The organism is Nocardia sp. CS682, from assembly GCF_004634405.1.
Taxonomy (GTDB): domain Bacteria; phylum Actinomycetota; class Actinomycetes; order Mycobacteriales; family Mycobacteriaceae; genus Nocardia; species Nocardia ninae.
The window spans coordinates 6,009,258-6,122,199 of sequence record NZ_CP029710.1 but is presented as its reverse complement, the minus strand read 5'-3'; the positions used below and the strand labels follow the sequence as shown (position 1 = coordinate 6,122,199).

Annotated in this window: 113 protein-coding genes, 3 rRNA genes and 1 pseudogene (2 of these 117 only partly in view); 32 read left to right on the top strand and 85 right to left on the bottom strand. The window is 66.8% G+C overall.

The window, feature by feature from the left end; all coding sequences use genetic code 11:
* Positions 1–386 carry the 3' portion of a VIT family protein gene (locus DMB37_RS27575; RefSeq protein WP_135235150.1) on the top strand. 346 nt of this gene lie to the left of the window's left edge, so 386 of the gene's 732 nt are visible here — the last part of the coding sequence; its start codon lies beyond the left edge, outside the window; it ends in the stop codon at positions 384–386.
* A gap of 71 nt (positions 387–457) precedes the next feature.
* Here the strand turns inward: DMB37_RS27575 and DMB37_RS27570 are convergent, their stop codons facing one another.
* From DMB37_RS27570 to DMB37_RS27565, 3 genes are read right to left on the bottom strand one after another with little or no spacing between them, the layout of a single operon-like run.
* Positions 458–634: a CsbD family protein gene (locus DMB37_RS27570; protein WP_107654532.1), complete on the bottom strand. Its 177-nt coding sequence runs from the start codon at positions 632–634 to the stop codon at positions 458–460.
* Between the two features lie 9 nt (positions 635–643).
* The gene (locus DMB37_RS40700; protein ID WP_167768950.1) at positions 644–799 is read right to left on the bottom strand and encodes a DUF6131 family protein; all 156 of its coding nucleotides are present in this window, start codon (positions 797–799) and stop codon (positions 644–646) included.
* 24 nt (positions 800–823) lie between these two features.
* Entirely contained in the window at positions 824–1,276 is a 453-nt protein-coding gene (locus DMB37_RS27565) for a hypothetical protein (protein ID WP_135235149.1), read from the bottom strand.
* Between the two features lie 127 nt (positions 1,277–1,403).
* On the opposite strand from DMB37_RS27565, the gene DMB37_RS27560 reads away from it, so the two are divergent.
* On the top strand, positions 1,404–1,598 hold the full coding sequence (locus tag DMB37_RS27560; protein WP_325050794.1) for a heavy metal-associated domain-containing protein: 195 nt from the start codon (positions 1,404–1,406) through the stop codon (positions 1,596–1,598).
* Between the two features lie 94 nt (positions 1,599–1,692).
* Here the strand turns inward: DMB37_RS27560 and DMB37_RS27555 are convergent, their stop codons facing one another.
* On the bottom strand, positions 1,693–3,267 hold the full coding sequence (locus tag DMB37_RS27555; RefSeq protein ID WP_135235148.1) for a Na+/H+ antiporter: 1,575 nt from the start codon (positions 3,265–3,267) through the stop codon (positions 1,693–1,695).
* Positions 3,268–3,342: 75 nt separating this feature from the next.
* Positions 3,343–4,338, bottom strand: coding sequence for a DUF418 domain-containing protein (locus DMB37_RS27550; protein ID WP_135235147.1), 996 nt, complete (start codon positions 4,336–4,338; stop codon positions 3,343–3,345).
* 120 nt (positions 4,339–4,458) lie between these two features.
* On the opposite strand from DMB37_RS27550, the gene DMB37_RS27545 reads away from it, so the two are divergent.
* Both DMB37_RS27545 and DMB37_RS27540 read left to right on the top strand, forming a co-directional pair.
* On the top strand, positions 4,459–4,899 hold the full coding sequence (locus DMB37_RS27545) for a MarR family winged helix-turn-helix transcriptional regulator (RefSeq protein WP_135235146.1): 441 nt from the start codon (positions 4,459–4,461) through the stop codon (positions 4,897–4,899).
* A 26-nt stretch (positions 4,900–4,925) separates the two neighbouring features.
* Positions 4,926–5,306, top strand: a complete 381-nt coding sequence (locus tag DMB37_RS27540) for a DUF5313 family protein (protein ID WP_135235145.1) — start codon at positions 4,926–4,928, stop codon at positions 5,304–5,306.
* A gap of 334 nt (positions 5,307–5,640) precedes the next feature.
* Here DMB37_RS27540 and DMB37_RS27535 read toward each other — a convergent pair whose 3' ends face one another.
* Positions 5,641–6,291, bottom strand: coding sequence for a response regulator transcription factor (locus DMB37_RS27535; RefSeq protein ID WP_135235144.1), 651 nt, complete (start codon positions 6,289–6,291; stop codon positions 5,641–5,643).
* Entirely contained in the window at positions 6,288–7,478 is a 1,191-nt protein-coding gene (locus DMB37_RS27530) for a sensor histidine kinase (protein WP_240771673.1), read from the bottom strand. Before DMB37_RS27530 ends, DMB37_RS27535 begins: the two co-directional genes overlap by 4 nt.
* A 129-nt stretch (positions 7,479–7,607) precedes the next feature.
* Here DMB37_RS27530 and DMB37_RS27525 point away from each other — a divergent pair, with 129 nt between their 5' ends.
* Complete coding sequence (locus DMB37_RS27525) at positions 7,608–8,618, top strand: SDR family NAD(P)-dependent oxidoreductase (protein WP_240771672.1); 1,011 nt, start codon at positions 7,608–7,610, stop codon at positions 8,616–8,618.
* Positions 8,619–8,652: 34 nt separating this feature from the next.
* Here the strand turns inward: DMB37_RS27525 and DMB37_RS27520 are convergent, their stop codons facing one another.
* The 12 genes from DMB37_RS27520 to DMB37_RS27465 all read right to left on the bottom strand — a co-directional run bounded on the left by DMB37_RS27520 (position 8,653) and on the right by DMB37_RS27465 (position 20,529).
* Positions 8,653–9,540 (bottom strand): aminoglycoside phosphotransferase family protein, encoded by an 888-nt coding sequence (locus tag DMB37_RS27520; protein ID WP_240771671.1) that lies wholly within the window; start codon positions 9,538–9,540, stop codon positions 8,653–8,655.
* A gap of 42 nt (positions 9,541–9,582) precedes the next feature.
* On the bottom strand, positions 9,583–10,314 hold the full coding sequence (locus DMB37_RS40695; protein ID WP_167768655.1) for a hypothetical protein: 732 nt from the start codon (positions 10,312–10,314) through the stop codon (positions 9,583–9,585).
* A gap of 175 nt (positions 10,315–10,489) precedes the next feature.
* On the bottom strand, positions 10,490–11,086 hold the full coding sequence (locus DMB37_RS27510) for a hypothetical protein (protein WP_107654523.1): 597 nt from the start codon (positions 11,084–11,086) through the stop codon (positions 10,490–10,492).
* Positions 11,087–11,100: 14 nt separating this feature from the next.
* The gene (locus tag DMB37_RS27505) at positions 11,101–12,057 is read right to left on the bottom strand and encodes an MlaD family protein (RefSeq protein ID WP_135235140.1); all 957 of its coding nucleotides are present in this window, start codon (positions 12,055–12,057) and stop codon (positions 11,101–11,103) included.
* Positions 12,054–13,172: an MlaD family protein gene (locus tag DMB37_RS27500; protein ID WP_135235139.1), complete on the bottom strand. Its 1,119-nt coding sequence runs from the start codon at positions 13,170–13,172 to the stop codon at positions 12,054–12,056. Before DMB37_RS27500 ends, DMB37_RS27505 begins: the two co-directional genes overlap by 4 nt.
* Complete coding sequence (locus DMB37_RS27495) at positions 13,169–14,254, bottom strand: MlaD family protein (RefSeq protein ID WP_167768949.1); 1,086 nt, start codon at positions 14,252–14,254, stop codon at positions 13,169–13,171. Before DMB37_RS27495 ends, DMB37_RS27500 begins: the two co-directional genes overlap by 4 nt.
* A complete protein-coding gene (locus DMB37_RS27490) occupies positions 14,254–15,288 on the bottom strand; it encodes an MlaD family protein (RefSeq protein WP_135235137.1) in 1,035 nt (344 codons plus the stop codon). Before DMB37_RS27490 ends, DMB37_RS27495 begins: the two co-directional genes overlap by 1 nt.
* Complete coding sequence (locus DMB37_RS27485; RefSeq protein ID WP_135235136.1) at positions 15,276–16,277, bottom strand: MlaD family protein; 1,002 nt, start codon at positions 16,275–16,277, stop codon at positions 15,276–15,278. Before DMB37_RS27485 ends, DMB37_RS27490 begins: the two co-directional genes overlap by 13 nt.
* Positions 16,274–17,299, bottom strand: coding sequence for an MlaD family protein (locus DMB37_RS27480; protein ID WP_135235135.1), 1,026 nt, complete (start codon positions 17,297–17,299; stop codon positions 16,274–16,276). Before DMB37_RS27480 ends, DMB37_RS27485 begins: the two co-directional genes overlap by 4 nt.
* 5 nt (positions 17,300–17,304) lie before the next feature.
* Positions 17,305–18,171 (bottom strand): ABC transporter permease, encoded by an 867-nt coding sequence (locus DMB37_RS27475; RefSeq protein ID WP_135235134.1) that lies wholly within the window; start codon positions 18,169–18,171, stop codon positions 17,305–17,307.
* A gap of 1 nt (position 18,172) precedes the next feature.
* Positions 18,173–19,009: an ABC transporter permease gene (locus tag DMB37_RS27470; protein WP_135235133.1), complete on the bottom strand. Its 837-nt coding sequence runs from the start codon at positions 19,007–19,009 to the stop codon at positions 18,173–18,175.
* Positions 19,010–19,437: 428 nt separating this feature from the next.
* A complete protein-coding gene (locus DMB37_RS27465; protein WP_206055020.1) occupies positions 19,438–20,529 on the bottom strand; it encodes a calcium:proton antiporter in 1,092 nt (363 codons plus the stop codon).
* Between the two features lie 164 nt (positions 20,530–20,693).
* Between DMB37_RS27465 and DMB37_RS27460 the strand changes: the two genes are divergently transcribed.
* Positions 20,694–21,782 (top strand): DUF4189 domain-containing protein, encoded by a 1,089-nt coding sequence (locus DMB37_RS27460; protein WP_135235131.1) that lies wholly within the window; start codon positions 20,694–20,696, stop codon positions 21,780–21,782.
* A 7-nt stretch (positions 21,783–21,789) separates the two neighbouring features.
* Here DMB37_RS27460 and DMB37_RS27455 read toward each other — a convergent pair whose 3' ends face one another.
* Positions 21,790–22,185 carry a nitroreductase/quinone reductase family protein gene (locus DMB37_RS27455; RefSeq protein ID WP_135235130.1) on the bottom strand — a complete coding sequence of 132 codons (396 nt, stop codon included), beginning with the start codon at positions 22,183–22,185 and terminating at the stop codon, positions 21,790–21,792.
* A 179-nt stretch (positions 22,186–22,364) separates the two neighbouring features.
* Between DMB37_RS27455 and DMB37_RS27450 the strand changes: the two genes are divergently transcribed.
* Positions 22,365–23,525 (top strand): VCBS repeat-containing protein, encoded by a 1,161-nt coding sequence (locus tag DMB37_RS27450; protein WP_167768948.1) that lies wholly within the window; start codon positions 22,365–22,367, stop codon positions 23,523–23,525.
* 6 nt (positions 23,526–23,531) lie between these two features.
* Here DMB37_RS27450 and DMB37_RS27445 read toward each other — a convergent pair whose 3' ends face one another.
* Entirely contained in the window at positions 23,532–24,335 is an 804-nt protein-coding gene (locus DMB37_RS27445) for a transglutaminase family protein (protein ID WP_135235128.1), read from the bottom strand.
* A gap of 141 nt (positions 24,336–24,476) precedes the next feature.
* Here DMB37_RS27445 and DMB37_RS27440 point away from each other — a divergent pair, with 141 nt between their 5' ends.
* Positions 24,477–25,142 carry a PhoU domain-containing protein gene (locus DMB37_RS27440; RefSeq protein ID WP_240771670.1) on the top strand — a complete coding sequence of 222 codons (666 nt, stop codon included), beginning with the start codon at positions 24,477–24,479 and terminating at the stop codon, positions 25,140–25,142.
* 3 nt (positions 25,143–25,145) lie between these two features.
* Here DMB37_RS27440 and DMB37_RS27435 read toward each other — a convergent pair whose 3' ends face one another.
* Complete coding sequence (locus DMB37_RS27435; RefSeq protein WP_135235126.1) at positions 25,146–26,057, bottom strand: LysR family transcriptional regulator; 912 nt, start codon at positions 26,055–26,057, stop codon at positions 25,146–25,148.
* Positions 26,058–26,127: 70 nt separating this feature from the next.
* On the opposite strand from DMB37_RS27435, the gene DMB37_RS27430 reads away from it, so the two are divergent.
* A complete protein-coding gene (locus DMB37_RS27430) occupies positions 26,128–27,276 on the top strand; it encodes a TDT family transporter (RefSeq protein ID WP_135235125.1) in 1,149 nt (382 codons plus the stop codon).
* A 21-nt stretch (positions 27,277–27,297) separates the two neighbouring features.
* On the opposite strand, the gene DMB37_RS27425 is transcribed toward DMB37_RS27430, so the two are convergent.
* Positions 27,298–28,164 carry an RNA polymerase sigma factor gene (locus tag DMB37_RS27425; protein ID WP_135235124.1) on the bottom strand — a complete coding sequence of 289 codons (867 nt, stop codon included), beginning with the start codon at positions 28,162–28,164 and terminating at the stop codon, positions 27,298–27,300.
* Between the two features lie 170 nt (positions 28,165–28,334).
* On the opposite strand from DMB37_RS27425, the gene DMB37_RS27420 reads away from it, so the two are divergent.
* Positions 28,335–29,219 (top strand): TetR/AcrR family transcriptional regulator C-terminal domain-containing protein, encoded by an 885-nt coding sequence (locus tag DMB37_RS27420; protein ID WP_135235123.1) that lies wholly within the window; start codon positions 28,335–28,337, stop codon positions 29,217–29,219.
* A gap of 22 nt (positions 29,220–29,241) precedes the next feature.
* Here the strand turns inward: DMB37_RS27420 and DMB37_RS27415 are convergent, their stop codons facing one another.
* Positions 29,242–30,117: a haloalkane dehalogenase gene (locus DMB37_RS27415; protein WP_135235122.1), complete on the bottom strand. Its 876-nt coding sequence runs from the start codon at positions 30,115–30,117 to the stop codon at positions 29,242–29,244.
* Between the two features lie 575 nt (positions 30,118–30,692).
* Between DMB37_RS27415 and DMB37_RS27410 the strand changes: the two genes are divergently transcribed.
* On the top strand, positions 30,693–31,415 hold the full coding sequence (locus DMB37_RS27410; protein ID WP_135235121.1) for an HNH endonuclease family protein: 723 nt from the start codon (positions 30,693–30,695) through the stop codon (positions 31,413–31,415).
* A gap of 17 nt (positions 31,416–31,432) precedes the next feature.
* Here the strand turns inward: DMB37_RS27410 and DMB37_RS27405 are convergent, their stop codons facing one another.
* Both DMB37_RS27405 and DMB37_RS27400 read right to left on the bottom strand, forming a co-directional pair.
* Positions 31,433–32,452: an NAD(P)-dependent alcohol dehydrogenase gene (locus DMB37_RS27405; protein ID WP_240771669.1), complete on the bottom strand. Its 1,020-nt coding sequence runs from the start codon at positions 32,450–32,452 to the stop codon at positions 31,433–31,435.
* The gene (locus DMB37_RS27400; RefSeq protein ID WP_135235120.1) at positions 32,449–32,895 is read right to left on the bottom strand and encodes a hypothetical protein; all 447 of its coding nucleotides are present in this window, start codon (positions 32,893–32,895) and stop codon (positions 32,449–32,451) included. Before DMB37_RS27400 ends, DMB37_RS27405 begins: the two co-directional genes overlap by 4 nt.
* Before the next feature lie 128 nt (positions 32,896–33,023).
* Between DMB37_RS27400 and DMB37_RS27395 the strand changes: the two genes are divergently transcribed.
* Positions 33,024–33,815, top strand: a complete 792-nt coding sequence (locus DMB37_RS27395; RefSeq protein WP_135235119.1) for a helix-turn-helix domain-containing protein — start codon at positions 33,024–33,026, stop codon at positions 33,813–33,815.
* Positions 33,816–33,818: 3 nt separating this feature from the next.
* Here DMB37_RS27395 and DMB37_RS27390 read toward each other — a convergent pair whose 3' ends face one another.
* From DMB37_RS27390 to DMB37_RS27355, 8 genes are all read right to left on the bottom strand, one after another.
* Positions 33,819–34,742: a LysR family transcriptional regulator gene (locus DMB37_RS27390; protein ID WP_135235118.1), complete on the bottom strand. Its 924-nt coding sequence runs from the start codon at positions 34,740–34,742 to the stop codon at positions 33,819–33,821.
* A gap of 36 nt (positions 34,743–34,778) precedes the next feature.
* Complete coding sequence (locus DMB37_RS27385; protein ID WP_135235117.1) at positions 34,779–36,344, bottom strand: hypothetical protein; 1,566 nt, start codon at positions 36,342–36,344, stop codon at positions 34,779–34,781.
* Entirely contained in the window at positions 36,329–37,096 is a 768-nt protein-coding gene (locus DMB37_RS27380) for an ABC transporter ATP-binding protein (protein WP_107654500.1), read from the bottom strand. The genes DMB37_RS27385 and DMB37_RS27380 overlap by 16 nt, the downstream gene beginning before the upstream one ends.
* 73 nt (positions 37,097–37,169) lie before the next feature.
* Positions 37,170–38,372 carry an NAD(P)/FAD-dependent oxidoreductase gene (locus DMB37_RS27375; protein WP_135235116.1) on the bottom strand — a complete coding sequence of 401 codons (1,203 nt, stop codon included), beginning with the start codon at positions 38,370–38,372 and terminating at the stop codon, positions 37,170–37,172.
* Positions 38,373–38,555: 183 nt separating this feature from the next.
* Positions 38,556–39,215 (bottom strand): PadR family transcriptional regulator, encoded by a 660-nt coding sequence (locus DMB37_RS27370; protein ID WP_135235115.1) that lies wholly within the window; start codon positions 39,213–39,215, stop codon positions 38,556–38,558.
* Positions 39,216–39,299: 84 nt separating this feature from the next.
* The gene (locus DMB37_RS27365; RefSeq protein ID WP_135235114.1) at positions 39,300–41,333 is read right to left on the bottom strand and encodes an MDR family MFS transporter; all 2,034 of its coding nucleotides are present in this window, start codon (positions 41,331–41,333) and stop codon (positions 39,300–39,302) included.
* Between the two features lie 78 nt (positions 41,334–41,411).
* Entirely contained in the window at positions 41,412–42,365 is a 954-nt protein-coding gene (locus DMB37_RS27360; RefSeq protein ID WP_135235113.1) for an RNA polymerase sigma factor, read from the bottom strand.
* An 80-nt stretch (positions 42,366–42,445) separates the two neighbouring features.
* Positions 42,446–42,721 (bottom strand): hypothetical protein, encoded by a 276-nt coding sequence (locus DMB37_RS27355; RefSeq protein WP_135235112.1) that lies wholly within the window; start codon positions 42,719–42,721, stop codon positions 42,446–42,448.
* Between the two features lie 100 nt (positions 42,722–42,821).
* Between DMB37_RS27355 and DMB37_RS27350 the strand changes: the two genes are divergently transcribed.
* Positions 42,822–43,457 (top strand): TetR/AcrR family transcriptional regulator, encoded by a 636-nt coding sequence (locus tag DMB37_RS27350; RefSeq protein WP_135235111.1) that lies wholly within the window; start codon positions 42,822–42,824, stop codon positions 43,455–43,457.
* Here DMB37_RS27350 and DMB37_RS27345 read toward each other — a convergent pair.
* On the bottom strand, positions 43,442–44,080 hold the full coding sequence (locus DMB37_RS27345) for a TetR/AcrR family transcriptional regulator (protein WP_240772582.1): 639 nt from the start codon (positions 44,078–44,080) through the stop codon (positions 43,442–43,444). The two genes, DMB37_RS27350 and DMB37_RS27345, sit on opposite strands and share 16 nt — an antisense overlap.
* Before the next feature lie 203 nt (positions 44,081–44,283).
* Between DMB37_RS27345 and DMB37_RS27340 the strand changes: the two genes are divergently transcribed.
* The 4 genes from DMB37_RS27340 (at position 44,284) to DMB37_RS27325 (ending at position 47,814) form a co-directional block, all read left to right on the top strand.
* The gene (locus DMB37_RS27340; RefSeq protein WP_135235109.1) at positions 44,284–45,690 is read left to right on the top strand and encodes a lipase family protein; all 1,407 of its coding nucleotides are present in this window, start codon (positions 44,284–44,286) and stop codon (positions 45,688–45,690) included.
* A 207-nt stretch (positions 45,691–45,897) separates the two neighbouring features.
* Positions 45,898–46,773 carry an oxidoreductase gene (locus tag DMB37_RS27335; RefSeq protein WP_135235108.1) on the top strand — a complete coding sequence of 292 codons (876 nt, stop codon included), beginning with the start codon at positions 45,898–45,900 and terminating at the stop codon, positions 46,771–46,773.
* A gap of 205 nt (positions 46,774–46,978) precedes the next feature.
* Complete coding sequence (locus tag DMB37_RS27330; RefSeq protein ID WP_135235107.1) at positions 46,979–47,428, top strand: transcriptional regulator; 450 nt, start codon at positions 46,979–46,981, stop codon at positions 47,426–47,428.
* Positions 47,425–47,814: a DUF3817 domain-containing protein gene (locus DMB37_RS27325; RefSeq protein WP_370465218.1), complete on the top strand. Its 390-nt coding sequence runs from the start codon at positions 47,425–47,427 to the stop codon at positions 47,812–47,814. The genes DMB37_RS27330 and DMB37_RS27325 overlap by 4 nt, the downstream gene beginning before the upstream one ends.
* Positions 47,815–48,005: 191 nt before the next feature.
* On the opposite strand, the gene rdgB is transcribed toward DMB37_RS27325, so the two are convergent.
* The 10 genes and pseudogenes from rdgB to clpS form a co-directional block, all read right to left on the bottom strand.
* On the bottom strand, positions 48,006–48,617 hold the full coding sequence (rdgB, locus tag DMB37_RS27320) for an RdgB/HAM1 family non-canonical purine NTP pyrophosphatase (protein ID WP_135235106.1): 612 nt from the start codon (positions 48,615–48,617) through the stop codon (positions 48,006–48,008).
* A 2-nt stretch (positions 48,618–48,619) separates the two neighbouring features.
* Positions 48,620–49,390, bottom strand: a complete 771-nt coding sequence (rph, locus tag DMB37_RS27315; protein WP_135235105.1) for a ribonuclease PH — start codon at positions 49,388–49,390, stop codon at positions 48,620–48,622.
* A gap of 41 nt (positions 49,391–49,431) precedes the next feature.
* Positions 49,432–50,196 (bottom strand): cyclic nucleotide-degrading phosphodiesterase, encoded by a 765-nt coding sequence (locus DMB37_RS27310; RefSeq protein WP_135235104.1) that lies wholly within the window; start codon positions 50,194–50,196, stop codon positions 49,432–49,434.
* 69 nt (positions 50,197–50,265) lie between these two features.
* Positions 50,266–51,000 carry a rhomboid family intramembrane serine protease gene (locus DMB37_RS27305; protein WP_135235103.1) on the bottom strand — a complete coding sequence of 245 codons (735 nt, stop codon included), beginning with the start codon at positions 50,998–51,000 and terminating at the stop codon, positions 50,266–50,268.
* Positions 51,001–51,092: 92 nt separating this feature from the next.
* Positions 51,093–52,055 carry a PLP-dependent cysteine synthase family protein gene (locus tag DMB37_RS27300; protein ID WP_135235102.1) on the bottom strand — a complete coding sequence of 321 codons (963 nt, stop codon included), beginning with the start codon at positions 52,053–52,055 and terminating at the stop codon, positions 51,093–51,095.
* Between the two features lie 8 nt (positions 52,056–52,063).
* Positions 52,064–52,335 (bottom strand): annotated as a pseudogene (locus DMB37_RS27295) (MoaD/ThiS family protein).
* A gap of 34 nt (positions 52,336–52,369) precedes the next feature.
* Positions 52,370–52,792, bottom strand: coding sequence for a Mov34/MPN/PAD-1 family protein (locus DMB37_RS27290; protein ID WP_135235101.1), 423 nt, complete (start codon positions 52,790–52,792; stop codon positions 52,370–52,372).
* Between the two features lie 102 nt (positions 52,793–52,894).
* Complete coding sequence (locus DMB37_RS27285; protein ID WP_240771668.1) at positions 52,895–53,956, bottom strand: P1 family peptidase; 1,062 nt, start codon at positions 53,954–53,956, stop codon at positions 52,895–52,897.
* A 95-nt stretch (positions 53,957–54,051) separates the two neighbouring features.
* Positions 54,052–54,621: a DUF2017 domain-containing protein gene (locus tag DMB37_RS27280; protein ID WP_135235099.1), complete on the bottom strand. Its 570-nt coding sequence runs from the start codon at positions 54,619–54,621 to the stop codon at positions 54,052–54,054.
* Between the two features lie 22 nt (positions 54,622–54,643).
* Complete coding sequence (clpS, locus tag DMB37_RS27275) at positions 54,644–54,994, bottom strand: ATP-dependent Clp protease adapter ClpS (protein ID WP_107654482.1); 351 nt, start codon at positions 54,992–54,994, stop codon at positions 54,644–54,646.
* 148 nt (positions 54,995–55,142) lie between these two features.
* Between clpS and DMB37_RS27270 the strand changes: the two genes are divergently transcribed.
* The 4 genes from DMB37_RS27270 to DMB37_RS27255 all read left to right on the top strand — a co-directional run bounded on the left by DMB37_RS27270 (position 55,143) and on the right by DMB37_RS27255 (position 60,118).
* Complete coding sequence (locus DMB37_RS27270; RefSeq protein ID WP_135235098.1) at positions 55,143–56,483, top strand: nicotinate phosphoribosyltransferase; 1,341 nt, start codon at positions 55,143–55,145, stop codon at positions 56,481–56,483.
* Positions 56,484–56,571: 88 nt separating this feature from the next.
* Positions 56,572–57,138 carry a pyrazinamidase PncA gene (gene pncA, locus DMB37_RS27265; RefSeq protein WP_135235097.1) on the top strand — a complete coding sequence of 189 codons (567 nt, stop codon included), beginning with the start codon at positions 56,572–56,574 and terminating at the stop codon, positions 57,136–57,138.
* Between the two features lie 54 nt (positions 57,139–57,192).
* Positions 57,193–59,235 (top strand): ATP-dependent DNA helicase, encoded by a 2,043-nt coding sequence (locus DMB37_RS27260; protein ID WP_135235096.1) that lies wholly within the window; start codon positions 57,193–57,195, stop codon positions 59,233–59,235.
* A gap of 187 nt (positions 59,236–59,422) precedes the next feature.
* Entirely contained in the window at positions 59,423–60,118 is a 696-nt protein-coding gene (locus tag DMB37_RS27255; protein ID WP_167768947.1) for a methyltransferase domain-containing protein, read from the top strand.
* On the opposite strand, the gene DMB37_RS27250 is transcribed toward DMB37_RS27255, so the two are convergent.
* The 8 genes from DMB37_RS27250 to glgP form a co-directional block, all read right to left on the bottom strand.
* Entirely contained in the window at positions 60,119–60,886 is a 768-nt protein-coding gene (locus DMB37_RS27250; RefSeq protein ID WP_167768946.1) for an ESX secretion-associated protein EspG, read from the bottom strand. It lies immediately after the preceding gene.
* Positions 60,883–62,202 (bottom strand): hypothetical protein, encoded by a 1,320-nt coding sequence (locus tag DMB37_RS27245; RefSeq protein WP_135235095.1) that lies wholly within the window; start codon positions 62,200–62,202, stop codon positions 60,883–60,885. Before DMB37_RS27245 ends, DMB37_RS27250 begins: the two co-directional genes overlap by 4 nt.
* Positions 62,202–62,612, bottom strand: a complete 411-nt coding sequence (locus DMB37_RS27240) for a hypothetical protein (RefSeq protein ID WP_135235094.1) — start codon at positions 62,610–62,612, stop codon at positions 62,202–62,204. Before DMB37_RS27240 ends, DMB37_RS27245 begins: the two co-directional genes overlap by 1 nt.
* Before the next feature lie 15 nt (positions 62,613–62,627).
* Positions 62,628–63,203, bottom strand: coding sequence for a DUF3558 domain-containing protein (locus tag DMB37_RS27235; RefSeq protein WP_135235093.1), 576 nt, complete (start codon positions 63,201–63,203; stop codon positions 62,628–62,630).
* A 161-nt stretch (positions 63,204–63,364) separates the two neighbouring features.
* Positions 63,365–63,760 (bottom strand): RidA family protein, encoded by a 396-nt coding sequence (locus DMB37_RS27230; RefSeq protein ID WP_107654475.1) that lies wholly within the window; start codon positions 63,758–63,760, stop codon positions 63,365–63,367.
* A 129-nt stretch (positions 63,761–63,889) separates the two neighbouring features.
* Positions 63,890–64,429, bottom strand: a complete 540-nt coding sequence (locus DMB37_RS27225) for a DoxX family protein (protein WP_135235092.1) — start codon at positions 64,427–64,429, stop codon at positions 63,890–63,892.
* 151 nt (positions 64,430–64,580) lie between these two features.
* The gene (locus DMB37_RS27220; protein WP_107654473.1) at positions 64,581–65,942 is read right to left on the bottom strand and encodes an NCS2 family permease; all 1,362 of its coding nucleotides are present in this window, start codon (positions 65,940–65,942) and stop codon (positions 64,581–64,583) included.
* A 142-nt stretch (positions 65,943–66,084) separates the two neighbouring features.
* The gene (gene glgP / locus DMB37_RS27215) at positions 66,085–68,673 is read right to left on the bottom strand and encodes an alpha-glucan family phosphorylase (protein WP_135235091.1); all 2,589 of its coding nucleotides are present in this window, start codon (positions 68,671–68,673) and stop codon (positions 66,085–66,087) included.
* A 103-nt stretch (positions 68,674–68,776) separates the two neighbouring features.
* Here glgP and DMB37_RS27210 point away from each other — a divergent pair, with 103 nt between their 5' ends.
* The 3 genes from DMB37_RS27210 to DMB37_RS27200 all read left to right on the top strand — a co-directional run bounded on the left by DMB37_RS27210 (position 68,777) and on the right by DMB37_RS27200 (position 69,949).
* Complete coding sequence (locus DMB37_RS27210) at positions 68,777–68,974, top strand: hypothetical protein (protein ID WP_135235090.1); 198 nt, start codon at positions 68,777–68,779, stop codon at positions 68,972–68,974.
* Positions 68,968–69,294, top strand: coding sequence for a type II toxin-antitoxin system PemK/MazF family toxin (locus DMB37_RS27205; RefSeq protein ID WP_135235089.1), 327 nt, complete (start codon positions 68,968–68,970; stop codon positions 69,292–69,294). The genes DMB37_RS27210 and DMB37_RS27205 overlap by 7 nt, the downstream gene beginning before the upstream one ends.
* A 148-nt stretch (positions 69,295–69,442) precedes the next feature.
* Positions 69,443–69,949, top strand: coding sequence for a nuclear transport factor 2 family protein (locus tag DMB37_RS27200; RefSeq protein ID WP_370465216.1), 507 nt, complete (start codon positions 69,443–69,445; stop codon positions 69,947–69,949).
* Between the two features lie 64 nt (positions 69,950–70,013).
* Here DMB37_RS27200 and DMB37_RS27195 read toward each other — a convergent pair whose 3' ends face one another.
* On the bottom strand, positions 70,014–70,457 hold the full coding sequence (locus DMB37_RS27195; protein WP_135235088.1) for a VOC family protein: 444 nt from the start codon (positions 70,455–70,457) through the stop codon (positions 70,014–70,016).
* Between the two features lie 80 nt (positions 70,458–70,537).
* Between DMB37_RS27195 and DMB37_RS27190 the strand changes: the two genes are divergently transcribed.
* The 4 genes from DMB37_RS27190 to glgB all read left to right on the top strand — a co-directional run bounded on the left by DMB37_RS27190 (position 70,538) and on the right by glgB (position 76,169).
* On the top strand, positions 70,538–71,134 hold the full coding sequence (locus DMB37_RS27190; RefSeq protein WP_135235087.1) for a TetR/AcrR family transcriptional regulator: 597 nt from the start codon (positions 70,538–70,540) through the stop codon (positions 71,132–71,134).
* 187 nt (positions 71,135–71,321) lie between these two features.
* On the top strand, positions 71,322–71,963 hold the full coding sequence (locus tag DMB37_RS27185) for a LysE family translocator (RefSeq protein ID WP_135235086.1): 642 nt from the start codon (positions 71,322–71,324) through the stop codon (positions 71,961–71,963).
* 52 nt (positions 71,964–72,015) lie between these two features.
* Positions 72,016–74,016, top strand: a complete 2,001-nt coding sequence (locus tag DMB37_RS27180) for an alpha-1,4-glucan--maltose-1-phosphate maltosyltransferase (RefSeq protein WP_135235085.1) — start codon at positions 72,016–72,018, stop codon at positions 74,014–74,016.
* A 14-nt stretch (positions 74,017–74,030) separates the two neighbouring features.
* Complete coding sequence (gene glgB / locus DMB37_RS27175; protein ID WP_135237845.1) at positions 74,031–76,169, top strand: 1,4-alpha-glucan branching protein GlgB; 2,139 nt, start codon at positions 74,031–74,033, stop codon at positions 76,167–76,169.
* A 122-nt stretch (positions 76,170–76,291) separates the two neighbouring features.
* Here glgB and DMB37_RS27170 read toward each other — a convergent pair whose 3' ends face one another.
* From DMB37_RS27170 to DMB37_RS27160, 3 genes are all read right to left on the bottom strand, one after another.
* On the bottom strand, positions 76,292–77,143 hold the full coding sequence (locus tag DMB37_RS27170) for a tetratricopeptide repeat protein (RefSeq protein ID WP_135235084.1): 852 nt from the start codon (positions 77,141–77,143) through the stop codon (positions 76,292–76,294).
* A 61-nt stretch (positions 77,144–77,204) separates the two neighbouring features.
* The gene (locus DMB37_RS27165) at positions 77,205–77,582 is read right to left on the bottom strand and encodes a DUF3817 domain-containing protein (protein WP_135235083.1); all 378 of its coding nucleotides are present in this window, start codon (positions 77,580–77,582) and stop codon (positions 77,205–77,207) included.
* Between the two features lie 135 nt (positions 77,583–77,717).
* Positions 77,718–78,896: an acetyl-CoA C-acetyltransferase gene (locus DMB37_RS27160; RefSeq protein ID WP_107654465.1), complete on the bottom strand. Its 1,179-nt coding sequence runs from the start codon at positions 78,894–78,896 to the stop codon at positions 77,718–77,720.
* 109 nt (positions 78,897–79,005) lie between these two features.
* On the opposite strand from DMB37_RS27160, the gene mce reads away from it, so the two are divergent.
* Both mce and DMB37_RS27150 read left to right on the top strand, forming a co-directional pair.
* The gene (gene mce / locus DMB37_RS27155; protein ID WP_135237844.1) at positions 79,006–79,467 is read left to right on the top strand and encodes a methylmalonyl-CoA epimerase; all 462 of its coding nucleotides are present in this window, start codon (positions 79,006–79,008) and stop codon (positions 79,465–79,467) included.
* Between the two features lie 86 nt (positions 79,468–79,553).
* A complete protein-coding gene (locus DMB37_RS27150; protein WP_107660070.1) occupies positions 79,554–80,555 on the top strand; it encodes a hypothetical protein in 1,002 nt (333 codons plus the stop codon).
* Positions 80,556–80,826: 271 nt separating this feature from the next.
* Here the strand turns inward: DMB37_RS27150 and DMB37_RS41445 are convergent, their stop codons facing one another.
* Positions 80,827–81,135 carry an ATP/GTP-binding protein gene (locus tag DMB37_RS41445; protein WP_107654463.1) on the bottom strand — a complete coding sequence of 103 codons (309 nt, stop codon included), beginning with the start codon at positions 81,133–81,135 and terminating at the stop codon, positions 80,827–80,829.
* A 243-nt stretch (positions 81,136–81,378) separates the two neighbouring features.
* Between DMB37_RS41445 and DMB37_RS27140 the strand changes: the two genes are divergently transcribed.
* Together DMB37_RS27140 and nucS are read left to right on the top strand one after the other, a co-directional pair.
* Positions 81,379–82,095: a rhomboid-like protein gene (locus tag DMB37_RS27140; RefSeq protein ID WP_135235082.1), complete on the top strand. Its 717-nt coding sequence runs from the start codon at positions 81,379–81,381 to the stop codon at positions 82,093–82,095.
* 69 nt (positions 82,096–82,164) lie between these two features.
* Entirely contained in the window at positions 82,165–82,851 is a 687-nt protein-coding gene (nucS, locus tag DMB37_RS27135; RefSeq protein ID WP_135235081.1) for an endonuclease NucS, read from the top strand.
* Between the two features lie 7 nt (positions 82,852–82,858).
* Here nucS and DMB37_RS41440 read toward each other — a convergent pair whose 3' ends face one another.
* The 27 genes from DMB37_RS41440 to thrB form a co-directional block, all read right to left on the bottom strand.
* Positions 82,859–83,074, bottom strand: a complete 216-nt coding sequence (locus DMB37_RS41440) for a rubredoxin (protein ID WP_370465215.1) — start codon at positions 83,072–83,074, stop codon at positions 82,859–82,861.
* Positions 83,071–84,156, bottom strand: coding sequence for a fatty acid desaturase (locus DMB37_RS27125; protein WP_135235079.1), 1,086 nt, complete (start codon positions 84,154–84,156; stop codon positions 83,071–83,073). The genes DMB37_RS41440 and DMB37_RS27125 overlap by 4 nt, the downstream gene beginning before the upstream one ends.
* Before the next feature lie 54 nt (positions 84,157–84,210).
* Positions 84,211–85,320: an SDR family oxidoreductase gene (locus DMB37_RS27120; protein ID WP_135235078.1), complete on the bottom strand. Its 1,110-nt coding sequence runs from the start codon at positions 85,318–85,320 to the stop codon at positions 84,211–84,213.
* A gap of 12 nt (positions 85,321–85,332) precedes the next feature.
* Positions 85,333–87,600, bottom strand: a complete 2,268-nt coding sequence (locus DMB37_RS27115; RefSeq protein ID WP_135235077.1) for an MMPL family transporter — start codon at positions 87,598–87,600, stop codon at positions 85,333–85,335.
* 165 nt (positions 87,601–87,765) lie between these two features.
* Positions 87,766–88,380, bottom strand: coding sequence for a hypothetical protein (locus DMB37_RS27110; protein ID WP_135235076.1), 615 nt, complete (start codon positions 88,378–88,380; stop codon positions 87,766–87,768).
* Between the two features lie 441 nt (positions 88,381–88,821).
* Positions 88,822–88,938: ribosomal RNA gene (gene rrf / locus DMB37_RS27105) — 5S ribosomal RNA — on the bottom strand.
* Positions 88,939–89,076: 138 nt separating this feature from the next.
* Positions 89,077–92,213 (bottom strand): 23S ribosomal RNA (locus DMB37_RS27100).
* A gap of 336 nt (positions 92,214–92,549) precedes the next feature.
* Positions 92,550–94,068: ribosomal RNA gene (locus DMB37_RS27095) — 16S ribosomal RNA — on the bottom strand.
* The 16S, 23S and 5S rRNA genes sit together here, the layout of an rRNA operon.
* 473 nt (positions 94,069–94,541) lie before the next feature.
* Positions 94,542–95,801 carry a UDP-N-acetylglucosamine 1-carboxyvinyltransferase gene (gene murA / locus DMB37_RS27090; RefSeq protein WP_107654455.1) on the bottom strand — a complete coding sequence of 420 codons (1,260 nt, stop codon included), beginning with the start codon at positions 95,799–95,801 and terminating at the stop codon, positions 94,542–94,544.
* Positions 95,802–96,043: 242 nt separating this feature from the next.
* A complete protein-coding gene (locus DMB37_RS27085; protein ID WP_135235075.1) occupies positions 96,044–96,625 on the bottom strand; it encodes a cob(I)yrinic acid a,c-diamide adenosyltransferase in 582 nt (193 codons plus the stop codon).
* A 58-nt stretch (positions 96,626–96,683) separates the two neighbouring features.
* The gene (locus DMB37_RS27080; protein WP_206055019.1) at positions 96,684–97,100 is read right to left on the bottom strand and encodes a DUF2550 domain-containing protein; all 417 of its coding nucleotides are present in this window, start codon (positions 97,098–97,100) and stop codon (positions 96,684–96,686) included.
* Positions 97,101–97,370: 270 nt separating this feature from the next.
* Positions 97,371–97,748, bottom strand: a complete 378-nt coding sequence (locus DMB37_RS27075) for a F0F1 ATP synthase subunit epsilon (protein ID WP_107654452.1) — start codon at positions 97,746–97,748, stop codon at positions 97,371–97,373.
* 6 nt (positions 97,749–97,754) lie between these two features.
* Entirely contained in the window at positions 97,755–99,203 is a 1,449-nt protein-coding gene (atpD, locus tag DMB37_RS27070) for a F0F1 ATP synthase subunit beta (protein ID WP_107654451.1), read from the bottom strand.
* A gap of 16 nt (positions 99,204–99,219) precedes the next feature.
* Positions 99,220–100,191, bottom strand: a complete 972-nt coding sequence (locus DMB37_RS27065) for a F0F1 ATP synthase subunit gamma (RefSeq protein WP_107654450.1) — start codon at positions 100,189–100,191, stop codon at positions 99,220–99,222.
* 66 nt (positions 100,192–100,257) lie between these two features.
* Entirely contained in the window at positions 100,258–101,895 is a 1,638-nt protein-coding gene (atpA, locus tag DMB37_RS27060) for a F0F1 ATP synthase subunit alpha (protein ID WP_135235073.1), read from the bottom strand.
* Between the two features lie 85 nt (positions 101,896–101,980).
* Positions 101,981–102,790 (bottom strand): F0F1 ATP synthase subunit delta, encoded by an 810-nt coding sequence (locus DMB37_RS27055; protein WP_135235072.1) that lies wholly within the window; start codon positions 102,788–102,790, stop codon positions 101,981–101,983.
* 19 nt (positions 102,791–102,809) lie between these two features.
* Positions 102,810–103,373, bottom strand: coding sequence for a F0F1 ATP synthase subunit B (locus DMB37_RS27050; RefSeq protein WP_107654447.1), 564 nt, complete (start codon positions 103,371–103,373; stop codon positions 102,810–102,812).
* A 5-nt stretch (positions 103,374–103,378) separates the two neighbouring features.
* Entirely contained in the window at positions 103,379–103,627 is a 249-nt protein-coding gene (locus DMB37_RS27045) for an ATP synthase F0 subunit C (protein ID WP_107654446.1), read from the bottom strand.
* Positions 103,628–103,702: 75 nt separating this feature from the next.
* The gene (gene atpB / locus DMB37_RS27040; protein ID WP_167768945.1) at positions 103,703–104,551 is read right to left on the bottom strand and encodes a F0F1 ATP synthase subunit A; all 849 of its coding nucleotides are present in this window, start codon (positions 104,549–104,551) and stop codon (positions 103,703–103,705) included.
* A gap of 249 nt (positions 104,552–104,800) precedes the next feature.
* Positions 104,801–105,259 (bottom strand): hypothetical protein, encoded by a 459-nt coding sequence (locus DMB37_RS27030; protein ID WP_135235071.1) that lies wholly within the window; start codon positions 105,257–105,259, stop codon positions 104,801–104,803.
* Positions 105,260–105,347: 88 nt separating this feature from the next.
* On the bottom strand, positions 105,348–106,505 hold the full coding sequence (locus DMB37_RS27025; protein ID WP_107654444.1) for an MraY family glycosyltransferase: 1,158 nt from the start codon (positions 106,503–106,505) through the stop codon (positions 105,348–105,350).
* Positions 106,506–106,521: 16 nt separating this feature from the next.
* Positions 106,522–107,187: an L-threonylcarbamoyladenylate synthase gene (locus DMB37_RS27020; RefSeq protein WP_135235070.1), complete on the bottom strand. Its 666-nt coding sequence runs from the start codon at positions 107,185–107,187 to the stop codon at positions 106,522–106,524.
* An 80-nt stretch (positions 107,188–107,267) separates the two neighbouring features.
* Positions 107,268–108,140, bottom strand: a complete 873-nt coding sequence (gene prmC / locus DMB37_RS27015) for a peptide chain release factor N(5)-glutamine methyltransferase (protein ID WP_135235069.1) — start codon at positions 108,138–108,140, stop codon at positions 107,268–107,270.
* A gap of 31 nt (positions 108,141–108,171) precedes the next feature.
* On the bottom strand, positions 108,172–109,242 hold the full coding sequence (prfA, locus tag DMB37_RS27010; RefSeq protein ID WP_135235068.1) for a peptide chain release factor 1: 1,071 nt from the start codon (positions 109,240–109,242) through the stop codon (positions 108,172–108,174).
* Between the two features lie 90 nt (positions 109,243–109,332).
* Entirely contained in the window at positions 109,333–109,578 is a 246-nt protein-coding gene (rpmE, locus tag DMB37_RS27005; RefSeq protein WP_107654442.1) for a 50S ribosomal protein L31, read from the bottom strand.
* A 720-nt stretch (positions 109,579–110,298) separates the two neighbouring features.
* Entirely contained in the window at positions 110,299–112,473 is a 2,175-nt protein-coding gene (gene rho, locus DMB37_RS27000) for a transcription termination factor Rho (protein ID WP_135235067.1), read from the bottom strand.
* 287 nt (positions 112,474–112,760) lie between these two features.
* A protein-coding gene (thrB, locus tag DMB37_RS26995; RefSeq protein WP_135235066.1) for a homoserine kinase crosses the window boundary here: on the bottom strand, positions 112,761–112,942 show its end. Its footprint extends 784 nt past the window's final position; 182 of the gene's 966 nt are visible here — the last part of the coding sequence; the start codon falls outside the window, past its right edge; its stop codon occupies positions 112,761–112,763.

Here is a 112,942-nt window from a genome sequence, read left to right as displayed (position 1 = left end):
AGGCCAAGGGGCTGTCCGCGGCAACGGCGCGCAAGGTCGCCGAGGAACTCACCGCGCACGACGCGTTCACCGCGCACGCCGAGGCCGAACTCGGGCTCAATCCCGAGGAGCTGACCAATCCGTGGCAGGCGGCGGGCTCCTCGGCGGTGTCGTTCACGCTCGGCGCGCTGCTGCCGCTGCTGGCCATCCTGTTGCCGCCGGTTCCGCTACGGATTCCGATCACCTTCGCCGCCGTGCTGATCGCGCTGGCGATCACCGGCTCGGTGAGTGCCCGTCTCGGCGGTAGCGATCGCGGCCGGGCGGTGCTGCGGGTGGTGATCGGCGGGGCGCTGGCCATGGCGGTCACCTACGGCATCGGGCAACTCACCGACGTCGCCGGGGTCTGACGCGGAAAACGTCGAAGCCGGTGCCAGCCGAGGGGCTTGACTTGCCCCTCGGCTGAACACCGGCTATCAGGTCAGCGCTTGAACGCGGCCCGGAGTTTGTCCGCGGCGCGTTTCATGTTGCCGCCGGCCTGTTCTCGACGTCCCTCGGATTCCAGACGACGGTTTCCGGCCGCCCGGCCGAGATACTTCTTGACGTTGCCCCTGGCGGCTTGCACCTGGTGCGCGATCCTGTCTTCGAATTTATTCACGGTCGATCCCTAGTAATACCAGCGCCGGCCACCGACCGGGCGGCCGACCGATCCGGCGATCATCAGCACGAGGCCGACGATGAGAATGATGATGCCTGCGGTAGTGAGCAATCCGATTCCGAGCAGCCACCCCGCGATGAGGAGGACAAGTCCGAGAATAATCATGGTCGTATTTCCTTTTCTCGATGATTATTTCGACGCCGGCGCCTGTACACGGGACGTGCTTTGGGCGCGCGGTGTGTCACCGGCCGGAGCCGTGGCCGGGCGGCGCACGAATCGACTCCAGACTGGCTCGCGGTGCGACTGCGGTGCGGGCTCCTTGCGGGCCGGTGGGGTACCGTCCGCCAGATCGCGCCGGACCGCCGCCATTTCGCGGCGGGACTGCCTGAGCTCACGACGTGCCACCATGTTGCGCCGGGAGACACGCCAGACACCGGTCAGCAGCAGGGCCAAACCCAGCGTGCCGATGGCGCCGAGGACGATGCCGTAGCCGAACAGCAAACCGCTGGAGCCGTGGAAGTGGTAGTCGAAAACCGCGAAATCACTTGGTAGGAAGTTTGCTTCGCCGTTGTTCGCCACCACGCCGGCGACTCCGACGATCACTGCTGCGATCAAGACGACGAGCCCGATGATGATGATCATGACAATCCTGTTGCGTCGAGTTGTGTGACACCCCGGCTATTCCCGGGGATACGACAACCAAACGTGGATCGGCGAAATCTACTGCTCGTCGGCGTTTACGCACGTCGATACGGTCTATTCGGTGTTCATGAGCTCCTACACGATTACCTTGCACAACGTCACCCGCGAGTCCGCCTCGGCCATCGAGTCCACGCTGCGCGGCGTCAACGGTGTCGACTACGTCGACATTGATGTGGCGTCCGAGTCCGCCACCGTGAACTCCTCGCTGACCTATGAAGAGGTGCTGGAGGCGATCCGTAACACGGGCGTGGCGGCCAGTTGATCCTGTTGCGCGCGTGCTGGTTCCGGCGTCGCCGGACTCAGCACCTGCGCAACAGTTCAGCGCCTGCCCAATAGTTCAGCACCTCTGCAACGGTTCAGCGCCTGCCCAGATCCAGCCGCCTGGTCACTCGGTCGACCAGATCCGGTGGCATGCCCGGCTCACGGCGGGCATTCTGGGCCTCGCGGCGGCCTGCCTCCACGACATCCTCGCGGATGTCGCGTAACTTCCTGGCCAGCTTCGCGTTTCGCGCGAACTCGGATTGCGCGTCCGCGTCGGCCGCCTGCGGATCGGCCCGCGCCATGCGTTGCCGGAAGCCGTCGCGCAGGCGTTCGTAGACGTCGTCGGGCAGATTCTGTTCCACCGCAATAGCTTTCAGACGCGCCAGTTCGGCCTTGATGACGCGCTCCCAGAGCTGGCGTTCGAGTTCACGCTCCAGCTTGGTGTCCGCGTGTACGCCGGTGAGGCGCACGACAAGTGGGAGCGTCGGCCCCTGCAGCAGCAGGGTGAACAGGACGACCGCGAAGGCGGTGAACAGGATCTCGGTACGACCCGGAAAATCAGCGCCGTCGTCGGTGAGCAGCGGAATGGCCAGTGCCAGGGCGACAGTCGCGACGCCGCGCATACCGGCCCACCACGTGACGATGGTCTCGCGCCAGGTGTAGGGCTCGTCGGTGGCCCGCCGCCACCACGAGCGGCTGATCGCCCACGTGGTCATCAACCACACCAGGCGCAGACCGACGACCATGGCGACGACGGCACCCGCGCCGCCGAGCAAGGTCGGCCAGCGGTCACCGGTCGCTTCCAGTACCGCTGCCAATTCGAGACCGATCAGCCCGAAAGCGAAGCCGCTCAGCAACATTTCGGTGATGTCCCAGAAGGAATCGCCGACCAGTCGATAGTCCGGGTCGCTGAATTCGGTGACGGCGTCGGTCAGGTACAGCGCGCATACCAGCACGGCGAGCACGCCGGAACCACGCCAGGCCTCCGCGATTCCGTAGGCGGCGAACGGCAGTAACAGGCTCAGTGCCACCTGCCAGGTGGCCACGCCCAGATAGTTGGTCAGCTTGCTGCCGGCCCAGCCGAGCAGCAAGCCGACGATCACCGCGACCACCGCCGAGACAACGAACTCCGCGGCCGCGTGCGGCGCCGAGAACCGGCCGGTCACCACGGCTTGGATCGCGACACCGTAGATCACGATCGCGGTGACATCGTTGAACAGTCCCTCTCCGCCCAGCACCACCACCAGACGGCGGGGCAGGCCGAGACTTCCCGCCAGCGCGGTCGCCGCCACCGGATCCGGCGGCGCGACCAGCGCGCCCAGCGCGACCGCCGCCGCGATCGGCAGGCCCGGATACCAGGCGTGGAAGACCGCGGCCACCGCCACGGCCGTCGCGATGACCAGCCCGACCGCCCGCAGCGCGATCGGTACCCAATTCTCCGCGAACTGCCGCCACGAGGTGCGCCGCGCCGCCGCGTACAGCAGCGGCGGCAGCACCAGCGGCAGAATCAGATCCGGGGAAATATTGATCCGCGGAGCAAACGGCAGCAACGCGACCACACAGCCGAACACCGTCATCAACACCGCCGACGCCACCCCAACCCGCTTGGCCAGCGGCTCGGCCAGAATCGCGGCGAACAGGATGACGATCATCAGCACCAACTGGTCCATGACCGTCCAGTCTGCGACGCCATCTCGGAGTTACCCGCCCGCCGCGCCGCAGCGATCGTGGTGCGGCCTAACGCTTCACCAGCGTCGGGCGGGTTCGGGCACTTTGCGGGCGGGGACCAGTTCCCACCATGTGATGCAGCGCCAGACCCATTCGAGGGGGCCGTAGCGGAATACCTTCAGCCAGGTCCAGCTGACGAGGGCTTGTATGGCGATGATCGCGGCGGCCAGGCCGAGCAGGATGCCGTACTGGGCGGAGCCGGAAAGGGCTAGGCGGGGTTCGGCCAGCAGGATCAGTGCGGTGGCGCCGATGTAGTTGGTCAACGCCATTCGGCCCATGGGTTCGAGTACTTCGGAGAGGATGGCGCCGAATTCGGTGCGAAGCAGGAGTAATAGGCCGGTGAGGTAGGTGAGGGCGCCGAGCAGGCCGGCTACGGCAGGGGCGCTGGTGGCCAAGAGGTTGAGGTAGGGGGTGCGGTACTCCCAGATGGCGGCCACCACCGCGGCGGGTAAGGCCAGGGCGAAGACGGCGGCCAGTTGCCAGCCGCGGTCGTCGAGGGTGTGCAGGATGCCGTAGCGGGCGGTGGCCAGGCCGAGTAGGAAAAGACCGGGGACGAGGCCGAATCCGCCGCTGAGCACTACAGCGACACCCACTGTTCCGACGAGACCGAGCAGCAGTACCGCCCAGTTCGGCAGGCTGGTGGCGGGCAGCAGGATCACCAATCCGACTATGGCGTAGGGCAATAGCGCCTCACCGGGCTGGAACTGGTGATGGAGCAGCCCGAGCAGACCCAGCGCGATAAGGCGGCGGATCAGCACTAGCTTCGGGTGATCGGTGCGCTGGGCCGCGCTGTCCAGGAACAAGGCGAAGCTCAGTCCGAACAGGAACGAGAAGATCGGGAAGAAGCGGCCTTCGAACAGCACCGACAGCAGGTGCCGCAGCGGGACCATCTCGCCGGGCGCGCGCACCGCGGTCATGCCGGTGATCTGCCAGATGTTGACGACCAGGATGCCGCACAGGGCGAATCCGCGCACGGCGTCGAGCTCGTGGATGCGACCTGTGTCGTTCTGCATGCATCTCAAACTAACCATCGCCCGCGGCACAACCACGCTTCTCCGACGAGATGTCGCACACACACTTCGTGCGTTAACTGTTAGTGCGTTAACATTGACGGCGGTGCGACAGGAGGACAGATGGACGATCCACTGCAACTCGACCGGCAGGTGTGCTTCGCGTTGGCGGTGGCCAATCGCGCGGTGCTCGGCGTGTATCGGCCGCTGCTGGAGCCGCTCGGCCTGACCCACCCGCAGTATCTGGTGATGCTGGCGCTGTGGGGTGAGGCGCCGATGTCGGTCAAGGCGATCGCCGAGGCCATCCAGTTGGACTCGCCCACGCTGTCGCCGCTGCTCAAGCGGTTGGAGAGCGCCGGGCTGATCACCCGCGAGCGGGACAGTCGCAACGAGCGCAACCTGGTCGTGAACCTGACCCCGGACGGTGTCGCACTGCGCAAGCAGGCCGAGAAGATCCCGCCCGCGGTGGTCGAGCGGCTCGGCGTCACGCTGGCCGACCTCGAGGAGCTCCGCGAAGTCCTCACCCGTGTCAACGAGGCCGCACGCCGATCGATGGCGGTCTAGACCCAACACTTACGAGGAGTTCGCGCATGTCCCGGAAAACACCGCGGCCCAACCCGATCCAGTGGATCGGCTACGTCTTCGGCCGCCGCCTGCCCGATTCGATGATCGACTGGGTGCGCAACGACCTCACCGGCAAACACGCCACCGCCCGGCACATCCTGCGCGGCATGGCCCCCTTCACCCCACTGTTCGTCGTCTTCCTGCTCTTCCCCGGCGAACTCTGGCTACGCGGCGCCATGGTCCTGCTCGCCATGCTGCTGGCCCTGTTCTACACAGCGGCTTTCATGCCGATGAACCGCGCCCACCGCCTCGCCGAGCACGGACTCCCCGCCGATCTGGAGAACCCGGAACGCATGCGCCGCCGCGCCGTCGAACGCGCCAGGTACGCCGCCCAACACCCCCACTGACCGCACGCAGTCAGCGAAATCTCCACCGCCGACCCCACCGCCGACCAGGCGATCGCCCCGGCGGTGCGGTCACTGTCGTTTTCGCCCGCACCCGATCTCGCCACGGCGCATGCGCCGGTCGAACGGTTCGTCGTGCCCAATTACGCCGCATGGCAAGAGACTCGAGCCGGCGCCGACGGCGCACTATCTCGCACCGCGACATCGCCGACGTCGTCCTCCGCACGAGCAACCTCGTACGCTCCTGTCCGCGCCCGCTCCCCCGCATGCCTGGCGAGGCGTTCAGCGAATAACTCCGGAACAATGCTCACCTGTCGAGCGTCTCAGCCGTGTCCAGCTAATTTCGGGAGGTGCGGGCGCCGAGGACGGCTAATTGGACTCGGTTGGTGGTGCCGGTTTTGGCCATCAGGTTGGTGATGTGGGTTTTGACGGTGGTGATGCCGAGGTGCAGGTGGGTGGCGATGTCGGCGTTGGGGAGGCCCTCTGCTACCAGGGCCAGTACTTCGAGTTCGCGGGGTGTCAGGCCCGGGGGCGTGCGGAGTTCGGGGGTGGGCGGGGTGGTGCGGGCTGCCAGGGCGGAGTCGACTACGCGGCGCAGGACGTTCGGGGAGAAGGGGTGGTCGCCTGCGGCGGCGCGGTGGATGCCGTGGAGTAGGTCGGTGGGTGAGGCGTCTTTGACGAGGAAGCCGCAGGCGCCCGCGGCGAGGGCAGGGTAGAGGTGATCGTCGTCGTCGAAGGTGGTGAGGGCGAGGATGCGGGTGGCCGGTCTGGTCGCGAGAATCGCTGCGGTGGCACGGATTCCGTCCATGCCGGGCATGCGCAGATCCATCAGGACGACGTCGGGGCTCAGTTGCTCGGCGAGCCGGACGGCGTCGCTGCCGGTGGCGGCCTCCCCGACCACCTCTAGCGCGTTGTCGGTTTCGCAGAGCATGCGCAGGCCGGCCCGGACCAGGTGCTGGTCGTCGACGAGGAGGACGCGGATGGTCATGCGGGCACCGGGCGTCCGGTCGGAAGACGTGCTGCGAGTTCCCATTCCGCGCCGACCCGAGCGGCGGTGAATTCGCCACCGAGCAGTTCGACGCGCTCGTGCAGTCCGATCAAACCGAGCCCGTGGCCGTCGGCGGGCCGGCGTGCAGCCGAACCGGCGCGCGCGCTCGACGATGGCGCGGAACCGTTGTCGCGCAACGTGAACCGGACCTCGCCGTCCTGGATGGCAATGGTCAACTGTGCTGTCGCACCGGATCCGGCGTGCTTGGCGATGTTCGAGACGCCCTCCTGGGTGAGTCGCAGCAGCGTAAGGGCGAGTACCGCATCGACTTCGGCGATGTCCTCGGTCACCGCGGCATGCACGGTGATGCCCGACTGCCCGGCGCGGTCCACCACGGCGGTGAGCGCGGCGGGCAGGTCGGCGGGTGCGATGAAGGAGTCGCCGGTCATCGCCGGATCCCGCAGGATGGCGAGCAGCCTGCGCAGATCGGTGAGCGTGGCCTTGCCGCTGGCGTGGATGTCGTCGAGCACTTCGAGTGCCCCGGGTGGCGCGTCGGGCATGGCGTGCCGGGCGACGCCGACGCGCAGCACGGTCGAGGACACGTGGTGGGCGATCAGGTCGTGCAGTTCCCGGGCGATAGCGGTGCGTTCGACGGCGCGGGCGGCGGCCACCTCGGCGTCGCGGCGCTGGGCGATCTCGTGCGCCTCGCGGCGTGCGTGTTCGGCGCCCTCGCGTGCCGTGCGCAGCAGCACACCGAGCAGCACCGGCGCGCCCGCCATCACCACCGCCCGATATCCGTTCGCGGCGAGGTCACCGCTCGGATGCAGGAGATAGGCGCAGGCCAGTGCGCAGGCGGCCACCCACGGCTGCCAACCCGACCGGCGCGCCGACAGCTCGGCCAGTGCGATCGCGGCGGCAACCTTGGGCACCACCGGACCGGTATCGCCGATCTCGAAGCCGATCAGCAGCACGCCGCTCACCGCGAGCGACGTGGCCAGCGGCCAGCGCACCCCACCTGCGGTTACCAGCACCGCGAGCAGCCCGATCGTCCAGTCGATCGTGCTGGGCGCATCGCCGAGAAACAGCAAGCACCCCACCGCCGACACCAGCAGGACCAGCAACCGCACCGGCAAAAACCGCTCGTCGAGCCATGATTCCAGGCCACGCGTCACTTCCGCCGAACTCACCACGCCCTCATCATGCCGGGCACCACGACCGCCCGGCTCCTCCCTGCGCAGGAGCGCCCTCATCCGTGCGGCCGATATTCGGGCCAGCGGACGGAGTCGCCGGATTTCGGTTGTCGAGAGGGTGGTGACATGACGAACAACGATGATGCGGCGCGTGTGTCCGATGCCGGCGAGTTCGGTCCGGCCGAGACGCCCCGCCCCGCACCCGGTAAGCATCAGGAAGCGAAGCCGAACCGCAGACGGCTGCTCGGCTCGATGGCGGCATCCGGCCTCGCGGTCGGCGCGGCCGCCGGGCTCGCCGGAGGTGTTGCGCTCGGCGCGAATTCGAACCCACCACGGTACGAACCGACCGCGTTGCGACGCTTCGCGGGCAAAACCGTGGTGATCACCGGGGCGACCTCGGGCATCGGCGCGGCGGCCGCACGCTTGTTCGCGGCGGAGGGCGGGCGGGTGGCGTTCTGCGGGCGGCGCGAGGATCGGGGTCGTGCAGTGGAGCGCGAGATCCGGGCGGCGGGCGGTGAGGCGACCTACATTCGAGCCGATGTACTGGTCGAGGACGATGTCCGGAACTTCGTCGACTCGGCCGCGAAACTCTATGGCGGGCTGGATGTCGCGTTCAACAACGCGGGCATCACCGTGCAGAAGAAGCTGCACGAGTACAGCACCGCCGACTTCGATCGGGTGCTGAACACCAACCTGCGCGGCACCTTTCTGGCGATCAAATACCAAGTGCCGCATCTGATCCGGCGCGGTGGCGGCACCATCGTGGTCACCTCGTCCAGCAACGCACTCGCCACGGACGCGGGGCGCGGCGCGTACACCGCGAGCAAGCGCGGGCTGGTCGGTCTGGTCCAGTCTGCGGCACTCGACTACGCGGCGGACGGCATCCGGGTCAACGCGCTCGTCCCCGGCACCACCGACACCGAGTTCGTGCGCCGGGCCGCCGGATTGGCGCACCTGCCCGACGACGTGTACCAGGTGATGATGAAACAGTGGGCGGGCAGCAATGTTCCAGGGCTCGGCCGACTGGCCACCGCAGCGGAGATCGCCGCGTTCGCGCTCACCCTCGCCTCACCCGAACACCCGTATCTCACCGGCGCCCAACTGGTCATCGACGGCGGGAAAACCGCACACGCGTAGGGATCCAGCTGCGGCGACCGCGCGGCGAAACCGATCAGCGCAACGCCCAGGGCGCAATCTCCTGGACGGCGGGGTAGCCCGGATCGTCACAGTCCTCGTCCTCGGCGAACCACAGCCAGTTGCGCGCGCACTGCACGAGGGTCCACGCTCGGGCGCGGTCGGCGTCGAGGCCCGCGATGTCGACGACCGCCGCGAAACGATCGTCGAGGGTGGATTCGGTTCGGCGGCTCCACAATAGGGACAGGGTGGTGAATTCAGGATCGCCCGCGAGCGGTTGTGGATCGATGACCAGCCATGGTTCTCGTCGTGCCGCAAGCACATTCTCGAAGTGCAGGTCCTCGTTCACCAGCAGTTGGGCGGCGGTGGGCCCGAGCTGCGTGCACACCTCCACGGCGGCGTCCAGCAGCTTGCGCGGGTACGGCGCGCCGAGCCGCTCCCACTCCCTGGGCAGTTCCTCCGCCCAGCCTGCCGACTCCGTGCGCAAGTTTCGCGAAATACCTTGCGGCACTGGGATAGCCAATCGGCGCATGAGCTCGCAGGTGATTCGCACAGCGTCATCGATCGGCTCGGTCTCCAGTGAACGTCCGGCTTCGAGACGTTCCAGCAGCATCGCTCCGTTGTCCGCGTCACTGTCGAGGAGCAACACCGCACCGTCGCCCTGCCATGCGGCCAGCGCGACGGGTTCATCCTTGGTTTCGGGCGTCAGATAGTTCAGTTTGAGCACGGCCGCACTGCCGTCCGCCCGCCGGACGGGCAGCACGAGGCCGCCGTAGCCGTGCATGGACGGTCCGTCGAAGGCGAGCTGCCAGCGGTCGGCATACTGCGCGGCGAGGTTGGGCAGGCGGTCGAGCCAGGCGCGGGCGGGTGCGCCCTCCTGGTTGGCGAGGCGGGTGGCGAAGAACTCGGGCACGACGACGGTCACGTCTACGAGCATCGCAGCCGTGTCGATCGATTTTCGGTTGCCCTATCCGACACACCCGATCGGAGTCGGAGGAATCCGATCGGCACCGGAGGAGGCGGGCACCGGAGGAGGCGGCGGGAGCCCGGGAAAGAGGGGCGGGAATTCCGGAACAGGAGGCAGCGGCCCCGGAGCAGGGGGCGGCGGCCCGGGAGCGGGCGGGGGTTCCGGCGCAGCAGGCGGTGATTCCGGGACCGAGGGCGGAAGCTCTGGATTCGCGGGCGGTGGTCCCGGGTCGGCGGGCACCGGCTCCGGGCGGGGGCCTTGCTCCTGTTGGCCGGGCCGACCCTGCTCCTGCGCCATGCACACCCAGCGACCGTCCGGCCCCCGCATCCACTCCGCGACGATGCCGTCGTGCGAGCAGTCATCCCCGATGCGATGCACGTTCTGCCCCTGTGGAACACACGCCCATTCACCGCCGCGCAGATCCCACTGCGCGACGATGCCGCCCGCCGAGCAGTCGTCGCCGATCTTGCGCGCGGGCTGCGGGACCACCGGCGACGGCGGTCCAGGACTCACCCGGGTGGGCGACGGGGTGGTGCGGCCGGTGGTGGACGGCCTCGCGGAGGTCGTCGCGGACGGCGACTTGTCGTCCTTCGAGTCCTCACCCGACCGCAGCAGCATCCCGACCGCGACCACCAGCACCAGGACGGCGGCGATCACGGCCGCGATCACCAGGCCGCGGTTGTCGGCGCCGCTCCCACCGTCGGGTTCGTGACTGCCGCCGGGTGTCACCATCGAAACCGCCTTCTCTGCTGGACAGGGAAACACCGGTACGAATGTTGATCTTCACGGCACGCTACCCGAAGGTTGCTGTATCAACGTCGACTTTAGACAATTTTCATTTGTGCAGGTAAAAGCCGTTTACCAGGAATAGCTATGGGTAAACTCGGCCCGTTTCAGCGGCCGAGGGTCACTGCTTGGGCAGCGCGCCCGCCATCCCGCCGACGTCGGTGACCTTCCACCCGTTGTTCGGATCCACGTTCACCGTGTAGGTGACCGTGGTCTGCGCCCCCTCGGGCGTCTGCGCGCTGGTCGAGGTGACATTGAGGAAGACATTCACCTTGTAGACCCCGTTGTCGGTGTTCATCACCTTGGCGGTGATCGGCGCCGAGGTCGAGGTCCACTTCAGCGGCACCAGGATGTCCTGCAGCTTCGGCGCGGTGGCGTCGAACTTGTTGGCCAGCTGCGGGGTGGTGTTGGCCTTGAGCTTGGCGACCCAGGCGTTGACGTCCTGGAAGTTGATGTTCGAGGCGCCGACCGCGTAGTCGGTGGCGACCTGCTCGGCGTGCTTGTCGTCGGCGGCCGCGGCGTCGCGGTCGCTCAGGTCGCCGCGCGCCGAGGCCCACAGCGCGCCGAACACCACGGTCGCGGCGGTCAGCGCCACCAGCGCCGCGGCGACCGCGACGGTCGACAGGCGAATCGAGACGGTCTTCGGGTCACGGGCCGGGGCCGGCGTGGCCTCGGTGTCGACGTCCTGCTTCGGTTCGGTCACAACGTCGTTCGACATCGCGTCCTCCTTTCCTATTTGACGGCCACCCGCACCTTGACGGCGCCATCGGCGTCGACCTCGGCGAGGGCCTGGGAGATCAGGTCGGATATATCGATGCGCGGCGCGGCCGCGACCAGCGCATCGACGAGCGGGCGCAGCACCGGCGCCAGCGAACTGAGCTCCGGCTGGAGTTCACGCAACGCGTCGACCGTCTTCGCGGTGAACGGGGCGATCCCGTTTCCGGTCGTGTACTGGTCGATCGGCTGGCTGTCGACCATCCGGCCGACATGGGCGACGAGATCGCTCAGCGCCTGGGTGAACGTGACCCACTCGGGCGCGGCGGCGCTGAACGACGGTCCTACCCAATCCATGTTGGTGGCCGTGTTCTGGAAACTGTTGAGCAGCGAGGCGATCTGCGGATTGCGGCTCATGATGGCAGCCGCGAGCAGATCGCCGGAGCGGGCGAGATTCGGGATCGCGCCGTCGGTGCCGGCCAGGGACTGCTCCGCGGTGCTCACCAGCGAGCCGACCACCGCCGGGTCGAGCTGGTTCAACGTCTTGGTGGCGAGCCGGGCGACCTCCGGAATCGACAGCGGCATGCGCACATTCGAGGTCGTCAGCTGTTGCCCGTCGCGCAGGTACGGTCCGCCGTCGGCATTCGGCCGGAACTCCACATACGGCTCGCCGAGTGCGGACAGGTGCTCGATGGTGACCGTGCTGTCGGTGGGCACCCGGCGGTCCGCGGCGAGCTTCAGCCCGACCTCGACACCGCCCGCGCTCTTGCGCACCGAGCTGACCCGGCCCACCTCGATCCCGGTGAGTAGGATCGGCGACCCGACGGCGAGCCCACCCGAATTGGTCAGCACCATGCTGGCATTGGTGTACTCGGCCAACGGATCGGCCTGCACCACATTGAACGTCAGATAGCCCGCGCCGAGCACGGTGATGGCGGCGATACCGCCGAGCGAGGCGATCGGCCCGAGCTTCATCGGACGACTCCGATCATGCGTAGGGTCTGGATGATCCGATCCGTCTGGTCCTGAAGCGGCACCGGCGCATCGGTTTTCACGCCGGTGATGTTCACCTTGGGCCCGTGCTCGGCGAACGGAATGATCTTCTCGCGCACCAGCGAGACCAGCGCCTGCAGATTCGACGGCTGACTCAGGTCCAGCGGCCGGGCCGAGGCCAGCAGCGGCAGGAACGCCTGCACGGTGCCGTCGGCGCTGTTCAGCAGCGGGCCGAGCCAGGTGAGCGAGGTGCCGATCGGGCCGAGCTGGTTGAAGATCTTGGTCACCCCGACGATGGACGGGGCGATGCCGTTCATCTGGTCCACCGACTCCTGGGTGAGCAGGTCGGCGAGCACCGGCCGGATGCCGTGCAGCACATTGGTGTTGTTGTCGATCCCGTCGAGCAGCGAGTCGAGGGCGTCCAGGTGGTTGCCCAGGTCGACCGCGTCGTCGGCCAGGGTCTTGCCGATCTGCTTGGTCCGGGCGGGATCGGCGGGCAGCACATCGTTGAGCTGCTCGATGGTGTCCTGCACCTGCTGCACCGCGCCGCCCTGGGTGAAGGTGGCCAGCGCGGCCATCGTGTCCTCCAGCTGCACCGGCGGTTTCGTCTGCGCGAGCGGGATCGTGCCGCCCTCCGGCAGCAGCTTGTCGAAGCCGTTCGACGGGGTGATCAGCGCGAGATGGATGTCACCGAGCACCGTGTTCTGCCGCAGTTCGGCCAGTGTGGCCGCGGGCAACCGCGCCGACTTCGAGATCCGCGCGTCGACAACCACGTAACCGCCGCGGCCGCCCGCCTTGGCCGAATCCACCACGGACACACCGGAAACCGTGCCGACCTGGGCGCCGTTGGCCATGATCTTGGCCCGCGCGGGCAGATTCAGCACATTGGCGAACTGGATGTGCACGTCGTAGGTGGCGCCGGAGACCTCGGAGCCGGGCACCGGCACCGACGACGGATCGAACGCGCAGCCCGCGGCGGGCAGCGCGGCCGCCAGCACCACCGCGAGTCCGGCGACGAAACGACCACCGCCGCTGCCCTTTTCCCGACGGGCAAGTGTGACGACCAGTCGCCCGGTCTCGTCTCGATGGATGTTCATCGTGCACCCGCCATTCCGAACAGCAGTGCTGCCATGTCGACCTTCGCCAAGCCGTCCGCGGCGTCGCAGCGCCCCGGGGCCATCGCGTTCACCACCGCGCAGACCTGATCGGCCTGCTGCTGCGGAATCGCGACCTTCGGTGGGGCGTAGGTGATCCCGGACTGCCCGAACGACCGGAAGGCGTCGGTCAGCACCGGTATCATCGACACGATCTGGGCCAGCGAGCCGACCCGGGCGCGCAGGAACTTCACCAGCGGCACCGTGACATCGAGCGACTTCATGATCGGATCACCGAAGGCCGTGGTGAGGTCGTTGAGGATCGGGAGCAGCTGTCCCAGTCCGTCGATCACCTGGGCACCGGGTTCCAGGAGGTCGGTGCGCGCCGCATTGAGCGTCGGCGCCAACCGGCGGAACATCGATTCGATGTCGCCCCAGTGCTCCTCGACCTTCTTGCCGACCGAGGCGAAGGCGTCGAAAACTCCGACCAGATGGCCGATATCGGCGTCGGGTGAGGCCATCGCCCCGCTCAGCTTCTTGATGATGTCGTTGACCTGCGGTCCTGTCCCCGCGGTCGCCGCGTTCAGCTGCGACAACCCCTGGGCGAGTGCGTCGGGGGTCTTCTCGTCCGGTCCCGAGATCTGGGCGGAGAGCTGCGCCACCGCGTTCAACGTCTCGGAAATGCTCTTGGGCGTCAGCGTTTTGGTGATGCACTGACCGGCGTTCCAGCGCGCGGTGTGCTGACCGGAGGTCACCACGGCGAGCTGCCGGGCCGCGACGATGCTGTCGGCGAGCGTGGTGGCGCCCGCGTCGGCGTAGACCGGCTTGTCGGCCTCGACGTCGAACTCGACCTTCACCGACTTGCCCTGCGGCGCAATCGAAGTCACGGTGCCCACCGGGATACCGCGCATGGTCACCTGATTGCCGACGTACAGCCCGACGCTGTCGGGCATGATCGCGCAGTAACTCTCGGTCTTCTTCATCGGGTCGAAGGCGATGAAGTACCCCACGACGACGAGTACGACCGCGACGAGCGCACCCGAGACCGACATGAACGCCCGCGAACCGAGCACCTTGTGCAGCATCAGCAGTCCCTCCCCGGCAACGGCACACAGACCCGGGCGAGCGCGCCCGCGGGCGCGGTGATGGTCTGTCCGGACTGGTCGATCGTCACGCCGCCGTCGGGCCCGGCCAGCGCCGACAGCTTCTGCTGCATGTCCTGCACCGAGCCGATGACGGGATCCAGCTTGTTCAGCAGCTCCGACATCCGGGGCACGGCGTCGAACAGCGGCTGGAGTTTGGGCTTCAGCTCGGCGTAGGTCGGCGCGATCGCCGCGGCCTTGCTGATGACGGCGTTCAGCAGCCGCAGACCCTCCTGCAACTCGGCTCGTTTGCCGAGGACCAGGTCTTCCATCCGGTTGGTGGCCTGCACCAGCCTGCCGAGCGAGCCCTTGGCGCCGTCGTACATGGTCACGTACTCATCGGCATTGGCGATCGCCTTGGAGATCATCTCGTGCTGGCGGTTGAGGTCGTCGACGAAGCTGCTGAGGCTGTCGAGGGTGGTGCGCAACGTGTCCGGCGCCTCCGCGACGGAGGTGCCGAGCGCGGCGAGGTTGCGCCGCAAGGTATCTCCGTCGATCTTGCGCACCGGCTCGGCCGCGTCCTGGAAGGTCTGCACCAGGCTGTACGGCAGCCGCACCCGATCCATCGGAATGTGCTTGTCCCCCAACGGCGTTGTGCCCGAGGGGAACAGCGCCACATAGTTGCCGCCGACCACGGTGAGCATGCGGATATCCAGCGTGGACTGATCGCCGACGAACAATCCGGAGTCGACGGTGAAGCGCATGACCACCCGATCCGGTTTCAGCTCCAGTGATTTCACCGTGCCGACGCTGATCCCGGCGACGCGGATGTCGTCACCGGCCTTCACCGACTGAGCCTCCGCGAGATCGGCGGTGTAGGTCTTCTTGCCGATCGGCACCGCGTAGAGCACGCCGGCCGCGACCGCCACGATCGCCACCAGGACCACGCCGATGATGCCGAGCCGGATCTCGCGCCGCTTGGTCTCCTGCTCACCGATCACGCGACGATCGGCGAACATGCCGCTCACCCAGCGCATACCGCCACCTGCTGTCCCGCGATCAGTACGCCGAATACCTGCGGCACGTCCGCCGCGCCCTTGGTGCACTGCGGCTTCCAGCCCGCGACCGCCGATTTGGGGATCGCCGCGTCGAAACCGGCCAGCAGCCCGGGCAGCTTGTCGAATATCTCGAGCGCCTGCTGCGGATCCGGGAAGATCTGATGGATCAACGCGTCCACATCGTCGGGGCTCTGTAGCCCGAGGGCGTTGAACAGGTTGTCCAGCGGGCCGAGCACCGAGGGTGCGGCCGCGGCGAACTGGGCCAGACCGGCCATATTGGATTCCAGGCCGGAGAAGATGTCGGCCAGTCTGGCCAGCAGCGGCACCATGTAGTGGACCTTCCCGCCGGCCGTTTCCTGCAGGTCGGACAGGTTCTGCAGCACCTTGTCGATCACCACCTGCCGGTCTTTGACGTGTGCCGCGAGTTTGTCGATCGCCGCCAGCGCGGGCCCGATGCCGTTGCCGTCGCCCTCGATCAGCGCGACCATGCTCGCGCTGAACTGGTTGATCTCCTCCGGGGAAATGGTGGCCAGCACCGGCTTCAGGCCGTTGAACATGCTGGTCACATCGAACGAGGCCACGGTGTGATCGGTGCCGACCGTGGCGCCGCCCGGAATGCGCTTACCGGGCTGCGGCTGCTGCTGCAGGTCGATATAGCGCTGGCCGGTGAGGTTCTGGTAGCGGATGGCTAGCTTCGAGTTGTCGTAGATGGACGCATCGGTCTTGAGCGACAACCGAACTCGGGCCTGCACGCCGGCGAGCTCGATCCCGTTCACCTTGCCGACCTGCACGCCGTACATCCGCACGTCGTCGCCGACCTTCAGGCCGTTGGCATCGGTGAACAGCGCGCTGTGCTCCTCGGTCGGCCCGGATACCGGCCGCTTGATCGCCGTGCAGACGATGATCAGCACGCCGATCATCACCGCCGCGAACAGGCCGAGCCGCCATGCGGCGGAACGTACTTTCATCGGGCACCTCCCAATAGCGGTGCCAGGACCGGCATGCCACTCAGATCGATCTCGGCGTTCAGCACCGGACCGTTCGGGGTGTCGGGCATGGCCGCGCGCAGCCTGCGCAGCAACTCGGTGAGGTCGGCCCCCGATTGCCGCGGCTGCGGCACCATCTGCGCGAGCAGCGTCAGCACCGGCGCGAGCATGTCGGTGACGCCGGACAGGTCGTTGCCCAGTGCGGTACCGAGGTTGGCGATACCGGGCAGCAACGTGTCGGTGTGCATCCGCACGCCGGCGTCGAAGGATTCCCGATTCGATTGCAGCCGAGGGATATTGCGGATCATGTCCACCATCACCTCGTTGGCACCGGCGAAGTTGCCCGCGCCGTAGAACGCGGGGCCCAGCGCGGCGGCCAGCTCGGAGAACGGCATCCGCTGGTTGTCGGTGACGATCTGGGCCGCCTGGATGATCGCCTGCGCCAGCGGCGTGAACGCCTTCATGTCGTGGGAGACCTGGCTGATCACGGTCGCCATCTGCGGGGTGAGCACCGAGTCGCCGGACGCCGACAGGCTGCGCAGCATGCTGCCCATGGTGGCGTCGAAGATCGCGGCGGAATTGGCGCCGGTCAGATCGAGCACGCTGTCGTCGCGCAGCGCGGCTCCGCCTGCACCGCGGCGCAGCTCGATCTCGCTGATGCCGAACAGGTTTGCGGGCGCGTAGTCGACCCGCATGCTGTCGTCGATGCCGTGCAGTTGCGAACGATCCAGCCGCAACCCGATGCGCTGGGTGCCGCGCTCGGCCGGGTCGACCCCGGTGACCGTGCCGACCTGCACGCCGTCCACCCGCACCGGGGTACCCGCCAGGATGCCGTCGCCGACCTGCTCGGTGTGCAGCGAGATGTGCATACCGTCGTCGGTGCGCAGCTCGCGTTGCACTACGAGGACCGCGGCCACCGCCACGATCACTGCGACCGCGATCAGGCCGACGAGCCGGGACCGCTGCTTGTCGACCGCCACTCCGGGCAATCCATACTTCGGCATCGCCATTACCCCGTGAAGCTGATCGTCGCGTTGAAACCCCACAGCACGATGGTGAGCACCATGTCGATGGCCACGATCGCCACCGAGGAGGCGCGCACCGCGCGGCCGGAGGCGATACCGACGCCCTCGGGTCCGCCGGTGGCGAAGAAGCCGTAGTAGCTGTGGATGAGGATTACCACCGTGGCGAAGATGGCCACCTTGATCACCGCGGCGATCACGTCGAACCCGGCCACGAACTGGAAGAAGTAGTGGTCGTACACGCCCGCGGATTGACCGTGCACCAGCGTGATCAGGCCGCGGCAGGACAGGTACGCCAGGATCAGGCCGATCAGGAAGGTCGGCACGATCGAGATGGCGCCTGCGATCACCCGGGTGGTCACGACGAAGGGCACCGAGCGCAAGCCCATCGCCTCCAGCGCATCGATCTCCTCGGAGATGCGCATGGAGCCGATCTCGGCGGTGATGCGGCAGCCCGCCTGCGCGGCGAAGCCGATGGCCGCGGCGATCGGCGCGAGCTCGCGGGTGGTCGCGTAGGCCGAGACGATGCCGGTGACCGGGCCCATGCCGAGAATGTTCAGCATGGTGAACGACTCGACAGCCACCGAAGCGCCCATGACCAGGCCGAGCACGATCATCATCGGCACGGTGCCGCCGCCGACGATGACCGAGCCGCGGCCCCAGGTCATGTCGGAGATGATGCGCAGCGTCTCGTCGCGGTAGTGCTTGATCGTCGACGGGATCGACGAGAGCACCTGCCAGACGAAGGCGAGCACGAAGCCGAGCGCCTCGAACCGGGCCAGCAGCAGGCCGCGGCGCTGGTAGAAGCGGGCGAGCCAGCCCAAACCCTTGGGCACATAGGTCGATGCGGACATGTCAGACCAACCTCGTCGGCAGGAACATCTCGACCACCTGCGTGACACCCAGGTTGACGACGGCGATCGACACCACCGACAGCACCACGGCCGCGTTCACCGCGTCGGCCACCCCGCGCGGACCGCCCTTGGCCTCCAGCCCGCGCTGGCAGGCGATCACCACCACCAGGAAGCCGAACAGGGCCGCCTTGAGCAGCGAGACCCAGACATCGGCGACGGTGGTGAAGGAACCGAAGGTGGCCCAGTAGCTGCCCGGCGTGACGTTCTGGCCGCCCACCGCGACCGCGTAACCCGCGACGATGCCGACGAAGATGATGAGGATGTTCAGCAGCGGTGCCACCAGGATCATCGCGACCAATCGCGGAATGACCAGGCGGGGAATCGGACTGATGCCCATGGTGTTGAGCGCGTCGATCTCCTCGCGGATCGTGCGCGCGCCCAGATCGGCGGCGATGGCGGCGGCGCCCGCACCGCCGAGCAGGAATCCGGTGGCCAGCGGGGCGCCCTGCTTGATCACGCCGAGGCCGCCGGTCGCGCCGAGCAGCGAGTCCGCGCCGAGCGTGTGGATGAGGTTGCCGACCTGAATCGAGACGATGACGCCGAACGGGATGGCGATCAGGATCGCGGGGATGGCCGTGACGGTGACCAACCGCCAGGCCTGCGTGGTCGCCTCGCGCCACTCGAACCGGCCGCGCGCGATCCCGGTGACCGTGCCGGTCACCGATTCCCGGGCGATGTCCACGGCGCGACCGAAGGTCCGCAACGACGAAACGACAGTGTCGGAGAAGTTCTTGCGGACGACGCGGACGGCGGTGGCACTCGAGCGCGCCCGGGTCATAGACGCCACTCGGGGCCCGAGCCGGGCCGGTGTGTCTCAGGTTTCACAGTCGTTCTCTCCATGATGGGCGTCACTGCCACCATGAAGCTATCGGTGACAACCAGTAACAGTAAAGCTGATCACGGTGTGACCATCGCCTCCTCGACGCTTGCCGGTGACTAGCTTCGTTGCCCGGTCAACAGCACGATATGGAAGTAAATGGCCGTTCTGATACGCGTTATCAGCGAATTTCGGTATCACTGTGACGTTCATCATGTGATTTAGCTAACTGCCAGCAAGATCACGGACCGATTACGAAAGGGCGTAATCGGCAAATGGGACAAGCGGGACGGCCGCGCACCGGCTAAAGGGCCGGAGCTGGGCCAATAGTCAGCACACCGCCCATACGGCTTGGCCCCGACCGCCTCGCGTGAGTCGAATCACACGATCTACGGACTCACCGCGAGGAACACGAATGCGGAGAACAGGGCCAAGTGGACGCCGCCTTGCAACAGCGTCGCCCGGCCGGGCACGACCGTCAGCACACCGACCACGATCGTCAGCGCGAGCAGCACCATCTGCGTGGCGCCGAGCCCGAGCACCAGCGGCCCGTCCAGCCAGATGGTGGCCACGGCGATCGCCGGGATGGTCAGGCCGATGCTCGCCATGGCCGAGCCGAGCGCGAGATTGAGGCTGATCTGCACCTGGTCGCGGCGCGCGGCCCGCACCGCGGCGAGGGTCTCCGGCAGCAGCACGAGCAAAGCGATCACCACGCCGACCGCGGACGGCGGCAGCCCGGCGTCGGCGACGGCCGACTCGATCGACGGCGACACCACCTTCGCCAGCCCGACCACGCAGACCAGCGCGACGAACAGCATCACCAGGCTGATCAGCGCGGCCTTGGCGGTGGGCGACTCGCTGTGCACGTCCTCGTCGGTGACCACGCCGTTGCCCTCGACGGGCAGGAAGTCGTCCGGGTGCCGCACCGTCTGGACCATGACGAACAGCCCGTAGAGCGCGAGCGAGGCGACCGCGGCGAAGGCGAGCTGTCCGGCGGAGAACTCCGGCCCGGCCTGGCTGGTGGTGAAGGTCGGCAGCACCAGGCTGAGCGTGGCCAGCGTCGCGACCGTGGCCAGTGCCGCGCCGGTGCCCTCCGCGTTGAACACCGCCACCCGTCTGCGCAGCGCGCCGACCAGCAGGGACAACCCGAAGATGCCGTTGCAGGTGATCATGACCGCGGCGAAGACGGTATCGCGGGCCAGCGACGCGGCCTTGTCGCCGCCGGAGATCATCAGCGTGACGATGAGCGCCACCTCGATGACGGTCACCGCGACCGCGAGCACCAGCGACCCGAACGGCTCACCGACCCGGTGCGCGACCACCTCCGCGTGATAGACCGCCGCGAGCACCGCGCCGATCAGCGCGGCGGCCACCACGACCACCGCCGCTCCGGAGAGACTTCGCCCCCAGGTGACGGCCAGCGCGAGGGCGGCGATGATAGGTACGAACACGGTCCAGCGGTCGGTCAACACACGGATCATGAGATCCATCGTTGCAGCTAACCCTCCGCACACAGGTCAGCGCGGTGTGGCGGCCCCGAAATGGCACCGAATCGGACAATGCCCCCACTGGCAGGGGCAGATAACCGAGCGCCGAGTCGATACCCTGGCTCGGCCTTGATCGAGACGACCAGCAGCGGGGACGCATGTCAAACCCACCCGGCCCCTACCCCGGGCAGCCATACGATCCACACGCGCAGCAGAGCGCAGCGAAGGACGAACAGCAGGCTCCTGGCTACTCGCGCGCCGATCCGACCATGCTGAATCAGCCGAGCGCCGCCGACGGCGGGGCGCAGTCGCCTCATCCACGCGCGGACCCGACGATGCTCAATCCGCTCGGCCAGCCGGATCCGGGGTATCAGCAGGTACCGCCCGCGGCTCCGACGATGCTGAACCCGCTGAGTCAACCGAACCAGGCCTACCAACCGGTGCCGCCCTCGGATCCGACACTGCTGAACCCGCTGAGTCAGGATCCGGCGTACCAGCAGGGCCAGCCCTACGATCCGCAAGGGCAGCCGTACCCGTCGGTTCCGCAGTATCCGGTCCCGCAATACCAGCAGGCACCGCAATACCAGCAAGCGCCGATGTATCAGCAAGCGCCGCAGCAGTATCCGCCGCAGCAGGGCGGCTTCCCGCCCGGTCCGCCCGGGCAGGGGTTCCCGCCGCAGTACGGACCCGGCGGGTCCGGCTCGGGCGGTGGCGGCGGTGGCAAGGTCCTCGCCGTGATCGGTTCGGTCCTGCTCACCCTGCTCGTGATCGGCGGAGTCATCGGGCTGAAGGTGCTGAAGAACTCGGCCAAGAACGACCGGGTCGACGCGAGCGGCGCCGACACCACCAGCTTCGCCGTCGCCACCAGTACCGCCGGTGCGCCGACCACCCGGACGAGCGCCAAGCTCCCACCGATCAGCACCGCACCGCCGACCACGCCGAAGGTCACCAACGTGTGGATCGCGGCGGCCTACAACGAGGCGACCGAGGAGGTGCACTGGGCCAGGAGCTCGATCAGCCAGGACGCCGCGGTCGGCCAAGCGCAAATCGCCTGTGGCGCTTCGTGTCAGGAGCCCGTTTGGTCGAAGGACAACTGTGTCGCGTTCGCCTTCGGCCGGAACGGTGGCTGGGCCTCCGACTGGGGCACCACCATCACCGAAGCGCAGGACAAGGCAGTGGCCAGGGGACAGACCGCCTTCGATCTCGCGGGGCCGTTCCAGTTCTGGTCGAAGTGCGCCAAGGAGTAGCGCGCTACTAGTCGTCCAGGTCGACGCGGACGGTGAGCAGGTCGGTGCCGACCAGCCGGACCACCGCGCTGTTGCCGCGGGGCAGCTCGCGCAGCCGGGCGCGCGCGTCGTCCTCGGGCAGCAGGTGCGCGGTGCCGGTGTACCAGCGGCCGTGCAGGCGTACCCGAACCCGGTTGTTCGCCTTGATGTTCCGGATGTACTGGGAGCGGTCGCCGAACTCGGAGACCAGCCAGAACTCGTTGCCCACCTTGCGGCCGCCGATCGGAGTGACGCGAGGCTGTCCGCTCACCCGGCCGACGGTCTCCAGCAGCTGCTGGGCCGGTACCTTTCGCTGCAACGGATTGACGACGCGGCGCTGCAACGTGGTGACCACTCGATGTTGAATATCGCGCTTGCTCGGCATGCGGCGACGGTAGCACCGGGGCGCGACCCGCGAGCACCGAAACCGTTGGCACAGTGCCATAGCCGAATACCACCACGGTGGGCAATCCGACGAATTATCGGAATAACCGCCGTTCCACTGTGATGCACGTCATAAAGTCCGGGTCCCCCGCTTTATCACTGCGCACACCAGGACAATTCATGGACGCTCCCTCCCCTCGCCCGCGCGGCGTGATTCTCGCTGCGGCCGCCGCGACGTTCGGCCTACTCGGCTCCGTCCTGACCGCCCCCGCTCCCGCACATGCCGCGGGAGCGATCAATTTCGCGCCGAAAGTGGATTCGCCCTCCGGTGGCCAATTTCCGTCGTGGGGACCCGGTCCGTCCGCGATCGGCACCGTCACCGCCGACTTCAACGGCGACGGCAAGGCCGACATCGTCTCGGCCGATTTCCAAGGGGCAGGGCCGATTCTGATGACCGGCCGGGGCGACGGCCGGTTCAACACCGGCACCAGGGTGGGCGACGCGGGCAACGGATTCGGCGCGGTAGGGGTCGGCGACCTCAACGGCGACGGCAGGCCCGACGTCGTCGCGCAGGCCTGGACGACGGTCGCGACCTTCCTGAACAACGGCGACGGCACCTTCAAGCCGGCCGAGAAGTACCTGACACTCGAAGGCGCGCAACAGGAAGTGATCGTCGCGGACGCCAACGGCGACGGCAAGGCCGATGTGCTCAGCCTGGTGCCCGCCGGGGTGAAGACCTGGCTCGGCAAGGGCGACGGCACCCTCGAAGACGGGTCGACCAGCTTGATCCCGGGCGTCGCCGCCGCGTTCACCGTCGGAAAGTTCAACTCGGACAACAAGATCGATATTGCGATCAACAACGATGTGCTGCAACAGGTGCACGTGTTCACCGGCAACGGCGACGGCAGCTTCACCCGGCGCGGCGCGAGCACCAGCGGCTTGATCACCGAGGACGTGCGCGCGGCCGATTTCGACAACGACGGCATCGACGACGTGATCACCGCCGACTCGTTCTCCTTCAGCACCACGCTGCTGCTGTCGGACGGTCAGGGGGACTTCAAGAAGACCGACCGGGTGAACATCTCCGGCCTCGGCCCGACCAGCATCGCCGCCGGCGACTTCAATCGCGATGGGAAGCTGGATGCCGCGATGTCGGCGGTGCTGAACTCCAAAATGGTGATCTTCACCGGCAATGGCGGAACCATCAGCAAGACAGGAGATTTCAGCGTCACGGCACAGCCGCAGACGCCGGTCGTCGCCGACTTCGACGGTGACGGCAAGCTCGACATCGTGGTGGCGGGTAGTGCGAACGCGGTGTCGTTCCTGAAGAACATCTCCTGATCGCGCTCAGCAGACCGCGGTCGGGGTGATGTTGTCGTCGAAGGGCAGCAAGCCGTCCACCGTGGCGTGGATCTGCAAGCTGCGCACCTTCATCTCGCCGCCGTGGTTGTCCAGGAACGCGATATCGGAGGCGTCCCGGCCGGTGGCGATCCGGACCAGGGTCGAGCGCGGTGCCAGGCCGGTGGCGTCGAGGGCGCGCCAGGCGCCGTCGAGGTAGGCCTCGGCGACGGCGTGGAAGTCCATCGGCGCGCAGCCCGGCGCGTACACCGACGCAACCCGCGCGGGTACCTTCACCGCGCGCAGCAGTGCCACGACCAGGTGCGCGAAGTCGCGGCACACGCCCGCCCCGGACAGCAGCGTCTCCACCGCGCCGTCGATCGGGTCGCTGCTGCCCGCGACGTAGCGGATCCGGCGGCCGACCCACTGCGACACCGACACCGCGAGCTGAGCATCCGGTGTGCCGGAACCGAATTCGGTGGCGGCGAAGCCGAGCAGCTTGTCCGACTCGGCGAACCGGCTCGGCCGCAGGTACAGCGCGCGGTCGTAGTCGGTGGTGGTCTCGGGTGTCGCATGACCGAGCACGGTCGCGTGGTAGTGCGCCCGCAAAGTGCCTGGGCCGACCGAGAATTTGTGGATTCGGGTGCCGTGCGGGCCGAGTATTTCCCAGGGCGTGATGGCCCAGCCGTCCAGTTCGAACACCAGCGACTCGGTCAGGTCCAGGTTCGGCTGGCGGGCGACGGCGATCTGAAATTCGAGGGTGGTCGGCGCGGTGATCGCCACCTCGAGCTGAGCTGAGACATCGCGCTTCACACCACAATCCTGTCCGTCGCGGTCAAGTGCCCTGCCTATTCTCGACCAGATAACGGCGAGTTGGCATCATCTGCACCGTCAATTCATGGCCAGGTGGGGATTAATGCGACCGGCCGCGCGGTTATGGGCGAGAATTTGCCCGTGCGCACCCAGTTCACTCGCGAGCTAGTCGCGTTGACCAATGATTTGACGTTGATGTGCAGGCTTACCCACGACGCGGCCGAGCGGGTGACCGACGCATTGGTCGGTGCCGACCTCACCGCCACGTATGAGGTTTTCGCACTCGATGAGCGACTACAGACAATGTACGGCGCGTGCGAGGCGCGGACGGTGGTGCTGCTCGCGTTGCAGGCACCGGTCGCCCGCGACCTACGCCATGTGGTCACCGCCATCCAGATCGCGACCGAGTTGTCGCGGATCGGCGCGCTGTTCAGCCGGGTCGCCGATCAGGTCTATCAAAGCCATCCGGGGCATGTTGCGCCGCAACCGATCCTCGACATTCTGGCCGCGATGGGCACGCTCGCCGCGACCCGCACCGCGCTCAGCGGTCAGGCCGTCGCGACCGGTCACCAAGAACCACCCGCCGAGCAGGATCCCGGCCTGCACGCGATGGAACTGCTGCACAAGCAGCTACATTCGGCCCTCGCCGCCCCCGGAGCGGAGCAGTCGACCACCACCGCCATCACCATCGCCCTGCTCGCCAACCACCTCGAGCGCTGCGTCGACCACACCGCCCGCATCGATCGCCTGATCCGCTTCCTGGACACCGGAGTTCCCCCGACGGCCCAGCCCGCCGACAGTGCTTGAGCGCTACCGGGCGGTGGCGCGCGCGATCGCGTAGAGGTCGCGAGCCGGGCCGGTCGGCCGCTGACCGGTCGGCCACACGGCGCGCAAGGTGCGCTCCAGCGCCAAGTCGGTGACCTTCGGCGATATCAGGGTGCCCGCGGCGATTTCGGCTGCCACGGCCAGGGAGCTCAGCACGGCCGGGCCTGCGCCCGAAGCCACCGCGGTCTTGATGGCGGTGGTGGAGGACAGCTCCAGCGCGACCTCGGACCGCCAGCCGGGGATTTCGCGACACATGGCGTGCTCGAACCAGTTTCGGGTTCCGGAGCCGGATTCCCGTTGGATCAGCGGGGTTTCGGCGAGTTCGGCGCGGCCGACCGAGCCGCGCCGGGCCCAGCGGTGCGCGGGTGCCACCACGACGACCAGGCGGTCGTGCGCGACGACATGGGACTCCAGACCGCGGAAACTCTGCGGGCTTTCGATGAAACCGATAGCCGCCTTGTTGTCCAGGACCTGCTCGGCGACCTCGACGGAGTTGCCGGACTCCAAGGCGATCGCGGTGCCCGGCGCGGTGGCCCGCAGCTGCATCAGCCAGGCGGGAAAGAGGTATTCGGCGATCGTCTGGCTGGCGGCGACCCGCAGGTGCGAGCCGCGTTCGGTGCGCAGGGTGTCGATTCCGGCGTCGAGTTGCTCGGCCGCGCGGATCACGGCGCGGGCCCACTCCGCGATCAGCGAACCGGCGGGGGTGGCCCGGGAGCCGAGCGTGGTGCGCTCCAGCACCGGCAGGCCGACGAGCTTCTCCAGGTACCGGATGCGCGAGGACGCGGAGGGCTGACTGATGCCGTGCGCCGCCGCGGCCCGGCCGAGGCTGCCCAGCTCGATGACCGAAAGCAGCAGGTCGAGCGCGGCCAGGTCGGGGACTCGCGGCGACAGCGGCATAGAACGAGTCTATGCATGCATAGGAACATGCCAGCTACCCGACCCGACGACATCCGGCGAGGCTGGAGACATGACCGCCACCGTGACCTTCCGCCCCGCACCTCGGCGTCTGGTCGGCGAGCTCGACCACCGCCCGCACCGGTCCGGCTCGCTGCGCCAACTCGGCCCCAACTGGTTCGCCGCGGTGATGGGCACGGGCATCGTCGCCAATGCCGCGGCCACCCTGCCGTGGCAGTTCCCTGGTTTGCGCGGCGCCGCGACCGTCGTGTGGGCGCTGGCCGCCGCACTGCTGGTGGTCTTGAGCGTCGCGTGGGTCGCACACTGGGTACGCTTCCCCGACACCGCCCGCGACCATCGCAACCACCCGGTGATGTCGCAGTTCTTCGGCGCCCCGCCGATGGCGCTGCTGACCGTCGGCGGCGGCACCCTGCTGCTCGGTGCCGAGGTGATCGGGGTGCCCGCCGCCGTGGCGATCGACTGGGTGCTGTGGATCGCGGGCACTGTGCTCGGCCTGCTGACCTCCTTCGCCGTCCCCTACCGGATGTTCACCAGGCACCGCGTCGGCGCCGATGCCGCGTTCGGTGGCTGGTTGATGCCGGTGGTCCCGCCGATGGTGTCCGCCGCGATGGGCGCCCTGCTCATTCCGCACACCCCCGCGGGCCAGCTGCGGATGACCATGATGCTGCTCTGTGTCGCGATGTTCGGTCTCAGTCTGATCGCCGCGTTGGTCACCATCACCATGATCTGGTCGCGGCTGATGCATCACGGCACCCCGGCCGCAAGCATGGTGCCCACCCTGTGGATCGTGCTCGGGCCGCTCGGTCAATCCGTCACCGCCGCAGGACTGCTCGCCAACGTGGCGCCCGCGGCCATGCCCGACCTCTATGCCAAGGGCCTCTTGGTCTTCTCGGTCATCTTCGGCCTGGTCACCTGGGGGTTCGCCATGCTGTGGCTGGCGCTGGCCTGCGCCGTCACCGTAAAGACCTATCGTGCCGGGGAATTGACCTTCAACCTGACCTGGTGGGGCTTCACCTTCCCCCTCGGCACCTGTGTCACCGGCAGCACCGTGCTCTATACCCACACCGGCGCAGAACTTTTCGCCGCCATCGCGATGATCCTGTATGTCGCGCTGGTCGCCGCGTGGTCGGCCGTGGCGGTGCGCACTGCTCGCGGCGTACTGAACGGCACGCTGCTTCGGCCCGCCCCGGCGACCAGTTGACCGACCCGCCGCGGACGACCGTCAGCTCAGCAGCGGGAAGCGGCCGGAGTCCAGGAGCCCGGTGATCGCGTCCATCTTCGCCTGCGGCGCTGCGTAATCCGGATGCGCGCGCAGGACGGCGGCCGCGTCGTGCAACCGGATCATCTGCTGTTCGGCCTGGGCGACGGTGCGGCCGCCGGGACTGATCGGATGGCGGGCGAGGCCCGGCTTGCGCGGGTCGATCCGGCCCAGCGCGACGGCCTTGTCCACCCGGCGCGCGCAGCGGCAGAAGGCCTCGGGGTTGGCCAGTCCGCAGGTGGCGGTCAAAAAAGAGCCGAGACGTTTCTTGGCCCGCTGCAAGCGCTTTCGGTAGGCGGCCGGGGTGATGCCGAGCACCCAGGCGGCGTCGGTGGAGTTGAGTTCGAAGACGTCACCGAGCACGAAGGCGACCCGCTCGTCGCGGGCCAGGCACTGCAGCATGGCCTGGCTGCACGTCAGCCGGACCTCGTCGGCCAGCAGCGTTGCTTCCGGTCCGCGATAGTCCGCCTCGGCCAGACCGTCGGCCAGGCCGTCCCGAAAAGCGTCCAGGCTCAGCTGCGCGGCTTCCTGCGGTGTCTGTCTTTTCAGGTTCAGCAGATAGTTGACGCCGATCCGGTAGGCCCAGGTGTGTAGCTTCGCCTCGGCGCGCCAGGTACCGAGATGGGCGAGCACCCGCAACAGGATCTCCTGCGTCGCGTCCTCGGCCTCCGCGGGCCGCCACACCATCCGCAGCGCGAGCCGGTACAGCGGATCTTGCAGCAAGCGCACCACCCCGGCGATCGCGTCGCGGTCACCGGCGACAGCGCGCTCGACCAGCAGCCGCTCCTCGGCCGCGACCAGCCCGCCGTCCTGCGCCTCCGTCGTGCTCATCCAGCCATCCTTCGGCGAACCCTGCCGCGGCGCAACCGAGGTCTACCGGGGCCGTCGTCTCGCCCGGTGGATGTCAGTAGTCCTTCAAGGTGACGAGCTCGGGATCGGCCTCCGGCGGGTCGGCGGCCATCGCGTCGAGCACCTCCTGCGGCGGCGGTTCGGCGAACATCATGCCGACCACTTCCGCAGCCCCGCAGCGGACCACGTCCGGCGAGCTGCGGGCCGGCGACCGGGTGCCCTCCGCACGGCAGATCACCAAGGAGTGGGGCGTCGCCATCGCCACCGCGACAAAGGTGCTTGCCGTGCTGCGCCAGGAAGGAGTGGTGCGCGTGGTACCGGGTGTCGGCACCGTGGTGGACACCCCGCAGGCCGCACCCGCGCGCGAGCAGAGCCGCGATACCGAACTCACCGCGGAGCTGGTAGTGCGCGCGGGTATGTCCATCGCCGACGCCGAAGGCCTTGCGGCACTGTCGATGCGCCGCGTGGCCACCGAACCCGGCGTGCCGACCATGTCCCTGTATCGCCATGTGGGCAGCAAGGATCGACTGGTGCTGCTGATGGCGGACGCGGCATTCGGTGAGGCCGAATTCCCGGACCCGGCGCCCGCGGGCTGGCGCGAACGCCTGGAAGTGCTCGCCCGCCTGCAATGGGCGATGGATCACCGGCATCCGTGGGCGGTCGCGGCCATCTGGGTGAATCAGCCGGACCCGACGCCGAAGTTGCTGGCGCACACCGAATGGGCGGTGCGCGCCTTCGACGACCTCGGCCTCGGTCCGGACGCCATGATCTACGCTCACGTCTCGCTGTACAGCTACGTCCGCGGCATCGCCGTGAACCTGGAACTGGAAGCCGGGCTACGCCGGGCAGGCGGACCGGTCGAACCGTGGGATGTCCACGAGCCGGAGTTCGAACGGTTCCTGGCCGGCGGCCAGTTTCCCACGCTCGTGCGGCTCAACGAGCGCAACGACTTTCAGTTCGACATCGACCGGCTCTTCGAGTTCGGCTTGCAGCATCTCCTGGACGGGTTCGCCGCCTCGGTGGCACCGCGCGGCTGAGCGGTGCGGGACCCGGGCCCGCTCAGGAGATCTCGGCAGCCGCGCCGACCAGCGCGTGCCGCCGGAGCCACCCGGCCACCGCCGCACCGATCTCGTCCGGCCGATCCTCCGGTGCGTGATGCCCGGCCGGGCCGATCGACGCGACCTCGGCGCCCGCGAAGGTGGTTGCGGCCCACTGGATCGCCTCGGGCGCGCCGAGTCCGACCCCGTTTGCCAGCCCCATCACCAGCTTCGGCACCTCGGGCGTGCGCGCCGCCCACTCCCCGTAGTTGCGCACGATCGCCACCACATCCGCGGGCTCGCCGTCCAGCGGGAACTCCCGCGGCCACACCAGCAGCGGCTTACGGGATTCCGGCGTCGGGTAGGGCGCGCGGTAGACGTCGTGATCCTCCGATGACAGGTCCGCGACACCCTTGGGCAGGTTGAACTCGATGAACATATTCTCCGCCAACACCATTCGCTCCCCCTCGGCGCTGCGGAACTTCCGGAACAGCTCGGCGCCGAGCGGCGGCATGTCGGCCCAGCGCATCGGCCGCAGGAAGGTCTCGATCAGCGCGATGCCGCGTACCCGACCCGGATGGCGCGCGGCCCAGTCCAGGCCGAGCGCGCCGCCCCAGTCGTGGCCGACCAGCACCACCTGGTCCAGGCCGAGCGCGTCGAACCAGGCGTCCAGGTAGCGGGCGTGATCGACGAACCGGTAGCCGATGTCGGGCTTGCCGGAGGCACCCATGCCGATGAGATCAGGGGCCAGCGCCCGGGTTTGGTCGCTGACGTGCGGAATCACGTTGCGCCACAGGTGCGCGGAGGTGGGGTTGCCATGCAGGAACACCACCGGCACCGCACCGGTGCCCGTGTCGCGGTAGGTGATGAACGAGTCGAGAACGTCGACGGTTGCCATGATCGGTCCTTCCAAGGGTCCGGCTTTCTTGCCTTCACTCGGTTGGACACGGGAATCCACCCGGCTGTGACCGCCGTCGAGGTGACGCTCGTCACGGCATCGTGGGATTCTGCACCGTCGAGGCGTCACGCAACCGACCGTTATATCCGTACGCATCCAGTAGAACTAACAATCATTCTGAAATGAACCTGAGAATAATCCCGAATCAGAGCGATCAGCTTGCCAAGATCAGATCCCGCTATCTACTGTCTCAATACGTAGCAACAAGCTGCCCCTGATCATCACGAGCGAGTTCGCCCGGCGCGGTTCGACAGCTCGGGTCCTCCCTCATCGGACCCGCGGTGTCGGTGGGTGCGGAACATGGACTGGACACCCATTCGCACCCCCGCGCGACGGTCGATCTCCCTCGTGATCAGCCACCCTCGAGTCGGCGCCGGCACGGCGACTCGAGGGTGGTGTTGTATCCAGCCCCCTTGGCTGTGCGGAACGTCATACCCCCCAATCACTTCCATGACCTCGGCCGCCGGATACGTTGGCGCCCGATATAGTTCAGGTGGTTGGCGTTAGGAAGCTCGATGAAGTTCACAGTGCAGCGGCTCGCTCTGATCGCGCTGGCCATCGCGACATTCATCGGAGTGTCCTACTACTACGTGAACCGAGTCGAATCCCCCAGAGCGAGCGCGCAGTGCGGCTCCACCCTCTGCGCCGACGCGCCCGCCAGCATGCCCGGCCGCGACACCCTCGCCCTGCTGGAGACGATCCGGGTGGCCGGCCGCGCCCCCAAAACCGGTTACACCCGTGAACAATTCGGCCCCGCCTGGACCGATGACGTGTCGGTCCCCGGTGGCCACAACAAGTGCGACACCCGCAACGACATTTTGCAGCGGGATCTCACCGAGATCACCTTCAAGGACAACAGCCGCTGCGTGGTCGCCACCGGCACCCTGAACGATCCGTACACCGGCAAGACCATCAAGTTCGTCCGCGGCCCCAAGACCTCCGACGACGTGCAGATCGACCACGTGATCGCGCTGTCGGACGCCTGGCAGAAAGGCGCGCAACAGCTTTCCGAGGCGCGGCGCCGTGACCTGGCCAACGACCCGCTGAACCTGCAGGCCGTCGACGGCCCGACCAACCAGTCCAAGAGCGACTCCGACGCCGCCAGCTGGCTGCCGCCGAGCAAGGGCTACCGCTGCGCCTACCTGACCAGGCAGATCCAGGTCAAAGCGGCCTACCAGCTCTGGGTCACCCAGGCCGAGAAAGACGCCATGACACGGGAACTCAGCACCTGCCCCTGATAGCGGCTGCGCATCGCTCAGGACATACGCACGACAACCTTGCCGAACGGGTCGCCGTCGCGGAAGTAGCGGTACGCCTGCACCGCACCGTCGAGCGGGAACACCCGATCGATCACCGGCCGGGTGCGATGTTCGCCGATCGCCCGGTTCATCGCCTCGAAGTCGGTGCGGCTGCCGACGGCGATGCGGCGGATCGACACGTATTGCGTGCCGAATACCTCGCCGACCGGCTCCGCCACCGACGTCGGCATCGCGCCGATCATCGTGATCTGCGCGTTGTATCCGCCGGAGCGAACGGATTTCGACAGTGTCGGCAGCCCGACGGTGTCCACGACGTGCTCGACACCGTCGCCGCCGGTCAGTTCCTGGACCGCCGCGTCCCAGTCCGGTGTCTCGGTCCGATCGATCACCTCGTCCGCCCCGAGCTCGCGCAGTCGTTCGGCCTTGACCGGGGTGGAGGTTATCGAAAGGACGCGCGCGCCCAGCATTGCGGCGTGCTGCACGGCGAACAGCGCGACGGTCCCGCTGCCCACCGTGAGCACGGTGTCACCGGGCCCGACCGGCACCGGCTTCGTGATTGCCGCCCACGCAACGTCTCCCGCGCAGGTCAGCGTCGCCGCCTCGACATCGGTCAGATGCGCGGGCACGTGCACCACCGAATCCTGCTCGAGCACCGCGTAAGTGGCGAGCATGCCGTGGAAGTTGGCGCCGTACTGCTCGGCGGCCGTGGCTAGCCGCTGCGGCCCGTCGATCCATCGCACGAAGTAGCTCGCGGTGATCCGGTCACCCACTTCGGCCCGGGTCACGTTCTCGCCCACCGCGATCACCTTCCCGACTCCGTCGGAGAGCGGGATGATGCCCGGCGTGGCGGGCAGCGGGTAGTCGCCGTCCATCAGCATCAGGTCGCGCCGGTTGAGCGAGGCCGCCAGCACCTCGATCACGACTTGGTTCGGGCCCGGCTCGGGCAAGTCCTGCGCTGCCGTGGTCAGGCCGTCGAGTCCGCGCAGTGGATCCAGGTGATAGGCAAGGCCGTTCACCGCACGCCCTCGATGTACTGGTGGTCGGACAGGATCCGGCCCTCGTCGTCGAGGCCGATCACCTCGAAGCCGCCGCCGGCGACCGCACCGTCGGCCTTGGCCACCATGGTCCAGCTCACCCCGATGAGCCCGGCGGGCAGCCGGAATGCCGGTGCCTCGACGGCGAACTCGTACTCGCCCGATGCGATGAACATCTCGTAGGCGCGAGTCACCCTGCGGTCCATGGCATCGTGGCCGCGCACCTCCAGTGCGGGCATCGGAAATTGCAGTCGCTCAGCCTCTTCCCGCATCACCACCGGCGGGTCGACCAGGGTCTGCGCACCGGTGGGCGCCCACAGTTCCTGGATCTGCTTACGCCGAGCCTCCGGGTCGGATTCGTTCCACTGCGCGGCGTACTGCTCGGCGAAGCGGGTCAGTTCGTTGTCGTTCAATTGCTTGCTCATGGGACATAGCTTTGCGATCGCAGCGATACCGCGCGATTCCCCGCAGGGAATAGCCGTATGGGGTCGGAGCTGCTGCTCATACCCTCCGCGGAATCGCGGGCGGACGCACCTCGGATAAGACTGTGCACATGACAACGGCGATAGCAGCACCGGGATTCGCCCGCGAGCTGAAGCACTGGCGGACCCTGCGCCGGGTCAGTCAGCTCGACCTCGCGATCCGGGCGGACACCACCCAGCGGCATCTGAGCTTCCTGGAGCAGGGGCGATCGCGGCCGGGGCGCACCATGGTGGTGCGGCTGGCGGAGTCGCTGGAACTGTCGCTGCGGGAACGCAACAGCCTGCTGCTCGCGGCGGGCTACGCGCCCGCCTTTCCCGAATCCGACCTGGACACACCGGAATTGGGTCCGGTGCGCGAGGCGCTGACGACGATTCTGGACGGCCACCAGCCCTACCCCGCGCTGGTGGTGCGCCCGCGCGGCATCCTGCTCGCCGCCAACGCGGCCTTCGAAGTACTCACCGAGGGCGCCGCCCCCGAACTGCTGGAGCCGCCGATCAATGTGCTGCGCCTCGCTCTACATCCGGACGGGCTCGCCAAGCGCGTGGCGAACCTGCCCGAGTGGGGCAGACACGTCATCGAGGCGCTGCGCGGCCGGGTGTCCCGCAGTCCCGATGCGGCCCTCGAGGAACTGATCACGGAGCTGGAAGGCTATCTGCCGCAGGCCGAACCGGGCCCGGACCACCTCGGTTTCGCGGTGCCGCTGCGGCTGCGCAGCGAGGACGGGGAGCTGCGGCTGATCACCACCCTCACCTCGTTCGCCACCGCCACCGACATCACCCTCGCCGAACTACACCTGGAGGCGTTCCTCCCCGCCGACGCGCAGACAGCCGACATCCTCCGCACCCGCGCGGCCCGCGGCTAGCGGCTACCAGGTGCGGGCGGCGGCACGCAGGCGCGCGTGCACCAGGTCGACGTGCGGGCGGGCGACGGTGCCGGGGCGGCGGACCAGGAAGCCGGTGTTGATCGGCGGGTCCTGCGGGTCGAGCAGAGTGACCAGCGCACCCGAATCCAGTTGGGCCGCACACAGATAACGTGGTAGCACGCTGATCCCCGCACCCGCGGCGACCGCGGCGGCGACCGCACGCAGATCCGAGACGATCACCGCGGCCTCGCCGGTCAGCCGAAGACCGAAGACGTGCCGCCAGTACCGGCGCAGGATCGGCAGATCGGCGGCGTAGCTGACGAGCGGGACCGTGGTCAACGTGGCCGGACCCTCGGCGCGCAGGTGCGCGAGGTCGATGCGTGCGGCGACCGCGGGCGCGGCGACCAGGACGAATTCCTCGTCCGACAACGCCTCGGCGACCACCGTCCGGCCCCGCGGGCGCACGGTCGACACCACGATGTCGTGGTGACCGGCGCGCAGCCCGGCCAGCAGATCTTCCGAGAGCCCGGCCGTCACGGTCAGTCGGACACCGTCCGCCACCAGCGGCGCCAACGCCGGAAGCGCCTGCACCGCAAGCATTTCCGCAGGGCCTGCCAGCCGGACCGGTGGCTGCGCTTCGAACTCCGCCGCGACACTCCGTCCGGCGACGGCGTTCAACGCGTCCAACGGTTCGGCGATCCGCGCCGCCAACTCCGCGGCGGCCGCCGTCGGCGCGACACCGCGCGGCAGCCGCTCGAACAGGCGTTGCTCCAGCCGCTTCTCCAGCGCCTGTAGTTGCGCGGTCACCGTCGGCTGCGACAATCCGACCAGCCGGGCCCCCGCGGTAATCGACCCCGCCCGATGCACGGCCAGAAACGTGCGCAACTGATTCAGATCCAAACTGCCATCGGAATCTCTATCGCTCACCTACCCAGTCTATTGCCTCACCGATGTTGCCATGCCTCACTTCGGGCGGACGGCGGCGAGCAGCTCCGGCCCACCCGTGGCCAGCCGCCGCTCAGCGATGCGAGCACCGAGCAGGGCCGCCGCGATCCCGAGACCGAGACCGGCAGGGACCGCCAGCCATTCGACCGCCTTCAAATCTGTGGCGCGACCGACCAGCAGGATGGCCACCACCGGCAGCACCGAGAACATCTGCCCGAGGATCATGACGAACTGGATCAGCATCTTCGCGCACCCCGGATTACCCGAACCGGAGAACGGATTACCGGTGCGCGGCGGCAACGGATACGGCGCGATGACCGACAGCACCAGCGCCGAGCAGATCCCGACACCCAGCGCGACGGCGTACAGCGAAAGCACCCACGGGTACATCTCCCACCGGCCGAGCGCCCCCGGCAGAATCAGGCTGAGCGGCAGCGTGGGCACCCCGACCACCAGCAGCAAGGCCAGTAGGCGACCACGCACGTCCGCGCGGGCCGCACCCGGGGTGACCAGGGTTTGCCACAGCGCGGTGCCGTCGTAACCGTAGAGATTGGCGGCGGCCAGCACGGCGAACAAGGCCGCGGTGACACCCGCGAACGGCACGCCACCCGCGCTACCGCCCTGGACGGCCGGGAACACCGGCATCAGGATGCCGACCACCAACACCGGCAGCAGCGTGGCCCGGCGCCTACTGTCCCGCCACCAGGCACGCAGCTCCTTGACCAGCACTGCGCCGACCGGCCCGCCCTGTCGCACCCGGCCGAGCAGACCGCCGCCGCTGCTGCCTGCCACCGAGTTCATCGGCGCGGCCAGGCGCCGGGCCAGCAGCACCGACCACGCTTGCCACAACCCGAGCGACGCCGTGGCCAGCGCGACCAGGGCCAGCAGTGCGATCAGCCAATCCCCTTGTGCCGCGGCTTCTACGGCGGCAGGTGCCCACCCCGACGGCGACCAGCGCAGCGCCGTCGCGACACCGGATGGCACGTCGCGCAGCTCGCTCACGTGCCCAAGCAGCCAGCTCAACGGGTAGTAGGCGAGGCCGACCAGCCCGGCCAGCAGTACGCCGAGATCTCTGCCGCGCCGCGACCGCATGGCCGCGCCGACCCAGGCCAGCACCACCCGCGACAGCAGCACCACGAACACCAGGTGCAGCAGCACGCCGATCGGCGCGACCAACATCGCTGCCCAACCCCATTGCGCCGCAAGCACGATCAACCCGCTGAACGCGATCAGGTTGAGCACCGGCGCAGGCCCGGCGAACGCCGCGGCCAGCAGCCCGGCGGCCAGCCCACGATGGCTGATCGGCAGCAGCCGCAGATGCTCCGGCTGCACGGTCTCGTCGCTGCTGCCGATCAGCACCGGACCACACAGCCAGCCGAGCGTCCATATCCCGAAAAGTGTTGCCGCGATGGTCGTCCCATGAGCCACGTCGCCGTCGCGCGCCGCGAAACCGATCACCGCCGCCGTGCCGATCGCGACGACAGCACCGGCCAGGATGCCGGTCACGAAGGTGAAGCCCTGCCAGCCGTTGGTCAGCGCGCGCCTGGTGAGCAGCAGCCGCATGCGGATCAGGACGCCAGCCACGACAGTCCGTCCTCGCCGCCGACACGACCACCGACGAGGCGAACGAACGCCTCCTCCAACGTGGTTCCGCCGCGCACCTGCTCCAGCGTGCCCGCCGCGACCACCCGGCCGCCGGTGATCACCGCGACCTGATCGCACAGGTTCTCCACCAGCGCCATCACGTGACTCGACAGCACCACCGCGCCGCCCGCGGCGACGAAACGCTGCAGGATGGTGCGAATCGTGCTCGCCGACACCGGATCCACCGCCTCGAACGGCTCGTCGAGCACCAGCAGTTTCGGTGCGTGCAGCAGCGCGGTCGCGAGGCCGATCTTCTTGCGCATGCCCGCGGAGTAGTCGACCACCAAAGTGCCTTCGGCGCCGGTCAATTCGAACACCGCGAGCAGTTCGTCGGCGCGCTCGGCCACCGTGCGCTCCGGCATGCCGCGCAAAAGCCCGGTGTAGGTGAGCAGTTCCCGTCCGGTGAGCCGCTCCGGCAGCGCGAGCCCGTCCGGCAGCACACCCGCCAGGGTTTTCGCGCGCACCGGATCGGCCCACACGTCGGCGCCGAAGATCTCGGCGCGGCCGCTGTCGGGCCGCAGCAGTCCGCAGGCCATCGACAGTGTCGTCGTCTTGCCCGCCCCGTTAGGGCCGACCAGGCCGAAGAAGGAGCCCGGCGGGACCGCCAGGCTCACGTTGTCGACGACCCATGGACCGCCGAAGCGTTTGCACAGGCCCGTCAGGTGCAGGGCAGGCTGGTGGTCAGGTTGCATCGTTCCCCCGGAGTGCGCTCGATTTGATGTGCTCCACAGAGTACGGACCACCAGCCCGCCCGGTTCGGGCGAATCAGACCGCTACGGCCGATTCCTTTTGTGCGGGCGCGTCCCAATCGATCCGGTAGCGCTGCTCGGGTCCCATCGTCTTCTCCGGGTTCATCATCTTGATGAACAGCGGGGCGAGCAGCTGCATCATCTTGCGTCCGACCGGGCCGAGGGTCTTGCTGTGGTTGGCCTTCGCCGCACGGGCCGCGACGGCCTCCACCCGGCCGCGGCGCAGCTGCTCGTAGGTGGCGAACGCCGCCGGTACCGGCAGGTCACGCAGGCAGCGAGCGATCTGGACGGCACTCTCGATGGCCAGCGACGCACCCTGACCGGAGCTGTTGGACGGCGCGTGTACCGCGTCACCCACCAGCACCATCCGGCCGCGGAACCAGTGCGGCACCGACGGCATGATGTGCAGTGCGCCGATGACTTCCAGTTGCTCCTCGGTGGTGCGCCTGGCCAGTTCGCCGCCGGGGGTGTCCTCGGCGTAGGTCTCGCGCAGGATGTCGAGCCAGTGCGATTTCGGGATCGCCCGGGCCGCGGTGAGCGACAGGTATTCCTTGTGCGGCAGGTTCGCGCCCCACAGCACCCGGCCGTCGCCGCCCGGCCCGTACAGGTAGTAGGCCTGCTTGCCGAACGCGAAGGTCATGGTGCCCTCCGGGATCTCGCCGTCGTAGTCGACCAGCGCACCGAAGCCGAGCATGCCGAGGTACTCCGGCCCCGGCGCCTGCGGGTCGATCAAGCCGCGCACCGTGGATCGGATGCCGTCGGCGCCGATCAGTACGTCGGCGGTGGCCGTGCTGCCGTCGGTGAACCGGGCGGTGATGCCCGACGCCGTTTCGGCGACATCGACCAGGCGCTTGTTGTATTCGAAGGGCACACCGGCGGCGACCGCGTGATCGTGCAGCGTCTGGTGCAGTTCGCCGCGATCGACCAATTGCAGTGGTGGCAGGCCGGACAGGCCGGGCATGTGCATGTCCTTGTCGTTGATGGACAGGCCCATCTTCGGCACCGCTACGGCGATGGCGCGCACGGCGTCGCCCGCGCCGATGATGTCAAGGGCGGCAATGCCGTTGGGGGCCAGCGCGAGCCCGCTGCCGATGTTGTAGGACGGTCCGGGATAAGCCTCGTAGACGCGGGCGTCGATGCCCGCCTTCAGCAGCGCGGTCGCGGCGACCGGTCCGGCGATGCCGCCGCCGATGACCAGTGCGGTTCGAGTGTCAGACATGGGTGTCTCCAGGTTCGGGTACTGCGGATTTTTCGAATCCCCGAACCGGCCCGTGCGCAACGCACCCAGTTATCCTGTGGTTGCCAGCCTTGTAGCCGGGTGCGCGTACGCGGGCGCGGTTCGAGACTGTTCAATCGGGCTCGGCGGCGGTGTTGCCGCACCCCGCCGGGCCTGGTCTCGTGGTCAGGACGATTCCTGTTCGGTCATCCCCCTTTCTACGGACGCGATGACTTCCGCCACCGGGACGTCCTCGGCGTGCACCTGCCGCCACCAGTCCACCTCGGGGAACGTGCCGTCGACGAGTTCGTCGCGCAGCGAACGCGCCCAGGCGGCCTCGGCTTTCAGCATGGCCAGCCCGTATTCGGATTCGATGATGAACAGGCGCGGCAGTTTGCCGGCCAGAGCTTGGTCTAGTTCCTGGCGCCCCGAGTCGATGAGCCGGCCGAGCGCCTCGACGCGCCGGCCGAGCAACTCGACGACCTCGTCGGGCGGCAGCACCGCGAGCACGGAAAGCCCCGCGACGAAGCGGCTCTGTTCCGGTTCCGGCTCGGCGAGCAATTCCCGTGTCCAGTCGGCGAGTTCGGCGCGCCCCGCGTCGGTGATCCGGTAGATCACCCGCTCCGGCCGGGCACCATCGCGCTCACTGCCGACTATCTCCAGGAAACCGACCTTCGCCAGGTTCTGCACGACGGTGTAGAGCGAACCCCACTTGATGTCCATGTCCTGGTCTTTGCCGCGGTCGCGCAGCGTCTGGGCGATCTCGTAGCGGTGCTTGGGCCGATCGATCATCACGGAGAGCACCGCAAGCGCGAGCAGGTTGTTCACCTTGCGCTTCTTGGCCATCGCACCTCCTTACTCGTCTACGAATATACGCGCACGAGTATTTGCGGCACAAGGTGGCAGCGCGGATCGAAATGCGGGTTGTTTTCAGGCGCGGGCGGGCTCGTGCTCGCCGGTCTCTTCCTCGAGCAGCTTGGCGGCGACGTTGTCCAGGGCCTGGTCGAACAGCTCGCGATCGGCCGGATCGTCGTTGTTCCAGTCGTCGAGCGTGCTGTCGAGCCACCGGCGCCACGCGGCCTTCACCCGGTCCAGCTCGGCCTGGCCCTGGTCGGTCAGCCGCAGTTCCCGACCGTCATCTATCAGGTACCCCTTGGCGGCCACCCGCCGATAGATCGGCTCGAGCACGTCGTCGGGCAGCTTGTGCGCCCGCGCGACCGAGTCGATCGTGGCCCCGCCCTTGACGCGGTCGCGCAGGTAGACCTGGCCGAGCGCCCAGGCCTCGCCGCGGCTCAACGTGCTGCCCGCATCGGCGAGGATGCGCGGCCCGATCGGTCCCTCGGCGTGTGATTTGCGCAGGGTTCCCGCGATGGCCCGCTCCAGCTGCACCACCCGGTCCGCGGAGTCGGGCACCGAGAAGCCGCCGCCGACATCGCCCGCGCTGGTGCGTGCACTGTCGCGCAGCGGCACTTCTTTGAGGAACCAGGCGACCACGAAGCCGACCAACGCCACCGGAACCACCCAGATGAAGACGTGGTCGATGGTCTTCGCGTAGGCGTCGATGATGGGCGCCGCCACGTCGTCGGGCACCGCCTGCAGCGACTGCGGATTCGCCGCGACCTCTGGTGGCACCACCTTCGCCTGCGCCAACCCCTCGCGCAGGTTCGGGCCGATCTCGTTGCTGTACAGGGTGCCGAAAATCGCCGTGCCGAAGGTACTTCCGAGGGTCCGGAAGAAGGTGACGCCGGAGGTTGCGGTGCCGAGCTGCGCGTAGGGCACGGTGTTCTGCACGACGATGGTGAGCACCTGCATGGTCAGGCCGATGCCCAGACCCAGCACCATCATGTACAGCGATTCTTCCCAGAATCCGGTGTCGCGGCCCATGGTCGACATCAGGTACAGCCCGAGCGCCATCACCAGCGTGCCGACGATCGGGAAGTACCGGTAATGGCCGGTCTTGCCGACCACCTGACCGGACAGGATCGAAGTGACCAGCAGACCCACCACCAGCGGCAGCGAGCGCACGCCGGACATGGTCGCCGAAACCCCGTCCACGTACTGCAGATACGCGGGCAGATAGGTGATCGAGCCGAGCATCGCGAAGCCGCAGATGAAGCTCAGGATCGAGCACACCGTGAACACCCGGCTGCGGAACAGCCCCATCGGGAGCATGGGTTCCTTCGCCCGCAGTTCGATCACCACGAACGCCGCGAACAACACCACCGAGGCCGCGAACAGTCCGAGGATCATCGACGAGCCCCACGGGTACTCCTGCCCACCCCATTCGAGCCCGAGAATGAGCGTCGAAACCGCCACGGCGACAAGCCCGATGCCCGCGTAGTCGATGATCGGCTTGATGACCGCACGAACCCGGGGAATCGTGCGGGCCGACATCACGATCATGATGATCGCGATCGGCACGTTGACGTAGAAGCACCAGCGCCAGCTCGCGTGGTCGGTGAACAAGCCGCCGAGCGTCGGCCCGATCACCGTGGTCACACCGAAAACGGCACCCAGCGCACCTTGATACTTGCCGCGCTGGCGCAACGGAATGGTGTCGGCGATGAGCGCCATCGCCGTGACCATCAGGCCGCCGCCGCCGAAGCCCTGGATGCCGCGGGCGATGATCAGCATCATCATCCCGTTGGCCAGGCCGGCGATCATCGAACCGATGATGAAGATCAACGCGCTGAGCTGGAAGATCAGCTTGCGGCCGAACAGATCGCCGAGCTTGCCCGCCAGCGCGGTCGCCACCGCCTCGGCGAGCAGGTAGGCCGTGACCACCCAGGCCATGTGCCCCGCCTCGCCGAGATCGGCGACGATCGTCGGCAGCGCGGTGGACACGATCGTCTGATCGAGCGCCGCCAGCAACATGCCCAGCACAATCGTGGCGAACACAATGTTGGTCTTCGCCCGGCTCATCGGCTCGGGGGCTTTCTCGGCGACAGCGACTGCACCGGTCATCGACTCAGTATGGTCTTGATCCGCCGTTCTGTCCGTCCAGCGACACGGCAGCGACTCGAGCGACAGCGGCGGCCGGGCTCAGCCGAGCAACCCTTCGAGCACCTTGGCACGCGCCGGTTGCCGCAGCTTGGCCATTCCTTTGGCCTCGATCTGACGGGCGCGTTCGCGCGACACTCCGTAGGTCTTGCCGATCTCGTCGAGCGTCTTCGGCTCGGCGCCGTGCAGGCCGTAGCGCAGCGCGATCACCTCCGCTTCGCGCTCGGTCAGCGCGGCAAGTACCTGATCGAGTTGGCCGCGCACCGCCGTGGCCAGGGCTGCGGCCGACGGGTCCGGCGCGGTGTCGGCGATGAGCTGACCCAGCTCGGCGGTGTCGTCCTCGCCGACCGGCGTGTGCAGCGAAATGGGTTCGCGCGCATGGTCGAGCACCTCGCGCACCTTCTCCGGCGTCATGTCGAGTTCGACGGCCAGCTCGGCCGGGCTGACGGCGCGGCCGAGCTGCTGGGTGAGCGCCCGCTGGGTACGGACCACCCGATTCAGCACCTCGACGACATGAACCGGGATGCGAATGGTGCGGCCCTGATCGGCCAGCGCGCGGCCGATGCCCTGCTTGATCCACCAGGTGGCGTAGGTGGAGAACTTCAGCCCGCGGCGGTGATCGAACTTCTCCACCGCGCGCATCATGCCGACCGTGCCCTCCTGCACCAGGTCCAGCAGCGACATGCCGACGGGAGTCGGGTAGCGCTTGGCGATCGAGACGACCAGGCGCAGGTTGGCCTCGACCATGTGGTCCTTGGCGCGCTGGCCGTCGGTGACGCGGCGGCGCAGTGCACGGCGCTCCGCGGGGTCGAGCTCGGCCTCGTCGGCGAGCCGTTGACCGGCCAGCACCCCCGCCTCGATGCGCTGGGCGAGCTCGACCTCTTCGGTAGCGGTGAGCAGCGGGGTGCGCGCGATGAGCCGCAGGTAGTCGTTGACCGGGTCTTCGCTGACGGTGCCGGACACGCGAGTCGGGCGGGCGGTGCAGAGCTTGGTCACGGGTGAGTCCTTCCGAAGGGAGCGAACCGGTCGTCGGCGCGGTGCTGCGCCGACGACCGGCAGGGGCAGTGCTCGGCTGGTCAGCCGCGACCGGGGATGCGCAGCGGGCGCTGCGGGGCCGCCCGGAAGGCGGTCCGGTTGGGCGAGAGAACCTTTCGGTCGAGTCGCTGCGTGCCAGGGAAAGCGTTGGCGCGCGGCTTCTTTCGCTTAGTAGCGGCTTCGGTCGGCGCGAAGCGCTCGAGCACGGCGTCGATGGTGGTCTGTGCGGTGGTCTTGTCGGCCATGGTGGCTGGTCCCTTTCGGTCGGTGGTGGAGCTGGTGCGGGCCGGGGTTGCTTCGACAAGTCCGTGGTTCATCGAGGTGCTGCTCCTTCGTTATGACGACGAGCACAAACTTAGAACAGACCTAAAAATATGTCAAGCATAAATTTTGGTCGATATCAGCTATGGTGATGTCATGAGTACCGAGACGTTGGGCCTCCGGGACCGAAAAAAGCTGCAGACCAGGGAGAACATCTCCCATCACGCGACCAAGCTTTTCCTCGAGCACGGCTTCGACAAGGTGACGATCGCCGACGTCGCGGCCGCCGCACAGGTCGCCAAGATGACCGTGACCAACTACTTCCCGCGCAAAGAGGACCTGGCCCTCGACCTGGCGGATGTGTTCGTGGACCAGCTCGCGCGCACCGTTCGCGAGCGCGAACCCGGCGAGTCCGCGTTAGCGGCGCTGCGCGGCGCCTACCTGACGGCCGCGGCCGAACAGGATCCGGTGGTCGGCTTCTCCGGACCCGAGTTCGCCAAGATGATCGACGACAGTCCCGCGCTGACGGCACGGCTGCGCGAATTCCACGACGAACGCGAGCGGGCCCTCGCCGCGACGCTCGCCGCCGAAACCGGCGCGGCGGCAACGGATATCACGCCGCGAGTGGCGGCGGCTCAACTGGGCGGGGTGCACCGGGTGCTGTTCGACGAGACCATGCGCCGCACCCTCGACGGCCAGTCGAACGACGAAATCGCCGCGGCCCTCACCGAATACATCACCATCGCGTTCGACGCGCTGGCCCCGTCGCTGGCCGCTTACGCCGTGCGCTGATCCGGAACTTCCAGCAGCGACAGCGCGATCGGCACCAACAGGTCCACCAGCTCCCCCACCGAGGGACGCGGGTCGGCCAGCACCCACTCATGGGCCAGGCCGTTGATCGCGCCGATCAGCGCGCTTGCGCCCCAGGCACTTCCGCCGCGAATCCGAGCGCCGGGCGCCACCGTGGGCACCAGTCTGGTGTCCAGCAGCCGCGCCCAGGCGTGCCGCCGTTCGCGCCGATGCCGCTCCATCCGGTCACTGACGCCGACCACCTCGATGAAGGCGACCTTGGCGCGATATGGGTCCGAGCCGATCGACCCCAGATAGGCCGAGACCATCGCGGTCATCGCCGCGGTCATGTCGAAGCGCGGATCGAGGTCGGTCAGCGCCGCGAGCAGCACGGCGGCCGCCTCGTCCTGGATCCGGTCGTAGGCGGCGACCAGCACGTCTTCCCTGGTCTGGAACTCCTCGTAGAACTGCCGCTTGGACAGCGACGCGGCGGCGCAGACGTCGGCCAGCGAGCAGTTGGCGTAGCCGCGTTCGGCGAAGATCCGGGTCGCCGCGTCGAGGAAGCGCTCGCGACGTTCGGCCTTGCGCTCCGTGACGGCGCGTCCGCCGTACTGCCTGCCAACCATGGTCACGCACCCACCGTATCCGAGCGTGGGCACGACCCATGCGTACCTGCGCATTCGCTCCAGCTGGCAGGGGTGCGAACCCACGCTGCGAGGTAGGTCTCGACGCCCGATGTTTGTGATCCGCGTCATGGCGATGCATACTCGACCACAGTCTGGAACCGATTGGGCTCACATGTGCGCCCGGGCAACAAAGAGGTTGATCTGTGGTTACCCCTCGCAAGCACGCATCGAAGCTGCTCGCGGCCCTCGCCGTGCTGGCGGCCGGGCTGCCCATCGCCCTCGCCGCGCCGGCGGTCGCGGAGCCGGATACGCCGCCGGTCCAGCCCGCACTGCAATTCCCGATTCCGCCGATGCCGCCCGGCTTCGATCCGGCGTTCTATCGCCCCGCGCCGGAAACCTACGTGGATCTCGCGCCCGGCCGGATCATCGCGGCCCGCCAGGTACACGTGGCGAATCTGTCGCTGATCCCGGTCAACGTCGATTCCTGGCAGCTGTCGTATCGGTCGACCAACACCCGCGGCGAGCCGATCGCCGCGGTGGCCACGGTGCTGAAGCCGCGCGGGTACGTCGCCGATCGGCCGCTGTTCTCCTATCAGATCGCCGAGGACTCCACCGGCAACTACTGCATGCCGTCCTATCAGCTGCAGATGGGCTCGATCCCGGCCACTTTCACCGGCTCGATCCTGGTGGCCGCGCAGTTCCTGGAGGTGCAGGCGGCGCTGGCGCAGGGCTGGGCGGTGGTCGTGCCCGATCATCAAGGACCCGACTCCGCCTATGCCGCAGGGCCGTTGGCGGGCCGGATCACCCTGGACGGCATCCGCGCCGCGACCACCTTCGATCCGATGGAGTTGTCCGGGAACGCGACCCGGGTCGGGCTGATGGGCTACTCCGGCGGCGCCATCGCCACCGGCCACGCCGCCGAGCTGAAGCGCAGTTACGCGCCGGAACTGAATGTCGTCGGCGTTGCCGAGGGCGGCATCCCCGCCGACCTGTCGGCCGCGCTGCAGATGGCCAACGGCAATCTCTCCGCCGGACTGATCTTCGCGGGTGCACTCGGCGTCTCGCGCGAATACCCGGAGCTGCGAAACTTCCTCGACGCCAATATGAACGGCCTCGGCAAGGTGATGATGGCGGCGAAGGAACAGCTCTGCGCGAGCTACCAGTCCATCTTCTTCCCGTTCGCCGACAACATCGGCATGCTGGCCAAGAATCCGTTCACCGACCCCACGGTCACCGCGGTGCTGGACAAGACCAAGATGGGCAAGGCGGTGCCGGACATGCCGATGTTCATGTTCCAGGCGAACCCGGACTGGCTCATCCCGGTCGGCCCGGTCAACGACCTCGTCGCCTTTTACGCGCAGGACCCCAACGCCCGCGTCGAATACGTCCGCGACCACTTCAGCGAGCATCTGACACTCGACCCGATCGGCGCGCCGCGCGCCCTGCTGTGGCTACGCGACCGCTTCGCCGGCAAACCCGTCGCACCCGGAGTGACGACCACCGATGTCGGCTCGATGATGCTCGACCCGGCGACCTGGCAGGTGTGGAACGAGACGGTCGGCACCACACTGGCGGCGGTGTTCCAGCAACCAATCGGCAGCGGACGCTGAGTGAACTTCACGTGCGCGGAGTGTGATCTTCGACGAAGGTCGTGCGATCCGCCGGGTGCGCTGCTGTGATCGCTTGCGACTGTGATCTCTCGCGGCGGTTTTTCCCGCACCCGGCCGAGTGACAGGCATCACCTCCGTCTGAGACACTCGTCATCGAACCGGGGTGAAACCCTTCCCCGGAAACTTACTCCAGAGTAAGGTTGTTTCATGGCGTGGAAACCTACTGAAATCCCGGATCAGACCGGACGCACCTTCGTGATCACCGGCGCGAACGGCGGGTTGGGCGCCGTGACCACCGAGGTCCTCGCGGCCAACGGCGCGACCGTCATCATGGCCTGCCGCAACGCGGCCAAGGCCAAGGCGGTCGCCGACGGCATCAGCGGCGACGTCCGCGTCGCCGAGCTCGACCTGTCCGACCTGGCGTCGGTGCGCAAATTCGCCGACGAATCAGGCGAAATAGACGTGTTGATCAACAACGCGGGCCTGATGAACGTGCCGTTCTCGCGCACCAAGGACGGCTTCGAAACCCAATGGGGCGTCGACCACCTCGCCCACTTCGCGCTGACCGGCCTGCTGCTGGACCGCATCCGCGACCGGGTAGTGACGCTGGCCAGCATCGCGCACAAGCAGACCCCGAAGCTGTGGATCGACGACCTCAACTACGAGAACCGCCGCTACCAGCGCAATCTCGCCTACGCGCAGGCCAAGCTGTCGAACCTGATGTTCGCCAGGGAACTACAGCGCAGGCTCGCCGAATCCGGCTCCACCAAGCGGTCTTACGCGGTGCACCCCGGTGTCTCGGCCACCGACCTGTTCGCCAGGACCGAGACCCCGGTCGACCGGATCATCAAGCCGTTCGTCGCGCTCATCGGGCATCCGCCCAAGAAAGCGGCGCACTCCTCGCTGTTCGCCGCCACCATGCCGGACGCCGATCCCGAGGTCTACTGGGGTCCGCGCCGGTTCTTCCAGACCCAGGGTCCGGTGGAGGCGTCGCCGTCGAGCCGGCTGTCCAAGAACAAGGAACTCTGGAAGCGGCTCTGGGAAGAATCCGAGCGACTGACCGGCGTCACCTACAAGTTCTGAACGCGGCACGACCCGCTCTCCCGGGGGCGGGTCGTCGCATGCGCTGCGTTGGTGCGACCACCCTCGCGGTGAGCGTGCCATCGTCGGGCTTCACGTGCCCGGTGGCGATTCGCGATGCCGAGTGCCGCACGGCCCGGGATCGCGGTGTGTTCCGACCGCCGACCTGCTCCTACGGACCGCGTAGTAGACGGGTACCGTAGTAGCCGTGTCCGCTTCACCCCGCCGCTCGGCACACAATCGCCCGGCCCTCATCGCGCTGGTGATCGTCGCTGCCCTCGGCTGCTTGGCGCTGGCGTGGTGGCAGTGGCAGCGGTTCGAATCGACCAGCGGCACCGGCCAGAACCTGGGGTACGCGCTGCAGTGGCCGTTGTTCGCGGCGTTCGCGGTGTTCGCCTACTTCCGGTTCGTCCGGCTGGAACGCGAAGCCGAGGAGAGCGAGAACCCCGGCGACCAGCCGACGACCAGCCCGAAAGCTGTTGCGCCGCGCGAGATTCCGGCGGGACTGCTGCCGGAACGGCCGAAGGCGGTCCGCGACGACGACCCGGTGCTCGCCGAATACAACCGGTATCTGGCCGCACTGCACGCCCAAGACATCGATGATCAGGTCCGCGAGGCGGGCCTGCATACCCGCGACACCGAGAGGAGCGCCGGTTGACCGCCAGCGAGAATTCCACCGAGAGCACCGCGGCCACCGAGCGCACCCTGGCACCGGCGCGCACCGGCGGCGCCGACACCGCCAAGATCAAGTCCGCACTGCTGCGCTACCGCACCCTGGCCTGGATCACCGGCCTCTGGCTGCTGCTGCTCACCGGCGAGATGATCGCCAAGTACGGCTTCGACGTGCACACCCCGAGCTGGATCGCCGTCGTGCACGGCTGGGTGTACTTCGTCTACCTGCTGGTCACCGCCGACCTCGCGGTCAAGGTGCGCTGGCCGGTCCTGCGCACCGTCGGCACCCTGCTCGCAGGCACCATCCCCCTGCTGTCCTTCTTCGTCGAGCACGTCAACGCGAGAAAGGTCAAGGAAGAGTTCGGCGTCTAGTCGGCCCACCCGCCTCCGCTTTGTAGCCGCACACCATTTTCGTGAGCCGCACACGCTCTATACGAGGTGTGCGACTTACAAAAACGGTGTGCGGCTCAGCATTCGGCAGGCCGGGGGCAGCCGGTCGGATGGGTCGGCCAGCCGCTGGCGAGCGGTCGTCCGTTGGCGAGTGCCGGGCTTCGGCGAGCGAGTCAGTCTTCGGCGAGCTCGGACAACGCGGGCAACAGCTGGGTGAGCGCGCGGCCTCGGTGCGAGACCGCGTCCTTTTCGGCCGGGGTCAGCTGGGCGGCGGAAGTGTCGCCACCCTCGGGGATGAACAACGGGTCGTAGCCGAACCCGCCGTCGCCCAACGGTTTCCGGCCGACCGAGCCGGGCCATTCGCCGCGCACCACGATCTCCGCGCCGTCCGGCACGACCAGCGCGCAGGTGGACACGAACCGCGCACCGCGCCGCTCGTCGGGCACATCACCGAGTTGCGCGAGCAGCAGCGCGTTGTTGGCCGCGTCGTCGCCGTGCCGCCCGGCCCAGCGCGCCGAGAGCACACCAGGCATGCCGTTGAGCGCGTCCACCTCGATGCCGGAATCGTCTGCGACACAGGCTAATCCGGTAGCAACAGCACCGTCACGCGCCTTGGCGAGCGCATTCTCCTCGAACGTCGCGCCGGTCTCCGGCGCCTCGTCGTAGGCGGGCACGTCGTCCAGCCCGACGATCTCGATGCCCGCGATCCCCGCGTCGGCGAGAATGCGCCGCAGCTCGTTCAACTTCTTGGCATTGCGGCTGGCCACCAGTACCCGACGCGCCATGACTACTTCTTCTTCGGCTCGGACGGCTCCGGCAGCACGCCGGGATACGGCAGGGCCAGCGCCTCCTTCTGGATGGCGAAGATCTGCTCGCAGCCGACCACCGCGGAGTCCAGCATCTTGTCCAGGGTGGAGCGCGGGAAGGTGGCGCCCTCGCCGGTGCCCTGGATCTCGACCAGGGTGCCGGTGTCGGTGGCGACCACGTTCATGTCGACCTCGGCGCGCGAATCCTCTTCGTAGGGCAGGTCCAGGCGCACCCGGCCGTCGACGACGCCGACACTCACCGCGGCGATCGCGCAGGAGATCGGCTGCGGGTCGGCCAGCACGCCCTTGGCGGCCAGGTAGGTGACCGCGTCGACGAGCGCGACGTAAGCGCCGGTGATGGCCGCGGTCCTGGTGCCGCCGTCGGCCTGCAGCACGTCGCAGTCGATCGCGATGGTGTTCTCGCCGATGGCGGCCAGGTCGATGCAGGCGCGCAGGGAGCGGCCGATCAGCCGGCTGATCTCCTGGGTGCGGCCGCCGACCTTGCCCTTCACCGATTCGCGCCCGCTGCGGGTGTGCGTGGCCGCGGGCAGCATCGCGTACTCGGCGGTGACCCAGCCGAGGCCGGAGTCGCGACGCCACGGGGGCACACCCTCGGTGACGCTCGCGGTGCACATCACCCGCGTCTGACCGAACTCGACCAGCACCGAACCCGCTGGATGCGTGGTGAATCCACGGGTGATCCTTACCTCGCGGAGTTCGTCGTCCGCCCTGCCATCGGCTCGTCTAGACACGCGCAGAGCTTAACTGCCGCACCTGCGCGCGGCTGAGGCGGTCAGAGATCGAACGTCTCACCCGGTGCGACGGCGTGCACGGGTCCGGAGAACTGCGCCTTGGCTTCGGCGATGACGTCTTCACGGGAGGTCCACGGCGGAATATGGGTGAGCAGCAGTTCCTTGACGCCCGCTGCGGCGGCGATCATGCCCGCCTCGGTGCCCGAAAGATGAATGCCGGGTGGCCGATTCGCGGGGTCGTGGGTCCACGACGCCTCGGCCATCAGAATGTCGGCGCCCCGGGCGAGTTCGTTGACCGAGTCGCACATCGCGGTGTCACCGGTGTAGACGAAGGTGCGCCCGGCAGCCGTCACGATCCGCAGACCATACGACTCGGGCGGATGGAACATCCGGCTCGCCGACACGATATGGCCCGGTCCGAACTCGATCTCCTCGCCGGCGTTCCACGGCCGCAGGTCGATCACGTCGGACCAGTCGTCGCATTCGCCGCCGACCTCGGCCGAGGCGTTGCCGATGCGCAGCGCGCTGTCCGACGGGCCGCGCACGATGGCCCGGCCGACCGGCGGGGTCGGGTGGTAGCGCCGCCAGACCAGCAGTCCGGGCAGATCGAGGCAGTGGTCGGCATGCAGGTGGGTGAGGAAGATGTCGACCTCACCGGGGTCGGCATACCGTTGCAACGCGCCGAGCACGCCGGGCCCGAAATCGATCACCACGGGCGTCATATCCGGCCCGGTCAGCAAATAGCCCGACGCTGGGGAGTCCGGGCCGGACACGCTGCCCGAGCACCCGAGGACGGTTAGGCGCATTCCCCCATGCTCCCACGACGAATTCTCCATCAAGAAACTATCCCCCACATTTCTCGACGAGCCGCTGAATCACCGTGGCGACGCAATGACTCCGGCCTGATTCCCGCGACGATTCCGGCGTGCATCACCAGAGAGTACCCAGCCGGCGAGCAGTCCACCCATCGCCCCGAAAAGGTGCCCCTGCCAAGAGATTCCAGCTTGTCCCGGCAATACGCCCCACAGCAACGACCCGTAGAGCGCCAGCACCACGAGTCCGAGCACGATTTGCCCGACATTACGGGCGAACCACCCGCGCGAGATCAGGAACGTCAACCAGCCGAACACCAGGGCCGACGCGCCGAGGTGCACGCTGCCGGTGGCACCGGTCAGCCAGGTGCCGAGGCCTGCGACGATCCAGATGATCGCGGTCGCCGCCAGGCCACGGCCGATGCCCGCGGCCAGCGCGAGAAAGCCGAGCACCAGAACGGGGAGGGTGTTGCCGATCAAATGCGGCCAGCCGTGGTGCAGAACCGGGGCGAACAGAATGCCCCACAGCCCGTCGGCCTGCCGGGGCTGGATACCCGCGTTGTCGAGTGCGTTGTTATCGAGGGTGTCCACGCCTTCGATGCCGTACAGCAGCGCGACGAATCCCGCGATGAGTACACCGGCGCGCATCCACAATTGCCGGACGGCGGAAAAGTTGTTCGACTGCACCGGGGACGCAGTAGTCCGCGGCGTCGGCGCGCCCGGCTTACCCAACTGCGCACGGATCGCCGCGATCCGATCGGGGTCGAATGACGAACCGATTCCCGAACCACCGGTCATCGCAGCCTCCTCGTCGGCAGGAGCACGACGATGCAGCTACCGACCGTCGTCCCGCTATTGACGAGGGTACCGGCGCGACCGCCCGCAGGCAGTTATGCCCAGAGCTGCCCGTCGAGACGTTCCTCGGCCTCTGCCAAGGTGCCGTCGTAGGCACCGGTCGACAGGTATTTCCACCCGCCGTCGGCGACCACGAACGCGATGTCGGCGCGCTTGCCCGCCTTCGCCACCTTGCGGGCGACGCCCAGCGCGGCGTGCAGGATCGCGCCGGTCGAGATGCCCGCGAAGATGCCCTCCTCGCCGACCAGCTCACGGGTGCGTTTCACCGCGTCGAACGGGCCCACCGAGAAACGGGTGGTCAGCACCGACTCGTCGTAGAGCTCGGGGATGAAGCCCTCGTCGATGTTGCGCAGCCCGTAGACCAGCTCGCCGTAGCGCGGTTCGGCCGCGACGATCTCGATGCCGGGCACCTTCTCGCGCAGGAAACGCCCGGTGCCCATGAGCGTTCCGGTGGTGCCGAGGCCTGCGACGAAGTGCGTGATCTCCGGCAGGTCGGCCAGGATCTCCGGGCCGGTGGCCTCGTAGTGCGCCAGCGCGTTCGCGGGGTTGCCGTACTGGTAGAGCATCACCCAGTCCGGGTGCTCGGCGGCGATCTGCTTGGCCAGCGCGACGGCCTGATTGGAGCCGCCCGCGGCCGGGGAATCGATGATCCGCGCGCCGAACATGGTGAGCAGCTGACGCCGCTCCACCGAGGTGTTCTCCGGCATCACGCACACCAGCTGGTAGCCCTTGAGCTTGGCGGCCATCGCCAGCGAGATGCCGGTGTTGCCGCTGGTGGGTTCCAAGATGGTGCAGCCGGGGGTCAGCAGGCCGTCGGCCTCGGCCTGCTCGATCATCCGCAGCGCGGGCCGATCCTTGATCGAGCCGGTCGGGTTGCGGTCCTCCAGCTTGGCCCACAGCCGCACGTGGTTGTCGCCGTCCCACTGCGGGGACAAGGTGCGCAGGCCGACCAGCGGGGTGTTGCCGAGGGTCGCGATCAGCGAGTCATAACGCGCCACGGGTCGCCTCAGCCTCCGGCGACGGCAGGCAGGATGGTCACGCTCGCGTCGGCGGGCACCTCGGCGTCGAGGCCGCCGGAGAAACGCACGTCCTCGTCGTCGACGTAGATGTTGACGTAGCGGTTCAGCTTGCCGTCCTTGAGCAGTCGCTCGGCGAGGCCGGGGTGGTTCGCGTCGAGATCATCGATCAGCGCTTTCAGCGTGGCGCCCTGCGCCTGCACGCGCTTCTCCCCTGGGTGAGCGAACGCATGATCGTCGGGATGGACACGGTTACCGGCATGGGGACTCCTCGGTTGCACGAACAAGCATCGGTTTCAGTCGGTTTCGTACGCGTCGACGAGCCGCACCGGTTCCTCGGTGACCTCGCCGTCGACGATCCGGTAGCTGCGCAGCTCGTGCTGCTCCGGGTCGCGGGTGGAGATCAGCACGTAGTGCGCGAACGGCTCGGACGCGTAGGACACATCGGTGCGGCTGGGGTAGGCCTCGGTGGCGGTGTGCGAGTGGTAGATCACCACCGGCGTCTCGTCGGCGTCGTCCATGGCCCGCCACACCTTCAGCTGCTCACCGGAGTCGAACCGGTAGAAGGTGGGTGAACGCTCGGCGTTGACCATGGCGACGAAGCGTTCCGGGCGATCGGAACCCTCCGGTCCGGCGATGATGCCGCACGCCTCGTCGGGATGATCGGCGCGCGCGTGCGCCACCATCGCCGCCACGAGGTCGGCCCTGATCACCAGCACTAGTCGAACCCTTTCGCAATGCCGACCCTGTCGCAGTCGACAACGAGTGAGAATATTCGGCTATTCCCCGGGGTCCGTCGCCCGGTCCCGGATTCCCCGCGTTCAGCGGGGAAATAGAGCGCTGTACGCGGGGACTTCGCCGACCGAATGCGCGGACAAGATCGCGTCGACGATCGCGCGTTCCACACAGAGGGCCGCGGCGGTGCACAGCACGTCGACCAGGAACACGTCCGGCGGGAACGCGGGCGGCAGCGGGAAGCTCTCCGGTGGTTCCCAGTTACCGGTCGCCAGTGCGAAGAAGGTGTCGCCGTCGAACGGGGCGTGCGCGGGACGGATCGCGCGGGCCAGACCGTCGTGCGCGGCGGTCGCCAGGCGCTGACAACCCGTCGGGTTCAGCGGCGCGTCGGTGGCCACCACGCCGATGGTCGTATTCAGCCGCATGCCTTTCGCAGGCAACGTGTTGGCGTGCGCCAGCTGCTCGGCGGTCGGTGGCCGCAGCCCGAAATGATCCGGCCCATCGGTGCCCACGCCCCACGGCAGGCCGGTGCGCGGATCGAAAGCCGAGCCCGCGGAGTTCGCCACGACCAGCGCGGAGACCGTGGCGCCCGCCGCCACGCCCTCACCGATCACCACGCTCGCGGACCCGATACCGCCCTTGAGCGCACCCGCTCGCGCACCGACGCCCGCGCCGACCACGCCACGTTCGAAGTCGAGCGCCGCGGCGTCCGCGGCCCGGTAGCCGAAGTCGGCGGTGGGCCGAATGTCCCACGCGCCCAACGGCAGGTCGTAGACCACCGCGGCGGGCACGATCGGCACCACCCGGCTCGGATCGGTCGCGTCCATCGGCACACCTTCGCGGCGCTCTTCGAGCCAGCGCATGACCCCGTCGGCCGCGGCGAGACCGTACGCGCTGCCGCCGGTGAACAGCAGCGCGTTCACCTGGCGCACGGTGGTGGCCAGGTCGAGTACGTCGGTTTCCCGGGTGCCCGGCCCGCCGCCGCGCACGTCGACCGCGGCGGTCGCGCCGCCGGGGGCGAAGACGACGGTGGAGCCCGTCGCCGCGCCGGAGCCGAGCGTCGCGTCCGGGTCGAGTGCGTAGTGGTGCCCGACCAGCAGCCCGGATACGTCGGTGAGCGAATTACGTTGCCCCGCGTGCACCTGCACAGTTGCTCCTGACTCTCGGTCGCGGCGCGACTGCGCCCGCATACAGGTTCTGTTCTACCTGTCCGGTCCGGTTCGCGCGGGGCGGTGCGCGCGCCTCAGGGAGCCAGGGCTTGCAGCAGCGAGTCCTGCATCCAGGTGAGCCAGTGGTACACGTCCAGGTGCGGCGCGCGGGGATCGTCCGGGCTCAGATGGTCCGGGGTGTCGGCGTCGATACCGAGCACCGTGCCCAGCGCGAGGCGCACGTCGGTGAGGGCGGTCAGCCAGGCGTCGGCCTGCTCGGGTGTGAGCACGATCTTGCCGCCCGAGGTCGGCACGGTGTTCAGGATGACGCTGCCCGCCGCCAGCTTGGCGTCGATGATCTCCGGCTCGTGCAGGCCGCGCAGCGCACTGTTGAGGTCGGCGCGGTCCGCATCGGGCGAACCGGGTTCACTGCGATGGAAGTCCGGCAGCAGTCTGCGCAGCCGCGGATCCTCCGGCGCTGCGGTGTTGCCGGTACGCAGCCCGGTCAGCGCGGCGAGGTCGTCCTCGGGCGCGGCTTCGGCGCGCTCGCTGAGCAGCCCGGAGACCGCACCGACCAGCGAGCGCAGCACATTGGCCTCGCGTGCGTCCATCTCGGATCGCAGTTTGAGACCGCTCAGCGAGTTCTTTCTGCTCCACTTCCGCACGGCGTCAGGGTAGTCGTCCTGGTCAGTCGTCTCGCTGCATGGTCGCCCAGAGTCCGGCGGCGTGCAGCCGCTGGACGTCGTGTTCCATCTTGTCTCGCGAACCCGACGAGACGACCGCCTTGCCCTCGTTGTGCACACAGAGCATCAGCTCGGTCGCCTTCGCTTTGCTGTAGCCGAAAAGCTTTTGGAAGATGTAGGCGACGTAGTGCATGAGGTTGACCGGGTCGTCCCAGACCACAGTGACCCACGGGCGATCTTCTGCCTCCAAGATCTCGGTGTATTCGACCGCCTCGGGGGTCGCCTGTGCCGCTGACAGTGTCGCGTCCACGGCGCCTACCCCGACGCCGCCTCCGACTATGTTGCACAAGGCCATAACGTCAAGGGTACGACTCGACTCCGGATGAGCAACACCCCGATCGGACCTGATTCGAGCATTTCACAAGTCGCCGAGCGAGCGCCCACCTATCATGTATCGCACTCGCAAGCGCTCTATACCGAACCGGTCTGTCTACAGTGGCTGCGTGGACATCCGCGACGGCGTCGGCAGCACCGCTCTGCTGACGGACCAGTACGAACTGACCATGCTGGCCGCCGCGCTGGCCGACGATACGGCGCATCGCCGCTGCACCTTCGAGGTGTTCGCGCGTCGCCTGCCGCACGGCCGCCGCTACGGTGTGGTCGCCGGTACCGGCCGGGTCCTCGACGCGCTGGAGCACTTCCGGTTCGGCGAACCGGAGCTGGCCGTGGTCGCGCCGTTCCTGCCGGCCAAGACGGTGGATTGGCTGCGTGACTACCGCTTCAGCGGCGATATCGACGGCTACGCCGAGGGTGAGCTGTACTTCCCCGGCTCCCCCATCCTCTCGGTGCGCGGCAGCTTCGCCGAGTGCGTGGTGTTGGAGACGCTGGTCCTGTCGATCCTCAATCACGACAGCGCGATCGCGTCCGCGGCGGCCAGGATGGTGAGCGCGGCGGGCGGGCGCCGGATGATCGAGATGGGGTCGCGGCGCACCCATGAACTCGCCGCGCCGGACAGCTCGCGCGCCGCCTATCTGGCCGGCTTCGACGCGACCTCGAATCTGGCGGCGGTGCAGCGCTACGGCGTGCCCGGCGCGGGCACCAGCGCCCACGCGTTCACCCTCCTGCACGCGGGGGCGGCAGGCAACGGAGTGGGTAAGCACAGCACGGCCGAGAGCGAAGCCGCCGCCTTCCGCAGCCAGGTCGAGGCGCTCGGCATCGGCACCACACTGCTGGTGGACACCTACGACATCACCCGCGGCGTGGCGACCGCGATCGAGGTAGCCGGACCGGAGCTGGGCGGGGTGCGGATCGACTCCGGCGACCTCGGCGTGCTGGCCAGACAGGTCCGCGATCAGCTGAACGGGCTCGGCGCGACCAAGACCCGCATCGTGGTGTCCGGTGATCTCGACGAATACGCCATCGCCGCGCTGCGGGCGGAGCCGGTGGATGTGTACGGCGTCGGCACCTCGCTGGTGACCGGCTCCGGCGCGCCGACCGCGGGCATGGTCTACAAGCTGGTCGAGGTGGAGGGCGTGCCGGTCGCCAAGCGCAGCAGTCACAAGGAGTCGCGCGGCGGCACGAAGAAGGCGATCCGGCTGTCCAGGGAGACCGGCACGATCGTCGAGGAGATCGTCTACCCGGCGGCCGGGCCGATGCCCGAGGTGAACGGTTTCGAGGCGCGCGAACTGCTGGTCCCACTGGTGCGCGAGGGCAAGCTCGTCGACGATCTGCCGACGCTGTCCGACAGCCGCGACCATGTGGCGAACGGGCTGATCAGCCTGCCGTGGGAGGGTTTGAAGCTGTCCGCAGGCGAGCCCGCCGTACCGACGACTTTCGTGAGCTGAGCACCGCCTGCCGATCCGCCAGGGTCGGCAGTCGCACGAAGCGGCACAATGCAATACGGGTACTCAGTTCACACCGCGGGAGGTCAGCATGACCCGAGCCCTGATCATCGTCGACGTACAGAACGATTTCTGTGAGGGCGGGTCGCTCGCCGTCGCGGGCGGCGCCGCGGTCGCCGCGCGCATCAGCGACCTGCTCGCGGCCGCCCGCTACACCGCGGTGGTCGCGACCCGCGACCATCACATCGACCCCGGTGACCACTTCTCCGCGCAGCCCGACTACGTCGACTCGTGGCCGCCGCACTGCCGCGCGGGTACTCCGGGCGCGGATTTCCACCCGAATCTGAACACCTCGGCGGTCCAGCAGGTCTTCTCCAAGGGCGAATATTCCGCCGCCTACTCCGGTTTCGAGGGCACCGCCGAGGACGGCACCGGCCTGGCCGATTGGCTGCGCGCGCATGGCATCGAGTCGGTCGACATCGTCGGCATCGCCACCGACCACTGCGTCCGCGCCACCGCACTGGACGCGCGGATCGAAGGCTTCGACACCCGCGTGCTGCTCGACCTGACGGCCGGGGTCTCCCGCGACACGACCGACGCCGCGCTGGGGCACATGCGCGCCGCGGGCGTCGACCTCGAAGGAAGCGTTTCCGGCTAACCGATCACCGCGACGGCCGCGTCTGCTGTCGGTCCCGGGCAGTAGGCTGCTCGGGTGCCCGAACTCCCCGCCGTCCCCGAACTTTTGGCCACTGCCGTGCAGGCGCTCGGCGGGAAAGAGCGCGTCGGGCAGGTGACGATGGCGACCGCGGTGGACCACGCGATCGACACCAAGGAGCACCTGGCGGTGCAGGCCGGTACGGGCACCGGCAAGTCGCTGGCCTACCTGGTGCCCAGTTTGCGCCACGCGGTGCGCACCGGGCGCACGGTGGTGGTGTCGACCGCGACGATCGCGCTGCAGCGCCAGCTGGTCGATCGCGATCTGCCCCGGCTGTCCGAGGCGCTGAGCAAGCCACTCGGGCGCGCGGCGAAGTTCGCGATTCTCAAGGGCCGCAACAACTATCTGTGCCTGAACAAGATCAACAGCGTGATCCCGGACGAGCCAGAGGCCGAGCTGTTCGACGCGTTCGCCATCTCCCGGCTCGGCCGCGAGGTGCAGCGGCTCAACGAGTGGGCCTCCGACACCGAGACCGGCGACCGGGACGAACTGGTGCCCGGCGTGACCGACCGCGCCTGGAAACAGGTGAGCGTCTCCTCGCGCGAATGCCTCGGCAAGTCGCGCTGCCCGTTCGGGCAGGACTGCTTCGCCGAGCGCGCCCGGGCGGAATCCGCGCAGGCCGACGTGGTGGTGACCAACCACGCGCTGCTGGCCATCGACGCGATCAGCGGCATCCAGGTGCTCCCCGAACACGACGTGGTGGTCATCGACGAGGCCCATGAACTGGTCGACCGCGTCACCGGCGTGGCCACCGCCGAGCTGGCCTCGACGGCGATCAGCGCGGCCGCGCGGCGCTGCGCCAAGCTGATCGATGAGAAAGAGGTGGACCGCCTCGAAGGCGCCGCCGAGGCATGGCACGACGTGCTCGACGAGCTGCCCGCCGCCCGCTGGGAACGGATTCCCGACGGCGTCGCCCCGGTGCTCGCGCTGATCCGCGATGCCGCGTGGAACGCCCGCACCGCGCTGGCCCCGCAGGGCGGCACCACCCAGCAGGGCGACGTCGAGACCGCCGCCGCCCGCACCCAGGCGCTGGCCGCGATCGACGAGATCCACGACAGCGCGGTCCGGGCGCTCACCGCCTTCGACGAACCGGACCCGGCCAAACGACACGACGTCATCTGGCTGTCCGCCGACGAGATGCGCGGGGTCACCCGGCGCTCGCTGCGGATGGCGCCGCTCTCGGTGGGCGGGCTGTTGCGCAGCAGGCTGTTCGGCACCGCGACCGTGGTCCTCACCTCGGCGACGCTGCAGATCGGCGGCTCGTTCGACGGACTCGCGATCACTTGGGGGTTGCCCGCACAATCGTCGAGCCAGTCCGATCCCGGCATGGCCAACGGCGCCGAGGCACCCGCCGACGCCGACAAAGTGCGCTGGAGTTCGCTCGATGTCGGCTCGCCGTTCGACCATGCCAAGTCCGGCATCCTCTACGTCGCCAAGCACCTGCCGCCGCCCGGGCGCGACGGCCTCGCGCCCGCCTACCTGGACGAGATCGAGCGGCTCATCAAGGCCGCGGGCGGCCGCACGCTCGGCCTGTTCTCCTCGATGCGCGCGGCCAAGGCGGCGACCGAGGCGTTGCGCGAGCGGCTGGACACGCCCGTGCTGTGCCAGGGCGACGACTCCACCGGCGCGCTGGTCCGCAAGTTCGCCGACGACCCGGAGACCTCACTGTTCGGCACGCTGTCGCTGTGGCAGGGCGTCGACGTACCCGGCCCGTCGCTGAGCCTGGTCATCCTGGATCGAATTCCGTTCCCGCGCCCCGACGATCCGCTGCTCACCGCGCGCCAGCGCGCGGTGGAATCGCGCGGCGGCAACGGGTTCATGGCGATCGCGGCCAACCACGCGGCGCTGCTGCTCGCCCAGGGCACCGGCCGGCTGCTGCGCAGCGTCGACGACCGGGGCGTGGTCGCGATCCTCGACTCCCGGCTGGCCACCGCCCGCTACGGCAGCTACCTGCGCGCCTCGCTACCGCCGTACTGGGAGACCGCCGATCCCGAGGTCGTCGTGAAGGCGCTGAAGCGACTCACCGAAAACGCGGTGTGATACCGCGCACATCGACGCGCCGATACTCGCGCATACTTCCGAACAGAAGTAAATTAAGGATGGTACTTCGGTGAACCCCAATTCCCACACCGAATGTATCGGCGGTCCCCGCGCCAAGCCCTGCACGCGGCGCGGGGACACCACAAATCCTCCCTCGCGCGCGGTCCGCACATGAGACCGTTTCCAGATGAAGCACCCCGCAGACAGTGATGTCCTAGGCGAATTTCTGGTCAGTGCAAGATCATTGGCCGAGTATCGCGCAATATTCATGCTCTCCGACGCCGATTTGCACGGCCGAATTCTCGACTGCCCTGGCGGCGCAGCGAGTTTCACGGCCGAGGCGAGTGCACTCGGCGCCCACGTCACCGCCGCCGATCCGGTCTACGCCCGCTCCGCCGAGGAGCTGCGGGTTCTCGCGGTCGCCGAAACCGATCGCGGAAGCAGCTGGGCCACGGCGCATTCGGCCAGATACCGCTGGGACTGGTACGGCGGCCCGCAGCAGCACCGCGAGATGCGCCACGCCGCCGCCCTGCTGTTCGGCGCCGATCAGACCGTCCACCCCGATCGGTACGTCGCCGCCGAACTGCCGTCGCTGCCCTTCCCCGATAACAGCTTCGACCTGGTCCTCAGCTCCCACCTGCTGTTCACCTACGCCGATCGGCTCAACGCCGACTTCCACCGCACCGCACTGCTCGAGCTGGCCAGGGTCGGCGCCGGTGAGGTCCGCGCCTATCCGCTGGTCGACCACCTCGGTAACCAACTGGACGACCTGGTCGCGCACGTCCGAAAGGAACTCGAAGACAAAGGCATCCGAACCAGCCTGCGAGAAACCGGCTACGAATTCCACCATGGGGCGCACACGATGCTCGTCTTACACCCCTGATCACCAGCTGTGTGCCACCGCGCGGTAGGTGGTCTCGATGAGCCGGTGCAGTTGTCGCTGGAGCTCCTCGGTCGGCCCCGGCGTCAGGGTGAACTCGTCGTCGCCGTGGTTGTGCAGCAGGTAGCGGCCGTCGGCGGGCAGGTAATCCAGCCAGTGGAAACCGCGACCGTCGGTGGTCGGCCTGCTGTCGATCGCGCCGCCGGCGAACACGCCGACTTCGCCGAGCCCGGAGCGCGGACGGCGCACGATGCGATTGAGTTGCTCGGTGTGCGAAAGGCGCGTGGGGTGCTTAGCGTACTCCACCCGATGCACATCCGAGCGGCGCCCACTGATCGGCGGATATTTGCCGCCGACACAATTCGGGAACTGCGCGGCGATCTGCCCGGGCAAAGCCTGCGGCGGACAACGGCTCAGCAGAATATCGCGGCCGTATTCCTGCGTGGGACCGGGCAATTGGACCGCGATGGTCGCGGCGCGCGCCGTCATACCCGCGTGCACCCGCACCACCTGTTTGAAGTCGCGTCCGAAGAATCCGTGCACCTCGACCCGAACCTGCGGTTCCAGCAACACATTCAAGGCATTGAACAAGTCGGGAGTCGCGAACCCCGACAGCTGCCGCGCGGCATTCTCGCGCAGCCGCTGATAGTCCTCGTAGGCCTCCACGCCATCGACGGTGTAGCGCAACGGATATGGCAGCCGGTCCCGCCCGAGCGCCTCCAGCGCCAGCTCGAACATCAAACCGTCCAGGCGCCAGCGGGATTCACTCATCCGCCGATGACCCCGCCCGGCGGCAGCGCCGGCGGCTGCGTGCCCAGCAATTCCGAACCACGGTCGTAGATCAGGTAATCCGGGGTTTTGTGCTCGCCGTCCTCGTCGCCTTTGCCGCGGGCGCCGCCCGCACCCATGCCCGGCATGCCTGCCGCGCCCGCCTTGCCCGTCGACGCCGCACGGGCGGCGGTCGATGCGGCCGTGGTGGTGGGCGTGGTTGCCTTGCCCGGCACGCTCTTTCCCGGGGACGGGGTGGAACTCGGGGTGCCGGGGGTGCGCGATGGGGTGCCGGGGAAGGTTGTGGACGGCGTGCTGGACGGGGTCGACGGAGTGCGTGACTTCGTCGGATCGTCGGTGCTGCTCGGGGTCGCCGGGGTGGTCGAGGCCGGCGTTGTGCTTGTCGGCTTGTCCGAGAGCGGGTTCTGATCGGTGCCGGCCGGTTGCGTCGACTGCGGGGTGGTGGTGTCCGGCTTCTTCGTGTCGTCCGCATATTTCGGATCCGTCGAATTCGGCGAGCCGGTCGGATCGGCGCTGGTCGGGTTGCCGGTCGGGTTCGAGCTCGGGTTGCTGATCGGGCCACCCGGGTTGTTCTTGTCCACCGTTGTGGTGGGTTCCGGGAGGATCGGGGTGATCTTGTCGACCTCGTTCACGCCAGGACGGTAGTACTGGGTCATCACGAACCGCGCCGCACTCTCCGCCTCCTGCGCGCGATGAGTGGGGCCCTTGATGACGTTCTGCAAAGGCAAAGCGTCGATCAACCGATCACCGACCGTATAGCTATCCGGCTTCCCCACACTGGCTTTCGCCTGCGCCAGGTGCCCCTGGGTCAGATCCAGACCGTGGCCGACCATCTGGAACGTGGCGGCCAGCTTCGCGAACGACGTCGAGAATTCGCGCGTCGCATCGATCGCGCTTGTGCCCGACTTACCGTTCCAATGCTCCGTAATGTCCTGCTCGACGCCCTTTTTGAACTCTTCGACGGCGTTGCGCGCGTCGGTGGACAGATTCCGCCAGCCGTCGGCCTTCGCGTTGATCTCGCCCTCTTGCACCCCTTCGAGTGCGTTGTAGATCTGCTGATGCGACATCGTCTCGAACGGATCCTGCGCCTTGATGGCCGGCGCGTCGAAAGTGCCGCCGCCGTACTCGGACAGCAAACCCGACCACTCGTTGTTGACGAAACCGCGGTCCTGATCCCACTTCGTCTTCTCGTCGGCAGCCCGCTGCTGGTCGGTCTGCTTGTTCTTGTCCGCCTCGTGCGGAGAGCCGGTGAGACGGCCCGCGCCGATCGCGACGAGCCAGTCGTTGAAGGAGGGCATCAGGCACCACCCATGTTCAGGGCGGCGAGCTTGTCCGCGGCGGACTGATCGGATTCCTGGAGTTTGCCGATGGCGAGTTCGTAGGTTTCCTTCATCAGGGTGACGACTTGAATGCTCTGCTGGAGTCGTTTGACGGCCGCATCGTCACCGTTGTCTGCTTTGCGCGCGAACTTGGCTTGCAGCGCTTGCGCCGAACCCAGGGTGCCGAACCCGCTCGTGTGAGCGAGGTCCCCGGCCTTGTCCGCCATCTTTTGTAGCTTGGAGCGCATCTGCTCGGCACGGCTCGCGAGCGCTCTTCCGATTTGCTCATCGAGTCGAAATTCGCCGCCTTCAGCCTGCGTCTTCAAGGTCTGCCAGCGGGTCACCATGGCCTGCATTTGGGCGACGTCGCCCTCTCCGGAATCAGACATCGTTCTCCTCCCCCGCTACTTCGGCAGATACGGTTCTAATTGCGTCGCGTGCTCAGCGGCAAGCTCGCAGCGGTCCCGCGTGACAGGTTCCCCATACCGCCACCCGACAGTCACCTCGAACATTCCTTCTGCGGTCGGCAGGCTGACATAACACCGCAGCTTTTCGTCATCGGACTTGTCCTGGTAGGTCAGCCCCGCGCGGGGACCGATCTGCACATCACGGAACCCGGTCAGCTTGTCGTTCTTTCGAGAATCGGCCTGCGTGAAGTACGTGGACGAGACGGTCACGAAGTACGGCCCATTTGCGGCATCCCACTTGCAGATTCGCCACGCTGTAGGCCCACTAGCCGGGTCCGTGACAACCGACTTCGAGGTGGGATCGACTCGCGCCGCTCGCAGCGCATCGTCGGACAAGTCCTTACAGGGGTTGAATGTGACCGTCCGCTCACCGTTGGTCGGGCTGCCATTCGCCCCATCCGTCGTAGGCGTCCCCTCCTTGGTCGGCGAGCACCCCGCCACCAACCCGACCACCGCCACCCCGGCGAGCACCGTCCGCACCGCGACCTTCGGCGACACAATGGCGGTTCGCATATCTCTCCTGACTTCGGCCCGGGACACCCCGACACAGGATAAGACGCACACGATCTCCCCCTGGTTCCCCTTCAAACTAGAGCAATCCAATTGGATCGTTCCAGTCCGGCCGCCGAATCCCGCGCCAACCGCTGCCCGCGGAACTCGGCGGCCGACCCCGATCAACCGCGCACAGCTACCGCATCTACCTCGAACAACATCCCCGGCAGCGCGAGCGCGGCGACACCCGCCAACGTCTGCACCGGCGGACGCTCACCCCAGATCTCCGCGATCTTCTTCCCGATCACCGCAAGCTTGTCGAGGTTGTGGTCGACAATGAACGTGCGCAGTTGCGCGACATCAGCGAAGTCCAATCCCACCGAGCGCAAAGCGATCCCGAGGTTGGCGAACGCATTGTCGACCTGCACTCCGAAATCCGCACTCGTGGTATGCCCCTCCGCATCCGAGTCGTACTGCCCCGCGATGAGCACCAACTCCCCACTGACCCGCGCCACATGGCTGTACCCGAACCCCGTCGGATCGTGCAGCTCCGCAGGATTGCTGATCTCGATAGCCATCACCGTCTCCTATTTCTCAACTGTTCCGAACAACGAGACGACGACGCAGCGTCGCGGACTGTGACATGACAACGGCGCGGTGACCCCGAATAGGTCACCGCGCCGCGATCGAGAGGTGTGGTCAGTAGATCAGATGACCCACTTCAGGATGAGGGTGATCACCGCGGCGATCACGGCCAGCACGATCGCCGCCGCGCCGACCACGAACCCCCGTTGCGCCCAGGGGCGGCCGTGATCCAGCGAGAACTTGCCGGGGCCGGTGAAGGCGAAACCCGCAGCAACGACCGCGAAGAGCAACGGCATCTCGTAGGTGTTCTCACCGAAGAGGCCCAGGCTCCACAGCGCGTTGATCGCGTTGATCATGGTTCCCAGCACGATGGCTGCTGCCAGCGGCGTCAGCAGACCGAGGGCGAGGAGCAGACCCCCACCGAGCTCGCACAGGCCCGCCAGGTTGCCGAACACCTTGCCCGGGTTGTAGCCCATGCTGTCGAAGCCTGCGGCGTTGGCCTCGCTGCCGGGGCCTTTGAACCAGCCGAACAGCTTCTGGGCACCGTGCACGGCCATGAGCCCGCCGAATGCGACGCGGATGATCAGGAGTCCGATGTCGGCGGCGACGCCGTCCAGCTCGGTGTTGGTGGTAGCTCGTTCCAGTACGGATTTCGTGGTCATGTTGGTCCTCGTCCCTGCAAGTCAGATTCCAAACAGCTGGTCAAGATGGCTTCGGCGTTGAAGCGGACTGCGGTCCGATTCTCGCACGGGCCATCTCAACTTCCAAGACCCTGGTCTTATTCCTGACTACGTTTTCCGTCCCCGGTTCGGTTCACTCCGTGAGGAAGAAGAAGTAACCGAGGAATACGACCAGCAGTGCCCACATCGCCGGGTGCACGTCTTTGATCCGGCCCTTGGCGACCATGACAATCGGGTAGAACAGCATTCCCATGGCCAGGCCATTCGCGATCGAGTACGTCAGCGGCATCATCACGATCGTGATGAATGCGGGTACCGAGTATTCAAGCCGATTCCAGTCGATCTCGCCGAGTGCGCGAGACATCAACACACCGACCACGATCAACGCGGGGGCGGTGACCTCGCCGGATCCGGCGACCACCGCGAAAATCGGGTAGCAGAACATGGCGATCAGGAACCACCCCGCGGTGGTCACGGCGGTCAAGCCGGTGCGCCCGCCCGCGGACACACCCGCGGTGGATTCGACGTAGGCGGTGGTGGTGGAGGTACCGATGACCGCACCCGCCATGGTGCCGACGGAATCGGCGGCCAGCGCGCTCGCGGCCCGCGGCAGCTTGCCGTCCTTGTCGAGCAGGCCCGCCTGGTTTGCGACGCCGATCAGCGTGCCAGAGGCGTCGAAGAAGTCCACGAAAAGCATGGTCAGAACGACGACGGCCATCTGGCCGGTGAACGCGTCGGGCAGATGGATGATCGCCTGACCGAAGGTCTGGTCCAGCCCCTTCGGCGCCGCGACGACACCGTTGGGCAGATCGACCAGCCCGCTGACGATGCCCACACCCGCGGTGAGCACGATCCCGTACAGCACCGCGCCGTGCCAGCCGATGACGAGGAAGACCACGGTGATCACGAGCCCGAACAGCGCGAGCAACGTGGTGCCCTTGGTGAAGTCGCCCAGGGTGACGAGGGTGGCTTCGCTGTTCACCACGATGCCCGCGTTCTTCAAGCCGAGGAACGCCACGAACAACCCGATGCCCGCGCCGACGGCCAGCTTCATCTGCATGGGAATCGCATTGAGGATGCGTTCGCGCACCTTGGTGACCGCGAGCAGGAAGAAGATGATTCCGGAGAGCAGGGTTCCGGACAGCGCCACCTCCCACGGAATGCCCATGCCGAGCACCACCGAGTAGGCGAAGAACGCGTTGAGCCCCATGCCGGGTGCGAGCGCGATCGGATACTTGGCCCACAGCCCCATGACGAGCGTGCCGAACACCGCGGCGACGGCGGTCGCGGTGAACACCGCCTGCATGGGAATGCCTTTGTCGCCGAGTGCACCCTCGTCGCCGAGGATCGACGGGTTCACGGCGAGCACGTAGGACATGGCCAGGAACGTCACCGTGCCCGCCATCAGTTCGCGTTTCATGCTCGACCCAGTCGCGCTGATGCCGAAGAACGCGTCGATGCGACCTCGGGGCTCGGTCGGTACGGCGGTGGCCATGGGCGGTCTCCAGTCGGGGAGTGGTACGGGCGTGCCCAGGCACGGTAGCCGACGATTCACCGAATCGCGGAATTCGACCCGACCGATCCCCGCTCGGACCGTCCGTGTCGCGAAAGGGCTGGTGCGGCCCTTGCGGCCGGTCTCAAGCGTTCGGCGCGGCGACCAATCCGAGCTCCGCGTCGCCGGCCAGCAACTCGTTGTGCGGCAGCACCCGCACCGTATAGCCGACGGCGCCCGACAGCGGCACCGGCGTGTCCACGGTGAAAAGCTCGACACCGGCATCGGATCCGGTGTGCGTCATCGCGACGGTGCTCACATCGGAGAGTTCGTCGGAGGTGGACACTCGCCCGAGCACCGCCTGCACCACCACATCGCCGGGCTGCAATCCGCCCAAGTCGATGCGCGCGGTCAGCGAAAGCCGGGCACCGATGATGGGTGTATCGGGCAGGCCCGCGCTGTCCACCTGGATCACCTTCACCGCAGGCCAAGCGGCTTCGACGCGGCGACGGTAGTCGGCGATGGCGCGGGCCTGAGCGAACTCGTCGGCGGTCGCCCGCTGGTAGGCATCGGCGGCCGGTGCGTAGTACTCGACGGCGTAGTCGCGAACCATGCGGGAGGCGAGCACCTTCGGGCCGAGGGTCTGCAGGGTGTGGCGCACCATCTCGACCCAGCGCACCGGCATCCCGTCGGCGTCCCGGTCGTAGAAGCGTGGCGCGACGGTCCGCTCGAACAGGTCGTAGAGCGCGGCGGCCTCGAGATCGTCGCGGCGGTGTTCGTCGCTGACGCCATCGGCGGTCGGGATGGCCCAGCCGTTCTCGCCGTCGAACATCTCGTCCCACCAGCCGTCCCGGATGGACAGGTTGAGGCCGCCGTTGAGCGCGGACTTCATGCCAGAGGTGCCGCACGCCTCGAGCGGGCGCAGCGGATTGTTCAGCCAGACGTCGCAGCCCCAGTACAGGTAGCGGGCCATCGACATGTCGTAGTCGGGCAGGAAGACGATGCGGTGGCGCACCTCGGGATCGTCGGCGAAGCGCACCACCTGCTGGATGAGCGCCTTGCCGCCGTCGTCGGCGGGGTGGCTCTTGCCCGCGACCACCAGCTGCATCGGCCGCTCGGGGTCGAGCAGCCTGGCGCGCAACCGTTCCGGGTCGCGCAGCATCAGTGTGAGCCGCTTGTAGGTCGGCACGCGGCGGGCGAAGCCGACGGTCAGCACGTCCGGGTCGAAAACGCTGTCCACCCAGCCCAATTCGGCCTCGGCGGCGCCGCGGTCCAGCCAGGACGCGCGCACCCGGCGGCGCACCTCGGCAACCAGGATGGCGCGCAACGCATTACGCGTGGACCACAGTTCGCCCAGATCGACATCCCGCAGCCGCTCCCAGCCGCGCGCCTCCTCGACGAGTTCGGCGCCGATGTGCTTGCGCGCCTTGTCGAACCACTCGCGGGCCGCCCAGGTCGGCGCGTGCACGCCGTTGGTGACCGAGCCGATCGGCACCTCGGCCGCGTCGAACCCCGGCCACAGCGCGGCGAACATCTCCCGACTGACCTCGCCGTGCAGTTTCGATACGCCGTTGGCGCGCTGGGCAAGTCGCAGACCCATGTGCGCCATGTTGAACACCGAAGGATCCGCCTCGCGACCCAATGCGACGATGCGATCCACGGAAAGTCCGGGGAGCATGGCGGATTCGGATTCGCCGTGGGCTCCCCCGAAGTAGCGGCGCACCATCGGCATCGGGAACCGGTCGATACCGGCGGGAACCGGGGTATGCGTGGTGAAGACCGTGCCAGCCCGCACCGCGGCCAGCGCCGTATCGAAATCATGTCCGGCAGCGACGAATTCGCGAATGCGTTCGACGCCGAGGAACCCCGCGTGCCCTTCGTTCATGTGGAACACGTCGGGATCGGGCAGCCCGGCCGCATTGGTGTAGGCGCGCACCGCCCGCACTCCGCCGATACCGGCCAGGATCTCCTGCCGGATCCGATGCTCCTGATCGCCGCCGTAGAGCCGATCGGTCACCGCACGCAGCTCCGGATCGTTCTCCGCGATATCGGAGTCCAGCAGCAGCAGCGGCACCCGGCCGACCTGCGCGATCCACACCCGCGCCCGCAGCACCCGCTGATCGGGCATCGCCACGTGAATCAGCACCGGCGCGGTCTCCGCCCCGCCGTTGTCCGAGGTGAGCAGCCGCAACGGTAGACCCTGCGGATCCAGATCCGGGTAGTGCTCGGTCTGCCACCCGTCCGCCGACAACGTCTGCCGGAAATAGCCGGAGCGGTACAGCAAGCCGACACCGATCAGCGGCAGGCCGAGGTCGGAGGCCGCCTTCAGATGATCGCCCGCCAAGATGCCGAGGCCGCCGGAGTAGTTCGGCAGCACCTCCGTGACGCCGAACTCCATGGAGAAGTACGCGATCCCGCGCACCCCTTCCTCCCCCGCCCGTCGCTCGAACCAGCTCGGCGCCGCCAGGTAGTCCCGCAGATCCGCCGCCGCGGCATCGACTCGGCGCACGTATTCGGGATCGGCCGCCAGCTCATCGACCCGCGCGGCAGGCACCTCCCCCAGCATCCGCACCGGGTCGTGCCCCATCTCCAACCACCGCTGCGGATCCATCTCGGCAAACAGATCCTGCGTCGGCGGATGCCACGACCAGCGCAGATTGGTAGCGAGCTCGCCGAGGGCGGCCAGCCGCTCAGGCAGATGGGCACGGACGGTGAATCGACGCAATGCCTTCACCCGGCGAACCCTACCGAACGTGGCGCCTTCGAGCCGCCTCGGCGGTCGAGCTCACAACCAAATCGATACGACAGCTGTCTTACTTATGTCGTACACTTGTCATATGGCTACGATTACCTTTCGCCCAACCGCTGACGACGAGCAGATCATCAACCGTGCCCGCCACGACGACGAGAACATCACCGATGTCATCCGGCGCGCCCTGCGACTGCTCGATCGCGAAGAATGGCTAGCGCAGGCCAGAATCGACGCTGCAGCGCTGCGGGATGAGGACCTGAACGCGGAGCCCGACGCATGGTGAACCTGATCCGTGGAGCAGTCCACCGTGTCGATCTCGGCGATGCCAAGCGCGGCCATGAGCAACGCGGGCGACGGCTCGGGATCATCGTGTCGCCGACAGATCTGCTCTCGTCGGTGGTGACGATCGTCCCCACGTCGACCTCAGCTCGATCTTCGGTCTTCCGGCCGGTGACCGAGATCGACGGCCGCGAAACACTTCTACTGGTCGACCAGGTGCGAACCATCGATCTGGACTACCTCGGAAAGTTTGTCGAGATGCTGAACCGCACCGACGTAGCCGCACTCGACGACGCACTGGGTCGATACCTCGGGATCGTCTGACCTGAAACGCAAGGGGGTCACGACTTACATCGACCGCCAGTAGCCGACTGCCCAAAGTACTTATGGACGACAGATTCGGGTCGTGTCCTGCGGCAATAGCGTTGTTCCCGTTAGCAAGACGAGCAACGAGCACTGCGAAGGACACATCATGAGTCGAGTAATCCGCCGTACGCCGCGCCAGGCAGTCGTCCTCGCAACGGCCGCGGTCATCGCGCTGGGGCTGGGGACCGGATGCGCTACCGCGGACCCCGCGCCGGCGCCGCCCTCGGGTAGCTCGCAGACCGCGGCACCGGAGGTCGATATGAATACTCTTGTCGCCCAGTACCTGGAGGCGTGGAACGCCACCGATCCCGCCGCCAGGAAGGCGGCCATCGCCCGGGTGTTCACCGAGCAGGCGACCTACGTCGATCCGCTGATGGCCGTGACGGGTCACGCGGAGATCGATGGGGGCATCGCCGCCGTTCAGACCAAGTTCCCCGGGTGGGTGTTCAAGCTGGTGGGACCGGTTGACGCGCACCACAATCAGGCCCGCTTCACCTGGGGTCTCGGCCCGGCCGACAGCGAGCCGGTGGTGATCGGCTTCGATGTCGCCGTCGTCGAAAACGGCCGTATCGCCAAGGTTTACGGATTCCTCGACAAGGTCCCCGCCGCCTGATCCGCCCGGTACATGGCCGAATCGGCAACGCGGCCCCGGCTTTTCGCCGGGGCCGCGCTCGTCGTTACTGGCCGCCGAACTTTTCGGCGGTGTATTCGGCGCTGAACTGTGCGACGTACTCGCCCGCGGGCGGCACCTCGGTGATCATGTCGATCAGGACCCCGCTCGGGTCGGCGACGATGAAGTGCCGCTGCCCGAAGTCCTCGGTGCGGATCTCCAGTTCGGCCTTCAGCCCACCCTGGACCACCATGCGGTCCCACTCGGCATCCACGTCGGCGACCTCGAAGTTCAGGATCAGCCCCTGAACCGGCCTGCGGTACGCCTCGGGCACCGTCGCATGGGTGTAGTCGAGCAGCGCGAGCTCGTAGGTGACGTCGCCCGGACGCCGCAGGCTGACGTACCAGTCCGCCTCGAAGGTGATCTCGAAGCCGAGCCACTCGGTGTAGAAGTCGCGGGCTGCCGCGACCTCGGAGGTACCGATGACCGGGTAGAAGCTGCTCAGTTTCACGTTCTCGCCTTTCACATACCGTTGGTATGCGAGTTAAGGTAGTTCGCGTACCATCGGTATGTCAACAGGGAAGGTGGGCGATGCCGAGCAAGATCCGCACCCAGCAACGCGAGGAGACCCGCAACGCGCTGCTGCGCGAGAGCAGACGTCTGTTCGCGGCGAAAGGCTATGGGGCCGTGGGCTTGTCGGAGATCGTCACGGCGGCGGGGGTGACCAAGGGCGCGCTGTACCACAACTTCGACAGCAAGGCCGAGCTGTTCGCGGCGGTCCTCGAACAGGTACAGAGCGAGGTGGGCGAACGGGTGGCCGCGGCCGCCGACGCCGTCGAGGATCGCTGGGAGCAACTGGTCACCGGGTGCACGACGTTCCTGGCGACCTGCACCGATCCGGAGCTGGCGCGAATCATGCTGATCGACGGGCCCGCGGTGCTCGGCTGGCACGAATGGCGGGCGCTGGACGCAGCCGCATCGGGCCGCCATCTGGAGGAGGCGTTGACGGCGTTGATCGACGAGGGAGTGCTGGCCGACCAGCCCGTCGCCCCGCTGACCCACCTGTTGTCCGGCGCGATGAACGAGGCGGCGCTGTGGTTGGCCACCTCGGACGATCCCCAGGCACTGGCCGACACCACCGCCGCCCTGCGCCGCCTGCTCGAAACCTGTCGCACCACCCTTGGGTGAACGCCGCTCGAAGCCGGGCAGGCGACGGTTCCTGCCATGCGCAGTCGCAAGCGATCGGAGCGCGACCGACCACAGGTGACTGCGCCGTCCGAAGTGCGGCTGGACGGCAGGCGACCGCGGCCATCAGCGCGCATCGATCGCCGAAATGTGCTGGCGGGGCCGCCGATCGACGTGACAGCATCGACGAATGCCGCACTGGGTGACCGTCCTCCCCCAATTCTTGCTTGCCTGCGTCATCCTGGCCGCGCTACCCGGACCCGCGACGGCCCTGTTCCTGCAGCGCGCGGTCCGCGACGGACGCAAGGCAGGCCTGGCCGCGGTCGCAGGCAACGAGATCGGCGTGCTCGCCTGGAACCTGGCGGGCGCCGCCGGCCTGTCGGTGCTACTGGTCGCCAATCGATACATGAACACCGCCATGCACATCATCGGCGCGGTGGTGCTGATCTGGCTCGGCGTGCAGGCCTGGCGCGGTGCGCGCAGCGACGACGAGTTCGGCAGCACCATGACGAAGATGCTGCCCTCGGGCCGGACCCCCGCCGCTGCCTTCCGCGCCTCCCTGGTCTCCATCGCCGCGAACCCGAAGGCGGCGGTGTTCGGGCTGACGATCCTGCCGCAATTCCTGCCGTCCAGCGGCCCGGTGCTGCCGACCATTTTCATCCTGGTGGCGATTCAACTCGTCGTCGACACCGCCTGGTGTGTGGGTATCGTGCTGGCCGCCGACCAGGCGGGCAGCTGGTTGCGGCGCACCGGCATCCGGCAGCGGATCGAGCGGGCGCTCGGCGCGATCTTGATCGCGCTCGGCCTCGGGCTGGCCGCCGACGCGCGTTGATCAGCTGACCGCGCTGAGCACACGAATGGCGCGCTGACGGTAGGTTGGGTCCGTGACCGGCCGCATCGCAATCGATGACACTGCCCCGTACATCGCAGGCGGACGGCCCGCCAAGGCCGTCGTCGGGGAGGTTTTCCCGGTGCGCACCGTGGTGTGGCGCGAGGGCCACGACGCCGTCGCCGCCACGTTGACCGTGCGCGCACCGAACTCCTCCCGGCCGATCCGGATCCGGATGACGCCCGATCTCGAACCGGACGTGTTCAACGCCACGTTCACCCCCAACCTGCCCGGCGCGTGGACCTATCGCATCGAGGGGTGGAGTGACCCGATCGCCACCTGGCGCTCGGCAGTGGAGGCCAAGCTCGCGGTCGGCCAGACCGCCGCCGATCTCGCCAACGACCTCGAGATCGGCGCCAGGCTCTTCGACCGGGCCGCGCAGGCCGTGCCGAAGAAACAGTTCGAGCGGTTGCGCGCCGCGGCCGCCGCATTGCGCAGCGACGAGCAGCTGCCCGCCAGGGTGGCGCCTGCCTTCGCCGAGGAGATCGCCGAGATCCTGCGCGCGACCCCCTTACGCGACATGGTGACTCGCGGCCCGCAGCACACCGTGCAGGTGGAACGGCAACGGGCACTGTACGGCTCGTGGTACGAGTTCTTCCCGCGCTCGACCGGTGGCCGGGACGCGGCAGGCAAGCCGATCCACGGCACCTTCGCCACCGCCGCGAAGGAACTGCCGCGCATCGCCGCCATGGGCTTCGACGTGGTCTATCTGCCGCCGATCCATCCGGTCGGCGAGGTGAATCGCAAGGGCCGCAACAACACTCTCGTCGCCGAGTCGGCCGATGTCGGATCGCCGTGGGCCATCGGGTCCAAGGACGGCGGGCACGACGCCGTGCACCCGCTGCTCGGCACCGAGGCCGACTTCGCCGAATTCGTGGACACCGCAGCGCAACTCGGCCTCGAGGTGGCGCTCGACCTGGCGCTGCAGTGCGCGCCGGACCACCCGTGGGTCGCCGCGCATCCGGAGTGGTTCACCACCCTGCCCGACGGCACCATCGCCTTCGCCGAGAACCCGCCGAAGAAGTACCAGGACATCTACCCGGTCAACTTCGACAACGACCCCGACGGTCTGTACGCCGAGGTGCTGCGCGTGGTCCGGCATTGGATCGCGCTGGGCGTCAAGATCTTCCGGGTGGACAACCCACACACCAAGCCCGCCGACTTCTGGGAGTGGCTGATCGACACGGTGCGCCGCACCGACCCGGACGTCGTTTTCCTTTCCGAGGCGTTCACCCGCCCGGCCAGGCTCTACGGTCTCGCGCGCCGCGGCTTCAGCCAGTCCTACACGTACTTCACCTGGCGCATCGCGAAGTGGGAACTGACCCAGTTCGGCAACGAACTGGCCGCCAAGGCGGACGAGGCCAGACCCAACCTGTTCGTCAACACCCCCGACATCCTGCACGAGAGCCTGCAGCACGGCGGCCCCGGCATGTTCGCCATCCGCGCGGTGCTGGCCGCGACCCTCGCACCGAGCTGGGGCATGTACTCCGGCTACGAGCTGTTCGAGCATCAGGCGGTGCGCCCGGGCAGCGAGGAGTACCTGGATTCGGAGAAGTACGAGCTGCGCCCGCGCCCGTTCGCCGAGGCACTGGCCCGCGGTGAATCGCTGGAGCCGTGGATCACTCGGCTCAACGAGATCCGCCGCGCGCACCCGGCGCTGCAACAGTTGCGCTGCATCCACTTTCACCATGTCGACAACGACTCGCTCATCGCCTACTCCAAGATCAATCCGAGCAGCGGCGACGCCGTGCTCGTGGTGGTGAACCTGAATCCGTTCGCCGCCGAGTGGGGCATGGTCTCGCTCGACCTGCCCGCCATCGGCCGCGAATGGCACGACCACCCGGTGGTGTACGACGAGGTCAGCGGCGAGGAATACCACTGGGCGCAAACGAATTACGTGCGCCTCGACCCGGCGAACTCGGTCGCGCACATCCTCACCCTGCCGCCGGTCGCGCAGCAGGCGCGCACCGAACTCGCCTACCGGAGCACGCTGTGAAACGCCGGGACCTGATGCTGCTCGCCGCGGGCACCCACGGCGACCCGCACACCGTGCTCGGCGCGCACCCGCATCCGGACGGCACCGAGATCAGCGTGCTGCGCCCGCACGCGGAGTCGGTCACCGCCCGGATCGGCGGCGCCGACCATGCACTGAAGTCGTTGGGGCACGGCATCTTCGCCGCCGTCGTCCCCTACCCCGAGGTAATGGACTACCGCATCCGCACCACCTACCCGGGCGGGCGCACCATCGTCTCCGCCGATGGCTACCGCTTCCTGCCGACGGTCGGTGAACTGGACCTGCATCTGATCGGCGAGGGCCGCCACGAGCGACTGTGGGAGGTGCTCGGCGCGCACCCGCGCCACTACACCACCCTCGACGGCGAGGTGGACGGGACCTCGTTCGCGGTATGGGCGCCGAATGCGCGCGGCGTCACCGTGATCGGCGATTTCGATGGCTGGAGCGGGAACACCGCGCCGATGCGCGCGCTCGGCTCGTCCGGTGTCTGGGAAGTGTTCGTGCCCGGGGTCGGGCCGGGGATGAAGTACAAGTTCCGGGTGCACGGCGCGGACGGCCGCACGGTCGACCACGCCGACCCGATGGCGTTCGCGACCGAACTGCCGCCCGCCACCGCGTCGGTGGTGACCGAGAGCCACTACGTCTGGGACGACCAGGCCTGGCTGGACACCCGCGCGAGCACCGACCCCAACCAGGCGCCGATGAGCGTCTACGAAGTGCACCTCGGCTCCTGGCGCCCCGGCCTCGGCTACCGCGAATTGGCCGACCAGCTGGCCGATTACGTGCAGGCCGCCGGATACACCCACATCGAACTGCTGCCCATCGCCGAACATCCCTTCGGCGGCTCCTGGGGCTATCAGGTCACCTCGTACTACGCGCCCACCGCGCGCTTCGGCACCCCGGACGACTTCCGCGCCTTCGTCGATCGGCTGCACCGAGCAGGCATCGGCGTGCTGCTCGACTGGGTGCCCGCGCACTTCCCGCGCGACGAATGGGCACTGGCCCGCTTCGACGGAACCCCACTGTACGAGCACGCCGACCCACGCCGCGGCGAGCAACTCGACTGGGGCACCTACGTTTTCGACTTCGGACGACACGAGGTGCGCAACTTCCTGGTGGCCAACGCGCGCTATTGGATCGAGGAGTTCCACATCGACGGGCTGCGCGTCGACGCCGTCGCCTCCATGCTGTACCTGGATTACTCACGCCCCGAAGGGGGTTGGGAGCCCAACGTGTACGGCGGCCGGGAAAACCTGGAGGCCGTCGACTTCCTGCAGGACCTCAACAACACCGTGCATCGCCATCACCCCGGCGTGGTCACCATCGCCGAGGAGTCCACCAGCTGGCCGGGTGTCACCCGCGGCACCGACGTCGGTGGCCTCGGCTTCACCATGAAATGGAACATGGGCTGGATGCACGACACCCTCGACTTCCTGCAGCGCGACCCGATCCACCGCTCCTGGCACCACAACGAGATCACCTTCTCGCTGATGTACGCGTGGAGCGAGAACTTCGTGCTGCCGATCAGCCACGACGAGGTGGTGCACGGCAAGGGCACGCTGTGGACCAGGATGCCCGGCGACGACTTCGCCAAGGCCGCGGGCGTGCGGGCCCTGCTGGCCTACATGTGGGGCCACCCCGGCAAGCAAGTGCTGTTCATGGGCCAGGATTTCGGTCAGTTCCGCGAGTGGTCGCACGATCGCGGGCTGGACTGGGCGGAGCTGGACAACCCACTGCACCAAGGGATCACGGCGGCCGTGCGGGACCTCAACACGGTGTACCGCGCCCGGCCCGCGCTGTGGAGCCAGGACATCACGCCGGGCGGCTACTCGTGGATCGAGGCGAACGACGAGGCGAACAATGTACTGGCGTTCCTGCGGTACGGGTCGGACGGGTCCGTGGTGGCGTGCGTGTACAACTTCTCCGGCTCGGTGCACGGCGAGTACCGGGTTGGCCTGCCGTTCGCCGGACAGTGGACCGAGATCCTGAACACCGACGCCGCCGAATACGGCGGCTCGGGCATCGGAAACCTGGGTGCCGTCAAGGCCACTGACGAAGGATGGCACGGTCGGCCGGCCTCGGCGACGATCGCGCTGGCCCCCAACAGCGCCGTCTGGCTGGCCCCGGACAGCTGACGTTCCGGTCAGGTCGACCGCCAGATCCGTTCGGCCCAGCGATGGCAACGACAGCGCCCCGCCACCCGATTCGATCCGGGATGACGGGGCGAGTTGCGTTGTCGGGATGCGACGCCGCCGAGTTAGTACAGCGCGGCAGCCAGCTTGCGACGAGCCGCGACCACGAACGGCTCGGCCTGATCGAACAATTCGAAGAGTTCGAGCAGGCGGGTGCGCGCCTTGGTGCGGTCGTCTCCTGCCGAACGCTTGACGACCGCGATCAGGCGATCGAACGCGGCCTCCGGCTGCTGATCGAGCATCTCCACGTCCGCGGCGTCGAGCGCGGCGTCCACATTGCCGGGGTCGGCGTCGGCGGTCGCGATCGCCGAGGCCGGGATGTTCTGCGCGCGGCCGAGGAACCGCAGCTGGCGCAGCGCGCCCTTGGCTTCCTCGTTGCCCGGTTCGGCGGCGATGATCGCCTCGTAGGCGGCCTCGGCACCGGCCAGGTCGCCCTGCTCCAGCGCCGTCTCCGCGGCGACGAAGCGGGGGTCTTCCGGCGCCTCCTGCGGCTCCTCGCCGCCGGGCAGCTTGCCCGCCACCGCGTCGATGACCGCGCTCAGCCACTGCCGAACCTGCGGCTCCGGCTGGGCGCCCTGAAAGTCGGCCAGCGGCTGGCCGCCCGCGACCGCGATGACGGTCGGGATGCCCTGCACGCCGAACGCCTGCGCGATCCGCATATTGGCCTCGGCCTCGACGGTGGCCAGGTCCCAGGCGCCGTTCGCCTCGCCGACCAACCGCTCCAGCGTGCGGACCAGCTCGACACTGCCCGGACTGCGTTGCGAGTACAGCGCGACGACCACCGGCACCTGCACCGAGCGGCGTAGCACCTTGGTCTCGAAGTTCGCCTCGTTCACCGCGTAGTCGCCGCCGTTGGCGGCACCGGGCGCACCGGCGGGCGGTTGCTTCAAACCGGAGAGATCAACTGCCCCGGACATGGCGGCGACAGCGGCTGGCGAAGGACGGCGTGCAGCAGGTCGAGTCACGGTTTCCAGTTTGTCACGACGTGGCGGCGGCCGGAGCCCCGGATCCGCCAGAATTCGCGTTGCTCAGCTCACCGAGCTTGCCCGAGCGGACCGCCCAGATCTCGAACAGGACGGTGAAGAACGGCGGGAGGCTGGACAGCAGCGCGAGCACGGTGGTCTTCGCGTTCCAGCCGAGCTCACGCGCGGTCACGATGGCGAGGATCACGAAAAGCACGAAGATGATGCCGTGCGTCATGCCGAACACCTTCACCGGCCACAGCACCGGCTCGGGGAGGCGCTTGAACACCATGCCGACGATCAGAAAAACCCACGAGATCGCCTCGAGCACCGCGATGAAACGAAACCGCTTCGCGACGGTGCTCAGGTCGAAGACATTTCCCATGCGCACCATTGTGCCGGATGCACTACGACGTGTCGTAGTGCGACGGGTCACATTCGACCGCCGCCGCCCGCCGCCGGGGCACACAGACGACGCGGCCCCCGCGCACCTGCGCGGGGGCCGACGACGAACTCGCTTGCGGCAGAACTAGACCCGGACAATCAGGGCATCACCCTGACCGCCGCCACCGCACAGCGCGGCGGCACCGACGCCACCACCGCGGCGCTTCAGCTCCAGCACCAGGTGCAGCAGGATGCGCGCGCCGGACATGCCCAGCGGGTGCCCGATCGCGATCGCGCCACCGTTGACGTTCACCTTCGCCGGATCGATGCCCAGCTTGCGGGTCGAGGCGACACCGACCGCCGCGAACGCCTCGTTGATCTCCACCAGGTCCAGGTCGGCGGGCGAGATACCCTCGCGCGCACAGGCCTTCGCGATGGCGTTGGCCGGCTGATCCTGCAGCGTCGAATCCGGGCCGGCGACCACGCCCGCGGCGCCGATCTCGGCGATCCAGCTCAGACCCAGCTCCTCGGCCTTGGCCTTGCTCATCACCACGACCGCGGCGGCGCCGTCGGAGATCTGCGAGGCGGTGCCCGCGGTGATCGTGCCGTCCTTGCGGAACGCGGGGCGCAGCTTGGCCAGCGACTCCGCCGTGGTGTCGGCGCGGATGCCCTCGTCGGCGGCGACCAGCAGCGGGTCGCCCTTGCGCTGCGGCACCGAGACCGGGACCACCTCGTCGTCGAAGACGCCGTTCTTCCACGCCTCGGCCGCACGCTGGTGCGAGGCCGCGGCGAAGGCGTCCTGGTCTTCGCGGCTGACCGGCTCGGTGTCGTTGCGCTGCTCGGTCAGCGCGCCCATCGGCTGGTCGGTGAAGATGTCGTGCAGGCCGTCGTAGGCCATGTGGTCACGCAGCGTCACGTCGCCGTACTTGAAGCCCTCGCGGCTCTTCTCCAGCAGATGCGGGGCCTGGCTCATCGACTCCTGGCCGCCGGCGACCACGATCTCGTACTCGCCGGCCCGGATCAGCTGGTCCGCCAACGCGATTGCGTTGATACCGGACAAACACACCTTGTTGACGGTGAGCGCGGGCACGTCCATCGGGATGCCCGCCGCCGCGGCCGCCTGCCTGGCCGGGATCTGGCCCGCGCCCGCGGTGAGCACCTGGCCCATGATCACGTAGTCGACCTGCTCCGGCGCGACGCCCCCCTTTTCCAGCGCGGCCTTGATGGCGAAGCCGCCGAGGTCGGAACCGCTGAAGTCCTTGAGGCCGCCGAGCAGACGACCGACCGGGGTGCGTGCGCCGGAGACGATCACGGAAGAAGTCACGACTGAGCCTCGCTATCTAGGTTTCGCAGAGTTCCGTACTCCACGGTAACCGCTACGCCCGAGTTGCCGGTACGCAGGTAGCGGCTACCTTCGAGTAGTGAGCAACGTTATGGATTCGTCCGATTTCATCCCTGCGGACTACGTCGTCGCCATCGACCACGTCGGTGTCGCCGTGCCCGACCTGGATGTCGCGGTTGCCTGGTATGCCGAGCACCTCGGCATGATCGAGACCCACCGCGAGGTCAACGAGGCCCAGGGCGTGCACGAGGCGATGCTCTCGCTGCCCGGCGCCCCCGACCGCGGGACCGCCCTGCAGTTGCTGGCTCCGCTCAACGAGGAGTCGACCATCGCTAAGTTCATCGACCGTAACGGCGCGGGCCTGCAGCAACTGGCCTACCGGGTCACCGACATCGATGCCGTCTCCGCGCACCTGCGCGCGCGGGGCCTGCGTTTGCTGTACGAGGCGCCGAGGCCTGGAACAGCGGATTCCCGCATCAATTTCATCCATCCGAAGGATGCTGGCGGTGTGCTGATCGAGTTGGTCGAGCCGAACGCGAATGTTACGCACTAGTATCAAGATCGGGCGGGCAAAACTCTTCGGAATCACATTCGCGGTCGAGTCACCATCAGGTCTCTGTAGGCTGTAGTTTGTGTGCCATGTCGTCACCTGAGTCCGATCGCAATCGCTTCGTTGCACTGCCCTTCACCGTTGTGCGCAAGGGTTATGCGCAAGACGAGGTACGCAACTACTTCGACCGCTTCGACGCCGAACTAAGGGTCACCGCTACCGACCGGGATGCTGCTGCGGCACAAGCCCGTAACCTCGCGAGCCAGCTCGAGGATGCGCGTGACGAGATCGACGAGCTCCGCAAGGAGGTCGACCGACTCTCGGTGCCGCCCACCACCGCGGAAGGCATGTCCGACCGCATATCCCGCATGCTGCGGCTGGCCTCCGACGAGGCCTCCGAGGTTCGGGCCCTGGCCCAGGCCGAGGCTGCGGAGATGGTGTCGATCGCGGAGCAGCAGGCCACCGAGATGCGTGGCAAGTACGAGTCGTTGCTGGCCGAAACCAAGGAAAAGCGCGAGGCGCTCGAGATCGAGTTCGAGCAGACCCTGGCAAACGCGCGCACCGAATCCGCCAAGATCATCGAGGCGGCCCAGGCCGAGGCCGACCGCCTCGGCAAGGAAGCCGACGCCAAGCGCAAGGCGACCCAGCAGGACTTCGAGGTCACCATGGCGGAGCGGCGCACCAAGCTCACCCGCGCCATGGAGGAGCTGGAGGCCACCAGCCGCGCCGAGGCCGCACAGCGGATCAAGGACGCGACCGACGAGGCCAACCGCCTCATCACCTCCGCGACCCAGACCTCCGAGCGCAAGATCGCGCACGCGAAGGAACTGGCCGAGGAGATGCGCGTGCTGCGTGGACGCGTGCTCGCCCAGCTGCTCGGCATCCGCGGCCAGCTCGACTCGGTGCCCGCGATGCTCGCCGCGGTCAACCGGGAAAGCGAACTGCTCGACGGTGTTCCGGATCAGCGCAAGTCGATCAGCAACAACACCAAGCAGGTCTCCGGTTCCAGCCGCAAGGCCATCCCCGAGGTCGCCTCGGAAGAGGATGACATCGTCGACGAGGAGCGCGAGAACGCCGACATCAGCAACTAATCGGCGGGCCAAGCGGCGACTAACGCAGTAACCCAACCGAATTCACACCAAGGCCGCCCCATCCCCCGGGGCGGCCTTCCTAATTCCCAGGGTCGCTTAGGGCTTCGGGAACACACCACCGGCGAACGGCCACAAGAACATCGAGCGCCGACGTCACGGCGCGGAGCAATCGGCCTCTCCAGCAAGGGATTCGTAATGAACCTCGTGATTCGGCGAAATCCCCTCGGCAATAAAGCCATTCAGGATGCCTGCCACGATCAGCGACCGGCGCTCACGACCAGCGGCGCGTGATCCCCCGCGTCTGGCGACCGTTCCAGCAACCGCGGTGCCAATGCCTGCGATCGTCCTCACCACCATCGGCAGCCCACGCGACGATGTGCGCAACCCCCAGCGCGATCTCGTGGTCACACCCCGGGCAGCGATACACCTTCACCGCACGAGCACCAGGGATAGTGCGAACAACATAGGTCTCATCCCCGCCCGGCCCCGCCTCGGTCCGGCCGAAGACATCACCGAGCGGCGCGCCGCCCGTCCGCGAGCGGCCCGTGTGACCGTCTGCGCGCGGTTTCCGACGAGGCATGCTGCCAGCCTATTACTCTCGCGCAGGTGGCTCTGATCGGCCGCTACCCCGTGCTGCGGTGCCGGACGGATCAGCGGCTCGACCTGCCGCAATCCGTCCGGATGTGGCACAGTAGGGCACCGCCGGAACGCCCCCGCCGTACCCGCGGTGACCAGGTTCGCAGCAATCTCACAGGGAATACCCGGATCGAACACAGCGGCGTCCGCAATCATGGAGAGACACCGCACAGACACGGAGGTATCTATGGCCGTCGCGACGACCACGGACGACCGCATACCGGTCGTCGGTTCTCGTTGGTGGCGACCGAGGGTGCCCGCGACCGTCGGCTACCTGTCCGCGCTGGTCATCGTCACGTCGATCTTCTCGGCGCTGAGCGATTCGGCCCAGTCGAAGATGGTGCTGCATGCCAGCACCAACCTGCACAATCTGCTGCAAGGCCGAGTCGTCACGCTGTTGTCGAGCGCGCTGGTGATCGGCGATGTCGGCACCGCGTGGTTGATCATGCCGCTGCTGGCCTGCCTGCTCGCACTGGCGGAGCTGCGTTTCGGCGCGCTGCACATGGTGCGCGTCTTCCTGGCCGGGCACATCGGCGCGACGCTGCTCGTCGCGGCGGGGCTCTGGGTAGCGGTCGAGTTCGATTGGATGCCCGCCAGTGTGCGCTGGAGCGAGGACGTTGGTATCAGCTACGGCGCCATGGCTTTGATCGGCGCGCTGGTCTTCGTCGTGCCGAGCAGGCTGCGGATCGCCTGGGCCACAGTGTGGTTCACGGCCGCGGTGGCGGGCGTGCTGCTCGGCCAGAACTTCACCAGTGTCGGCCATCTGCTGGCGTTCTGCATCGGCTCGGGCGTCGGCTACGGCATGATCCAGACCAAGACGCCGGTCACTCGGCGGTTCACCAGGGTGGAGCGGGCGTTGCTCGGCACCAGCGTGATTCTGGCCGCCGCCGTCCTCTTCGGCTGAGCGACACGATGCCGCGAGTCGAGGCGGGCTGACGTCCACGGCCGTCGGTTGGTCACCTAGAGTGCTTGGGTGCGCCTAGTGATTGCTCGCTGTCAGGTCGACTACGTAGGGCGACTCACCGCCCATCTCGCGATGGCCCGCCGCCTGCTGTTGGTGAAAGCGGACGGCTCGGTTCTCGTGCATTCCGACGGCGGCTCGTACAAGCCGCTGAACTGGATGAGCCCGCCGTGCTGGCTGGAAGAGCGCGGCGCCGCCGACATCCCCGAGGGCGCGAAGGCTCTGTGGGTGGTCACCAACAAGGCCGGCGAGGAACTCCGCATCACCATCGAGGACATCGAGCACGACTCCTCGCACGAGCTCGGCGTCGACCCCGGTCTGGTGAAAGACGGTGTGGAAGCCCACCTCCAGGTCCTCCTCGCCGAGCATGTAACGACCCTCGGCCCCGGCTACAGCCTGATCCGCCGCGAATACATGACCGCGATCGGCCCCGTCGATCTGCTCTGCCGGGACGCCGAGGGCGCCACCGTCGCGGTCGAGATCAAGCGCCGCGGCGAGATCGACGGCGTCGAACAGCTCACCCGCTACCTCGAGCTCCTCAACCGCGACCCCCTGCTCGCCCCGGTAGCGGGCGTCTTCGCCGCCCAGCAGATCAAACCGCAGGCCCGCACCCTCGCCGAAGACCGCGGAATCCGCTGCCTCGTGCTCGATTACGACGCCCTGCGCGGTACCGAGAGCACCGAATTCCGCCTGTTCTGAGGCCTACTCAGCCCTCGAACGGGATGAAATCTTCTTTGCGGGCCCCGCACACCGGGCACACCCATCCGTCGGGGATGTCGGCGAACGGGGTGCCCGGTGCGATCCCGCCATCCGGATCGCCTTCGGCCGGATCGTAGATCGCTCCGCAGGTCACGCAGATCCACAGTGCGGCAATATCATTGGCCGTCCCGCCCGGCGCCGTCCGCGCTTCGCCGCCGGTCACGGTTCGACCGGTCCGGCCAAGGACCCGAGCGAGAACCGGTTGCCGCGGCGGAAGGTGCCGAAGTCGTTGAACCGAACGCCGCGTTCGCGCAAGATCACCTGGCATTCCCGCCTGATCGCCTCGCGCACATAGAACGGATCGCGGACCAAGAAGTGGTGAATGGCGTGTGTACCACCGAAGTTGAAGCACAGCGCCTGCATCGGCCACAACCACTTCGCCGTCCAGACCTGCGTCTGCTGCAGCACGTTGTGCGCTTCGACGTCGCCGTAGTAGTGCAGGTTCGAGCTGACGAAATGCAGGCAGAAGGTACGAATCATGTTGGGGGCCAGCAGGGTAACCGCCAGGAAGTTCATGGCGTGATATGCGGCGTTGTGCGGGACGGTTCCGCCGAACAGTTCGTAGCCGTGCACCCCGATCGCAATGTGCCACAGCCCGTAATGGACTGCGCCCAGCGGGAAGTAACCCAGCGGAACCGTCACCGCCAGGAAGCGGGCATCGTCGGCGTCGCGTGCCGCGCGCGCCACATACTCGTTGACTATGCGATGCGTACGAAACGGCCGGGTGTAGATCCCCAGCATGGTGTCCAACAGACTCAGCAGACGATGCCCACCCCACCGCTGGCCATTGGTGATGCCGCGTTCCTCGAGATCCGATTCGGTACCCGACACCTCGTGATGGTGCAGATGCAGACGACGCCGGACCCACGGGTTGATGGTGCTCGGCCGAAACACCCACACCCCCAGAATCATTGCGTTGTGCACCCACTTGTTCGTGCGGAAATACATCGAGTGGATGAGGTCGTGCTCGAGTTCGTGCAGCAGCGACAGCCAGAATGCTGTCGCCAATATTGTTGTCCACCAGGGCAACACACCTGCCGCGTAAAGCGCTGCGTCGCCGAGCACACCGCCGACGGACACCGCGAAGATCGCCGTCCCGACCGCGTTCTGATGGCTGCTGATCCACGGATGCCTTGCCCGCCACCGGTCACCGACGCGGATGATCTCCGCTCGAATCGCGGCGATCCGGTCCGCGTCCCGCTGCGCGAGACCGCGTTCTCCGGGTAACCGAGTCGCGAGCCGCATGGTTTCTCCTGTCGTAGATCGCCGGAAGTGATGGTGACCGCAGCGCCTGGCCGATCAGGCCGTTCGCACCTCATTCGCCAGACCGGCGTGGTCGAGGTACCACCCGATCAGGGCGCGCAGGTAGTCCTGGTCCATCGGGAAGTGGATGGGCGAGCCGTGTCGCTCGGCGACATCCTGCGCGAAGAACTTCGACCCCTCCACATGCGGGGCGTAAAACTGCATCGTCTTGTGGAATCTGCGCTCGACCGCGGTGAATCCCGCTGCGGAAGTGACATATTCGGGCTCGGGTATACCCGTCATCGAGGACATGACCGCCATGAAGTCCCGCATGGTCGGCGCCGATCCGTTCGTCAGATGAACAATGCTTTCGTCGAGGCTGCGGCGCATAGACAGCGAAACCGCCTGTCGCACCAGGAGATCGACCGGGATGAGGTTGATTTGCGCGGCGGGATCGGCCAGTATGCGTCGCTGCTTCATGACGAAGTTCGGGCCGAACATCTTCGCCACCCGTCGTTGGAAACGGCACGCCTCACGGATCAACCCGTACAGTCCGGTAAAGCTGGTGGCAGCGTAGGTCCTGCTGTGACCGACCACGATGCTCGGGCGCCAAATTCGGGTACACATCGACTCACGCTGCGCGACAACGCGTTCGGCCACGACCTTGCTGAGCTCGTACTGGTTGTTGGGGCTGACATCATCGGCTACCGCCGACTCCGCAATCTTCCCCACCGCGGCTCCGGCCACGTACGCGGTACTCATGTAGTTGAACCGGGCAACACCGAGCTTCTCGGACAGGTCGAGCAGCCTGCGCGTGCCTTCCACATTCACTGCGAAGATCTTGTCCCTGTTGCGGTCCTCGAACTCGAGCGACGCCGCACAGTGCCATACATCCGTGATGCCCCGTGCCGGTAGACGCTTGGCGACCTCGGCGGACAAGAGGTCGCCAGCCGCGACATGCAGTCGGTCCCGGTGTCGAACGATGAAATCGCTGTCCCGACCGAATGATTCAGCCGCCACTCGCAAAGCGGCCAGACATCGCGCCTCCGCCTCGGTGGCGCCGTCCCGCACCACAAGGTGGATCGGCGCATCGGTGTGCTCCAGCAGTTGCAGCGTCAGCGCACCGCCGACGAACCCCGTCGCACCGGTCACCACATAGCTACCCATCTCGATCCTCACTCAAGGCGCGGGAACGGCGTCCACGACGCGTTGTCTGTCTTCAGTCGGGTTCTTCGCATCCGGCCCACGATCGCGCGTGGGCTGCCCGGCCATGGGGAACGAAGGAAACCACCAGTTCCAGCGACCCATGATCTGCATCAGCGCGGGCACCAGGACGAGCCGGATCAAGGTGGCGTCGATGATCAGGGCGACGGCAATGGTGAATCCGAAGACGCGCAAGCCGCTGATATCGGAGACAAGCAGGCTGCCGAATGCGACGGCAAGGATCGCGGCCGCGAGGGATATCGGCCGCGCGGTCCGTTGCAGACCCACCGCCACCGAGCGGCGATTATCGCCGGTGGCCCGGTACTCCTCCTGGATTCGGCGAACGAGGAACAACTCGTAGTCCGTCGACAGTCCGAACAGCAGGACGAACACCATCAACGGAACCTGTGGCCAAATAGTGCCGTGCCCTGCCAGCTCGGCTACCTCGTCGCCGCGGTCGCCCTGGAACAACAGCACCGTCAGGCCGAACGCCGCGCCGGTGGCCAGCAGGCTCATCACTATCGCTTTCAGCGGCAGTAGCAGGCTGCGCAGCACGACGATCAACATCGCGAACATCATTGCCAGCACACAGCCGATCACCCACCACAGCTTCGCCGAGGTCTCGGCGAGGAGATCGGTGACCAGCGCGCTGGATCCGCCGACCAGCACCTGATGCCCGGGCGGAGCGGCCGCAGGCACAATCTGCGAGCGGATACGTTGCACCAACCGCACTACGGTGGGGGAATCGGGTAGGTGTCGCGGGACGACCAGCACAGTGGTGAGGTCGACACCGTCGTCGAGCCCGCTGGCCGCAGCAACATCCGGATCAGCGCGCAGAACAGCCAAGAGCGGCTCGATGTCCGGACGGTCCGTATCGGCCGGCCGCTGCAGCAGAACGAACACCGTGCTCGTCAGACCGGGCGCGTCCTGGTCCACGATTTCCTGACCGACGCGCCCGGCCGTACCTGCCAGTGCTTCGCGTTCCATGTTGATGCCGAGTCGCAGATCGGGCACCGGCGCCGCCGCCAACAGCAGGCCGGCCGTGACCGCCACGGCGTAAGGCCACGGGTGTCGCATCAGATGCTCGGCCCAGCGCGCCAGCCGTGGCGGACCCTCGGCCGCGACGTAGCCGAGCGGAGCGCGACGTGGCATCCAACGCGGCCGCCACTCGAGCCACCTGGTGAGTGCCACCAGAACGGCGGGCAACAGGGACATCGAGGCGACCAAGGCAACGGTGGTCACCGCCATGACACCGACTGCGGCTTGCACGAATACGTGCCAGTGCACCAAGAACAGGCTCGAGCATGCCAGAATCAGGATCAATCCTGAATACACCACCGTGCGTCCGGTCGTGCCGGCCGCCATGGCGACAGCGTTCTCCGGGTCGGCTCCCGCGGCCAATTCCTCGCGATAGCGGTTCGTCACGAACAACGCGTAGTCGATGCCGATTCCCAAGCCGATCGCGTTCACACCGACAAGCAACATTCCGTCCACCGGGAACACCTCGGTCAACATCGCGAACAGCCCAAGAGTGGTCACCACCGCCGCACCTGCGATGCCCGCCGGCACCAGGGCAGCCACCGGAGATCGCAGGCCCATCAGCAGCACGACTAGCGCCACGGGTACCGCGACCAGCTCGATGCGCATGAGATCCGCGATCTCTGCCTGTTGCACTGATTGACCGAAGGCGGCGACCCCGACCAGATAGCTTCGCACGGTGCCGCCGGATACCGCGCGCGCCGCCTCGTCGATCGCGGCCTGCTGCGCCGGTATCCGATCCTGGCGCTCCCGGTCACCGCCGGAAATGCCGACCAGCACGTACGCGGTGTGCTCGTCATGGAACAGCACGCGCAGTGGCTCCATCGCTTCCGGCATTGCTGTAGCCCGGGTGTAGTCGCCGACCATTGGCAACGACACCACACCGGAGATGCCGTCCTGTTCGCTCAGCGCGATCTTTCCGGCGTCGATCGCTTCCCGGAACGTCGGGTCGACGGCCCGATGCGTCGAAGAATGGAACACGGCGATCATCGGATCCTTGCCGAATGACGGCAGAGCGGCACCGAGGATCTCGCCCGCCCGCTGTGACTCGGAGCCCGCGACCTCGATCGGCGGCGACACCACCGAGGCCAGTAGATGCGGCAGGCACAGCACGCCGGCAACGGTTACGAGCAGCCAGCCCGCGAATACCCGACGTCGATGCCGGGCCATCAGCACGGCCAGTCGCGCCAAGACATCCTTGCGCATGTCGAGCACACTCCACCTCTTGTGGACGCTCGTCGCAGCACCTCTCGTGCCGTGTCTACGACGTAGCAGACCGAATCTGGAAACGACCAGGCGCGACCCCGTCGCGCGGCGCTCATCGCTATCAGCGCCGCGCGACGAAAGCCTCAGGCACCGGCGATCGAACGACTACTCAGCTGACTTCTTCTCGATCGTCGCGCTGACTTTTGTCGCCGTGAAACTGTCCGTCGGGATCGAACTCGTCTTGCACTCCTTCATGGTGAAGCCCTTGATAGTCGCTGTGGCAGTGACTTTTTCACCGTTGTCGTTCTTGCCCTCAGCCGTCGCAGTCGCAGGCCTACCGTCCAAAGGAACGGTCACCTTGATATCACCGGACTTGGAGAATTCCTCCCCTTCTTTCGCCTGGCCGTTGGCCTTGTCGATCTCCGCCGTCAACTCGCAGGACTTACCGTCCTCGCTCGCAGTCGCCTTGATGGGTCCCGACGTCCCGTTCGCTCCCGCACCTACACAGGCTTCGTTGTCCGCGTAGTTCTTGAAATCCTTGGTCAGCTCGGCGGTTCCGATGAGGTTGGCACCCTTCTTCTTGATGGTGACCGAGCCTTCCCCGTCGGTGCAGGTCGACGACGCCGCTGCGGTCGAGCTGGGGGCATCGACTACCTGCTGGTAGCCGACCGCGGACACCGCCAACAATCCTGCGGCTACATAGGCGAAGCGGCGCGTTGTCCTACGGCGGTCGGGTGCCGAGTCTGTCGAATCGCGCTCTGCTGTTCCTTCGATTGCCATCGCAAACCTTCCCATCGAATGTGAGATCACCTGGAACACCTCCGAGGGCACGAACCCGAGGCGGAGGTCATCACGATCCTGCTGAACGCCTGGTGAAGATTGGACTGAGCGCAGAACCTACCATCTGGAATGGTCATCTAGCATTCGTTGCGGAGGCGCCTGTGGATGGAGCGAATCGCGCAAAGATGTTTGCGCACAAAGAATTCGGCCTGTCGGTCGACAGTCCAGGGGGTGTTGATCGTCCGGCGCGTCCGGGTGCACCGGACCAGGCACTGTCGGCCCACGGCACCCTGTCGTCGCAGCCGCAGTCTTTCGAGATCCGGCACCGGCTCTAGACGCCCGTAGGGGTGCAGACCCCGAGAAAATGTGCGAGTTTCGCGTGAGGTGGTCTGGAAACGACGAAAGCCCCCCAGCTGGGCTGGGGGGCTTTCGTGAATGATGTTCCGGCGGTGTCCTACTCTCCCACACCCTGTCGAGTGCAGTACCATCGGCGCTGGCAGGCTTAGCTTCCGGGTTCGGAATGGGACCGGGCGTTTCCCTGCCGCTATGGCCGCCGTAACTCTATGAAACTATCCACACAGCAGCGCTGACACGATCCATCAGCGAAACCCCGGGTAGGGGTTCGCAGACAGTGTGTGTCTGCTGCAGTGTCTGTGTGTTGTTTCAGATACTGCACAGTGGACGCGTAGCTTCTTTGTTGGTAAGTCCTCGGCCGATTAGTACCAGTCACCTGCACCCGTTACCGGGCTTCCAGTTCTGGCCTATCAACCCCATGGTCTGTGGGGGGCCTTAACCACTCGAAGGTGGTGAGAAACCTCATCTTGGAACAGGCTTCCCGCTTAGATGCTTTCAGCGGTTATCCCTTCCGAACGTAGCTAACCAGCGGTGCTCCTGGCGGAACAACTGGCACACCAGAGGTTCGTCCGTCCCGGTCCTCTCGTACTAGGGACAGCCTTCCTCAAGTTTCTGACGCGCGCGGCGGATAGAGACCGAACTGTCTCACGACGTTCTAAACCCAGCTCGCGTGCCGCTTTAATGGGCGAACAGCCCAACCCTTGGGACCTACTCCAGCCCCAGGATGCGACGAGCCGACATCGAGGTGCCAAACCATCCCGTCGATATGGACTCTTGGGGAAGATCAGCCTGTTATCCCCGGGGTACCTTTTATCCGTTGAGCGACACCGCTTCCACTTGCCGGTGCCGGATCACTAGTCCCGACTTTCGTCCCTGCTCGAGCTGTCGCTCTCACAGTCAAGCTCCCTTGTGCACTTGCACTCGACACCTGATTGCCAACCAGGCTGAGGGAACCTTTGGGCGCCTCCGTTACATTTTAGGAGGCAACCGCCCCAGTTAAACTACCCACCAGGCACTGTCCCTGAACCAGATCATGGTCCGAGGTTAGAAGTCCAATACGATCAGAGTGGTATTTCAACGATGACTCCACGAACACTGGCGTGCCCGCTTCACAGTCTCCCACCTATCCTACACAAACCGTACCGAACACCAATACCAAGCTATAGTGAAGGTCCCGGGGTCTTTTCGTCCTGCCGCGCGTAACGAGCATCTTTACTCGTAATGCAATTTCGCCGAGTCTGTGGTTGAGACAGCTGAGAAGTCGTTACGCCATTCGTGCAGGTCGGAACTTACCCGACAAGGAATTTCGCTACCTTAGGATGGTTATAGTTACCACCGCCGTTTACCGGGGCTTAAATTCTCAGCTTCGCACCCGAAGGCGCTAACCGGTCCTCTTAACCTTCCGGCACCGGGCAGGCGTCAGTCCGTATACATCGTCTTACGACTTCGCACGGACCTGTGTTTTTAGTAAACAGTCGCTTCTCACTGGTCTCTGCGACCACCCCCAGCTCAGGAAGTAAATTCCGTCACCAGAAATGGTCCCCCTTCTCCCGAAGTTACGGGGGCATTTTGCCGAGTTCCTTAACCACAGTTCTCTCGATCGCCTTAGTATTCTCTACCTGACCACCTGTGTCGGTTTGGGGTACGGGCCGTGTACCAACTCACTAGAGGCTTTTCTCGGCAGCATAGGATCACTGAATTCGCCTCAATCGGCTACGCATCACCTCTCAGGCTATATGCGGTGCGGATTTGCCTACACCACGCCCTACAGGCTTACACCAGTACAACCACTGACTGGCCCAGCTACCTTCCTGCGTCACCCCATCGCTTGACTACTACCAGCCGGGGTCATGTGCAGCCCCTCACTCGAGACCCGAAGGTCTTCTCGGAGGATTTGGACACTTAGCACAACTGATTCATCATGGGCGCGGATACACGGGTACGGGAATATCAACCCGTTGTCCATCGACTACGCCTGTCGGCCTCGCCTTAGGTCCCGACTCACCCTGGGCGGATTAACCTGGCCCAGGAACCCTTGGTCATTCGGCGGACGAGTTTCTCACTCGTCTTTCGCTACTCATGCCTGCATTCTCACTCCCATAGCCTCCACAACTAGGTCACCCTGCTGCTTCCATGGCTATAGGACGCTCCCCTACCCACCCCAACCACTGCACACCGTCCCGTAGAACGATGCGGATGTATTGTTGGAGTGCCGCGGCTTCGGCGGTGTACTTGAGCCCCGCTACATTGTCGGCGCAAAATCACTTGACCAGTGAGCTATTACGCACTCTTTCAAGGGTGGCTGCTTCTAAGCCAACCTCCTGGTTGTCTTCGCGACTTCACATCCTTTTCCACTTAGTACACGCTTAGGGGCCTTAGCCGGCGATCTGGGCTGTTTCCCTCTCGACTACGAAGCTTATCCCCCGCAGTCTCACTGCCACGCTCTCACACACCGGCATTCGGAGTTTGGCTGATTTCGGTAAGCTTGTAGGCCCCCTAGACCATCCAGTAGCTCTACCTCCGGCGTGAAACACGTGACGCTGCACCTAAATGCATTTCGGGGAGAACCAGCTATCACGGAGTTTGATTGGCCTTTCACCCCTACCCACAGCTCATCCCCTCAGTTTTCAACCTAAGTGGGTTCGGGCCTCCACGACGTCTTACCGTCGCTTCACCCTGGCCATGGGTAGATCACTCCGCTTCGGGTCTAGAACATGCGACTGTATCGCCCTATTCGGACTCGCTTTCGCTACGGCTACCCCACACGGGTTAACCTCGCCACATGCCACTAACTCGCAGGCTCATTCTTCAAAAGGCACGCCATCACCCACAGTGCACTAAAGCACTCGCAGGCTTTGACGGATTGTAAGCGCACGGTTTCAGGTACTATTTCACTCCCCTCCCGGGGTACTTTTCACCTTTCCCTCACGGTACTAGTCCGCTATCGGTCACCAGGGAGTATTCAGGCTTACCGGGTGGTCCCGGCAGATTCACAGCAGATTTCACGGGCCCGCTGCTACTCGGGTACTCACTACAAGAGCCGTTGAGTTTTCGTCTACGGGATTCTCACCCTCTACGACAGGCCGTTCCAGACCACTTCGACTAACACAACGGTTTCTGACTCCCGCTCCATCCGGCAGAATGAAGAAAGTGAGCCCCACTACCCCACATACACAACCCCTGCCGGGTATCACATGTACATGGTTTAGCCTCATCCGCTTTCGCTCGCCACTACTCACGGAATCACAATTGTTTTCTCTTCCTGTGGGTACTGAGATGTTTCACTTCCCCACGTTCCCTCCACACACCCTATATATTCAGATGCGGGTAACACGACATCACTCGTGCTGGGTTTCCCCATTCGGAAATCCTCGGATCTCAGCTCGGTTGACAGCTCCCCGAGGCTTATCGCAGCCTCCTACGTCCTTCATCGGCTCCTGGTGCCAAGGCATCCACCGTACGCTCTTAAACACTTACTAACAAAGATGCTCGCGTCCACTGTGCAGTTCTCAAACAACACACAAGATCCGATCTCGACTCGGCACCAGCCAGAGGAAAACCCCTGCGGTATGACCGAAGACCCGATCCTGTCGTTATCTTGCCCAGAGAAACACTCGCGTGTTCTCTCAGGACCCAACAGTGTGCCGATATATCCCCTCACCGACCAGTCATGACGACCGATCGATACGTGAGAAGAGTCAGTCAGTGTTCCACCCATGAGCGTCCGCCGGATGACGTATGCATCCGAAACGGTCTCTGCCACAAGACGTTTAACATCCCACCTGTGTGGGTGTCCGTGGAGATGTGCTCCTTAGAAAGGAGGTGATCCAGCCGCACCTTCCGGTACGGCTACCTTGTTACGACTTCGTCCCAATCGCCAATCCCACCTTCGACGGCTCCCTCCCACAAGGGGTTAGGCCACCGGCTTCGGGTGTTACCGACTTTCATGACGTGACGGGCGGTGTGTACAAGGCCCGGGAACGTATTCACCGCAGCGTTGCTGATCTGCGATTACTAGCGACTCCAACTTCACGGGGTCGAGTTGCAGACCCCGATCCGAACTGAGACCGGCTTTAAGGGATTCGCTCCACCTCACGGTATCGCAGCCCTCTGTACCGGCCATTGTAGCATGTGTGAAGCCCTGGACATAAGGGGCATGATGACTTGACGTCGTCCCCACCTTCCTCCGAGTTGACCCCGGCAGTCTCCTGCGAGTCCCCGCCATTACGCGCTGGCAACACAGGACAAGGGTTGCGCTCGTTGCGGGACTTAACCCAACATCTCACGACACGAGCTGACGACAGCCATGCACCACCTGTACACCGACCACAAGGGGGCCTACATCTCTGCAGGTTTCCGGTGTATGTCAAACCCAGGTAAGGTTCTTCGCGTTGCATCGAATTAATCCACATGCTCCGCCGCTTGTGCGGGCCCCCGTCAATTCCTTTGAGTTTTAGCCTTGCGGCCGTACTCCCCAGGCGGGGTACTTAATGCGTTAGCTACGGCACGGATCCCGTGGAAGGAAACCCACACCTAGTACCCACCGTTTACGGCGTGGACTACCAGGGTATCTAATCCTGTTCGCTACCCACGCTTTCGCTTCTCAGCGTCAGTTACTTCCCAGAGACCCGCCTTCGCCACCGGTGTTCCTCCTGATATCTGCGCATTTCACCGCTACACCAGGAATTCCAGTCTCCCCTGAAGTACTCTAGTCTGCCCGTATCGCCTGCAAGCTTAAGGTTGAGCCCCAAGTTTTCACAGAAGACGCGACAGACCGCCTACAAGCTCTTTACGCCCAGTAATTCCGGACAACGCTCGCACCCTACGTATTACCGCGGCTGCTGGCACGTAGTTGGCCGGTGCTTCTTCTACAGGTACCGTCACTTGCGCTTCGTCCCTGTCGAAAGAGGTTTACAACCCGAAGGCCGTCATCCCTCACGCGGCGTCGCTGCATCAGGCTTTCGCCCATTGTGCAATATTCCCCACTGCTGCCTCCCGTAGGAGTCTGGGCCGTGTCTCAGTCCCAGTGTGGCCGGTCACCCTCTCAGGTCGGCTACCCGTCGTCGCCTTGGTGGGCCGTTACCCCGCCAACAAGCTGATAGGCCGCGGGCCCATCTCGCACCGATAAATCTTTCCACCACGAAACATGCATCCCATGGTCATATCCGGTATTAGACCCAGTTTCCCAGGCTTATCCCGAAGTGCGAGGCAGATCACCCACGTGTTACTCACCCGTTCGCCGCTCGTGTACCCCGAAGGGCCTTACCGCTCGACTTGCATGTGTTAAGCACGCCGCCAGCGTTCGTCCTGAGCCAGGATCAAACTCTCCGTTGAAGACTCTCAACCAACCTCCGAAGAGGTCAATCAGAAGAATAACTAGAGTCCGAAAACCTAGCAAAACAAAACGCCAGCAAAAAGATTTGCTGACTAAATGTCCGACCTCTCAACCGGGGGGTATGAGAAGCCGGAACCAATTAAATAATTGGCACTGACATTCATCGACACACTATTGAGTTCTCAAAGAACACACGCACACACTTCATCCCCGGCGCTAACCGGTTCGTCCGTGAGGCAACTTATCCAGCTTAGCTCAGCCGCTCCCCCAGAACCAAATCGGGGTCTCAGTCAAGCTAGTGTGAGCGTCAGGCGCTCCTCGTACTACCTCGTGTCCCTGGCCTTCGCTCAGCGTTTCCGCTGGCTTCTCGGCTCCGGGTCGGTGTCCGTGTCGCTCTGACTCGAATAAAGTTACGTGTCTGCGTGCACGATGTCAAATCGCCTGGTCAGGAACGGTTTTCGGCGCTAACACTTCATTCGGCAGCGCCGACCCGCTTCACTTCGCCGCCCAGCGCCTGCAGTTGCTCGACGAAATTCGGGTAACCGCGGTCGATGTGGAAGACGTCGTGCACCTCGGTGGTTCCGTCGGCAACCAGACCGGCGAGTACCAAGCCCGCGCCCGCCCGAATGTCGGAGGACCACACCGGCGCGCTCGACAACCGCGGAATACCGCGCACCACCGCGTGATGACCATCGGTCCGCGCATCGGCGCCGAGCCGGATCATCTCCTCCACGAAACGGAAGCGTGCCTCGAAGACGTTCTCGGTGATCATCGAGGTGCCGTCGGCGATGGCCGCGAGCCCGATCGCCATCGGCTGCAGATCGGTGGGGAACCCGGGGAACGGCAGCGTCGAGAAGTTCACCGCGCGCGGCCGCTCGGCCTGCACGACGCGGAAGCCGTCCTGCTCGAACGAGATCCGCGCGCCCGCCGAACGCAACTTGTCCAGCACCAACGACAGATGCTTCGGATTGACCCCGGTGACCCGGACGTCACCCATGGTCATCGCGGCGGCGATGCCCCAGGTCGCCGCGACGATGCGGTCGCCGATCACGCGATGGGTGGTCGGCGACAACCGCTTGACGCCCTGCACCGTCAGCACCGAGGTGCCCGCACCGGTGATCCGCGCACCCATCTGCACGAGCATGTTGCACAGGTCGACGATGTCGGGTTCGCGCGCGGCGTTGTCGATCACCGTCTCGCCCTCGGCGAGCACGGCCGCCATCAGGATGTTCTCGGTCGCACCGACCGAGGGGAAGTCGAGTCGAATCTTGGCGCCCTGCAGCTCGTCGGCCCGCGCGACCACGCAGCCGTGCTCGATCTCGCTGGTCGCGCCGAGCAACCGCAGGCCGGCCTGGTGCATGTCCAACGGGCGGGAGCCGATCGCGTCACCGCCGGGCAGCGCGACGACCGCCCGCTTGCAGCGCGCCATCAGCGGCCCGAGCACACACACCGACGCACGGAACTGCGTCACCGCGGGAAAGTCCGCGTGGTACTTCGGTTCTGCGGGGGTGTCGATGGTGACCACCCCGCCATCGATCGCGACGTCGCAGCCGAGACCGCGCAGCACGTCACCCATCAGCGGCACGTCGAGAATGTCCGGGCAGTTCGTGATCGTGGTGGTGCCCTCGGCCAGCAAGGCAGCGGCCATCAGCTTGAGGACGCTGTTCTTGGCGCCCCCCACCGCGACTTCACCGACGAGTCTGTTCCCGCCGGTAACCAAAAACCGTTCCATGCCGCCTCTCCGCGTATTCGGCGCACTGTTGGGTGCAAGGATAGTTGCGGCACTGTTCCGCCACTCCGGGTATTCAGCGCACTAGTGGGTGCCACGGTAGTTCGGTTGCGGGCCGGCGGTCGGGTGCCGGGCTGAATTCACCCACCCCGTCAGCTTCGCCTCCTACCGTCACCCGAGTTCTGGGCCTACCCGGGGTGTAACCCATGAACTCGCGGACATGCGTCCTCGCGTCTCGAGCATTATCAGGTGCTCGACCTGGTTCCGCCGGGCTTCCACAGGATATCGCCGCCGGGATTGGCCACACGGCTCAGGATGAACAGCAGATCCGACAGCCGGTTCAGGTACTTGGCCGGCAAAACATTCGTGTCGTCCGGGTGTGTCTCGATGGCTGCCCAGGCGGAACGTTCCGCGCGGCGGGCGACGGTGCGCGCTGTGTGCAGCAGCGCCGCCAGTGGGGTGCCACCCGGCAGAATGAACGAATTCAGTGCCGGCAGTTCAGCATTGAACTCATCGCACCAGCCTTCGAGCCGGTCGATGTAGCCCTGGGTGATGCGCAGCGGCGGATACTTCGGCTCCGCGACAACGGGGGTAGACAGATCGGCGCCCGCATCGAACAGATCGTTCTGTATTTGCAGCAGCACCGCACGCAACTGCTCCTCGGGTTGCCCAAGCGCGATCGCCACCCCGATTGCGGCGTTCGTCTCGTCGCAATCGGCGTACGCGACCAGCCGAGGATCGGTCTTCGCCACCCGCGAGAAGTCGCTGAGACCGGTGGTCCCGTCATCGCCGGTGCGCGTATAGATCCGCGTCAGATGAACACTCACAGGACCAACCCTAGCTCCCCTGCCGTCCGGAGCCCTTTGCCGCACAGCGATGCGCGGATCAACGCATCCGGCGGGTGCGATCCGACGGGCGAGACTCCACCCAGGACAGAAACGCGGTCCGCGAGGCCCGATCCAGGGCGAGTTCGAAGCTGCCCTCCCGATCGGCCACGGCGATCACCGCGATGTCGTCGCTCATGATGTCGAATTCGTCGCCGACGGGTCCGCGGCGCTCGCCGATCTCGATGCCCTGACGGTGAATTGTGCAGTCGGGGCCGAGTTTCAGGCTGGTCAACTTGAAAAAGACCATTCGGTCTTCGTCATATCGGAGCAGACCGTGCCGCCAACCCTGACCACCGCGGGCGGGCAATACTCGCAACAAAGCGGCGGTTCCGCCGCGCCGCAACATGATCAGGCGATAGGTCGAGGCCAGGGCCAAGAACACGAGCGTGAGCACCAGAATGATCAGGAGAACCATCCCGGTCTGCAATGCAGTTCGTCCCTTCGCTCTGTCGCCGTGTCGTCGACACCCTATTCAATTGGCGGTACTCGCAAGCCCTCCGTGGTTACGCAAGCTACCGCCTCCGGGCTCATCGCTCGCACCGCCGTGCGGTCATTCAACCACGACACCAAGTTTACAAACTGGGGGGCCGTGTATTAAGACGACCGCAAGAGGTGTGAAGACGACTGTCGGCGGCGAAGGTCTCTTCGCCGCCGACAGTCTCGTGCTCGAATATCCGGTTGTCGCTTACGCGTTCGCAGCCTGCTCCGCCGCGCGGACCTGGGCCTGCGCCGCGAGCTGATCCTCTTCGCTGGCCGCCGAGTCGGCCAGCACGCGCCGCGCCGCCTCGACATCCACCTCGTCCGCGAACTCCGCGGACTCGGCCAGGATCCGGACCGTGCTTGCGGTCACGGAGAAGAAGCCGCCGTGCACCGCCGCGACGATGCGCTCACCCTCGGTGGAGACGATGGCCACCGTGCCGCCCTCGACCAGCTGGCCGAGTAGCGGTTCGTGACCCGGCATGATGCCGATCTGACCCTCGGTGGTCTGCGCGCTGACGAACGTCGCTTGCCCGGCCCAGAGCCGTCGTTCGACGGCGACCAGGTCAACTGACATTTCCGACATCGGTGACTACTTTCCGGCGATCTTCTTCGCGGCCGCCTCGACATCGTCGAGACCACCGCAGCTGTTGAACGCCTGCTCCGGGAAGTGGTCGAACTCGCCCTTGCAGACCCGGTCGAAGTCGTCGATGGTCTGCTCCAGCGGAACCACCGAACCGACCTGACCGGTGAACTTCTCGGCCACGATGAAGTTCTGGCCGAGGAACTTCTCCAGGCGACGGGCGCGACCGACGAGGACCTTGTCCTCTTCGGAGAGCTCGTCCATGCCGAGGATGGCGATGATGTCCTGCAGTTCCTTGTACTTCTGCAGGATCCGCTTCACCTCGTTGGCAACGGCGAAGTGCCGGTCGCCGACGATCGAGGCCTCCAGGATGCGGGAGGTCGAGGTCAGCGGGTCGACGGCCGGGTAGATGCCCTTCTGCGAGATCGGGCGGGAGAGCTCGGTCGTCGCATCGAGGTGGGCGAAGGTGGTCGCCGGCGCCGGGTCGGTGTAGTCGTCGGCGGGCACGTAGATCGCCTGCAGCGAGGTGATCGACCGGCCACGGGTCGAGGTGATGCGCTCCTGGAGCTCACCCATCTCGTCCGCGAGGGTCGGCTGGTAACCGACGGCCGACGGCATGCGGCCGAGCAGCGTCGACACCTCGGAACCGGCCTGGGTGAACCGGAAGATGTTGTCGATGAACAGCAGCACGTCCTGGTGCTGCACGTCGCGGAAGTACTCGGCCATGGTGAGGGCCGAGAGGGCGACGCGCATACGGGTGCCCGGCGGCTCGTCCATCTGGCCGAAGACGAGGGCGGTGTCCGGGAGGACGCCCATCTCTTCCATTTCCAGGCGGAGGTCGGTGCCCTCACGGGTGCGCTCGCCGACGCCGGCGAACACCGAGGTTCCGGAGAACTCCCGTGCGATACGGGTGATCATCTCCTGGATGAGCACGGTCTTGCCGACACCGGCGCCACCGAACAGGCCGATCTTGCCACCCTTCACGTACGGGGTGAGCAGGTCGATGACCTTGATGCCCGTCTCCAGGATCTCGGTCTTACCCTCGAGCTGGTCGAATGACGGGGGCTTGCGGTGGATGCCCCACTGCTCGCCGTCGCGGCCGAGACCCGGGCTGTCCAGGCAGTCGCCGAGGGCGTTGAAGACGTGGCCCTTGACGACGTCGCCGACCGGCACCGAGATCGGCTTGCCGCTGTCGGTGACGGGAGCGCTACGGACCAGGCCGTCGGTGGGCTGCATGGAGATGCAGCGCACGATGCCGTCGCCGAGGTGCTGGGCGACCTCGAGGGTCAGTGTCTTTGCCACCGAGGTCAACTCGATCTCGGCGTGCAACGCGTTGAACAGTTCGGGAATCGAGCCCCTGGGGAACTCGACGTCGACGACGGGGCCGATGACTCGGACGACGCGACCTGAGTCTGCGCCGGTCCGACTCGTGTTGTCTTGCGTGACTGCTGCGGTCATTTTTCTCTTCCTGCGCTTAGTCGCGGTCCGAGCTCGAAGCCAGCGCGTTTACGCCGCCGACAATTTCGCTGATTTCCTGCGTGATCTGGGCCTGCCGCACCGAGTTCGCCTGCCGGGAAAGATCCGTGGCAAGTTCGTTGGCGTTGTCGGTGGCTGCCTTCATTGCGGTGCGCCGAGCCGCGGACTCGGATGCCGCTGCCTCGAGCAACGATGAGTAGATACGCGTGTTGATGTACTTGGGCAGCAGGGCCGCCAGCAGCACATCGGCGTCGGGCTCGAACTCGTACTGCGCGTGTACATCCGCCGTGGGCGAATCGGAGACGAAGTCCTCACCCATGTCGAAGTTCTCATCGACATAGCTGACCTGGATCGGCGCCAACCGGCGCACCTCCGGGGTCTGCGTCAACATCGACACGAACCGCGTGTACACGATGTGCAGCTCGTCGACGCCGGCGATCTCGCCCGACCCGTCCGGAGCGGGCACCTGGCCGTCGGCGCCTGCCATGAAGGCGTCCACCAGGTGGTGGCACGCCTCCGAGGCATCGGTGTACTTCGGCTGCTGCGAGAACCCGTGCCACGCGGCGACCAGCGGACGGTTACGGAAGGTGTAGTACGTGATGCCCTTACTGCCCATCACGTAGATCACCGGCTCTTTGCCCTCGCCGCGCAGCGTGTGCATCAACTCTTCGGCCCGCTTGAGCACGTTCGAGTTGTAGCCACCGGCCATGCCGCTGTCACTGGTGATCACCAGCACCGCCGCCCGGCGCGGCTCGGCGCGCTCGGTCAGCAGTGGGTGGGTCAGGTTCTGCGACGCGTTCGCCAACTCGCCGAGGACCTTGGTGATCTCCTCGGCGTACGGCTTGGCGGCGGCAACCCTGGCCTGTGCCTTGGAGATTCGCGAGGTCGCGATCAGCTCCTGGGCCTTGGTGATCTTCTTGATCGAATTCACACCACGAATGCGGGAGCGCAATTCACGCAAACTTGCCATCAGCGGTTCACACTCCCTTCATTCGTTTGCATTGAACGAATAGCTCGCATCAGTCCCGAACCTGGGTCACTTCTCGACGTGCTTGCGGGTGACCGAGAGCGTCTCGACCTCTTCGTGCTCGAGATCGGCCGCTTCGGCCTCGTTCACCACACGGCTGCCATCGGAGGCGAGGAAGCCCTGCTTGAACTTGTCGGTCTCCGACTTGATCTGGTCGGCCGCCTCGTCCTTGAGGACCTTGCCGCCCTCGATCGACTTGAACGCGTCGCCCGCGACCCGGTGCAGGTGCTCGAGCAGCTCGTTGTTGAAGCGACGGATGTCGGCGACCGGAACCGAGTCGTAGTAGCCGGCGTCGACCAGGAAGATCGAGACGATCTGGTTCTCGACCGGAACCGGCGAGTACTGGTCCTGCTTGAGCAGCTCGACCCAGCGGGCGCCACGCTCGAGCTGCGCCAGCGACGCGGCATCGAGGTCGGAGGCGAAGGCGGAGAACGCCTCCAGCTCGCGGAACTGCGCCATTTCCAGACGCAGCGAACCGGCGACCTTCTTCATGCCCTTGGTCTGGGCCGCGCCACCGACACGGGAGACCGAGGTACCGACGTTGATCGCCGGGCGGACACCCTTGTTGAACAGGTCGGACTCGAGGAACACCTGACCGTCGGTGATCGAGATCACGTTGGTCGGGATGAACGCCGAGATGTCGTTGGCCTTGGTCTCGATGATCGGCAGACCGGTCATCGAGCCGGCGCCCATCTCGTCGGAGAGCTTGGCGCAACGCTCCAGCAGACGCGAGTGCAGGTAGAAGACGTCACCCGGGTACGCCTCGCGGCCCGGCGGGCGACGCAGCAGCAGCGAGATGGCGCGGTACGCCTCCGCCTGCTTGGTCAGGTCGTCGAACACGATGAGGACGTGCTTGCCCTGGTACATCCAGTGCTGGCCGAGGGCCGAACCGGTGTAGGGCGCAAGCCATTTGAAGCCGGCCGAGTCCGACGCGGGAGCCGCGACGATGGTGGTGTACTCCAGCGCACCACGGGCCTCCAGCGCGGTCTTGACGCCCGCGATGGTGGAACCCTTCTGGCCGATGGCCACGTAGATGCAGCGCACCTGCTTGGCCGGGTCGCCGGAGTCCCAGTTCGCCTTCTGCGCCAGGATCGCGTCGATGCAGACCGCGGTCTTGCCGGTCTTGCGGTCGCCGATGATCAGCTGACGCTGGCCACGGCCGATCGCGGTCAGCGCGTCGATGGCGGTGATGCCGGTGGCCAGCGGCTCCTCGACCGGCTGACGCTCCAGCACGGTCGCGGCCTGCAGCTCGAGCACGCGGCGCTCTTCGGCCTCGATCTCGCCGAGGCCGTCGATCGGCTGGCCGAGCGGGTCGACCACGCGGCCGAGGAAGTTGTCGCCCACCGGGACGGAGAGCACGTCGCCGGTCCGACGGACCTGCTGGCCCTCTTCGAGCTCGGCGTACTCGCCGAGGATGACCGCACCGATCGAGCGGTCCTCGAGGTTCAGCGCCACGCCGAGCACGCCACCCGGGAACTCGAGCAGTTCGTTGGCCATCGCCGAGGGCAGGCCGCTGACATGCGCGATGCCGTCGCTGGTGTCGGTGACAACACCGACTTCTTCGATGGAGGTCTCGGGGGTGTAGCTCTGCGTGTAGCTCTCGATCGCGCTACGGATCTCGTCGGAGGAGATCGTCAGCTCCGCCATGTTCTTCCTGCTCTCGCTGTGTCGAATGTCGGGGGTGGGGGTCGGCTGCCGGCGAAGCCGGCGGGGTGGGTAGACCCTGCGGACGTCAGGTCAGGGACCGACGCAGCCGTTCCAGTCGGCCGATGGCGCTGCCGTCGATGACGTCGTCGCCGACGTGTACGACGAGCCCGCTCAGCAGACTCGGGTCGACCTGGACGTGCACCTGGACCGGCTTGCCGTAGATGCGATGCAGCGAGGCGGCGAGCCGCTCGCGCTGCTGCGCCGACAGTTCGATCGCCGCGCGCACGTGCGCCACGATCTGGTCGCGGCGGGCCGCGGCCAGGTCGGACAGTTCGTCGAATGCCACCCCGACTGCCGTCTTCTGCCTGGTCACCACTTGCTCAGCCAGGGTTAGGGTGATGGATTCGGTCTTGCCGGTGAGCAGGCGATCGACCAGTTCCCGCTTGGCCTGAGCCGGCTTCGTCCGGTCGGAAAGGGCCTGCTCCAGCTCGGGGTTGTCGCTGATGATCCGACCGAGCCGGAACAGCTCGTCCTCGACCGCGTCGAGACGGCCACTGTCGGCCGCCGACTCCAGCAACGCCTCTTGCCCGAGCAACACCAGGGTGTCGACCAGGTCGGCGGTCCGGGACCAGTCCTGGGCCACCGCGGTGGTCAGCACGGCCAGGGTGGCCGGGCTGACCTTTCCGCTGAAGACCCGCTCACTGAGCTCGGCCCTGGCCGAGCCGGGCACCGACACGTCCGCGAGCGCAACACGCAGCGAACGCTGGTCGTCCAGCACGGCGACAACGGCGAACAGTTCGGACCCCGTCGTTGCCGCGACACTGTCGCTTCCGGTCAGAGCGGCCCTGAGCGCCTCCCGAGACCGGGCGCAGGCCTCGCGGCTCGCTGCGTACATGCTTCTCACTTTCGCGTCGCTACCTTCCGACCCCGATGCCGGCTTTCGACTCGTCGTCGAGTTCGGTCAGGAACCGCTCGATCGACGCCGCCTGCTTAGCTTCGTCCGAAACCGACTGCCCGATAATCTTTTCGGCCAAATCTACGGCCGTGTGGCCGAGTTCGGTGCGCAGTTCGGTCAGGATCTGCTGGCGCTGTGCTTCCAGCTGGCTGTGACCCGCGGCGACGATGCGGTCACTTTCGGCCTGTGCGTCCGCGCGCATCTGCGCGAGGATCTGCTGGCCCTGGGTGCGCGCTTCCTCACGGATGCGTGCGGCCTCGAGCCGGGCTTCGGCCAGCTGCTGCTGGTACTGCTGCAGCGTGAGCTGGGCCTCTTCTTGAGCGATCTCGGCGCGCTTGATGCCGCCTTCGATCTTGTCGGTGCGCTCGTCGAGCGTCTTCATCAGACGCGGGATCACGTACTTGTAGAAGAGGACCGCGATAATCGCGACGCAGACGATCGACCACACGATGTCGTACGTCTCGGGGATAAGAGGATTCACATCCTCTCCGCTTTCCGCTGCGAGAACAGAGAACTCGTTCATCGGAATCAGAAGATGAAGCCGGCGACGAGGCCGATCAGGGCAAGCGCCTCGGTGAACGCGATGCCGAGGAACATGGTGGTCCGGATCTGGCCCTGCAGCTCGGGCTGACGGGCGATGCCTTCGATGGCCTTACCGACGACGATGCCGACGCCGATGCCGGGGCCGATAGCCGCCAGACCGAAGCCGATGGCGCCGTATCCCTTGACCTTCTCAGAGGTGGTTGCGGCTTCCTGGGCCAGGTACGCGAGGCTCATGAGTCTTCCATTCCCTTTCTGTTGCACACCCGCCGGTCGGCGAGGTGTAGCAGGTTTTCCGGTAAGTCAGGCAGGTCAGTGTGAATCCGCGTTTTGCGCGAGTCCGATGTAAACGGCGGTCAGCAGCGCAAACACATAGGCCTGCAGGAAGATGACCAACATCTCGAAGAGCGTGAACCCCAGGCCGGCCGCGAGCGAGAACGGCGAGAACACCTTCATCCAGGCAGCGGCGTCGAACAGGAAGAACCAGGTAGCGCTGAAGAACAACACCAACATGATATGTCCGGCCAGCATGTTGGCCATGAGTCGGACCATCAGGGTGAACGGACGCAGGATGAACGTCGAGAGGAACTCGATGGGAATCAGCAGCAGATGCAGGGCAGGCGGCACATTCGGCACCACGATGCTGCTGCGCATGTACTTGACGAATCCGTACTTCTTGATGCCCACGTAGTTGAACGCGATGTACGCCACAGCGGCCAGCACCAGCGGCATGCCGATTCGGGCGTTCGAGGAGATGTTCAACCCGGGAATGATGCCGGAGAAGTTCAGAAACAGGACCGTGAAGAAGACCGTCGCGATGAGCGGGAAGAACTTGCGGCCGGATTCCTTACCCAAAACTTCGTCGGAAATCTGTTCCTTGACGAAGACGAGACCGGTTTCGGCGACGTTCTGCAGCCCGCGCGGGATGATGCGGGGATTCCGGAATGCGAGGACCATCACGATGACCAGCACCGCGGTCATCAGGAGCCGGATACCCATCAAACGATCGATTTCGAACGGCGTACCCTCGAACAGCAGCGCTGGAGGGAAGAAGTCGGACAGCGATGGCGCGTGGAACTCGCCCGCCAAAGTGGTGACGCTCAGCGTTCTCTCCCGTGTTCGGGCCGTGGGTTCGGTTGATCCCACGGTTCGATCGGACATTGACGATCAATTTGGGTCGACTCAGGTCGGCTCGAAGTTCGTCAGCAGCTGTGCGGCGGGTTTTGATTCCACCTGGCGTCTGTACGTGTGTCGGCGACATCGTCGACATGCAGAACCGGAACCCTCAGAGCCCGGCACGGCAGTAAGCATAGCGGCACTCGGAGGGATCTTGGCGATCCCCCCTCGCTTGGTTGCTTGCTTACCAACACTTTACCAAGTTATCTACGACAGCGTGTAGGTGGGTGGGGATCAATCTTCCCGAGGGGGCGAATCCGGCGCCGCATCGGGCACCGTCACGTACGGAACGCGCTGCCGGACAACGCCATACGTCTCGGCCCCGAGCACGATGACCAGCGCACCGATCACGGTAAGAAAAAGGACCATTCGGTCATAAAAATCGAATTGATTCAGTATTGCTATGACCAAAAGGGCCACCAGCATTTTGCCGACCCAGCTGCCGAGCATCACCATGCCCGCCGTGGTCGGCGGCAATTTCGCGCCGAACAGCACCACCGCGGCGGTGGTCAGGATGAAGCCGCCGCCGATGGCCGAGCCGATCAGCGCACCCCACAGGCCGGGCAGACCCGCGGCCGCGGCGCCGATCGCGACGGACAGCACGACCAGCACGCCGAGCCCGATCAAGCCGTAGCGCAGCGCCGCCTTCAGCGGGGCGTCGGGACCTGGGACCGGAGTGGGAGTGAAGCTCACGACTGCACCTCGCTGGCGCTCGGCTCCGTCGTGCCCTTAGGCGCTGTGTTCATGGTTCACTCGCTCCGCTCGCTCACATTCGCGAACCTTACCCGGCGGGTGGTCCGTCCTCTGCGGCCTCCCCGCGGCGCAGGCCCGGAATGGCGGTCACGACGAGGGCGAATACCAGTCCGCCTGCCACCAGCAGGACGACCAGGGTCAGGTTCATCAGGGCCGTGCCGACCGCGCCGAACGCGAGGATCCCGACCCACAAGTAGATGAGCAGGACCACGCGCCGATGCGAGTGCCCGATCTGCAGCAACCGGTGGTGCAGGTGCATCTTGTCCGGAGTGGAGAAGCTCACACCGGCCCGCACCCGCCGGACGATCGCCAGCACCAGATCCAGCACCGGAATGAACATGACGGCACCGACCAGCAGCAGCGGCGAGAGCAGACCGACGATGTCGCGGGTGCCGAAGCCCTGCAGCGGGATGCGGCCCGACGCGCTGGTGGACACCGCGGCCAGCACCAGGCCGATCAGCATCGAACCCGAATCGCCCATGAATATTCGCGCGGGCTGGAAATTGTGCGGCAGGAAGCCGAGACAGGCACCGGCCAGCGCGGCAGCGAGCAAAGCGGGCGGGTAGGTGTCGACCGAGCCGCCCTGGTCGTTCATCAAGCCGAGCGCGAACACGAACACCGCGACCGCCGCGATGAGCCCCAAACCAGCCGCCAGGCCGTCGAGTCCGTCGACGAAGTTCATCGCGTTCACCAGGGTCACGGTGACTCCCACGGTGATCAGACCGCCTTGCAGCGCGTCGAGAAAGACCGTGGTGTTGTTGAACGGGTTGTAGATGCTGTACCAGCTCAGCCCCATGACAGCCATCACACCCGCCGCGGTCACCTGGCCGGCGAACTTCGTCAGCGCGTCGAGGCCCCAGCGGTCGTCGACGATGCCGACAGCGACAATGATCGTGCTCCCGACCAGCACCGCGAGCGGAATATTGGGGCTGTAATCGAAGCCGTTGCGCAGCGCGGGAAGTTGGTGGGCGAACAGCATCGCCGCCACCACCCCGACGTAGATGCCGACACCACCCATCCGGGGAATCGGCTTGACGTGCACGTCACGTTCGCGCGGCACCGCAACGGCGCCGAATCCGATGGCGAGGACCCTGATCCCGCCGGTGGCCAGGAAGGTGACGACCGCGGAGATGAGCAGTACGAGCAGTAGCTCCCGCAGGGGAACGACGGCACCCGAACCGGTCATCCGCGGCACCCACCGCTCATCGGGTGGAGGCGCTGGTCAGCGCCTCCGGCGACATACCGAGCACGTCGGCGATGTCGCCGATGGGGACCGCGCCCTCGCGCAGAATGCGCGGCTGGTCGGCGGTGAGGTCGATGATGGTGGAGGCGACGGCGTGGTCGGCGGGGCCACCGTCGAGGTAGACACCGACGAGCTCACCCAGCTGGTCGCGGGCTTCGGCGGCGGTCTTGGCGGGCGGCTGGCCGGAGACGTTGGCGCTGGAGACCGCGAGCGGGCCGACCTCGCGCAGCAGCTCCAGCGCGACCGGGTGCAGCGGCATCCGCAGCATCACCGTGCCGCGGGTATCGCCCAGGTCCCAGGCGAGCGAAGGGGCTTGCTGCACAACGAGACTCAGGCCGCCGGGCCAGAACGCCCGGATCAGTTCGCGCGCCTGCGGGCGCACCGAGAAAACCAGGCCGTCGATGGTGTGCCAGGAGCCGACCAGGACCGGCACCGGCATGTCCCGGCCGCGGCGCTTGGCCGCGAGCAGCTCGCTCACCGCGGTGGCATCGAAAGCGTCGGCCGCCAGGCCGTAGAGCGTGTCGGTGGGCAGCACGACGAGTCGCCCGGACTTCAGGGCGCTGGTGGCTGCGGTCAGTCCGGCGGCGCGCGTGTCGGGATCCGCGCAGTCGTAGACGGTACTCACGACGATCATCCTGTCACGGCGTCCAGTAGGAGCCACCATCCGCTCCCCCGCCACTCCGCGACTTCAGGATTTGGACCGCGTCAGGTTCTGGTCGCGACGACGAAGCGCGGCTTTCCCGCGAGGTCCGGGTGTTCGACGATGTCGGTGAACTCACCTTGTTTGCCCAGTAGCGCGGCGAGGTCCGAGCCGTTGGAGTCGTCGTGCTCGATCGCGGTGGCGCCGCCGCTGCGCAGCAGACGCGTGATGGTGGGGATCATGCCGCGGATGACGTCCAGGCCATCGGGGCCACCGAAGAGGGCCAGGTGCGGATCATGGTCGGCGACTTCGGGATCCAGCGTCGCGCCGTCCGGAATGTAGGGCGGGTTCGCCACCACGAGGTCGACGCGGCCATCGAATTCGGTCAGCAGGTTCGGATCGGTGACGTCGTCGGCGTACAGGGTGATCGGGGTGTCGCCGTTGTCGAGGCACCGGTCGGCATTGCGGCGGGCCCAGTGCAGTGCGCCCGGATCGAGTTCCACCGCACGGACATCGGCGTCGGGGCGGGCATGCGCGATGGCCAGGGCCAGCGCGCCGGAGCCGGTGCACAGGTCGACGACGATCGGCGTGTGATCGTGCGGCAGTGCCTCGAGTTGTGCCAGCGCCCAGGCGAACAGCAGCTCCGTCTCCGGACGCGGCACGAAGACGCCGGGTCCGACCGCGAGATCGATCTCGCCCATCGCCACGGTTCCGGTCAAGTGCTGCAACGGAATTCGCTGGGCGCGCTGGTCGACCAGCGCGCGATACTCGGTCAGCTGGTCCGGCCCGATGAGCGGTGTCATCATCAGCCTGCTGCGCTCGACCCCGAGCACATGCGCGGCCAGGTGCTCGGCGTCGGCGCGCGGACTGGGCACCCCGGCCGCCTGCAGCATCTCGATGGCGTCGTTGACAGCGGGGCGCAGCGCTACACGGGTCATGGACATGTCCTCGACTCTGCCCGAAAGGCCTTTATTCTGCTGCCATTCGGGCTTCGCGATCCGCCTTGCCGAGCGCGTCGAGCAAGGCGTCCATGTCGCCGTCCAGCACGGCATCCAGGTTGTGTGCCTTGAAACCGATGCGGTGGTCGGCGATCCGGTTCTCCGGGAAGTTGTAGGTGCGGATGCGTTCGGAGCGGTCCACCGTGCGGATCTGGCTGGCCCGGCCGGCCGCCGCTTCCTGATCGGCCTGCTCCTCGGCCAGCGCCTGCAGCCGCGCGGCGAGCACCTGCATGGCGCGGGCCTTGTTCTGCAGCTGGGACCGTTCGTTCTGGCAGGTCACCACGATGCCGGAGGGCAGGTGGGTGATGCGGACGGCGGAGTCGGTGGTGTTGACGCCCTGGCCGCCCTTGCCCGAGGACCGGTACACGTCGATGCGCAGGTCGGTCTCGTCGATCTGCACCGCTTCCACCTCGTCCGGCTCCGGATAGATCAGGACACCCGCGGCCGAGGTATGGATCCGGCCCTGCGATTCGGTCACCGGGACGCGCTGCACCCGGTGCACGCCACCCTCGAACTTGAAGCGCGACCAGACACCGTCGCGCGCGGCGTCGCGGCTCTTGATCGACAGCGTCGCGTCCTTGTACCCACCCAGGTCGGACACGGTGACGCCGAGGATCTCGACCTTCCAGCCGTGCCGTTCGGCATAGCGGACGTACATGCGGGCCAGGTCGGCGGCGAACAGCGCCGATTCCTCGCCGCCCTCACCGGATTTCACCTCGAGCACCACATCGTCGCCGTCGTGCGGGTCGCGCGGCGCGAGCAGATCCGCGAGGGTCTGCTCCAGTTCGGCGACCTGGCGCTCCAGGTCGGGCACCTCGGCGGCGAAGGACGCGTCGTCGGCGGCGAGTTCCCGCGCGGCGGCGAGATCGTCGCGCGCGGACTTCAGCTTGGTGTAGGTGGCCATGATCGGCGCGAGCTCGGCGAATCGCTTACCGACCCGGCGGGCGGCGCCGGGATCGTCGTGCAGCGCCGGATCGGACAGCTGCGTCTCCAGCCCGGCGTGCTCGGCCAGAATGTCGTCGATCGCGGACGGTTGCGTCACGATGCTTCCTCTTTCTGATTTCCTTCGAAGGACGCCATACAAAACACCGACGCCCGGCCTGCTGAGCAGGACCGGGCGTCGGCGAGGAAGCTACTTGGCTGCGGCGTCGTCCGCGTCGGCCTTCTTGCCCGCACGCTTGCCGTAGCGAGCCTCGAAGCGGGCCACGCGGCCGCCGGTGTCGAGGATCTTCTGCTTGCCCGTGTAGAACGGGTGGCACTGCGAGCAGACCTCGACGTTGATGTGTCCGGACTCCTTGGTGCTGCGAGTCTGGAAGGTATTGCCGCAACCACAGACGACCGTGGTGTCGACATACGTCGGGTGGATTCCTGCCTTCATGGGTGTCCTCTCGATATTGGCCGCCGGGTCGCTCGCGCGGGAATCGCGGGAACGTGAACCGGAGCCGACTAGGCGGGAGGTCTGCTCGAAACAGAGCAGACGCAACGACCGTTCAGTATGCCAGAACAGTCCTTACGCTCCCAAAACGCCCCCGGCAAGTGGTTTGTTCCCACCCTAGGTACTCCCCCTGACGCCACCGCCCAAGGAAGTCCGGGCACGCGCTTTGCCCCTGTCTCAGGAAGCCTGAAGACGGGTAGTCGGCTACTCAGGAATGCGAACAGTTTCGTTCATAGAGTTTGAGACCTCAGCACAGGGCGCTCGTGACAGCGAACGTTCGAGGCCGCAGCAGCGCTCGCGGGAGCGGCGCTGAAGGCGTAAGGAGCGTGGACCAACGCTCGAAGCCGCACAGTGGCGTGCCGTGACCCGAAGGGAGAACTTGTGAGCATCCGAGTCGCGTCGGCGATTTTCGGTCTGTTGATTCTCGCTGTCGTGGTCGGCTGGTGTGCCGTTCCGGACACCACGATCACGACCGCACCGGGAATCGCCGTCTATTACGAGGCTCCGAACACCGCTCCGGAGGGGAGTGCGGTGGGCACCTCGGCGATCATTCTCGGTTTCATGATCAGCGGCGCGGCGATCATCGGTCTCATGTTCTTCTGCCCCCGTACGCCGAAAGGGCCCCGCAACAGCGAGGCCCTTTCGGCAGTACAACTGGCGAACCTACTCGTCCAGAGCGCCCGGCGCGGTCTTGCTGACCTGCATCAGGAACTCCAGGTTGTTCTTGGACTTCTTCAGGCGGTCGATCAGCAGATCGATCGCCTGGTGCGAGTCCAGGCCGGACAGTACGCGGCGCAGCTTGTGCAGCACCGCGGCCTCGTCCGGGTTGAGCAGTAGCTCGTCCTTACGAGTACCGGACGGGTTGACGTCCACCGCGGGGAACACGCGCCGTTCCGCGATCTTGCGGTCCAGCTTGAGCTCCGCGTTACCGGTGCCCTTGAATTCCTCGAAGATGACGGTGTCACCGGTCGAACCGGTCTCCACCATCGCGGTCGCGATAATGGTGAGCGAGCCACCGTTCTCGATATTGCGCGCCGCGCCGAGGAACCGCTTGGGCGGGTACAGCGCGGTGGAATCGACACCACCGGACAGGATTCGGCCCGAGGCGGGCGAAGAGTTGTTGTACGCGCGGCCCAATCGAGTGATCGAGTCGAGCAGCACCACAACGTCTTTGCCCATCTCCACCAGTCGCTTGGCCCGCTCGATGGCGAGCTCGGCGACCGAGGTGTGGTCTGACGGCGGCCGGTCGAAGGTGGAGGCGATGACCTCACCCTTCACCGAACGCTGCATGTCGGTGACCTCTTCCGGACGCTCGTCGACCAGCACGACCATGAGGTAGACCTCGGGGTTGTTGATGGCGATGGCGTTGGCGATGTCCTGCATGATCGTCGTCTTACCGGCCTTCGGCGGCGAGACGATCAGGGCGCGCTGGCCCTTACCGATCGGCATGATCAGGTCGATGACGCGAGTGGTCAGCTTGTTGGGCTGAGTTTCCAGCCGCAGCCGCTGATTCGGGTACAGCGGGGTGAGCTTGCTGAACTCGGGGCGCCGCTTGGCCGCCTCTACCTCACCACCGTTGACCGTGTCCAGCCGCACCAGCGGATCGAACTTCTGGCGCTGGTTGCTCTGCTCGCCGTCGCGCGGGGCCCGCACCGCACCGGTGATCGCGTCACCGCGGCGCAGGCCGTTCTTGCGGACCAGGTTCATCGAGACGTAGACGTCGTTCGGGCCGGCCAGGTAGCCGGAGGTCCGGACGAAGGCGTAGTTGTCCAGCACGTCGAGGATGCCCGCGACCGGCTGCAACACGTCGTCTTCGCGGATCTCGAGCTCGCGTGCCTCGCCGCCACCGGTGCCCGGCTCGCGGTCACGACCACGACGCCGCTCACGGAATCGGCGTCCCCGCCTGCCGCGACCGCCTTCTTCGTCGTCGTCGTTGTTGTTGCGCGCGTTGTTGCGGTCGTTGTTCCGGCCGCCGGCGTTGCCGCCGTTGCCGTTCTGGTTGTTGCGCTCACCGGACTGGCCGCGCTCACCCTGACCACGCTCACCGGACTGGCCGCGCTCACCCTGACCACGCTCGCCCGACTGGCCGCGCTCGCCCTGATTACGCTCGCCCGACTGACCGCGCTCCTGATTGCGCTCACCGGACTGGTTGCGCTCGCCCTGATTGCGCTCACCGGACTGGTTGCGCTCACGGCGCCGCTCGCCATGTTCGGCATCCTGCTTCGGCTCGTCACCACGCGCATCGGCCGTCGCGGTCTCGCCGCCGCCGGATCGCGCCTGGTCACGGCCGCGCCGCTGCCGACCACGACCACGCTGACCAGCCTCGCGGCCGGAATCCTCGGTGGACTCGGCCGTGCTGGACGCGGGGGCCTCGGCCGGAGCCGAGTCCGCGGGAGCGGATTCCTTGACCGGGGAAGTTGCCTCGGCGACCGGAGTTTCCTTCGCCGGGGCGGTCGCCACGTCGAGGGTGCCCTGCTCTGCCCGGGCGGACGCAGGCCGACTGGCCGGCGCTTCCGAATTATCGGGTGTATCGGCCTTGGCGGAAACCGCGGACTTGGCCTGTCCCCCTTCGGGCTTTTCACCCTTTACCGGTTTTCCGGCCTGATTTTCCTTGATGGCGGCGATCAAATCGCCTTTGCGCATTCCGGAGGTGCCTCGGATACCGAGCTCCCCCGCGAGCGCGCGCAACTGCGGCAACAACATTCCAGTCAGCCCCGATCGTGCGACGTCGGTTTGTTCGCTCATCTTCGAAATCTGTCCGGAGTCACTTTCGCGGTCCCCCGGAGATGTTGGGTTGGATTCCACCCCGGGTGTCGCGAGCAGGTCCGTATCTGTCACGGAAATCCTTTCCTTCCCCCGATTGCCGTGTGCTGTTTCGAGGGTTCGTCCCGCAGTCCGGGCATTCTGCCGGACTCGGATGCGTCCGTCCGCTTCGCCACCGGTGGTGTGAGGTGGGAGAGATCATTCCAGTTGCGCAGCTACGCAGCACCCCCATGGCCTGGAGGCTCGAGCCTGGAGCCTGCTGGAGCGATTGCCCTGATGAAGCACCGGCGTCTGATGCGCACGATGTACGGACTCGCTCAGGATAGCTGCCCATTGGGAATCTCGGCAAGCCAGACGCGCCGTCAGTCGATCAGGACTCCATCGGCCAGTCCTGGTTCGACCACGCGCAACCCGTCGATCGCCGCGAGTTCACGGAGTTCGGCAGGGAATTCGCTGGTACCGAGGGCAAGTACGGTCGGACCGGCCCCCGAGACGGTGGCCGCGATACCCGCCGCCCGCAGCCGGGAAATCCAGCTGGTGGTCA

Excerpts from the sequence above, each read along its gene's own strand:
- DMB37_RS40700 (WP_167768950.1), bottom strand. The coding sequence starts at position 799 with ATGATTATTCTCGGACTTGTCCTCCTCATCGCGGGGTGGCTGCTCGGA.
- DMB37_RS27565 (WP_135235149.1), bottom strand. The coding sequence starts at position 1,276 with ATGATCATCATCATCGGGCTCGTCGTCTTGATCGCAGCAGTGATCGTC.
- DMB37_RS27560 (WP_325050794.1), top strand. The coding sequence starts at position 1,404 with ATGAGCTCCTACACGATTACCTTGCACAACGTCACCCGCGAGTCCGCC.
- DMB37_RS27555 (WP_135235148.1), bottom strand. The coding sequence starts at position 3,267 with ATGGACCAGTTGGTGCTGATGATCGTCATCCTGTTCGCCGCGATTCTG.
- DMB37_RS27550 (WP_135235147.1), bottom strand. The coding sequence starts at position 4,338 with ATGCAGAACGACACAGGTCGCATCCACGAGCTCGACGCCGTGCGCGGA.
- DMB37_RS27545 (WP_135235146.1), top strand. The coding sequence starts at position 4,459 with ATGGACGATCCACTGCAACTCGACCGGCAGGTGTGCTTCGCGTTGGCG.
- DMB37_RS27540 (WP_135235145.1), top strand. The coding sequence starts at position 4,926 with ATGTCCCGGAAAACACCGCGGCCCAACCCGATCCAGTGGATCGGCTAC.
- DMB37_RS27535 (WP_135235144.1), bottom strand. The coding sequence starts at position 6,291 with ATGACCATCCGCGTCCTCCTCGTCGACGACCAGCACCTGGTCCGGGCC.
- DMB37_RS27525 (WP_240771672.1), top strand. The coding sequence starts at position 7,608 with ATGACGAACAACGATGATGCGGCGCGTGTGTCCGATGCCGGCGAGTTC.
- DMB37_RS40695 (WP_167768655.1), bottom strand. The coding sequence starts at position 10,314 with ATGGTGACACCCGGCGGCAGTCACGAACCCGACGGTGGGAGCGGCGCC.
- DMB37_RS27510 (WP_107654523.1), bottom strand. The coding sequence starts at position 11,086 with ATGTCGAACGACGTTGTGACCGAACCGAAGCAGGACGTCGACACCGAG.
- DMB37_RS27505 (WP_135235140.1), bottom strand. The coding sequence starts at position 12,057 with ATGAAGCTCGGGCCGATCGCCTCGCTCGGCGGTATCGCCGCCATCACC.
- DMB37_RS27500 (WP_135235139.1), bottom strand. The coding sequence starts at position 13,172 with ATGAACATCCATCGAGACGAGACCGGGCGACTGGTCGTCACACTTGCC.
- DMB37_RS27495 (WP_167768949.1), bottom strand. The coding sequence starts at position 14,254 with ATGCTGCACAAGGTGCTCGGTTCGCGGGCGTTCATGTCGGTCTCGGGT.
- DMB37_RS27490 (WP_135235137.1), bottom strand. The coding sequence starts at position 15,288 with ATGCGCTGGGTGAGCGGCATGTTCGCCGATCGTCGCGTGATCGGTGAG.
- DMB37_RS27485 (WP_135235136.1), bottom strand. The coding sequence starts at position 16,277 with ATGAAAGTACGTTCCGCCGCATGGCGGCTCGGCCTGTTCGCGGCGGTG.
- DMB37_RS27480 (WP_135235135.1), bottom strand. The coding sequence starts at position 17,299 with ATGCCGAAGTATGGATTGCCCGGAGTGGCGGTCGACAAGCAGCGGTCC.
- DMB37_RS27475 (WP_135235134.1), bottom strand. The coding sequence starts at position 18,171 with ATGTCCGCATCGACCTATGTGCCCAAGGGTTTGGGCTGGCTCGCCCGC.
- DMB37_RS27470 (WP_135235133.1), bottom strand. The coding sequence starts at position 19,009 with ATGACCCGGGCGCGCTCGAGTGCCACCGCCGTCCGCGTCGTCCGCAAG.
- DMB37_RS27465 (WP_206055020.1), bottom strand. The coding sequence starts at position 20,529 with ATGATCCGTGTGTTGACCGACCGCTGGACCGTGTTCGTACCTATCATC.
- DMB37_RS27460 (WP_135235131.1), top strand. The coding sequence starts at position 20,694 with ATGTCAAACCCACCCGGCCCCTACCCCGGGCAGCCATACGATCCACAC.
- DMB37_RS27455 (WP_135235130.1), bottom strand. The coding sequence starts at position 22,185 with ATGCCGAGCAAGCGCGATATTCAACATCGAGTGGTCACCACGTTGCAG.
- DMB37_RS27450 (WP_167768948.1), top strand. The coding sequence starts at position 22,365 with ATGGACGCTCCCTCCCCTCGCCCGCGCGGCGTGATTCTCGCTGCGGCC.
- DMB37_RS27435 (WP_135235126.1), bottom strand. The coding sequence starts at position 26,057 with ATGCCGCTGTCGCCGCGAGTCCCCGACCTGGCCGCGCTCGACCTGCTG.
- DMB37_RS27430 (WP_135235125.1), top strand. The coding sequence starts at position 26,128 with ATGACCGCCACCGTGACCTTCCGCCCCGCACCTCGGCGTCTGGTCGGC.
- DMB37_RS27425 (WP_135235124.1), bottom strand. The coding sequence starts at position 28,164 with ATGAGCACGACGGAGGCGCAGGACGGCGGGCTGGTCGCGGCCGAGGAG.
- DMB37_RS27420 (WP_135235123.1), top strand. The coding sequence starts at position 28,335 with ATGCCGACCACTTCCGCAGCCCCGCAGCGGACCACGTCCGGCGAGCTG.
- DMB37_RS27415 (WP_135235122.1), bottom strand. The coding sequence starts at position 30,117 with ATGGCAACCGTCGACGTTCTCGACTCGTTCATCACCTACCGCGACACG.
- DMB37_RS27410 (WP_135235121.1), top strand. The coding sequence starts at position 30,693 with ATGAAGTTCACAGTGCAGCGGCTCGCTCTGATCGCGCTGGCCATCGCG.
- DMB37_RS27400 (WP_135235120.1), bottom strand. The coding sequence starts at position 32,895 with ATGAGCAAGCAATTGAACGACAACGAACTGACCCGCTTCGCCGAGCAG.
- DMB37_RS27395 (WP_135235119.1), top strand. The coding sequence starts at position 33,024 with ATGACAACGGCGATAGCAGCACCGGGATTCGCCCGCGAGCTGAAGCAC.
- DMB37_RS27380 (WP_107654500.1), bottom strand. The coding sequence starts at position 37,096 with ATGCAACCTGACCACCAGCCTGCCCTGCACCTGACGGGCCTGTGCAAA.
- DMB37_RS27375 (WP_135235116.1), bottom strand. The coding sequence starts at position 38,372 with ATGTCTGACACTCGAACCGCACTGGTCATCGGCGGCGGCATCGCCGGA.
- DMB37_RS27370 (WP_135235115.1), bottom strand. The coding sequence starts at position 39,215 with ATGGCCAAGAAGCGCAAGGTGAACAACCTGCTCGCGCTTGCGGTGCTC.
- DMB37_RS27365 (WP_135235114.1), bottom strand. The coding sequence starts at position 41,333 with ATGACCGGTGCAGTCGCTGTCGCCGAGAAAGCCCCCGAGCCGATGAGC.
- DMB37_RS27355 (WP_135235112.1), bottom strand. The coding sequence starts at position 42,721 with ATGAACCACGGACTTGTCGAAGCAACCCCGGCCCGCACCAGCTCCACC.
- DMB37_RS27350 (WP_135235111.1), top strand. The coding sequence starts at position 42,822 with ATGAGTACCGAGACGTTGGGCCTCCGGGACCGAAAAAAGCTGCAGACC.
- DMB37_RS27345 (WP_240772582.1), bottom strand. The coding sequence starts at position 44,080 with ATGGTTGGCAGGCAGTACGGCGGACGCGCCGTCACGGAGCGCAAGGCC.
- DMB37_RS27335 (WP_135235108.1), top strand. The coding sequence starts at position 45,898 with ATGGCGTGGAAACCTACTGAAATCCCGGATCAGACCGGACGCACCTTC.
- rdgB (WP_135235106.1), bottom strand. The coding sequence starts at position 48,617 with ATGGCGCGTCGGGTACTGGTGGCCAGCCGCAATGCCAAGAAGTTGAAC.
- DMB37_RS27310 (WP_135235104.1), bottom strand. The coding sequence starts at position 50,196 with ATGCGCCTAACCGTCCTCGGGTGCTCGGGCAGCGTGTCCGGCCCGGAC.
- DMB37_RS27305 (WP_135235103.1), bottom strand. The coding sequence starts at position 51,000 with ATGACCGGTGGTTCGGGAATCGGTTCGTCATTCGACCCCGATCGGATC.
- clpS (WP_107654482.1), bottom strand. The coding sequence starts at position 54,994 with ATGGCCTTGTGCAACATAGTCGGAGGCGGCGTCGGGGTAGGCGCCGTG.
- pncA (WP_135235097.1), top strand. The coding sequence starts at position 56,572 with ATGACCCGAGCCCTGATCATCGTCGACGTACAGAACGATTTCTGTGAG.
- DMB37_RS27255 (WP_167768947.1), top strand. The coding sequence starts at position 59,423 with ATGAAGCACCCCGCAGACAGTGATGTCCTAGGCGAATTTCTGGTCAGT.
- DMB37_RS27250 (WP_167768946.1), bottom strand. The coding sequence starts at position 60,886 with ATGAGTGAATCCCGCTGGCGCCTGGACGGTTTGATGTTCGAGCTGGCG.
- DMB37_RS27245 (WP_135235095.1), bottom strand. The coding sequence starts at position 62,202 with ATGCCCTCCTTCAACGACTGGCTCGTCGCGATCGGCGCGGGCCGTCTC.
- DMB37_RS27240 (WP_135235094.1), bottom strand. The coding sequence starts at position 62,612 with ATGTCTGATTCCGGAGAGGGCGACGTCGCCCAAATGCAGGCCATGGTG.
- DMB37_RS27235 (WP_135235093.1), bottom strand. The coding sequence starts at position 63,203 with ATGCGAACCGCCATTGTGTCGCCGAAGGTCGCGGTGCGGACGGTGCTC.
- DMB37_RS27230 (WP_107654475.1), bottom strand. The coding sequence starts at position 63,760 with ATGGCTATCGAGATCAGCAATCCTGCGGAGCTGCACGATCCGACGGGG.
- DMB37_RS27225 (WP_135235092.1), bottom strand. The coding sequence starts at position 64,429 with ATGACCACGAAATCCGTACTGGAACGAGCTACCACCAACACCGAGCTG.
- DMB37_RS27220 (WP_107654473.1), bottom strand. The coding sequence starts at position 65,942 with ATGGCCACCGCCGTACCGACCGAGCCCCGAGGTCGCATCGACGCGTTC.
- DMB37_RS27210 (WP_135235090.1), top strand. The coding sequence starts at position 68,777 with ATGGCTACGATTACCTTTCGCCCAACCGCTGACGACGAGCAGATCATC.
- DMB37_RS27205 (WP_135235089.1), top strand. The coding sequence starts at position 68,968 with ATGGTGAACCTGATCCGTGGAGCAGTCCACCGTGTCGATCTCGGCGAT.
- DMB37_RS27200 (WP_370465216.1), top strand. The coding sequence starts at position 69,443 with ATGAGTCGAGTAATCCGCCGTACGCCGCGCCAGGCAGTCGTCCTCGCA.
- DMB37_RS27190 (WP_135235087.1), top strand. The coding sequence starts at position 70,538 with ATGCCGAGCAAGATCCGCACCCAGCAACGCGAGGAGACCCGCAACGCG.
- DMB37_RS27185 (WP_135235086.1), top strand. The coding sequence starts at position 71,322 with ATGCCGCACTGGGTGACCGTCCTCCCCCAATTCTTGCTTGCCTGCGTC.
- glgB (WP_135237845.1), top strand. The coding sequence starts at position 74,031 with ATGCTGCTCGCCGCGGGCACCCACGGCGACCCGCACACCGTGCTCGGC.
- DMB37_RS27170 (WP_135235084.1), bottom strand. The coding sequence starts at position 77,143 with ATGTCCGGGGCAGTTGATCTCTCCGGTTTGAAGCAACCGCCCGCCGGT.
- DMB37_RS27165 (WP_135235083.1), bottom strand. The coding sequence starts at position 77,582 with ATGGTGCGCATGGGAAATGTCTTCGACCTGAGCACCGTCGCGAAGCGG.
- mce (WP_135237844.1), top strand. The coding sequence starts at position 79,006 with ATGGATTCGTCCGATTTCATCCCTGCGGACTACGTCGTCGCCATCGAC.
- DMB37_RS27150 (WP_107660070.1), top strand. The coding sequence starts at position 79,554 with ATGTCGTCACCTGAGTCCGATCGCAATCGCTTCGTTGCACTGCCCTTC.
- DMB37_RS41445 (WP_107654463.1), bottom strand. The coding sequence starts at position 81,135 with ATGCCTCGTCGGAAACCGCGCGCAGACGGTCACACGGGCCGCTCGCGG.
- DMB37_RS27140 (WP_135235082.1), top strand. The coding sequence starts at position 81,379 with ATGGCCGTCGCGACGACCACGGACGACCGCATACCGGTCGTCGGTTCT.
- DMB37_RS27125 (WP_135235079.1), bottom strand. The coding sequence starts at position 84,156 with ATGCGGCTCGCGACTCGGTTACCCGGAGAACGCGGTCTCGCGCAGCGG.
- DMB37_RS27120 (WP_135235078.1), bottom strand. The coding sequence starts at position 85,320 with ATGGGTAGCTATGTGGTGACCGGTGCGACGGGGTTCGTCGGCGGTGCG.
- DMB37_RS27115 (WP_135235077.1), bottom strand. The coding sequence starts at position 87,600 with ATGCGCAAGGATGTCTTGGCGCGACTGGCCGTGCTGATGGCCCGGCAT.
- DMB37_RS27110 (WP_135235076.1), bottom strand. The coding sequence starts at position 88,380 with ATGGCAATCGAAGGAACAGCAGAGCGCGATTCGACAGACTCGGCACCC.
- murA (WP_107654455.1), bottom strand. The coding sequence starts at position 95,801 with ATGGAACGGTTTTTGGTTACCGGCGGGAACAGACTCGTCGGTGAAGTC.
- DMB37_RS27080 (WP_206055019.1), bottom strand. The coding sequence starts at position 97,100 with ATGGTTCTCCTGATCATTCTGGTGCTCACGCTCGTGTTCTTGGCCCTG.
- DMB37_RS27075 (WP_107654452.1), bottom strand. The coding sequence starts at position 97,748 with ATGTCGGAAATGTCAGTTGACCTGGTCGCCGTCGAACGACGGCTCTGG.
- atpD (WP_107654451.1), bottom strand. The coding sequence starts at position 99,203 with ATGACCGCAGCAGTCACGCAAGACAACACGAGTCGGACCGGCGCAGAC.
- DMB37_RS27065 (WP_107654450.1), bottom strand. The coding sequence starts at position 100,191 with ATGGCAAGTTTGCGTGAATTGCGCTCCCGCATTCGTGGTGTGAATTCG.
- atpA (WP_135235073.1), bottom strand. The coding sequence starts at position 101,895 with ATGGCGGAGCTGACGATCTCCTCCGACGAGATCCGTAGCGCGATCGAG.
- DMB37_RS27055 (WP_135235072.1), bottom strand. The coding sequence starts at position 102,790 with ATGTACGCAGCGAGCCGCGAGGCCTGCGCCCGGTCTCGGGAGGCGCTC.
- DMB37_RS27050 (WP_107654447.1), bottom strand. The coding sequence starts at position 103,373 with ATGAACGAGTTCTCTGTTCTCGCAGCGGAAAGCGGAGAGGATGTGAAT.
- DMB37_RS27045 (WP_107654446.1), bottom strand. The coding sequence starts at position 103,627 with ATGAGCCTCGCGTACCTGGCCCAGGAAGCCGCAACCACCTCTGAGAAG.
- atpB (WP_167768945.1), bottom strand. The coding sequence starts at position 104,551 with ATGTCCGATCGAACCGTGGGATCAACCGAACCCACGGCCCGAACACGG.
- DMB37_RS27025 (WP_107654444.1), bottom strand. The coding sequence starts at position 106,505 with ATGACCGGTTCGGGTGCCGTCGTTCCCCTGCGGGAGCTACTGCTCGTA.
- prmC (WP_135235069.1), bottom strand. The coding sequence starts at position 108,140 with ATGACCCGTGTAGCGCTGCGCCCCGCTGTCAACGACGCCATCGAGATG.
- rpmE (WP_107654442.1), bottom strand. The coding sequence starts at position 109,578 with ATGAAGGCAGGAATCCACCCGACGTATGTCGACACCACGGTCGTCTGT.